General features: G+C 74.1%; 102 protein-coding genes and 3 pseudogenes (1 of these 105 cut by a window edge). 76 read left to right on the top strand and 29 right to left on the bottom strand.

All coding sequences use genetic code 11. The features are described from left to right. The 6 genes from APR03_RS07640 to APR03_RS07615 all read left to right on the top strand — a co-directional run. Positions 1-427, top strand: the 3' end of a protein-coding gene (locus APR03_RS07640) for a hemolysin family protein (RefSeq protein ID WP_253834311.1). It extends 953 nt beyond the left edge of the window; the window shows 427 of its 1,380 coding nt (coding positions 954-1,380); its start codon lies off the left edge, out of view; the stop codon is at positions 425-427. Next, positions 424-1,392 (top strand): GTPase Era, encoded by a 969-nt coding sequence (gene era / locus APR03_RS07635; protein WP_253834309.1) that lies wholly within the window; start codon positions 424-426, stop codon positions 1,390-1,392. The genes APR03_RS07640 and era overlap by 4 nt, the downstream gene beginning before the upstream one ends. A 96-nt stretch (positions 1,393-1,488) precedes the next feature. Continuing rightward, positions 1,489-2,763, top strand: coding sequence for a cytochrome P450 (locus tag APR03_RS07630; protein WP_253834307.1), 1,275 nt, complete (start codon positions 1,489-1,491; stop codon positions 2,761-2,763). An 87-nt stretch (positions 2,764-2,850) separates the two neighbouring features. Then, positions 2,851-4,377: a class I adenylate-forming enzyme family protein gene (locus tag APR03_RS07625; protein ID WP_253834306.1), complete on the top strand. Its 1,527-nt coding sequence runs from the start codon at positions 2,851-2,853 to the stop codon at positions 4,375-4,377. Beyond that, positions 4,374-5,135, top strand: a complete 762-nt coding sequence (locus APR03_RS07620; RefSeq protein WP_253834304.1) for a crotonase/enoyl-CoA hydratase family protein — start codon at positions 4,374-4,376, stop codon at positions 5,133-5,135. The genes APR03_RS07625 and APR03_RS07620 overlap by 4 nt, the downstream gene beginning before the upstream one ends. Before the next feature lie 73 nt (positions 5,136-5,208). Continuing rightward, a complete protein-coding gene (locus tag APR03_RS07615; RefSeq protein WP_253834302.1) occupies positions 5,209-6,744 on the top strand; it encodes an alpha/beta hydrolase family protein in 1,536 nt (511 codons plus the stop codon). Positions 6,745-6,748: 4 nt separating this feature from the next. Here the strand turns inward: APR03_RS07615 and APR03_RS07610 are convergent, their stop codons facing one another. The 3 genes from APR03_RS07610 to APR03_RS07600 all read right to left on the bottom strand — a co-directional run bounded on the left by APR03_RS07610 (position 6,749) and on the right by APR03_RS07600 (position 9,492). After that, positions 6,749-7,570 (bottom strand): GNAT family N-acetyltransferase, encoded by an 822-nt coding sequence (locus APR03_RS07610; RefSeq protein ID WP_253834300.1) that lies wholly within the window; start codon positions 7,568-7,570, stop codon positions 6,749-6,751. A 25-nt stretch (positions 7,571-7,595) separates the two neighbouring features. Further along, the gene (locus tag APR03_RS07605; protein WP_253834298.1) at positions 7,596-8,459 is read right to left on the bottom strand and encodes a GNAT family N-acetyltransferase; all 864 of its coding nucleotides are present in this window, start codon (positions 8,457-8,459) and stop codon (positions 7,596-7,598) included. A 67-nt stretch (positions 8,460-8,526) separates the two neighbouring features. Next, positions 8,527-9,492, bottom strand: coding sequence for an RNA polymerase sigma factor (locus APR03_RS07600; RefSeq protein WP_253834296.1), 966 nt, complete (start codon positions 9,490-9,492; stop codon positions 8,527-8,529). Positions 9,493-9,732: 240 nt separating this feature from the next. Here APR03_RS07600 and APR03_RS07595 point away from each other — a divergent pair, with 240 nt between their 5' ends. Together APR03_RS07595 and leuA are read left to right on the top strand one after the other, a co-directional pair. Then, positions 9,733-11,907 (top strand): DUF7937 domain-containing protein, encoded by a 2,175-nt coding sequence (locus APR03_RS07595; protein ID WP_253834294.1) that lies wholly within the window; start codon positions 9,733-9,735, stop codon positions 11,905-11,907. A gap of 618 nt (positions 11,908-12,525) precedes the next feature. Then, complete coding sequence (gene leuA, locus APR03_RS07590; RefSeq protein WP_372494811.1) at positions 12,526-14,247, top strand: 2-isopropylmalate synthase; 1,722 nt, start codon at positions 12,526-12,528, stop codon at positions 14,245-14,247. 91 nt (positions 14,248-14,338) lie between these two features. Here leuA and APR03_RS07585 read toward each other — a convergent pair whose 3' ends face one another. Next, the gene (locus APR03_RS07585; RefSeq protein WP_253834290.1) at positions 14,339-15,952 is read right to left on the bottom strand and encodes a serine/threonine-protein kinase; all 1,614 of its coding nucleotides are present in this window, start codon (positions 15,950-15,952) and stop codon (positions 14,339-14,341) included. Positions 15,953-16,048: 96 nt separating this feature from the next. Here APR03_RS07585 and APR03_RS07580 point away from each other — a divergent pair, with 96 nt between their 5' ends. Then, on the top strand, positions 16,049-16,984 hold the full coding sequence (locus APR03_RS07580; RefSeq protein WP_253834288.1) for a hypothetical protein: 936 nt from the start codon (positions 16,049-16,051) through the stop codon (positions 16,982-16,984). Between the two features lie 76 nt (positions 16,985-17,060). After that, positions 17,061-17,864 (top strand): DUF3626 domain-containing protein, encoded by an 804-nt coding sequence (locus APR03_RS07575; RefSeq protein WP_253834286.1) that lies wholly within the window; start codon positions 17,061-17,063, stop codon positions 17,862-17,864. 37 nt (positions 17,865-17,901) lie between these two features. Here APR03_RS07575 and APR03_RS07570 read toward each other — a convergent pair. Then, positions 17,902-18,657: pseudogene (locus APR03_RS07570) on the bottom strand (DMT family transporter); the annotation flags it as partial. A 126-nt stretch (positions 18,658-18,783) separates the two neighbouring features. Here APR03_RS07570 and APR03_RS07565 point away from each other — a divergent pair. The 18 genes from APR03_RS07565 (at position 18,784) to APR03_RS07480 (ending at position 36,032) form a co-directional block, all read left to right on the top strand. Then, complete coding sequence (locus APR03_RS07565; protein ID WP_253834284.1) at positions 18,784-19,374, top strand: TetR/AcrR family transcriptional regulator; 591 nt, start codon at positions 18,784-18,786, stop codon at positions 19,372-19,374. A gap of 445 nt (positions 19,375-19,819) precedes the next feature. Beyond that, positions 19,820-20,359, top strand: a complete 540-nt coding sequence (locus APR03_RS07560) for an acetamidase/formamidase family protein (protein WP_253834282.1) — start codon at positions 19,820-19,822, stop codon at positions 20,357-20,359. A 38-nt stretch (positions 20,360-20,397) separates the two neighbouring features. Further along, the gene (locus APR03_RS07555; RefSeq protein WP_253834280.1) at positions 20,398-21,540 is read left to right on the top strand and encodes an amidase family protein; all 1,143 of its coding nucleotides are present in this window, start codon (positions 20,398-20,400) and stop codon (positions 21,538-21,540) included. Between the two features lie 62 nt (positions 21,541-21,602). Further along, positions 21,603-22,094, top strand: coding sequence for a 2-oxo-4-hydroxy-4-carboxy-5-ureidoimidazoline decarboxylase (gene uraD, locus APR03_RS07550; RefSeq protein ID WP_253834278.1), 492 nt, complete (start codon positions 21,603-21,605; stop codon positions 22,092-22,094). Then, the gene (locus tag APR03_RS07545) at positions 22,091-22,384 is read left to right on the top strand and encodes a hydroxyisourate hydrolase (protein ID WP_253834276.1); all 294 of its coding nucleotides are present in this window, start codon (positions 22,091-22,093) and stop codon (positions 22,382-22,384) included. Before uraD ends, APR03_RS07545 begins: the two co-directional genes overlap by 4 nt. Continuing rightward, on the top strand, positions 22,385-23,296 hold the full coding sequence (gene pucL / locus APR03_RS07540) for a factor-independent urate hydroxylase (RefSeq protein WP_253834274.1): 912 nt from the start codon (positions 22,385-22,387) through the stop codon (positions 23,294-23,296). Then, complete coding sequence (gene allB / locus APR03_RS07535; RefSeq protein ID WP_253834272.1) at positions 23,293-24,738, top strand: allantoinase AllB; 1,446 nt, start codon at positions 23,293-23,295, stop codon at positions 24,736-24,738. The genes pucL and allB overlap by 4 nt, the downstream gene beginning before the upstream one ends. Further along, on the top strand, positions 24,735-25,955 hold the full coding sequence (locus tag APR03_RS07530; protein WP_253834270.1) for a pyridoxal-phosphate-dependent aminotransferase family protein: 1,221 nt from the start codon (positions 24,735-24,737) through the stop codon (positions 25,953-25,955). Before allB ends, APR03_RS07530 begins: the two co-directional genes overlap by 4 nt. Then, positions 25,952-27,244, top strand: a complete 1,293-nt coding sequence (locus APR03_RS07525) for a Zn-dependent hydrolase (RefSeq protein ID WP_253834268.1) — start codon at positions 25,952-25,954, stop codon at positions 27,242-27,244. Before APR03_RS07530 ends, APR03_RS07525 begins: the two co-directional genes overlap by 4 nt. Then, complete coding sequence (locus APR03_RS07520) at positions 27,241-28,077, top strand: MurR/RpiR family transcriptional regulator (RefSeq protein WP_253834266.1); 837 nt, start codon at positions 27,241-27,243, stop codon at positions 28,075-28,077. Before APR03_RS07525 ends, APR03_RS07520 begins: the two co-directional genes overlap by 4 nt. Before the next feature lie 4 nt (positions 28,078-28,081). Continuing rightward, the gene (locus APR03_RS07515) at positions 28,082-28,972 is read left to right on the top strand and encodes an FAD binding domain-containing protein (protein ID WP_253834264.1); all 891 of its coding nucleotides are present in this window, start codon (positions 28,082-28,084) and stop codon (positions 28,970-28,972) included. Between the two features lie 121 nt (positions 28,973-29,093). Then, positions 29,094-31,862 carry a molybdopterin-dependent oxidoreductase gene (locus APR03_RS07510; protein ID WP_253834262.1) on the top strand — a complete coding sequence of 923 codons (2,769 nt, stop codon included), beginning with the start codon at positions 29,094-29,096 and terminating at the stop codon, positions 31,860-31,862. 45 nt (positions 31,863-31,907) lie between these two features. Further along, a complete protein-coding gene (locus tag APR03_RS07505) occupies positions 31,908-32,444 on the top strand; it encodes a nucleoside deaminase (protein WP_253834260.1) in 537 nt (178 codons plus the stop codon). Between the two features lie 6 nt (positions 32,445-32,450). After that, on the top strand, positions 32,451-33,035 hold the full coding sequence (locus APR03_RS07500; protein WP_308216455.1) for a nucleotidyltransferase family protein: 585 nt from the start codon (positions 32,451-32,453) through the stop codon (positions 33,033-33,035). 48 nt (positions 33,036-33,083) lie between these two features. Next, positions 33,084-33,707, top strand: coding sequence for a cytochrome d ubiquinol oxidase subunit II (locus tag APR03_RS07495; RefSeq protein WP_253834258.1), 624 nt, complete (start codon positions 33,084-33,086; stop codon positions 33,705-33,707). 96 nt (positions 33,708-33,803) lie between these two features. Then, entirely contained in the window at positions 33,804-34,433 is a 630-nt protein-coding gene (locus tag APR03_RS07490; protein ID WP_253834256.1) for a hypothetical protein, read from the top strand. Positions 34,434-34,488: 55 nt separating this feature from the next. Then, entirely contained in the window at positions 34,489-35,235 is a 747-nt protein-coding gene (gene recO / locus APR03_RS07485) for a DNA repair protein RecO (RefSeq protein ID WP_253834255.1), read from the top strand. Next, the gene (locus APR03_RS07480; protein WP_253834246.1) at positions 35,235-36,032 is read left to right on the top strand and encodes an isoprenyl transferase; all 798 of its coding nucleotides are present in this window, start codon (positions 35,235-35,237) and stop codon (positions 36,030-36,032) included. Before recO ends, APR03_RS07480 begins: the two co-directional genes overlap by 1 nt. Before the next feature lie 112 nt (positions 36,033-36,144). On the opposite strand, the gene APR03_RS07475 is transcribed toward APR03_RS07480, so the two are convergent. The 5 genes from APR03_RS07475 to APR03_RS07455 all read right to left on the bottom strand — a co-directional run bounded on the left by APR03_RS07475 (position 36,145) and on the right by APR03_RS07455 (position 40,810). Then, positions 36,145-37,194 carry an iron-siderophore ABC transporter substrate-binding protein gene (locus tag APR03_RS07475; RefSeq protein WP_253834244.1) on the bottom strand — a complete coding sequence of 350 codons (1,050 nt, stop codon included), beginning with the start codon at positions 37,192-37,194 and terminating at the stop codon, positions 36,145-36,147. Positions 37,195-37,323: 129 nt separating this feature from the next. Beyond that, the gene (locus APR03_RS07470; RefSeq protein ID WP_253834242.1) at positions 37,324-38,118 is read right to left on the bottom strand and encodes an ABC transporter ATP-binding protein; all 795 of its coding nucleotides are present in this window, start codon (positions 38,116-38,118) and stop codon (positions 37,324-37,326) included. After that, a complete protein-coding gene (locus APR03_RS07465; protein WP_253834240.1) occupies positions 38,115-39,161 on the bottom strand; it encodes a FecCD family ABC transporter permease in 1,047 nt (348 codons plus the stop codon). Before APR03_RS07465 ends, APR03_RS07470 begins: the two co-directional genes overlap by 4 nt. Then, a complete protein-coding gene (locus tag APR03_RS07460) occupies positions 39,161-40,207 on the bottom strand; it encodes a FecCD family ABC transporter permease (RefSeq protein ID WP_253834238.1) in 1,047 nt (348 codons plus the stop codon). The genes APR03_RS07465 and APR03_RS07460 overlap by 1 nt, the downstream gene beginning before the upstream one ends. Positions 40,208-40,264: 57 nt before the next feature. After that, positions 40,265-40,810, bottom strand: coding sequence for a hypothetical protein (locus APR03_RS07455; protein WP_253834236.1), 546 nt, complete (start codon positions 40,808-40,810; stop codon positions 40,265-40,267). A 351-nt stretch (positions 40,811-41,161) separates the two neighbouring features. Between APR03_RS07455 and APR03_RS07450 the strand changes: the two genes are divergently transcribed. Next, positions 41,162-41,956 (top strand): helix-turn-helix domain-containing protein, encoded by a 795-nt coding sequence (locus APR03_RS07450; protein ID WP_253834235.1) that lies wholly within the window; start codon positions 41,162-41,164, stop codon positions 41,954-41,956. Positions 41,957-41,966: 10 nt separating this feature from the next. On the opposite strand, the gene APR03_RS07445 is transcribed toward APR03_RS07450, so the two are convergent. Further along, the gene (locus APR03_RS07445; protein WP_253834234.1) at positions 41,967-43,373 is read right to left on the bottom strand and encodes a glycine--tRNA ligase; all 1,407 of its coding nucleotides are present in this window, start codon (positions 43,371-43,373) and stop codon (positions 41,967-41,969) included. A gap of 158 nt (positions 43,374-43,531) precedes the next feature. Between APR03_RS07445 and APR03_RS07440 the strand changes: the two genes are divergently transcribed. Genes APR03_RS07440 through amaB form a run of 7 tightly spaced genes read left to right on the top strand, consistent with a single transcriptional unit; the run spans position 43,532 to position 50,881 of the window. Beyond that, a complete protein-coding gene (locus APR03_RS07440; protein ID WP_253834233.1) occupies positions 43,532-44,548 on the top strand; it encodes a metal ABC transporter substrate-binding protein in 1,017 nt (338 codons plus the stop codon). Further along, positions 44,545-45,345 (top strand): metal ABC transporter ATP-binding protein, encoded by an 801-nt coding sequence (locus APR03_RS07435; protein ID WP_253834226.1) that lies wholly within the window; start codon positions 44,545-44,547, stop codon positions 45,343-45,345. The genes APR03_RS07440 and APR03_RS07435 overlap by 4 nt, the downstream gene beginning before the upstream one ends. Positions 45,346-45,353: 8 nt before the next feature. Beyond that, on the top strand, positions 45,354-46,277 hold the full coding sequence (locus APR03_RS07430; protein ID WP_253834758.1) for a metal ABC transporter permease: 924 nt from the start codon (positions 45,354-45,356) through the stop codon (positions 46,275-46,277). Beyond that, a complete protein-coding gene (locus APR03_RS07425) occupies positions 46,277-46,678 on the top strand; it encodes a Fur family transcriptional regulator (protein WP_253834224.1) in 402 nt (133 codons plus the stop codon). The genes APR03_RS07430 and APR03_RS07425 overlap by 1 nt, the downstream gene beginning before the upstream one ends. A 60-nt stretch (positions 46,679-46,738) precedes the next feature. Further along, a complete protein-coding gene (locus APR03_RS07420; protein WP_253834223.1) occupies positions 46,739-47,941 on the top strand; it encodes an NAD(P)/FAD-dependent oxidoreductase in 1,203 nt (400 codons plus the stop codon). A 16-nt stretch (positions 47,942-47,957) separates the two neighbouring features. Beyond that, the gene (hglS, locus tag APR03_RS07415; RefSeq protein ID WP_253834222.1) at positions 47,958-49,352 is read left to right on the top strand and encodes a 2-oxoadipate dioxygenase/decarboxylase; all 1,395 of its coding nucleotides are present in this window, start codon (positions 47,958-47,960) and stop codon (positions 49,350-49,352) included. Further along, positions 49,349-50,881: an L-piperidine-6-carboxylate dehydrogenase gene (gene amaB / locus APR03_RS07410; RefSeq protein WP_253834220.1), complete on the top strand. Its 1,533-nt coding sequence runs from the start codon at positions 49,349-49,351 to the stop codon at positions 50,879-50,881. Before hglS ends, amaB begins: the two co-directional genes overlap by 4 nt. 56 nt (positions 50,882-50,937) lie before the next feature. Here the strand turns inward: amaB and APR03_RS07405 are convergent, their stop codons facing one another. Then, positions 50,938-52,143 carry a hypothetical protein gene (locus APR03_RS07405; RefSeq protein WP_253834218.1) on the bottom strand — a complete coding sequence of 402 codons (1,206 nt, stop codon included), beginning with the start codon at positions 52,141-52,143 and terminating at the stop codon, positions 50,938-50,940. A 198-nt stretch (positions 52,144-52,341) separates the two neighbouring features. Between APR03_RS07405 and APR03_RS07400 the strand changes: the two genes are divergently transcribed. Then, on the top strand, positions 52,342-53,583 hold the full coding sequence (locus tag APR03_RS07400; protein ID WP_253834216.1) for a hypothetical protein: 1,242 nt from the start codon (positions 52,342-52,344) through the stop codon (positions 53,581-53,583). Here APR03_RS07400 and dusB read toward each other — a convergent pair. Then, a complete protein-coding gene (gene dusB, locus APR03_RS07395) occupies positions 53,570-54,769 on the bottom strand; it encodes a tRNA dihydrouridine synthase DusB (protein ID WP_253834214.1) in 1,200 nt (399 codons plus the stop codon). The two genes, APR03_RS07400 and dusB, sit on opposite strands and share 14 nt — an antisense overlap. Before the next feature lie 155 nt (positions 54,770-54,924). Here dusB and APR03_RS07390 point away from each other — a divergent pair, with 155 nt between their 5' ends. Both APR03_RS07390 and APR03_RS07385 read left to right on the top strand, forming a co-directional pair. Beyond that, positions 54,925-56,385, top strand: a complete 1,461-nt coding sequence (locus tag APR03_RS07390; protein ID WP_253834213.1) for a basic amino acid/polyamine antiporter — start codon at positions 54,925-54,927, stop codon at positions 56,383-56,385. 23 nt (positions 56,386-56,408) lie between these two features. Next, the gene (locus tag APR03_RS07385) at positions 56,409-57,680 is read left to right on the top strand and encodes an arginine deiminase (protein WP_253834210.1); all 1,272 of its coding nucleotides are present in this window, start codon (positions 56,409-56,411) and stop codon (positions 57,678-57,680) included. Between the two features lie 2 nt (positions 57,681-57,682). Here the strand turns inward: APR03_RS07385 and APR03_RS07380 are convergent, their stop codons facing one another. Continuing rightward, positions 57,683-59,419 (bottom strand): glycoside hydrolase family 13 protein, encoded by a 1,737-nt coding sequence (locus APR03_RS07380; RefSeq protein ID WP_372494794.1) that lies wholly within the window; start codon positions 59,417-59,419, stop codon positions 57,683-57,685. Positions 59,420-59,747: 328 nt separating this feature from the next. After that, positions 59,748-60,791, bottom strand: a complete 1,044-nt coding sequence (locus APR03_RS07375; RefSeq protein WP_253834209.1) for a LacI family DNA-binding transcriptional regulator — start codon at positions 60,789-60,791, stop codon at positions 59,748-59,750. A gap of 146 nt (positions 60,792-60,937) precedes the next feature. Here APR03_RS07375 and APR03_RS07370 point away from each other — a divergent pair, with 146 nt between their 5' ends. The 3 genes from APR03_RS07370 to APR03_RS07360 are packed head-to-tail and all read left to right on the top strand — an operon-like array spanning position 60,938 to position 64,574. Beyond that, the gene (locus APR03_RS07370; protein WP_253834207.1) at positions 60,938-62,158 is read left to right on the top strand and encodes a sugar ABC transporter substrate-binding protein; all 1,221 of its coding nucleotides are present in this window, start codon (positions 60,938-60,940) and stop codon (positions 62,156-62,158) included. Beyond that, complete coding sequence (locus tag APR03_RS07365) at positions 62,158-63,726, top strand: ABC transporter permease subunit (protein WP_253834205.1); 1,569 nt, start codon at positions 62,158-62,160, stop codon at positions 63,724-63,726. Before APR03_RS07370 ends, APR03_RS07365 begins: the two co-directional genes overlap by 1 nt. After that, the gene (locus tag APR03_RS07360) at positions 63,726-64,574 is read left to right on the top strand and encodes a sugar ABC transporter permease (protein ID WP_253834202.1); all 849 of its coding nucleotides are present in this window, start codon (positions 63,726-63,728) and stop codon (positions 64,572-64,574) included. The genes APR03_RS07365 and APR03_RS07360 overlap by 1 nt, the downstream gene beginning before the upstream one ends. Before the next feature lie 24 nt (positions 64,575-64,598). Here the strand turns inward: APR03_RS07360 and APR03_RS07355 are convergent, their stop codons facing one another. Together APR03_RS07355 and APR03_RS07350 are read right to left on the bottom strand one after the other, a co-directional pair. Continuing rightward, entirely contained in the window at positions 64,599-65,816 is a 1,218-nt protein-coding gene (locus APR03_RS07355; protein WP_253834200.1) for a type II toxin-antitoxin system HipA family toxin, read from the bottom strand. Continuing rightward, the gene (locus tag APR03_RS07350; RefSeq protein ID WP_253834198.1) at positions 65,806-66,072 is read right to left on the bottom strand and encodes a helix-turn-helix domain-containing protein; all 267 of its coding nucleotides are present in this window, start codon (positions 66,070-66,072) and stop codon (positions 65,806-65,808) included. Before APR03_RS07350 ends, APR03_RS07355 begins: the two co-directional genes overlap by 11 nt. Positions 66,073-66,178: 106 nt before the next feature. Here APR03_RS07350 and APR03_RS07345 point away from each other — a divergent pair, with 106 nt between their 5' ends. The 4 genes and pseudogenes from APR03_RS07345 (at position 66,179) to APR03_RS07330 (ending at position 68,185) form a co-directional block, all read left to right on the top strand. Continuing rightward, complete coding sequence (locus APR03_RS07345; protein WP_253834790.1) at positions 66,179-66,427, top strand: hypothetical protein; 249 nt, start codon at positions 66,179-66,181, stop codon at positions 66,425-66,427. Between the two features lie 58 nt (positions 66,428-66,485). Then, positions 66,486-66,629, top strand: a pseudogene (locus APR03_RS07340) (response regulator transcription factor); the annotation flags it as partial. Between the two features lie 74 nt (positions 66,630-66,703). Continuing rightward, positions 66,704-66,877, top strand: coding sequence for a DUF4236 domain-containing protein (locus APR03_RS07335; protein ID WP_171104560.1), 174 nt, complete (start codon positions 66,704-66,706; stop codon positions 66,875-66,877). 18 nt (positions 66,878-66,895) lie between these two features. Continuing rightward, a complete protein-coding gene (locus APR03_RS07330; RefSeq protein WP_253834196.1) occupies positions 66,896-68,185 on the top strand; it encodes a deoxyguanosinetriphosphate triphosphohydrolase in 1,290 nt (429 codons plus the stop codon). Between the two features lie 6 nt (positions 68,186-68,191). Here the strand turns inward: APR03_RS07330 and APR03_RS07325 are convergent, their stop codons facing one another. Next, entirely contained in the window at positions 68,192-68,644 is a 453-nt protein-coding gene (locus tag APR03_RS07325; RefSeq protein ID WP_253834187.1) for a VOC family protein, read from the bottom strand. A 42-nt stretch (positions 68,645-68,686) separates the two neighbouring features. Between APR03_RS07325 and APR03_RS07320 the strand changes: the two genes are divergently transcribed. Both APR03_RS07320 and dnaG read left to right on the top strand, forming a co-directional pair. Then, positions 68,687-69,583 (top strand): AraC family transcriptional regulator, encoded by an 897-nt coding sequence (locus APR03_RS07320; protein WP_253834185.1) that lies wholly within the window; start codon positions 68,687-68,689, stop codon positions 69,581-69,583. A gap of 10 nt (positions 69,584-69,593) precedes the next feature. Next, a complete protein-coding gene (dnaG, locus tag APR03_RS07315) occupies positions 69,594-71,522 on the top strand; it encodes a DNA primase (protein ID WP_253834183.1) in 1,929 nt (642 codons plus the stop codon). Positions 71,523-71,529: 7 nt separating this feature from the next. Here dnaG and APR03_RS07310 read toward each other — a convergent pair whose 3' ends face one another. Further along, positions 71,530-72,969 carry an MDR family MFS transporter gene (locus APR03_RS07310; protein WP_253834181.1) on the bottom strand — a complete coding sequence of 480 codons (1,440 nt, stop codon included), beginning with the start codon at positions 72,967-72,969 and terminating at the stop codon, positions 71,530-71,532. Positions 72,970-73,060: 91 nt separating this feature from the next. Beyond that, a complete protein-coding gene (locus tag APR03_RS07305) occupies positions 73,061-73,333 on the bottom strand; it encodes a helix-turn-helix transcriptional regulator (protein WP_253834179.1) in 273 nt (90 codons plus the stop codon). Positions 73,334-73,406: 73 nt separating this feature from the next. Between APR03_RS07305 and map the strand changes: the two genes are divergently transcribed. Beyond that, positions 73,407-74,183: a type I methionyl aminopeptidase gene (gene map / locus APR03_RS07300; RefSeq protein ID WP_253834177.1), complete on the top strand. Its 777-nt coding sequence runs from the start codon at positions 73,407-73,409 to the stop codon at positions 74,181-74,183. Here map and APR03_RS07295 read toward each other — a convergent pair. Continuing rightward, the gene (locus APR03_RS07295) at positions 74,180-74,710 is read right to left on the bottom strand and encodes a MarR family winged helix-turn-helix transcriptional regulator (protein WP_253834175.1); all 531 of its coding nucleotides are present in this window, start codon (positions 74,708-74,710) and stop codon (positions 74,180-74,182) included. The two genes, map and APR03_RS07295, sit on opposite strands and share 4 nt — an antisense overlap. A gap of 104 nt (positions 74,711-74,814) precedes the next feature. On the opposite strand from APR03_RS07295, the gene APR03_RS07290 reads away from it, so the two are divergent. Beyond that, entirely contained in the window at positions 74,815-76,176 is a 1,362-nt protein-coding gene (locus tag APR03_RS07290) for an FAD-binding oxidoreductase (protein ID WP_253834174.1), read from the top strand. Between the two features lie 61 nt (positions 76,177-76,237). Here the strand turns inward: APR03_RS07290 and APR03_RS07285 are convergent, their stop codons facing one another. Both APR03_RS07285 and APR03_RS07280 read right to left on the bottom strand, forming a co-directional pair. Continuing rightward, positions 76,238-77,170: an aldo/keto reductase gene (locus APR03_RS07285; RefSeq protein ID WP_253834173.1), complete on the bottom strand. Its 933-nt coding sequence runs from the start codon at positions 77,168-77,170 to the stop codon at positions 76,238-76,240. A 28-nt stretch (positions 77,171-77,198) separates the two neighbouring features. After that, a complete protein-coding gene (locus APR03_RS07280) occupies positions 77,199-78,065 on the bottom strand; it encodes an aldo/keto reductase (protein WP_253834165.1) in 867 nt (288 codons plus the stop codon). A 117-nt stretch (positions 78,066-78,182) separates the two neighbouring features. Here APR03_RS07280 and APR03_RS07275 point away from each other — a divergent pair, with 117 nt between their 5' ends. After that, positions 78,183-79,055, top strand: coding sequence for a LysR family transcriptional regulator (locus APR03_RS07275; protein WP_253834163.1), 873 nt, complete (start codon positions 78,183-78,185; stop codon positions 79,053-79,055). Between the two features lie 98 nt (positions 79,056-79,153). On the opposite strand, the gene APR03_RS07270 is transcribed toward APR03_RS07275, so the two are convergent. Then, on the bottom strand, positions 79,154-81,232 hold the full coding sequence (locus APR03_RS07270) for an NPCBM/NEW2 domain-containing protein (RefSeq protein ID WP_253834161.1): 2,079 nt from the start codon (positions 81,230-81,232) through the stop codon (positions 79,154-79,156). A 125-nt stretch (positions 81,233-81,357) separates the two neighbouring features. Beyond that, positions 81,358-82,239 carry an AraC family transcriptional regulator gene (locus APR03_RS07265; RefSeq protein ID WP_253834159.1) on the bottom strand — a complete coding sequence of 294 codons (882 nt, stop codon included), beginning with the start codon at positions 82,237-82,239 and terminating at the stop codon, positions 81,358-81,360. 122 nt (positions 82,240-82,361) lie between these two features. On the opposite strand from APR03_RS07265, the gene APR03_RS07260 reads away from it, so the two are divergent. The 9 genes from APR03_RS07260 (at position 82,362) to APR03_RS07220 (ending at position 94,866) form a co-directional block, all read left to right on the top strand. Continuing rightward, positions 82,362-85,724, top strand: coding sequence for a DUF5107 domain-containing protein (locus APR03_RS07260; RefSeq protein ID WP_253834157.1), 3,363 nt, complete (start codon positions 82,362-82,364; stop codon positions 85,722-85,724). Then, positions 85,721-87,007 (top strand): cellulase-like family protein, encoded by a 1,287-nt coding sequence (locus APR03_RS07255; protein ID WP_253834155.1) that lies wholly within the window; start codon positions 85,721-85,723, stop codon positions 87,005-87,007. Before APR03_RS07260 ends, APR03_RS07255 begins: the two co-directional genes overlap by 4 nt. Before the next feature lie 46 nt (positions 87,008-87,053). Continuing rightward, entirely contained in the window at positions 87,054-88,349 is a 1,296-nt protein-coding gene (locus tag APR03_RS07250) for an ABC transporter substrate-binding protein (protein ID WP_253834153.1), read from the top strand. After that, the gene (locus APR03_RS07245; protein WP_253834151.1) at positions 88,346-89,221 is read left to right on the top strand and encodes a carbohydrate ABC transporter permease; all 876 of its coding nucleotides are present in this window, start codon (positions 88,346-88,348) and stop codon (positions 89,219-89,221) included. Before APR03_RS07250 ends, APR03_RS07245 begins: the two co-directional genes overlap by 4 nt. A 1-nt stretch (position 89,222) precedes the next feature. Next, positions 89,223-90,068 carry a carbohydrate ABC transporter permease gene (locus APR03_RS07240; protein WP_253834149.1) on the top strand — a complete coding sequence of 282 codons (846 nt, stop codon included), beginning with the start codon at positions 89,223-89,225 and terminating at the stop codon, positions 90,066-90,068. Next, positions 90,065-92,122: an alpha-galactosidase gene (locus APR03_RS07235; protein ID WP_253834147.1), complete on the top strand. Its 2,058-nt coding sequence runs from the start codon at positions 90,065-90,067 to the stop codon at positions 92,120-92,122. The genes APR03_RS07240 and APR03_RS07235 overlap by 4 nt, the downstream gene beginning before the upstream one ends. Before the next feature lie 10 nt (positions 92,123-92,132). Then, on the top strand, positions 92,133-92,939 hold the full coding sequence (locus APR03_RS07230) for a hypothetical protein (protein WP_253834145.1): 807 nt from the start codon (positions 92,133-92,135) through the stop codon (positions 92,937-92,939). Between the two features lie 86 nt (positions 92,940-93,025). Continuing rightward, positions 93,026-93,775: a sugar phosphate isomerase/epimerase family protein gene (locus APR03_RS07225; protein ID WP_253834754.1), complete on the top strand. Its 750-nt coding sequence runs from the start codon at positions 93,026-93,028 to the stop codon at positions 93,773-93,775. Beyond that, on the top strand, positions 93,772-94,866 hold the full coding sequence (locus APR03_RS07220) for a Gfo/Idh/MocA family protein (RefSeq protein ID WP_253834143.1): 1,095 nt from the start codon (positions 93,772-93,774) through the stop codon (positions 94,864-94,866). The genes APR03_RS07225 and APR03_RS07220 overlap by 4 nt, the downstream gene beginning before the upstream one ends. Here APR03_RS07220 and APR03_RS07215 read toward each other — a convergent pair. Both APR03_RS07215 and APR03_RS07210 read right to left on the bottom strand, forming a co-directional pair. Continuing rightward, positions 94,863-95,483, bottom strand: a complete 621-nt coding sequence (locus tag APR03_RS07215) for a TetR/AcrR family transcriptional regulator (protein WP_253834141.1) — start codon at positions 95,481-95,483, stop codon at positions 94,863-94,865. The genes APR03_RS07220 and APR03_RS07215 overlap by 4 nt on opposite strands. 9 nt (positions 95,484-95,492) lie before the next feature. Continuing rightward, complete coding sequence (locus APR03_RS07210) at positions 95,493-96,317, bottom strand: SDR family NAD(P)-dependent oxidoreductase (RefSeq protein WP_253834139.1); 825 nt, start codon at positions 96,315-96,317, stop codon at positions 95,493-95,495. Positions 96,318-96,405: 88 nt separating this feature from the next. Between APR03_RS07210 and APR03_RS07205 the strand changes: the two genes are divergently transcribed. Together APR03_RS07205 and APR03_RS07200 are read left to right on the top strand one after the other, a co-directional pair. After that, positions 96,406-97,305, top strand: a complete 900-nt coding sequence (locus APR03_RS07205) for a LysR family transcriptional regulator (protein WP_253834137.1) — start codon at positions 96,406-96,408, stop codon at positions 97,303-97,305. Positions 97,306-97,314: 9 nt separating this feature from the next. Beyond that, positions 97,315-98,061 (top strand): class I SAM-dependent methyltransferase, encoded by a 747-nt coding sequence (locus APR03_RS07200; RefSeq protein WP_253834136.1) that lies wholly within the window; start codon positions 97,315-97,317, stop codon positions 98,059-98,061. Between the two features lie 3 nt (positions 98,062-98,064). Here APR03_RS07200 and APR03_RS07195 read toward each other — a convergent pair whose 3' ends face one another. After that, positions 98,065-98,235, bottom strand: coding sequence for a hypothetical protein (locus tag APR03_RS07195; protein ID WP_253834134.1), 171 nt, complete (start codon positions 98,233-98,235; stop codon positions 98,065-98,067). Positions 98,236-98,240: 5 nt separating this feature from the next. Beyond that, the gene (locus APR03_RS07190) at positions 98,241-98,684 is read right to left on the bottom strand and encodes a VOC family protein (RefSeq protein ID WP_253834132.1); all 444 of its coding nucleotides are present in this window, start codon (positions 98,682-98,684) and stop codon (positions 98,241-98,243) included. A gap of 130 nt (positions 98,685-98,814) precedes the next feature. Between APR03_RS07190 and APR03_RS07185 the strand changes: the two genes are divergently transcribed. The 14 genes and pseudogenes from APR03_RS07185 to APR03_RS07120 form a co-directional block, all read left to right on the top strand. Next, on the top strand, positions 98,815-99,387 hold the full coding sequence (locus APR03_RS07185) for a CGNR zinc finger domain-containing protein (RefSeq protein WP_253834130.1): 573 nt from the start codon (positions 98,815-98,817) through the stop codon (positions 99,385-99,387). A 51-nt stretch (positions 99,388-99,438) separates the two neighbouring features. Then, complete coding sequence (locus APR03_RS07180; protein ID WP_253834128.1) at positions 99,439-100,641, top strand: MFS transporter; 1,203 nt, start codon at positions 99,439-99,441, stop codon at positions 100,639-100,641. 279 nt (positions 100,642-100,920) lie between these two features. Further along, entirely contained in the window at positions 100,921-101,952 is a 1,032-nt protein-coding gene (locus APR03_RS07175; RefSeq protein WP_253834126.1) for a LacI family DNA-binding transcriptional regulator, read from the top strand. Then, entirely contained in the window at positions 101,949-102,896 is a 948-nt protein-coding gene (locus APR03_RS07170; protein ID WP_253834124.1) for a carbohydrate ABC transporter permease, read from the top strand. The genes APR03_RS07175 and APR03_RS07170 overlap by 4 nt, the downstream gene beginning before the upstream one ends. Before the next feature lie 4 nt (positions 102,897-102,900). Continuing rightward, the gene (locus tag APR03_RS07165; RefSeq protein ID WP_253834122.1) at positions 102,901-103,728 is read left to right on the top strand and encodes a carbohydrate ABC transporter permease; all 828 of its coding nucleotides are present in this window, start codon (positions 102,901-102,903) and stop codon (positions 103,726-103,728) included. Between the two features lie 26 nt (positions 103,729-103,754). Next, the gene (locus APR03_RS07160) at positions 103,755-105,029 is read left to right on the top strand and encodes an ABC transporter substrate-binding protein (protein WP_253834120.1); all 1,275 of its coding nucleotides are present in this window, start codon (positions 103,755-103,757) and stop codon (positions 105,027-105,029) included. A 40-nt stretch (positions 105,030-105,069) separates the two neighbouring features. Further along, the gene (locus tag APR03_RS07155) at positions 105,070-106,239 is read left to right on the top strand and encodes an ADP-ribosylglycohydrolase family protein (RefSeq protein WP_253834116.1); all 1,170 of its coding nucleotides are present in this window, start codon (positions 105,070-105,072) and stop codon (positions 106,237-106,239) included. Then, on the top strand, positions 106,236-107,585 hold the full coding sequence (locus APR03_RS07150; RefSeq protein ID WP_253834115.1) for an ADP-ribosylglycohydrolase family protein: 1,350 nt from the start codon (positions 106,236-106,238) through the stop codon (positions 107,583-107,585). The genes APR03_RS07155 and APR03_RS07150 overlap by 4 nt, the downstream gene beginning before the upstream one ends. Further along, entirely contained in the window at positions 107,582-108,493 is a 912-nt protein-coding gene (locus APR03_RS07145; RefSeq protein WP_253834114.1) for a ribokinase, read from the top strand. The genes APR03_RS07150 and APR03_RS07145 overlap by 4 nt, the downstream gene beginning before the upstream one ends. Next, positions 108,490-110,574 (top strand): SUMF1/EgtB/PvdO family nonheme iron enzyme, encoded by a 2,085-nt coding sequence (locus tag APR03_RS07140; protein WP_253834113.1) that lies wholly within the window; start codon positions 108,490-108,492, stop codon positions 110,572-110,574. Before APR03_RS07145 ends, APR03_RS07140 begins: the two co-directional genes overlap by 4 nt. Further along, positions 110,571-111,779: a CaiB/BaiF CoA transferase family protein gene (locus APR03_RS07135; protein ID WP_253834103.1), complete on the top strand. Its 1,209-nt coding sequence runs from the start codon at positions 110,571-110,573 to the stop codon at positions 111,777-111,779. Before APR03_RS07140 ends, APR03_RS07135 begins: the two co-directional genes overlap by 4 nt. After that, positions 111,776-112,591, top strand: coding sequence for an HpcH/HpaI aldolase/citrate lyase family protein (locus APR03_RS07130; protein ID WP_253834101.1), 816 nt, complete (start codon positions 111,776-111,778; stop codon positions 112,589-112,591). The genes APR03_RS07135 and APR03_RS07130 overlap by 4 nt, the downstream gene beginning before the upstream one ends. Positions 112,592-112,822: 231 nt before the next feature. Beyond that, positions 112,823-113,641 carry a DUF4352 domain-containing protein gene (locus tag APR03_RS07125; RefSeq protein WP_253834099.1) on the top strand — a complete coding sequence of 273 codons (819 nt, stop codon included), beginning with the start codon at positions 112,823-112,825 and terminating at the stop codon, positions 113,639-113,641. 227 nt (positions 113,642-113,868) lie between these two features. After that, positions 113,869-114,205, top strand: a pseudogene (locus APR03_RS07120) (hypothetical protein); the annotation flags it as partial.

Raw genomic sequence — 114,205 nt, 5'->3', positions numbered from 1 at the left:
CGTCGCGGGCCTGGTGACCATCGAGGACCTCCTGGAGGAGGTGGTGGGCGAGCTCACCGACGAGCACGACACCGTGCCCGTCCAGGAGGTCGAGGACCTCGGCGGCGGCACCTTCCGCGTGCCCGCCCGGCTCCCGGTCGACGAGCTGGGCGACCTGTTCGACCTGCGCCTGGACGACGACGACGTGGACACCGCCGGCGGCCTGCTCGCCAAGGCGCTCGGCAAGGTGCCGCTCGCCGGGTCGTCGGCCGAGGTGGGCGGCGTGCACCTGGCCGCGGAGCGGGTCGAGGGCCGGCGCAAGCAGATCTCCACCCTGCTCGTGCACCGCACCGAGCCGGTGGGCGAGCCCGACGACAGCAACGGTGGTCCCGACCAGCAGGACCACCGTGATCAGAAGCAGGACCAGAAGAAGGAAGTGACCTCGTGAGCGACCAGAGCACCGTGCAGCAGAGCGCTGTGCACCGGAGCGGGTTCGCCTGCCTGGTGGGACGCCCCAACGCCGGCAAGTCGACCCTGACGAACGCACTCGTGGGGCAGAAGGTCGCCATCATGTCGGCCCGGCCGCAGACCACGCGGCACACGATCCGCGGCATCGTGCACCGGCCCGACGCGCAGCTCGTGCTCGTCGACACCCCGGGTCTGCACCGGCCCCGCACCCTGCTGGGGGAGCGGCTCAACGACCTCGTGCGGGACACGCTGTCGGAGGTCGACGTCATCGCGTTCTGCCTCCCCGCCGACCAGAAGGTCGGTCCCGGCGACCGCTACATCGCCGCGCAGCTGTCCGAGCTGATGGTCGGCCGCCGCCGGGTGCCCGTCGTCGCCGTCGTCACGAAGGCCGACCTGGTGCCGCGCGACGCGCTGCTGGAGCACCTCGTCGCCGTCGACCAGCTCGCGCGGTCCGTGGACCGCGAGTGGGACGACATCGTGCCCGTGTCGGCCAAGGACGGCTACCAGGTGGAGGAGCTCGAGGCGGTGCTCGTGTCCCACCTGCCGGAGGGTCCCGAGCTGTACCCCGGCGGCGAGCTGACCGACGAGCCCGAGGCCGTCATGGTGGCCGAGCTGGTGCGCGAGGCCGCCCTGGAGGGCGTGCGCGACGAGCTGCCCCACTCGCTGGCCGTGGTGGTCGAGGAGATCGTCGAGCGGGAGGGGTCGGGCGACCCGGACAAGGGGCGTCCGGCGCTCCTGGACGTGCGCGTCAACCTGTTCGTGGAGCGCGACTCCCAGAAGGCGATCATCATCGGGCGCGGCGGGTCCCGGCTGCGGCAGGTGGGCACCGAGGCGCGGCAGGGCATCGAGAAGCTGCTGGGTCAGCGGGTGTACCTCGACCTGCACGTGAAGGTCGCCAAGGACTGGCAGCGCGACCCCAAGCAGCTGCGCCGGCTCGGCTTCTGAGCTCGCCGGCCGGGTCAGCCGCTACCTCGCGGGACCGCGTCTCGAATATCGCAGCCACGATTACGGGCAATCCGGACACTGTGCTGAGATAGGGCCATGGAGAGTGTGGCTGCCCGGACGGCGCCCCTGGAGCTCACGAGCCTCACCGGGCTCACCCCCCTGTCGGCCACCACGGGTGGCGCCGACTCGCAGGAGATCTACAACGTGCTGCGGTCCAGATGGGGCGTGGTGGCGCCCGTCGACATGGAACCCGGCGTCCCGGCGTGGCTCGTGATGGGCCACGCCGAGATCTGCGAGATCACGCGCAACGAGGCCCAGTTCTCGCGCGACCCGCGCAACTGGCGCTGGCACTACGACGGCCTGCTGCCGGAGCGTTCCGCGCTGCTGGGGATCTCGCCGCGCGAGCCGCGCAGCTCGTCGTACCACCACGACGGCGAGAAGCGCCGCCGCCTGCGGGAGCCGCTGGACGACGGCCTGGCCGCGATCCCCGAGCGCACCGTGGTCGCCCAGGTCGAGGAGGTCAGCAAGCGGCTGATCGACGGTCTCGGCCCCAGCGGCGAGGCCGACCTGGTGCGCGACTGGTCCAAGAAGGTGGGCTTCCTCGCGGTCACCGCGCTGTTCGGCTTCGACCCCGAGACCGCCGACCAGATGATGGTCGACTCGGCGCACATCATGGACCACACCGCCGAGGCCGCCGAGGCGCGCGACCGCATGGGCCGCAACCTCATGGCCCACGTGCTGGACCGGCGGGCCTCGGGCGGTGAGGACCTGACGGCGTCGTTCGTGCGGCACGCGAGCTTCCACGACGACCGGGAGGTCGCCGACTCGATGTCGGTGCCGCTGATCGCCGCGAGCGAGTTCCTCACCGCCTGGATCGCCCTGACTCTGCGGCTCCTGCTCACCGACAAGCGGTTCGCGGCGCGCTGGACCGGCGGGCGCATCGCGCTCGACGACGCCCTCGACGAGGTGCTGTGGCGCGAGGCCCCCGCCGCGAACCCGCCGCTGCCCCGGTACGCCATGCAGGACCTGGAGCTGGACGGGAAGCTCATCCGCAAGGGCGACGCGCTGATCATGGCCGTCGCCGCCGCGAACCAGGACCCGTCGGTGCACACCGGCGACATGTGGGACGAGGTCGGCAACCGGGCGCACCTCGCCTGGGGCGTGGGACCGCACCGCTGCCCCGCGTCGCGGCAGGCACGGATCATCGCGCGCGTCGCGATCAACCGGCTGCTCACGGAGCTGGACCTGGAGCTCGCGGTCGAGGACCACGACCTGTCGTGGGTGCCGTCACCCTGGGTGCGCCACCCGCAGGCGATCCCCGTGCGGTACCAGCGGGCCCGGTCCTCGGGGACGGAGATCTACCCGGTGTGACGTGATCGGCCCGCCCTTCCACCTCGCGCAGAACGGTTGATACGGTCACGAAACGTACCAACTGGACACCTGCCGTGGAGGAAGAACATGCTCACCGTTGACCTGGTCCGTCGCGGCGCCGCCCGGTTCGGGCCGCGTACCGCCGTCCGCTTCGGTGACGAGTCGCTGACCTACACGCAGGTGGACGAGGCGGCGAACGCCATGGCGCGCGTGCTGCACGCGCACGGTGCCGAGCCCGGCTCGCGCGTCGCGCTGCTGCTGGGCAACGGCCTGTGGTCCATCGCCATGGACTTCGCCTGCCTCAAGGCGGGCGTCACGCGCGTGCCGCTCAACGCGCGGCTGTCGGCCGCCGAGCAAGGCCGCATGCTCGAGGAGACGGGCGTGCGGCTCCTCGTGCACGACGCCGCCCTCGCCGAGCGGGCCGGCGAGCTCGCCGCGGCGCACGACGTCGCCACGCTCGGCCTCGGCGCGACGGGCGCCGCCGGCGGGGCGGACCTGCTGGTGGCCATGACGGAGGTGGCCACCACCGACCCGGACCTCCCGGCCAACCCGCAGGACCCGATCCTGCTGCTGTACACCTCCGGCACCACGGGCGTGCTCAAGGCCGTCGAGCACACCCAGTCCAGCTACGCCGCGATCGTCACGAACATCCTCACCAACCTGGTCAGCCCGGCGCGCGACTCGGTGATGCTGCACGCCGCGAGCCTCATCCACGCGAGCGGCACATTCGTGCTGCCGTACTGGCTGCGCGGCGGCGAGTCCGTGGTGCTGCCGGGCTTCGACCCGCAGGGCTACGTCGACGCGATCGCCCGGTACCGCGCCACCGAGATCAACCTCGTGCCCACGATGATCGGCATGCTGCTGAGCACGGGCGTCGCGCAGGGCGCCGATGTGTCCTCGCTGCGTACCGCGATCTACGGCGCCAGCCCCATGCCGCGGCCGGTCATCGAGGAGGCCATGGACGTCTGGGGCCCCCGGTTCGCGCAGTACTACGGCCAGACCGAGGCGCCCCTGTGCCTCACGGTGCTCGACGCCGCCGACCACACCGACGCCGCGCTGCTGGGCTCGTGCGGCCAGCCCGCGATCGACGGCCAGATCCTCGTGGCCGACGACGAGGGCAACCCCGTCGCGCCCGGCGAGGTGGGCGAGATCCGCGTGCGTGCGCCGTTCACCATGGCCGGCTACCACGCGGCCCCCGAGCTCAATGCCGAGATGTTCGCCGGCGACGGCTGGCTGCGCACCCGCGACATGGCCCGGGTGGACGACCGCGGCTACCTCTACCTGGTGGACCGGCGCAGCGACATGATCATCACGGGCGGCTACAACGTCTACCCGCGCGAGGTCGAGGACGTGCTGCTGGCGCAGCCGTCGGTGGCACAGGCTGTCGTCGTCGGCGCTCCGGACGACACCTGGGTCGAGGCCGTGACCGCGTTCGTCGTCCCGGCGCCGGGTGCCGCCGTCGACGAGGCGGCGCTGCAGGCCGCGGTCCGCGAGAAGCTCGCGGGCTACAAGGTGCCGAAGTCGGTGCGCGCGGTCGAGTCCGTGCCGCTCTCGCCGGTCGGCAAGGTGCTGCGCCGCGCCCTGCGCGACCCGCTGTGGGAGGGTCGCCGGTGAGCGTCCTGGTCACCCGGGAGGGCAGCGTCACGCTGATCGGCATCGACCGGCCGGAGCGGCGCAACGCCGTCGACGGCCCGACGGCGGCCGCGCTCGCCGCCGCGTTCCGGGCCTTCGACGCCGACGACGCCGCGACCGCCGCCGTCCTGTACGGGACGGGCGGCACGTTCTGCTCGGGCGCCGACCTCAAGGCGCTCGGCACGCCCGACGGCAACCGCGCAGCGGCCGACGGCGACGGCCCCATGGGTCCGACCCGGATGCGGCTGGGCAAGCCCGTGATCGCGGCCGTGTCGGGGCACGCCGTCGCCGGCGGGCTCGAGCTCGCTGCCTGGGCCGACCTGCGCGTGGCCGACGAGACCGCGGTGTTCGGCGTCTACTGCCGTCGCTGGGGCGTGCCCCTGATCGACGGCGGGACGGTGCGCCTGCCCAGGCTCATCGGGCAGTCGCACGCGATGGACATGATCCTGACGGGCCGGTCCGTCGATGCGCAGGAGGCGCTGCGCATCGGCCTGGCCAACCGGGTGGTCCCGGCCGGGCAGGCCGTCGAGGCGGCGGTGGGACTGGCGGCGTCGCTCGCGGCCTTCCCGCAGGTCTGCCTGCGCGAGGACCGCGCGTCGGTGCTGGACCAGTGGGGCCTGGACGAGGCGGACGCCCTGGCCCAGGAGTGGGCGCACGGCGAGCGGGCCCTGGCGACGGAGGCCTACCCGGGCGCGGCCCGCTTCGCCTCGGGCGAGGGCCGCCACGGCGCACCGGCCTGAGGCGGCCGGCCACCCGCCCGCCGGTGTGACCTGCCCGATCGTCCGCGCTGGTCAGCGGGCGTAGCATCCGAACGTGCTCATCCGGACCGTCGCCGCCTCGCTCGCCCTCCTGGTCGTCCTCGCCGTCACGGGTGCCGTCGCCGGACCGGCCTGGGAACCCGAACCGGTGGGCGAGCACCTGCGCCCCGCGACGACGTCGACCGCGATCGGCGGCACCACGCCCGGGGCCGGCGCGCCGGGGGACTACGAGGTCCGTGAGTCGCCGGTGACCGTCCGGATCACCGACGACGTGGAGGTCGGCGGCCTGCTGCGCGAGCCGGTCGGCGGTCCCGACGGACGCCCGGGCGTCGTGTTCGTGCACGGCGCGGGCACGGGCAAGGCCGCGGACGCGTTCACGCTCGCAGCGACCGCGCTGGCGAGCGCCGGCGTCACCACGCTCGTGCCCGACAAGCGCCTCGACACCTACAGCACCCGGCACCGCGACTACGAGGCGATGGCCCGCGACTACGCCCGCTCCGTGGAGTACCTGCGCGAGGTGCCGGGCGTCGACCCGGACGACGTCGGCGTGTACGCGGAGTCGGAGGGCGCGTGGGTGTCGCCGGTCATGATGGTCGACGACCCGCGCCTCGCGTTCCAGGTCCTGGTCTCCGCGCCCGTGGTGCCGCCGCGCCAGCAGGCCGCGTACGCCGTGGACAACTACCTGCGCAACACCGAGGTGCCCCAGGGCGTGTTCCGGGCCATCCCGCGCGCCGTCGGGATGCGGCTGCCGGGTGGTGGGTTCGAGTACGCCGACTTCGACGTGCGCCCGTGGCTGACGCAGCAGGAGGACCCGATCCTCGCCGTGTACGGCACGAACGACGCCTCGATGCCGCTCGAGCAGGGTGCGCGCGAGCTCATGGCCGACGCGCCCGACGTGACCGTGCGGTTCTACGAGCGTGCCAACCACGGCATCAACGTCGAGACGCCGGACGGCCTGGTGCTGCACCCCGACTTCGCGGCCGACGTCGCCGGCTGGGTGCTCGGCCTGCCGGGCACGGCGTCGGCCCCGCCGCAGGTGGCGGGCGACCAGCCCGAGCAGCTCTACCTCGCGGCGCCCGTGCCGCAGCCGGCCTGGTACGGCGACGGCGACTGGCTCGTCGGTGTCGTGGTCGTCGCCGTCGTGCTGCTCGTGGCCGGGCCCGCGCTGCTGGGCGGCGTCGCGCTCGCCCGGCGTCGCCCCGGCCGCCCGGGCGCACGGCTGGCCCACGGGCTGCGCGGCCCGCTGACCGGGCTCGGCGCGGGCGCGGTCGTGACGACGGCCGGGCTCGTCGCCTACCTCGCGGCCGTCGCCCGGCTCGCCCTCGACTACGAGAAGGACGCCCTCGTGGTGCAGGGCGGATGGGTCGCCGTGCGGGTCGCGGGGATCGCGACGGTCGTGGTGGCGGCGGTGCTGGTCAACCGGCTCCGCGACACCCGCGGGCGCCTGGTCGCCGCGACGGGGGCGGAGCCGCGCGAGCCGGAGGGGGCGAGCGCCGTCGTCGTCCGCGTCGCCTTCTGGGCGGTGGTCGCGGGCGCGACGGCGCTCCTGGTCACCCTCGCGTACTGGGGCGTCTACCAGCTCGGTATCTGAGCCGTCACGCGCGCCACCGCCAGTCCTGCCGCTCGTAGAGCACCCGCAGGCCGGCCCGCCGCAGGTTCTCGGTCGACGAGTTGTGCCCGCCCGGTGCCGCCTTGTCGGTCTCTGCCACCACCCACCGGACGCCGGCGGCTCGCGCCGCCTCGATCCGGGCCGCGACGAGCGCGGACTGGGCGCCGCGGCCGCGGTGGGTCACCGCCGTGACGCCCGACTTCAGGGCGGCCGCGGTGCCGTGCACGGAGAGGGAGCCGGTGGCCACCAGCCGCTCGCCGTCCCACGCCCCGAACACCTGTGTGCCCGGCGTCCCGGCGGCCGAGGCCAGCAGCGCGACGACGCCGGGGTGCTCCATGCCGACCGTGCGTGCGATCAGGCGAGCCGCCTCCGCTGCCCCCTCCTCGTCCAGCCGCGTCACGCGCAGGTCGGTGCGCGCCTCGGGGCGCAGGCCGTCGACCGGCGCCCCCATCTTGAGGCCCATGCGGTCGGGCTCGAGGCCGTGGGCGGCCCGGATCTCGTCCCAGTCGTCCGGGAGGAACGGCGGGGCGACGGCGAGCAGGGTGGTCGACGTGCCCTGGGCGCGGTAGAAGCCGATCACCTCGTCGACGAGCTCGCGGGTCACCGGCTCGGTGACACCGAGGCCGACGACCCGGCTCCAGTGCCCGGAGGGGTCGAGGCGCGCCGACCCGAGCGTGGCGCCGCCCAGGCGGGTCGTCGCCAGGCCGAGGCCGTCCCGTGCCGCCTGTGAGGCGTGCGTCATGCGGGCGTCGAACGCTTGCGTCTCCACCGTCTCGGCGAGCGTGGTGGGATCGGTCAGGGAAGTCATGGCTCAACGATGCCAGTGGTCGCCGTCAGGCCCGCCACCGCCAGTTCGGCCGCGCGTAGGCCACCCGCACGCCGGCCCGGCGCATGTTCTCGGTGGAGGGGTTGCGCTCGCCCGGTGCGGCCTTGCCCGTCTCGGACACCACCCACCGCGCGCCGGCCGCCCGGGCCGCCTCGATCCGTGCAGCGACGAGCGCCGACTGCGCACCCCGACCGCGATGGCTCGGTGCCGTGGCGCCCGAGTGCAGGGAGGCCGTCGTGCCGTGCAGGAACAGGGCACCCCCGGCGACGATGGTGTCACCGTCCCAGGCCGCGAAGAGCTGACACCCCGGGGTGTGCACGCTCTCGGTCAGCATGGCGACGAGGGCAGGGTTGTCCATGCCGAACGTCGTGGCCACGACGGTGGCCCACTCGGCGGCGTCGTCCTCCTGGACCCGTGCCACACGCAGGTCGGTCATGGCGTCGGTCCGCAGGCCGTCGATCGGCGCGGCGTGCTTGTTCCACGTGCCGGCCGGTTCCAGGCCGTGCGCGGCCCGGATCTCGTCCCAGTCCTCCGGCAGCAGGGAGGGTGCGATCTGGAAGAGGGCGGTCGGCGTCCGCTGCGCGCGGTAGAAGTCGATCACCTCCCCGACGAGGTCGTGCGTGACCGGTTCGGTGACGCCGAGGCCGACCGCCTTGCTCCAGTAGTCGTAGGGGTCGAGGCGCGCCGACAGCACGACCCCGCCGCCCAGCCGGGTGGTCGTGGTGCCGAGTCCTTCCACCGTCGCGGCGGGGGCTTGTGCGACGTAGGCGTACATCGCCTCGGCCTCGACGGTCTCGGCGAGTGCTGTGAGGTCCTGGTCGGAGAGATGCGTCGTGGCGGAGTCAGCGGGAGCGTTCGCGGGAATGTTCATGGGAGCGTTCACACCGGCACGATGCGCCGGCCCGGGGAAAAGTTCGGGGTCGTGCCCGTGACCTGCCTCACAGCAGCGCGGGCTCGGGCGCCGCGGGGCGCGGCCGGTGGAACAGGTGCGTGCGGTGCACCTGGTCGCCCTCCAGCCGTAGCACCCACAGCGCGCCGGGCGGGCAGTGGTCCGGGTCCTCCGGCGGGTTGACCAGCTCGATCTCCCACAGCTCCAGGTCGTGCCCCGCCACGACGTCCGCCAGCCGGTGCCGCACACCGTCCGCGACGTCCCTCGCCATGGCCTGCCGCATGTAGCTCGGGCCGATGGTGGTGAGCCCGCTCGCCCACGTCGACTCGACGGCGGGGGAGCAGCGGTCCGCGAGCATCGAGCGCGTATCGCCGCGGTCGGCCTCGGCCAGCTCCCGGGCGGCCTCCCGGCGGCGCTCCCGGGTGAGCACGGCGACGTCGTCGTGCGCCGCCTCCGCCGTGGCGAGCAGAGCCCCGGCCATCCGCGCCCGCGCCGCGGACAGCCTGCTGCGCACCGTGCCCACCGGTACGCCGAGCGTCACGGCGATGTCCCGGTAGGCGGGCAGACCGCCCAGGTAGCGCAGCACGAACGCGGTCCGCTGCTCGGACGGGAGCTCGCCCAGCGCCGCCCACAACCAGTCCCGTCCGGCGTGCGCGTCGAGCAGGTCCGCGGGGTCCGGCTCGGACGACGGCAAACCGGCCGCGACCTGGTCGTCGAGCACGTCGGTCGCCGGGGTCCGCAACCGCCTGCGGCACGCGTTCCGCACGACCTCCTTGAGCCACGGTCCCACCGCGTCCGGGTCACGCAGCGTGCCGATCCGCAGCAGCGCCGTCAGACCTGCCTCCTGCACCGCGTCCTCGGCGTCCGGCACGTGGCCCAGCAGGCTCGTCGCGACGGCGAGCAGCGCGGGCCGGTACCGGGCGAACAGGAGGCCGACGGCGCTCGTGTCGCCCGCCCGGGCCGCCGCCACCAGGTCGGCCTCGGTCGGGGCACCGTTCGGCAGGACTGTGCGCACGCCTAGGATCATAGGCGGCGGCGACCCGCGACGATCCGGTACGGTCAGCACGCCGCACCCCACGAATGTGATGGACGTGCGCAGAAATGCTGGTGGGACGGACTCGCCGGGACGCAGGCTGACAGGCTGGGTGCCCGGGCGGTAGTAACGTCATGGACCCCAGCGATCCCAGCGACGGACCCCCGCGCCGCCCCCGCCCCACGTCCCGAGTCGACGGCGGCGTTACCGAGGAGTGAACGCATGATCGACCAGCACGCGTCCGAGCGTGACGAGAACCCGGCCGGCGACGCGGCCGACGCCAACGGTGCACCGACGGAGACCCTCGGCCACCTGACCGGTGCCACGGGCACGGCGAGCGAGGACGGCGAGGCCGCGCACCACCCCGCGCCCGGCGCCTTCGCGAACGTCGCGGTGGCCGACTACGTGCGCGACGCCATCGCCGCGATCGCCCTCCTCGTCTCCCTCGCGCTGCCCTGGAACCTGACCGACCGCTCCGCCGACCGCGTCGAGGTCGTGCTTGCCGTCGCCGTGTCCCTCGCGTCGCTCAGCCTCCCGTACCTGGCCCGCCTCGCCGTGCTGCCGGTGAGCTGGACCGTGCACACGACGCGCCGCACCCGGCTGCTCGCCGGCCTGCCGCTCGCGGTCATCGGCCTGCTGCACCTGATCTTCGACGTGCGCTCCGGCACCGGCGTCGGCACCGGTCTCGGCCTCGCGCTCGCCGGGGCGGCGCTCGCGGCCACCCCGCGGGACAGCGAGCTCGGCCCCGTGGAGCAGGACGGCGGCGTCCTGCGCGGCTGGCGGCTCGGCCTGGCGGGCGTGGGCGCGCTGATCGCGCTGGGCGCCGTCCTGTCCACGCTGTTCGCCGAGCTGGCCGACGGCGCGACGCTCGGCGACCGCCTGCTGTCGCCCGTCTGGCTGGTGCTGGTGCTGGGCCTGACGTGGCTGCTCGTGGGCGGCACGGTGCGGCACGACCGGCCGTCCCGGCTGGTGCTGGTGGCCGCGGGCTTCGTGCTCGCGCTCCTGTTCGTGTTCACGTCCGGCGACGGGCTGACCGGCCTGGAGTCCATGCGTCCCGGCGTGACCGACCCGAGCCGGTTCGGCCTGGTGCTGCTGCCGCTCGCCGCGGCCTTCGCGGGCGCGCCCGCCGTGCGTCGCGACCCGGAGGCGGAGGAGGACCTCGACACCGAGCGCGCCGCGGGCGTCTGGGTGCGGGTGGCGATCCGCGCGTTCGACGTCATCGTGCTGCTGGCCGCGTGCAGCGCCCTGGCCGCGCTCGTGCAGCTCATCGACCCCGGCTTCATCGGTTCCGGCGCGGGCGTGACGCTCGTGGTGCGGCTCGTGCTCGGCGTCGTCGTCGGCGCGATCGCCTGGTTCGCGCGCCGCTCCCTGCGGCGCGACCCGAACACGGGGCACGTGCCCGCCGTCGGCGCGGCCTGCGTGGCCGGCGTGCTCGGGCTGGTCGTGGTGATCGCGACGTCCGGTGCCAGCCTCGGCGTCAACCTCGGCGACCTGCTCATGGCGCTCGGCCTGCCGATCGTCGCGGCGTCCGCCCTGATGGTGCCCAAGGCGGTGCGCGAGCACTTCCAGACGGTCGGCATCGGTGGCGACGGCGACGTCGACCGGACCGCCGCCTACGTGTGGGCGCCGCCGCGGCCCAAGGCCGACAAGGCCGCACCGGCCACCCTCCCGGAGGAGCCCGTGCGGTCGGCGCCCGAGCTGCGCCGCCCGGCCGAGCCGCGCCGGGTCAGCTCGACGGGCGCCGTGCGCACCGTCGCCGGTGCCGCCGCGGCGCAGCGGGGGGCGACCCCCGTGCAGGCCGCCGCGCCCGAGTCCGGCGAGGTCTCGATCACCTCGATGCGCACCGTGGAGGACATGCCGGCCGCGGCGGCGGGCGAGACCGCGACGATGCCGCCCGTGCGGCCCGAGACGTCGGGGCAGCCGGCCGCGCGGCCGGTGTCGGGGGCGTCGCCCGTGGCCTCGGCGGCGGCGCAGCCGGCAGGACAGCCGACGGGGCAGCCCGCGGCGGCGCAGCCCGGGGCCCGCGTGCAGCGCGTGGCCTCGGGGCAGGCGACGGCGCGCATCCGGCCGGTGACCGGCCAGCAGGCGGCCGCCGCCGACCCCGGCGCGGACCAGGGGCACGTGACGCGGCCCGTCGTCGTCGGCCGGGTGCAGCAGCCCGACGAGACCGCGCGGCAGGGGCACACCGCCGTCATGCCGCCGGTGGGCGGCCGGTGGACCGCCGCCGTGGCGCTCGACCCGGCCACCCCGCTCGCGGACCTCGCCAAGATCGTCCAGGAGGCGCCGCACCTGCGCCCGCAGGTCGCGGCCAACCCCTCGACGTACCCGGCTCTGCTGGACTGGCTGGGCGCGCTGGGCGACCCGCAGGTCGACGCCGCGCTCCGCACGCGCCGCTGACCCGCGGCTGACCCGCGGCGCTGACCCGCTGGAGCCGACTCGCCGAGATCTGGTGGTGCGCCGGAGCGGGCCGGCCGAGATCTGGTGGTGCGCCGGAGCTGGCTCGCCGAGATCTGGCCGTGCACCACCAGATCTCGGCCCCACCGCCAGATCTCGCGTGCCCACCACCAGATCTCGCGGGGCGACCGTCGTGTCCAGCGTGCCCACCACCAGATCTCGCGGGGCGACCAGCCCGTCCGACGTACCCACCACCAGATCTCGGCGGGGCCCGCCCGCGTCTGCGCCAGATCTCGCCGGTGGGGGTCGCCCAGGCGCCGACAGCCCGCCCGGACCCGCCCGGTCCGGATCGTGGGCGAGGCGGGCACCCCGGCGTCCGGCAGGGGTACAGTGACCGCGTGCTTCACGTTCTGAACCTCCTCCTTCGCTGCCGCGACGAGGCCTAGACAGGCCGGTCCTCGTCGCGGAGGCTTGGTGTGCCGGCCAACCTCACCGAGCGAAGGACAGACGATGGAGAACAGCATCACCGCCACCACCCCCGGCGGAGTTCACGACACCGCGGTACCCGTGCACGGCGCAGCCGGCGGGATCATCGAGGACAACCCGCAGCAGACGTCGGGCATGCCGATCCAGAAGTACCGGCCGTTCCACGAGCAGATCCGGGTCGAGCTCCCGGACCGCACCTGGCCCACCAAGCGCATCGAGAAGGCGCCCCGCTGGTGCGCCGTCGACCTGCGGGACGGCAACCAGGCCCTCATCGAGCCAATGGACGCGGAGCGCAAGCTGCGCATGTTCGAGCTCCTCGTGCAGATGGGCTACAAGGAGATCGAGGTCGGCTTCCCGTCCGCGAGCCAGACGGACTACGACTTCGTGCGCAAGCTGATCGAGGAGAACCGGATCCCCGACGACGTCGTGATCCAGGTGCTCACCCAGGCTCGCGCACACCTGATCGAGCGCACCTACGAGGCGATCTCCGGCGCCAAGCAGGCGATCGTGCACCTGTACAACTCGACGTCCGTGCTGCAGCGCGAGGTGGTGTTCCGCTCGGACGAGGACGGCATCGTCGACATCGCGCTGGACGGTGCCAAGCTGTGCCGCAAGCTCGAGGAGACCGTTCCGGACACCCGGATCTACTACGAGTACTCCCCGGAGTCGTACACCGGCACCGAGCTGGAGTTCGCGGTCCGCATCTGCAACGAGGTCATCGAGGTCTTCGAGCCGACGCCGGAGCGCAAGGTGATCATCAACCTGCCGGCGACCGTCGAGATGGCCACGCCCAACGTGTACGCCGACTCGATCGAGTGGATGAGCCGGCACCTGGCCCACCGCGAGAACGTCATCCTGTCCCTGCACCCGCACAACGACCGCGGCACCGCCGTCGCGGCCGCCGAGCTGGGCTACCTGGCCGGTGCCGACCGCATCGAGGGCTGCCTGTTCGGCAACGGCGAGCGCACCGGCAACGTCGACCTGGTGACCCTGGGCATGAACCTGTTCTCGCAGGGCATCGACCCGCAGATCGACTTCAGCGACATCGACGGCATCCGCCGCACGGTCGAGCACTGCAACCAGCTGCCCGTGCACGAGCGGCACCCGTACGTGGGCGACCTGGTCTTCACGGCCTTCTCGGGCTCGCACCAGGACGCCATCAAGAAGGGCTTCGAGCACATGGCGGGGCGTGCCGAGGCGGCGGGCGTCGACGTCGACGACCTGGACTGGGGCGTGCCCTACCTGCCGATCGACCCGCGCGACGTGGGGCGGTCCTACGAGGCCGTGATCCGCGTGAACTCGCAGTCGGGCAAGGGCGGCGTGTCCTACCTGCTCAAGAGCGAGCACAACCTGGACCTGCCGCGCCGGCTGCAGATCGAGTTCTCGCACGCCGTGCAGCAGGTGACCGACGCGCAGGGCACCGAGGTGACCGGCGAGGACATCTGGCGCATCTTCACCGACGAGTACCTGCCGGTCGAGGAGGACGCGGCCTCCGGCCTGGAGCACTGGGGCCGGCTGACGCTGCGCGGCACGCGGGCCGTGTCCGCCGAGGGTGAGCAGGACACGCTCGAGGTGGACGTGACCGACCGGGGCAAGGAGCTGACCCTGACCGGCACGGGCAACGGCCCGATCGACGCGTTCGTGGACGCCATCGCCAAGGTCGGCGTCGACGTCCGCGTGCTCGACTACACGGAGCACGCCCTGTCCGAGGGCGGCGACGCCAGCGCGGCGGCGTACGTCGAGTGCGCGGTGGGCGACGACGTCCTGTGGGGCGTCGGCATCGACCCGTCGATCACGCTGTCCTCGCTGAAGGCGATCGTCTCGGCCGTCAACCGCGCGGAGCGCGCGACCTCCTGACCCCACCCGCCCCGTTGAGTGCTGGGTATTCGCCCTTCTGGCACACGGAAAAGGGCGAATACCCAGCACTCAGCGAGGGTCGAGGCGGCGGTCAGTCGAGGCGGGTGTAGGTGGCCTCGTAGCCGGCGGACGACTCCGTGTAGGTCGTGTCGTCGCACGTGTACTCGAGCTGCGGGGTGCCGCCGCTGGGCTGGTGCTCGCGGGTCTCGTCGCCGAGCGCCTTGACCACCGTGACGTCGCTGAAGTCGACACCGGTCGTGGTCAGCACGTCGTCGGCGGTCCGCACGGGGTAGACGGCGGTACCGCTCCACGTCTCCGTGTACTCGCCGGCCGAGGTCTGGGCGCGCAGCGGCTCGGCCTCGTCGTAGTGCACCAGCTCGGTCCCGTCGGGCCGGAACTCCGTGACACGGCCCTCGAAGCCGGTCGCCTCCACGGTGTCGCCGCCGAGCGGCACCTGGCCGGACAGCTCGTCCAGCCGCCACCGGCCCACCAGGCACTCGTCGATCACGGCGGCCGTCGCCTCGCCCGAGGGGGACGTGGAGGCAGACGCGGACGGCGGCGTCGTCGGCCCGCCCTCCGGGACGCCGGACGGCCAGCCCAGGGCGAGCGCCGTGGCACCCGCGCCGACGACGAGCACGGCGGCGGCCGCGGCGATCCACGTGACCGGGCGGGACAGCACCCCGCGGCGCGGGTTCGCCGGGGTGGGCCCGGGGTCGGCGTCCGGCCCGGAGCCGGTGTCCTGCGCGGGCTCCGCGGCCGCGGCCTTGAGCACCGTCGCGTCGTCGTCGCGCAGGGCGGTCGCGTCGTCGTCCTCGGCCGACGGGACGGCGGGGCCCGGCGTGATCTTGGTGGTCGCGGTGCGGAACCCGGCGGGGACCTCGTTGACGAAGTCGAGCACCTCCTGCAGGTCGGGGCGCGCCTCAGGATCCTTCGCGAGGCAGGCCCGCACCAGCGGGAGCAGCCAGTCGGGGCAGGCGCTGAGGTCGGGCTCCTCGTGCACCACGCGGTAGTAGACGACGGTGGTGTCGCCCTCGCCGAAGGCCCGCTGCCCGGTGGCGGCGTAGAGCGCGACGGCGCCGAGCGCCCAGATGTCGGCGGCGGGGCTGGAGACGCTGCCGCGCACCTGCTCGGGCGCCATGAACGACGGCGTGCCGACCTTGAGCCCGGTGCGCGTGAGCGACGTCGAGTCGGACGCCTGGGCGATGCCGAAGTCGATGACGAACGGCCCCTCCTGGCCGAGCAGGATGTTCGACGGCTTGAGGTCCCGGTGCACGATGCCCGACTGGTGCACCGACCGCAGCGCCTCGGCGACGCCCGCGACGACCCGGCGCACGTCGGGCTCGGCCAGCGGCCCGTTCGCCTGCACCACGGCGGTCAGGGACGGGCCCTCGACGTACTCGACCGCGAGCCACGGCTGGTCGGCGTCCGGGTCGGCGTCGATCAGGGTGGCGAGATGCCGGCCGCGCACCTTCATCGCCGCGGCGGCCTCCCGGCGGAACCGCGTGCGGAACTCCGGGTCCTGCACGTACTCCTTGAGGATCGCCTTCATGGCGAGCTTGCGTCCGGTACGGGTCTGGGCGAGGTAGACCACGCCCATGCCGCCCGCCCCGATGCGGCCGAGCAGCTGGTAGCCGCCCAGCTCCTGCGGGTCGTTCGGGTCGAGAGGGTGGATCTGCGGGGCCGCCCCTGAGCCTGGCACGATCATGGGGGAAACATACCTGATTACCTTGAATTCACCCGACATATCCGTCAGTGTGGATCGCCGTAGTGGCAGCCAGACGTATCAGATACAGGGGGAGACATGAAGAGGAAGTTCGTGAGCCGGGCGATCCCGTCCGCGATCGTCGCGGGAGGCCTGCTCGTCGCAGGCGCGATGTCCGCGACCGCGGCCGACGACGGCACGCCGAAGGTCGAGCAGTCCCAGGGCGGGCTCGGCGGACTCCTCACGGGAACCGTCGACGCCGTCGTCGGTGACGACGGCGTGGTCGACACGACCCTGACCCAGGTGACGGACACCGTCGGCCAGGTCACGAAGAAGGGCGGCGCCGTCGACGACACCGTCACGGGCGTGACCGGCGTGGTCGACTCGGTGGCCGGCCAGGACGGCGCCGTCGACGACGTGGTCACGGGCGTCACGGGCGCCCGCGGCGAGGCCTCGACGCCCGCCGTGAAGAGCGGCGATGCCAAGGCCGGCGGCCCCGTGGAGGACGTCGTGGGCGGCGTCACCGGCGCGGTCACGGCGCTGGCGGGGGAGAACGGCGCCGTGGACGACGTGCTGGGCGCCGACGGTCCCGAGCAGGGCGTGACCGACAACCTGCCCTCCGAGATCATCGACGACGTGGGCTCCATCGGCGAGAACCTCGGCGGCGGCGACGTGCCGGGCGCGATCGGCGGCGTGGGCGGCGACGGCGGGCTCGTCGACGATCTGCTGGAGAGTCCTACCTACGCCGACAACCCGGGCGGGGGCGACCCCGGTGACCCGGGCGACGGCGGCGACGGCGGTGCGGGCGACGACGGCGACGACGGCGCCGGCATCGTCCCGATCGGCAACGGAACCACACCGGGCGGCGTCGACCCGCTGGCCCCGATCGGGGCCGACGGCGAGGCGCAGGCGCCCGGCGCGCTGGCCCAGACCGGCGGCCAGGCCGCCGGCGCCGCCGCGGTGGCGCTCGGCCTCACGGCCGCGGGCGCGGCCATGATCCGCGCCCGTCGCCGGATCCTCGAGGTCACGGACTGACGGGCGCGGGCCGACGGCCCGCACGCACCGAGGCAGACCCGGCCGGCCCGCAGGCCGGCCGGGTTAGCCTCTGCCCATGAGCTCGTCGGTCACCATCAACTTCCACCCCGACCGCCTGGTCGCCGACGGCAGCGAGACGCTCGTCGAGCGCCTCGCGCACGACGGCGTCTGGCGCTCGCAGTTCGAGACCGGGACCAGCAACGGCGGCCTCACCGCCCACGAGGGCGGCGACCGGTGGCGCTGGGAGCAGCGCATGTTCGAGGGCCGGTACGACGTGCTCGCGCCGCACGAGCGCCCCCGCTACGGCGCGCTGAACCACCGGGCGCGCGCCACGGGGGCCGCCGTCCGCTTCGGGTCGGCCCACCTGCGGCTGCACCCGCACGTGCTGGAGCGCACCACGTTCTGCTACCCGGACTCGGCGGCGGAGCCCGAGCACTTCGGCGCGAGCGACCCGGCGCCGCTGGTCGCCCTGGCCGACGCCGACGTGGCGGCCGGGGCGTGCGACCTGCTCGACGACTACGTCGAGGCCCAGGTGCACGGCCCCGTGACCCTGGCCGAGGACGTCGCCGCGATCGTCCTGGACCCCTGCTACCGGGACACCCCGGTGGCGGACGCCGCGCACGGGCTCGGCGTCGCCGTCGAGTGGCACCACGGGCTGCGGCTGCACGTGGACGAGCTGGCCCTGCGGCCCGGGTACCGCGGACCCGAGATCGTGGACGTGGGCCGGGCCGTCAGCGTGCGGCACGCGCCGGACGGCTGGCTGGACGCCCGGGTGATCGGGGAGGCGGTGCGGGCCGGTCGTCATCATCCGCAGGACCTGAAGAAGGTGTGGCACCACGTGGCCCGCTGGGGCGGGCCAGGAGCACACCGGTCAGGCTGACGGCGAACCCGGCGATCGTGAGCAGCGGCAGCGCCTCGCCGAACATCGCCCAGGCCCACACCGCGGACACCGCCGGCGTCAGGTAGAGCCACGTGCTCACCGCGACCGGGCCGCGGGTGCGCAGCACGTACAGGTACAGGCCGTACCCGCCCGCGAACGCCAGGACCACGAGCCACACGACGGCGAGCCAGAACCGGGGTTCGGCGGGCGGCGCCGCCTCGCCCGCGGCGAACGCGACCACGGCGAACAGCACCAGGGTGACCACGCTCTGCACGGCCAGCGAGTCCAGCACGTCGTGCTCGTGGCCGTCCGGCGCCGACGGCGCGGGCCACAGCGTGCCGAGCAGCGTCGCGGCCGACAGGGACAGCATGCCGCCGAGCGCCCACAGCGCACCGGCGATCCCCGTACCCGCCACGGCGTCCGGGCCGACGGCGAGCGCGACGCCCGCGAACCCGACGGCGAGGCCGAGCGTCTGCCGCAGCCCGGAACCGCCCCGGCCGGTGGCCGCCAGGACCACCGCGACCAGCGCGGGCTGCAGCGACGCCAGGAGGGCGGCCGTGCCCGCGGGCAGCCCCTCCTCGACCGCGCGGAACACGCCGTACAGGTATCCGGCCTGCCCGAGCACGCCCAGCACGACCTCGCGCCGCACGTACCGCCACCGGTACCGCCGGCGCAGCGCGAGCACGATCACGACCATGACCGGCGCGGCGACCACGTAGCGCCACAGGAGCGTGGTGGTGGACGGCGCGACGGGGGCGGCGAGCGCCGCGCCCACGAAGCCGGAGCTCCACATCACGACGAGCAGGCCGGGGGCGAGGCGGTGCAGCAGGCTCTGTCTCATACCCTCCAGGTAAGCACACAGGTCGGTATACTCGCAGTGCACCGTCAGCACGTGCACCGTCGATCCGAGGGAGGTCCCGTGCCGCGCCGCAGTCCCAACCCGAACACCGTGGCGGGGGAGCGCATCCTGCTGACCGCGAGCGAGCTGTTCTACGAGCGGGGGATCCGCGGGGTCGGCGTCGACCTCATCGCCGACCAGGCCGGGGTCACCAAGAAGACGCTGTACGACCGGTTCGGCTCGAAGGACGCCCTGGTGGCCGCGTACCTGACCCGGCGACGCGAGCGCTGGGTCGCGTGGTTCGGCGAGCGGCTCGCCGCCCGGGTGGACACCGGTGCGCGGCCCGGTGCCGACCAGGTGCTCGCGGCGCTCGAGATCGCGGAGGAGTGGGCGCAGGACAACACGCGCGGCTGTGCGTTCGTCAACGCGCACGCCGAGATCGGTGCCCTCGAGCACCCGGGCAACGCCGTGGTGCTGGCGGACAAGCGGCACATGCTCGGTGTCTTCACCGACCTGGTGCGCGCGGGCGGGTACGCGGACGCCGAGGCGCTCGGCGCCCAGGTGCACCTGCTCTACGAGGGCGCGATCATCGCGCACTCCACGCGCGCCCAGCCGGACGCGTTCGGCGCGGCGCGCGCCGCGGTCCGGGCGCTGCTCGCGCGGCCGGCCTGACCGGTCCGGGGCGGGACGCCGGCCCCGGCTACAGTCGCCCCGTGCACCAGCAGACGATCCTCCAGCCCGGCACGGACGTCGGCACCGGCGTCTACCTGCCCACGTCCGCCGAGACCGCGTACTGGGGCCGCCTGCCCTGCGCCGCCGACACCGCCGTCCTCTCGGTGGCGCCCGGCCAGGAGGTGGTCGTGGACACGCTGTCGCACGAGGGCATCCTGGAGGACCAGGGCGGCGACCCGCTCGCCTTCTTCGCGGAGCACGGCGTGCCGGCCGACGCCGTCCTGGCCGACGCCGTCGAGCTCGCCGGGCTGCGCCGCTCACGCCTGGGCGACCGGGTGCCGGGCCTGCCGGGGGAGCCCGGCGCGCACGGCGGGCACGTCGTCACGGGGCCGGTCGAGGTGCGGGGCGCGGGTCGATCCCGCTGGCGGAGGCGTCGGCGCGGCGGGTGTCCTTCGACCTGCACCCCTTCCTCGGCATCATGGGTGTCGCGGCGGCCGGCGACGTGCGTCCGCACTCGGTGCCGCCGGGGCCGTTCGGCGGCAACATCGACATCAACCTGCTGGGCGCGGGGTCCACGCTCTACCTGCCGGTGCAGGTGCCCGGCGCGCTCGCCTACGTGGGCGACCCGCACCTGGCGCAGGGCGACGGCGAGGTGGCGCTCACGGCGTTCGAGGCCTCGCTGCGCGTGCGGCTGCGCCTCGACGTGATCCCGGCGGCGGACGCCGTCGCCACCTTCGGGGAGCTGGCGGGACCGCTCGCCGAGACCGCGGAGCACCTGGTGCCGACCGGGCTGGACGCGGACCTCGACGTCGCCGTGCAGAACTGCGTGCGGGCGGCGGTCGCGCTGCTCGGCGTGCGGTACGGCATGTCGCCCGCGCACGCGTACGCCTACCTGTCCGCGGCGACGGACTTCGACATCTCGCAGGTGGTCGACGTCGTCAAGGGTGTGCACGCCCGGATCCGCAAGGCCGACTTCGCGCGGTAGCCGGCGGGCCCGCTGCGGCGCACTGGCAGCATGGGCGCATGGCTCCCGACCCCAGGGTGTGGCGCGTGCGCCCCGAACCCGGCCCCCTCGTCGCCCCGTCCCGGCCGGGAGTGCTCGACGGCGAGACCGTCGCCGTCAAGGACCTCTTCGCCGTCACCGGGCAGCGGGTCGGCGCCGGGAATCCCGCGTGGCTCGCGGCCGCGCCGGTCGAGCGGGCGCACGCCGACGCCGTCGCCCGGCTGCTCGCCGCCGGGGCCGCCGTCGCGGGAATCGCGCGCACCGAGGAGTTCGCGTACTCGCTGACCGGCGCGAACGCGCACTACGGCACGCCGCCCAACCCGCGTGCTCCCGGGCGGATCAGCGGCGGCTCGACGTCCGGCCCGGCCACCGCGGTCGCCGCGGGCGAGGCAAGCGTCGGGCTCGGCACGGACACGGGCGGCTCGGTGCGCGTGCCCGCCGCCTACCAGGGCCTGTGGGGCATGCGCCCCACGCACGGCGCCGTCCCCGCCGACGGGGTGCTGCCGCTGGCCCCGACCTTCGACACCGTCGGCTGGCTCGCCCGGGACGCCGGCACGCTCGCCCGGGTGGGCGACGTCCTGCTGCCGCGGGACGAGGAGCCCCTGCCGGAGGCGGCCACGCTCGTCACGAGCGACGCCCTGCTGGCGCTCGCCACGCCGGAGGTGCGCGCCGCCGTCGGCCGGTTCGCCGCGGACGCCGGGGCCGAGCCCGTCGACTGGGCGCCCGAACCGGACCTGCTCGCGGCCTTCCAGACGCTGCAGGCGGCCGAGGCGTGGGCCGTGCACGGGGCCTGGCTCGACGGCCGGGCCGACACGCTCGGGCCTGCCGTCCGGGACCGGTTCGAGCGGGCCCGCGCCGTCGGGGCGGACGACGCCGAGGCCGCCCGGACCGCCGTCGCCCGCGCCCGTGCCGAGATCCGCGAGCGCCTGGGGCAGCGGGTGCTGGTGCTGCCGTCGGCGGCGTCGGTGGCGCCGCGGCCGGAGGAGGCTGAGCAGGTGCGCACGGCGACGATGCTGCTGACGTGCGTGGCGGGGATCGGCGGCCTGCCCGCGGTCTCGGTGCCCGTGGCGACCGCGGGCGGCCTGCCGGCGGGTGCCTGCCTCGTGGGGCTGGCGGGCTCGGACCGGTCGCTGCTGGCGCTGGCGGGCCGGCTCGCGGGCTGAAGATTTACGCACCTGAAACGCGTGTCTCACCGCCGGGGGCGGATCGAAACTAGGTTTGTCCCGTGGACCTCGCGACCTTCAACGCCCTGCCCGCCCCGGAGGCGGCGTCGGCGATCCGACCGTGCGCCGACATCACCCCGTGGGTCGACGACGTCGTCGCGGGCCGTCCGTACGCGTGCCGCGACGCCCTGCTGCTGCGCGCGATGCGGGCCGCGGGGGACTGGTCGGCCGCCGACGTGGACGCGGCCCTGGCACGCCACCCGCGGATCGGGGAGCGGGCGTCCGGCACGGATGCCGAGGCGCGGCTGTCCCGGGGCGAGCAGCCCGTGGCGGCACAGGAGACCGCCGCGCGGATCGCGGCGGGCAACGCCGCCTACGAGGAGCGGTTCGGCCGCATCTTCCTGGTGCGTGCCGCGGGGCGGACGGCGGAGGAGATCCTCGCGAACCTGACCGAGCGGCTGGCCAACGACCCGGCCACGGAGGCGCTGGTGACGGCGGAGCAGCTGCGCCAGATCGCGCTGCTGCGGCTGGAGTCGGTGGTGGAGCCCGCATGAGCACCGCCTCGACGCACGTGCTGGACGCGGCGCGCGGCCTCCCGGCCGCGGGCCTGGCGGTCACGCTCGGCGACCGGCAGTCCGTGACCGACGACGACGGCCGCGTCTCCTGGGGCGAGGTCGAGGCGGGCCGGCACGTGCTGACGTTCGCCGCGGGCGACTGGTTCGGGGCGCAGGGCCGCGAGACGTTCTTCAGGCAGGTCGTGCTCGACGTGGTGCTCGGGCCCGGCCACACGCACGTCGCGCTGCTGCTGAGCCCGTTCGCGTACACCACCTACCGGGGGAGCTAGATGTCGATAGTCCTGGGACCCAACCAGTACGGCAAGGCCGAGGTGCGGCTCCTGCGGGTCGACCGCGACACCGCCCGGCACCGGATCACCGACCTGTGCGTGACGTCGCAGCTGCGCGGTGACTTCCGGGCCACGCACGTCTCGGGCGACAACACGGGTGTCATCGCCACGGACACGCAGAAGAACACGGTGCAGGCGTTCGCGCGGGACGGCGTCGGCTCGCCCGAGACGTTCCTGCTGCGGCTGGCGCGGCACTTCCTGAGGGAGCCGCAGGTCACGGGCGGGCGGTGGCGTGCGGAGCAGTACGGCTGGCAGCGGATCGGCGCGCGTGGGGCGGGGCACGACCACGCCTTCGTCCGGGGCGCGGCCGAGCGCCGCACCGCGCTGGTGCACGCCGACGACGCGGGCCTGACCGTGCTCGCGGGCGTCCAGGACGTCACGGTGCTCAAGTCGACCGGCTCGGAGTTCTCGGGCTTCCCGCGCGACCGGTACACGACCCTGGCCGAGACCGACGACCGGATCCTGGCCACGGACGTCACCGCGTGGTGGCGGTACGCGCCGTCCTTCGCCGAGGCGGCCGGGCCGCGGGAGTTCGACGAGCGCCACGCCGCCGTCCGCGCGCTGCTGCTAACCACGTTCGCGGACCTGCACTCGCTGGCCCTGCAGCAGACCGTCTTCGCCATGGGCCGGGCGGTGCTGGAGGCGTTCGACGACATCGCCGAGATCCGCCTCTCGTGCCCCAACAATCACCACTTCCTCGTGGACCTGGAGCCGTTCGGGCTGGACAACCCCGGCGAGGTGTTCTTCGCCGCCGACCGGCCCTACGGGCTGATCGAGGCGGCGGTCCAGCGGCAGGACGGGCAGGCGGGCGGGGAGCATCCCGTCTGGGCGACGATCGGAGGCTTCGTATGACCGACCGGCTGATCGGGTCCGAGCGCGTGCTGGTCGAGGGCGAGCTGCGCCCGGCCGTGGTGCGCACCGAGGGCGACCGCATCGCCCAGGTGTGGTGGGGCACGTCCGACCCGGACGCGGTCACGGCCCACGACGACGGGATGCTGGGCGCCCCGCCGCCGCGGCCGACGGCCGTCTGGCACCTGCGCGACCGGGTGGTCCTGCCCGGGGGCGTCGACACCCACGTGCACGTCAACGAGCCCGGCCGCACCCACTGGGAGGGGTTCACCTCGGCGGCGCGGGCCGCGGCGTACGGCGGCATCACCACGATCGTGGACATGCCGCTCAACTCCATCCCGCCCACCACCACGGTGGAGGCGCTGCGGGTCAAGCAGGCGGCCGCGCGGGCCGCGGCAGAACGGCTGCCCGAGGACGCCGAGTGGGAGAGCGGCCGGCTGCCGGTCGACGTCGCCTTCTGGGGCGGCGCCGTACCGGGCAACGCCGACCACCTGGAGCCGCTCTGGGACGCGGGCGTGCTGGGCTTCAAGGCGTTCCTCGCCGACTCCGGCGTGCCCGAGTTCCCGCCGCTCGACCCCGACGAGCTGGTCGTCGTGATGGACCGCCTGGTCCGGTTCGACGGGCTCCTCGCCGTGCACGCCGAGGACCCGGCGGTGCTCGCGGCGGCGCCGCGCCCGCCGTCGCGCGCCTACGCCGACTTCCTGCTGTCGCGACCCGAGGCGGCCGAGACCGCCGCGGTCCGTACGCTGCTCGACGCCGTCCGCGAGACCGGCGCACGCACGCACGTGCTGCACGTGTCCTCGGCCAAGGTGCTCGACCTGCTCGCGGAGGCCAAGGCCGAGGGTCTGCCCGTGACCGCGGAGACGTGCCACCACTACCTGGTGCTCGCCGCCGAGGACATCCCGGACGGGGACGCCGCCTACACGTGCTGCCCGCCCATCCGCGACCGGGGCAACCGGGACGCCCTGTGGGACGGGCTGCGCGAAGGCATCCTGGACTGCGTGGTCAGCGACCACTCGCCGTCGTCGGTGGCGGAGAAGCGGCTGGGCGGGCCGGTCGGCGAGACCGACCTGCAGGCGGCCTGGGGCGGCATCTCCGGTCTGCAGACAGGCTTCGTCGCCCTGGCCGACGCCGCCCGCCGGCGCGGGGTGTCCCTGGCGGACGTGTCCCGGTGGACGTCGGCGAACACCGCCGCCCTGGTGGGCCTGGACCGGGGCGACCGGCCCAAGGGCGTCATCGCCGAGGGCGCGGCGGCGGACCTGGTGGTCTACGACCCGGACGCCGTGACGACCGTCGATGCCGCGCAGCTCGCGCATCGCAACCCGGTCAGCGCGTACGACGGCCTGACGATCACGGGCGCGGTGACCGACACGCTGCGCGCGGACGGCCGCCTGATCGCCCGGCCCGGCAGCGCCGCCGCCCAGCACGCCGGACGGCCCGCATGACGCAGGTGCACCCGCCCGCCCGGCTGCTCATGGGCCCCGGGCCCGTGGACGCCGACCCCCGCGTGCTGCGCGCCATGGCCGCGCCGCTGGTGGGCCAGTTCGACCCGTTCATGACCGGCACCATGACCGAGACCATGGCGTTGTGGCGGACAGTCTGGGACACCACGAACGAGCAGACGTTCCTCGTGGACGGCACGTCGCGGGCCGGCATCGAGGCCGCGCTCGTGTCGCTCCTGGAGCCCGGCGACCGGGTGCTGGTGCCGGTGTTCGGCAGGTTCGGGCACCTCCTCGCGGAGATCGGCGCCCGCGCGGGCGCCGAGGTGCACACGATCGAGACCGAGTGGGGCACCGTCTTCGACCCCGGGCAGGTCGAGGACGCCGTGCGCCGCGTGCGGCCCCGCGTGGTCGCCGTCGTGCACGGGGACACCTCCACGACCATGGCCCAGCCGCTCGCCGACCTGGGCCGCATCGCCCACGAGCACGACGCCCTGCTGTACGTCGACGCCACCGCGACCCTCGGCGGCAACCCGTTCCCCACCGACACGTGGGGCGTCGACGCCGCCACGGCCGGTCTGCAGAAGTGCCTCGGCGGGCCGTCCGGCAGCGCGCCCGTGACGCTCTCGCCCGCGGCCGTCGCCGCCATCGGCCGGCGCACGCAGATCGAGGCCGGCCTGCGCACCGCGCACGACGTGCCGCCCGCCGGCGCGCCGATCCGGTCCAACTACCTCGACCTCGCCCAGATCATGGAGTACTGGGGGCCGCGCCGCCTCAACCACCACACCGAGGCCACGTCGATGCTGTATGCCGCACGCGAGTGCGCCCGCCTGCTGGCCGACGAGGGCGTGGACGCCGCCGTCGCCCGGCACGCCCGGCACGGCGCCGCCATGCTCGCCGGCGTGCGCGGGCTCGGCCTGGAGGTGTTCGGCGACCCGGCCCACACGATGCACAACGTGGTCGCCGTGCGCATCCCCGCCGGCGTCGACGGCGACGCCGTGCGCGGCACCCTGCTGGACGACTTCGGCATCGAGATCGGCACCTCGTTCGGCCCGCTGCACGGCGTCGTCTGGCGCATCGGCACCATGGGGTACAACGCCCGCCGCGACGCCGTGCTCACCACGCTCGCCGCCCTGGAGCACGTGCTGCGGCGCGCGGGCCACCCGGCACCGGCCGGGGGCGGCACCGACGCCGCCCTCGCCTCGTACGCGGAGGCCCCATGACCGAGCCCATGACCGGGACGGCGGCCTGGGTGCTCGAACGGTGCGACGAGCTCACGCGCCACACCGCGCGCGACGACGCCCTGGAACGGGTCTACCTGTCGCCCGAGCACGCAGCGGCCAACACCGCCGTCGCCGCCTGGATGCGCGACGCGGGCCTGGCCACCGCGACCGACGCCGCCGGGAACCTCTGGGGCCGCCGCTCCGCCGCGGGAACGCCCCAGCAGCCCGGCACCCGGGGCGAGCCCGCCCTCGTGCTCGGCTCGCACCTCGACACCGTGCCCGACGCCGGACGCTACGACGGCATGCTCGGCGTGGCGCTCGCGATCGCCGTCGTCCACCGGCTGCGCGGTACGGCGCTGCCGTTCGCGCTGGAGGTCGCCGGGTTCTCCGACGAGGAGGGTGCCCGGTTCGGCAAGGCGCTGCTCGGCAGCTGCGCCGCCTCGGGCCAGTGGGACGCTGCCTGGTGGGACCAGGCCGACGCCGACGGCGTGACCCTGCGCGACGCGTTCACGGCCTTCGGCCTGGACCCCGGCCGCGTGGGCGCCGCCGCCCGCCGCCCGCAGGACCTGGTCGGCTACCTGGAGGCCCACATCGAGCAGGGCCCCGAGCTGGAGGCGCTCGGCCTGCCGCTCGGGTACGTCACCACGATCGCGGGGGCGCGGCGGTTCGTGCTGACCGTCACCGGCGAGGCCCGGCACGCGGGCGGTACCCCGTACGCCCGGCGCCGGGACGCGTTGGTCGCCGCCGCGCACCTCGTCACCCGGATCGAGGAGCTCGCCGTCGACGCCGGCGGCCTGGCCACCGTCGGCGAGCTGCGCGTGTCGCCCGGGGCGGTCAACGTGATCCCCGGCCGCGCCGAGCTCACGCTCGACCTGCGCGCCCGCACCGACGCCGCCCGGGACGCCCTGTGGGGGCGGGTCGCCGCGGCCGCGCGGGACATCGCGCGCGAGCGCCACGTGAGCATCGAGCACGCCGAGACCCACCGGGCGCCGTCGACCACCTGCGACGAGCGGATGACGGCGGCGGTCGTCGCGGGGATCGCGGCGGCCTCGCCCGAGTTCGCAGGGCGTGCGGACGACGTGCCCGGGCTGTGGAGCCCCGCCGGCCACGACGCCATGGCGATGGCGGCCGTCACCGGGGTGGGCATGCTGTTCGTGCGCTGCCGGGACGGCATCAGCCACCATGCGGACGAGAGCGTCGAGGCCGCCGACGTCGCCGCCGCGCTCGACGCGTACACGGCGGCGGTGCTCGCGCTGGCGGACAAGCCCGTCGCGGAGGTAGCCCGATGACGATCCCGGCAGCCCCGCCCCTGGAGGACCGCGTCGCCTCCGCCTACCGCGGCCTGTCCCCGCAGGAACGTCGCGCCGCCGACACCCTCCTGGACCACCTGGGGGAGCTCGGCACGTACCGGGCGACCGAGCTCGCGGCCCTGGCCGGAGTCTCGAAGGCGACGATGAGCAGGCTGTTCCGCAAGCTCGGGTACGAGGACTTCGAGGGGCTGCGGGCCCACCTGCGCGCCCGCCGCGGGCGGGGCCTGCCGATCGCCGTCGGCCCGCCGCCGGGCCTGCGCGAACGGCTGGAGCAGGAGGTCGCGAACCTCGAGAAGGCCTACGCGCTGCTCGACGACGCGGTGCTCGACGAGATCGCCGCGGCGCTCGCGACCGCGGGCGACGTCGTGGTGGTCGGCCGCCGGGGCTCCCTCGGCCCGGCCACGCAGCTGCGGCGCAACCTCGTGCAGGTGCGCGGGCGGGTGCACCTCGCGCCCGCGCCGGGCCAGTCGCTGGCCGACGACCTCGTCGGCCTCGGCCCGCGCGACGTCGTCGTGGTGGTCTCGGTGCGCCGGCACGCCTTCCGCGTGGCCGAGATGGTGGAGTCCCTGCTGGCGGACGGCGTGCGCGTGCTCCTGCTCGCCGACTCCAGCCTGCGCCACCTGGCGGGCAGCGTGACGTGGTGGATCGAGTGCCCGATCAGCACGCGGGGCGCGTTCGACTCGATGGTCGCGCCCGTGAGTCTCGTGGCGGCGATCTCGGACCGCGTGCACGAGGTGCTGGACGGCGCGCCCGCCCGGGTCGACGCGATCGACGACCGGTACGCGCTGCTGCGCGAGATCGACGAACGGTGACGCCGTGGACCTCGACGTCGACACCCTCCGGATCGCGCGCACGCGGGCCGACTGCGTGCTGCGGCCCGGCGAGGTCTTCCTGGGCGGGGGCACCTACCTGTACTCCGAGCCCGTGCCCCGGGGCGTGACCGGGCTCGTCGACCTGACCGGCCTGGGCTGGGAGCCGTGGTCCGTGGACGGCGCGGGCCTGCGCGTGGCCGGGACGTGCACGCTCGCGGAGCTGCTCGCCGGTCCGGGTGCGCTGGCGGGTCCGCGTCCGGGTCCGGGTGCGCTGGCGCCGTCCGGCGCGGGCGCGGCCCCGTACCGCGCGCTCGCGATCGTGGCGCCGTGCGTGTCCGCGCTGACCCTGTCGCCGAAGGTTGCGCGCACCGCGACGGTGGGTGGGAACCTGGCGCTGGGGCTGCCCGCCGGGTCGATGGCCGGGCTGTTCGCGGCGCTCGGCGCCACGGCGGTCGTCTGGACGCCGGGGGCGCCGTCCGTCCCGGCCGCGGGATCGCGTGAGGTCGCGGTGTCCGACCTGGTCACCGGCGCGGGCACGGTCGACCTGGCGCCCGGGGAGCTGCTCCGCGAGGTGCGGGTGCCCGCCTCCGCGCTCGGGCAGCGGACGGCGTTCCGACGGATGTCCCTCACCCCGACCGGCCGGACGTCGGCGATGGTGACCGGCCGGTCATCATCGGGCGGGACCGCGCCGGGACGCGTGCTGCTCGTGCTGACCGGGTCCGTCCCGGCTCCGGTCCTGCTGCAGCTCGACCCCGGCGACCACGCGGCCCTGGACCGCCTCGTCGACCGCCGGATCGACTGGTTCGAGGACGCGCACGGCAGCGCCGCGTGGCGTGCCGCCATGACCCGGCGCCTGGCCCACGAGGTGCTCGACGAGCTGAGCGGGGCGCCATGAGGTCCGCCGAGACGGTTGCTCCTTCGGGAGTGTTGCTCTGTGTAGACCGTGTCGACGCAGAGCAACACACCCGCGGAAGAAAGTCGTTCCCCGAGGCCGGCGCACGCCCGGGAGACGCGCCATGAGGATCGACGGTGCCGACGTCACGGCCGACCCCCGGCCCGGGCAGTGCCTGCGCACCTACCTGCGGGAGCACGGCGCCACCGCCGTCAAGAAGGGCTGCGACGCCGGCGACTGCGGCGCGTGCACCGTGCTGCTCGACGGCGACCCCGTGCACTCCTGCCTGATCCCCGCGCACCGCGCCGCCGACGCCGAGGTGGTCACCGCGGCGGGCCTCGGCCGGTACGGCCCGGGCACGGACCCGGATCCGGATCCGGACCCGGATCCGGACCCGGATCCGGACTCCATGGACGCCGACCCGGACCCGCTGCACCCCGTCCAGCGCGCGTTCGTCGCCGCGGCGGCGTTCCAGTGCGGGTTCTGCACCCCGGGCATGGTGTGCACCGTCGCGGGCACGCCGGCCCTCGCGGAACAGCCCCTCGCCGAACAACCCCTCGCCGAACAACCCCTCGCCGAACAACCCCTCGCCGAACAGCTGAAGGGCAACCTGTGCCGCTGCACCGGGTACCGCTCGATCCGGGACGCCCTCGCCGGCCGGGTGAACACCGAGGCGGCGGAGCCGGGCCGGGCGTTCGGCCGCGCCGTCGTCGCGCCCGCAGCCGCCCGCGTGGTGCGCGGACGCGAGCCCTACACGCTCGACGAGCCCGAGCCGCCGGGTCTGCTGCACGTCGCGGTGCTCGGCAGCCCGTACCCGCACGCCCGCATCACGCGCATCGACGCCGCCGCGGCACGCCGGGCACCCGGGGTGCACCTCGTGCTCACCCACCACGACGTGCCCGCCACCCTCTACTCGACCGGACGGCACCAGAACCGCCTGGACGACCCCGACGACACCCGCATGCTCGACCCCGTGCTGCGGTTCGCGGGCCAGCGCGTCGCCGTCGTCGTCGCCGAGACGCCCCGGCAGGCCCGTGCGGCACTCGCCCTGGTCGAGGTCGACTACGAGGTGCTGCCCGCCGTCCTCGACCCCGAGACCGCCCGCCGGCCCGACGCCCCGGTGCTGCACCCCGGCCGCACGCCGGAGGAGCACCGGGTCGCGGACGCCGGCCGGAACGTCGTCGCGCAGCTCCACGAGGAGCACGCCGAACCCGGGCACGACGGCGTCGACGCGGCGCTCGCGGCGTCGGCCGCCACCGTGACCGGCACCTGGACCACCGAGCGCGTCAACCACGTGGCCCTGGAGACGCACGGCGCCCGCGCCTGGACGACGCCCGGCCCGGACGGCGACGTGCTCCACGTGCGCACCTCCACCCAGGTGCCCTTCCTTGTGCGCGACGAGCTCGCCCGCCTGCTCGGCCTGCCCCGGGAGCGGGTCCGGGTGGTCGCGGGCCGCGTCGGCGGGGGGTTCGGCGGCAAGCAGGAGCTGCTCGTGGAGGACGTCGTGGCGCTCGCTACCCTGCGCACCGGGCGGCCCGTCCAGTGGGAGCTCACGCGCAAGCAGCAGTTCACCATGGTGCCGTGCCGCCACCCCATGCGGGTCACGGTGCGGGCCGGGGCGGCGGCGGACGGTGCGCTGACCGCGCTCGCGATCGACGTCCTGGCCGACACCGGCGCCTACGGCAACCACGCGCCGGGCGTGCTGTTCCACGGGGTGCACGAGTCCATGGCGGTGTACCGAGCCCCGGTCAAGCGCGTGGACGCCGAGTCCGTCTACACCAACACCGTGCCCTCGGGGGCGTTCCGCGGCTACGGCCTGGGCCAGGTGCAGCTCGCGATCGAGGGCGCGATCGACGAGCTGGCGGGGCGGCTCGGCCTCGACCCGGTCGAGATGCGCCGCCGCAACGTCGTCCGCCCCGGCGACCCGTTCGTCGTCGGGCAGCCGGTGGAAGGTGACCTGGAGTACGGCGCCTACGGGCTGGACCAGTGCCTCGACCTGGTCGAGGAGGCGCTCGCGCGCCCGGTCGAGCCCCCGGCCGGCGCCGGGTGGGCGCTGGGCCGCGGCGTCGCGCTCGCCATGATCGCCACGATCCCGCCGCGCGGGCACCACGCGCATGCCCGGGTCACGCTGGAGGCCGACGGCGGCTTCGTGGTCGACGTCGGCACCGCCGAGTTCGGCAACGGCACCACCACGGTGCACGCGCAGATCGCGGCCACGGAGCTCGGCGTGCCGCTCGACCGGGTGCGGGTGCGCTCGTCCGACACGGCGACCTCCGGCTACGACACGGGCGCCTTCGGCTCGACCGGCTCGGTGGTCGCGGGCCTCGCGGTCCAGCGCGCGGCCGCCACGCTCCGTGCGGACCTGTCAGCGGCCGGTGCGCCCCGCCCGGGGATGTCGGCGGAGGGGTCGCACGACGGCTCGCCGCGGTCCGTGGCCTTCAACGTGCACGGCTTCCGCGTGGCCGTGCACGCGGAGACCGGGGAGGTGCGGATCCTGCGGTCGGTGCAGGCCGCGGACGCCGGCGTCGTCATCAACCCGGAGCAGCTGCGCGGGCAGATCGAGGGCGGTGTAGCGCAGGCCCTCGGCTCGGCGCTGACCGAACGCATGGTCGTGCGCGACGGCCTGGTCGTGACCCGCGCCCTGCGCCACTACCGCGCGCCCCAGATCGCCGACGTCCCCGACACCGAGGTGCTCTTCGCCGACACCGTCGACCGCCTGGGCCCGCGCGGCGCCAAGTCGATGAGCGAGGCGCCCTACAACCCGGTGGCCCCGGCACTGGCCAACGCGATCGCCGACGCGACGGGCGTGCGCCCCTACGACCTGCCGATCCAGCGCGACCGCCTGTGGGCCCTCCTGCGCCCGGGGGTGGAAACAGACGTTTCGGCACATTGACCTCCTCGGAACGCCGGTGAAACGCGGCGGTGCGAGCATCGAAGGATGATCAGCCCCACCGACACACCCGGCGTCCGGTCCCGTACCGGCGTCCGGTCCCGTACCGGCGTCGGCCCGGACGACGAGGCCTGGCTCGCCCGCGCCGTCGAGGTGGCCGGCCGCAACGTGGCCGACGGCGGTGGCCCCTTCGGGGCCGTCGTCGTGCGCGCGGGGCAGGAGGTGGCCGCCGGCGGCAACCGGGTGACGCGCGACCTCGACCCCACGGCGCACGCCGAGGTGGTCACCATCCGGGCCGCCTGCCGTGCCCTGGATACCTTCTCCCTGGCGGGGACCACGCTCTACGCCTCGTGCGAGCCGTGCCCGCTGTGCCTGTCCGCGGCGCTGTGGGCCCGCGTGGACCGCGTCGTGTTCGCAGCGGACCGGCACGACGCCGAGCGCGCCGGCTTCGACGACCGCGAGTTCTACGACCTGCTGGAGCGCGACCGCTCGACCTGGCCCAGCCCCGTCGTCGGGCACCGCATCCCCGGGGCGGGCGTGCCGTTCGACCTGTGGCGGGAGCACCCGGCCCACACCCGGTACTGACGCGTGGTGCCCGTGACGGCCCTCGGCATCGTGCTGGCCGCAGGCGCCGGCCGCCGGTTCGGCGGGCCCAAGGCCCTGGCCCGCGACGCGGGCGGCGTGCCGTGGGTGCACCTCGCCTGCCGCACGCTGCACGACGGCGGGTGCGCCGAGGTGGTGGTCGTGCTCGGGGCGGACGCCGACCTGGCGCGGGCGCTGGTGCCCGAGGGTGCACGGCCCGTCGTCGCCGCGGACTGGGCGAGCGGCGTCGCGGCCTCCCTGCGCACAGGCCTGACGGCAGCGGCCGAGACTCGCGCCGACGTCGCCGTCGTCACCCTCGTGGACCTGCCCGGCCTGCGCGCGGACGCCGTCCGCCGCGTGCTGGCCGCCGCCCCGGACGCCCGGACCGCCCGCGGCGTGCTCGCCCGCGCCGCGTACGACGGCGCGCCCGGCCACCCGGTGCTGCTGGGTCGCGCACACTGGGCCGCCGTGGCCCGGTCGGTGGCCGGCGACACCGGCGCCGGCCCGTACCTGCGGGCCCACGACGCCGCAGTGATCGACTGCACGGACGTCGGCGGCGGCCGCGACGTCGACGAAGCCCGGACTGCTACGTAGGCTTTCCGGTGTGGACGTCACGGAACCTCGTGCCCTGGTGGGCGCCGCATGAGCGCGGTCGTGTGGGGCGTTCTGCTGACGGTCCTGCTGGTCGCGTGGGTGGTGCTCGACGGGGCGGTCCAGGGCGTCGGCGCGACCCTGCTGCACGAGCGCGGCAAGGACGGCAGCGACCGCCGGCGCTCGCCGGCGCGGCGCGGCGTCGTGCTGGACGCCGTCCGGCCGCTGCGGCTGCCCGGTGAGGCGTCCCTCGTCGCGGCCGTGCTCGTGCTGGTGCTCGCGTTCCCGCGGGCCGCGGGCGACCTGTTCCGCGTGGCGTACCCCCTGGTGGTCGCCCTCGCCGGGGCGGTGGTGGTGCGCGACGTCGCCCTCTGGCTGCGGGGCCGGCGCCCCGGCCAGGTCTGGCACGACGTCTGGGAGGCGGTGCTCGTGGTGGCGAGCATCGTGATCGCCGGGAGCTGGGGCGCGCTGCTCGGGGTCTCCTGGGAGAACGGGCTGGCCGCGCTGGGCCTGGCCGTCGTGGCCGTGGTGGTCACGCGCCTGCACGGCGACGCGGTGGTCGTACGCCGGCTGCGCGGCGTCCACCCGCTGCCCGTGGTCGTCACCGGCATCATGATCGCGGCCCCCGTGGTGGGCACGGCGGTCGCGGTGTGGCCCCGCCTCATGACGGGCTGAGCCCGGCTGGGCCCGGCTGTGCCTGGCTGCGGATCGGTTACGAACGGGACGTATCGCCCATGGTGGCGACGGCGCGCCGGTAGGATCGGGCACACCATGACCATGAAGAACCGCATCATCTGCGCGCTGCTCGGCGCCCTGGCGTTCGCCACCGCGACCCTGCTCCTGCCATGGCTCCCGGACGCGCTCGTCGGCCTGCTCGGCACCGGCGGCATCCTGCTGTTCCTCGCCGCCCTGGTGCTGCCGACCAACACCCGGCAGCCGCCGGTGCACAGCCTCACGATCCTCGACAAGGGGTACCTGACCCCCGCCGAGATCCACAAGGTGCTGGGCATCTGGCTGCCCAGCGGCAGCGCGGCCCTCGAGGCCCGCGACGCCCAGTGGACCGTCGCCCGGCACGTCGCCCGGTGGCGCGCCGACCACGTGGTCAACGTGATGGACTACCACGGCGTGGTCGCCGACCGCCGGGTCGACATGCTGTCCGTCATCCAGTGGGTCGGCATCCAGCTGCTGCCCGCGTTCCTGGGCCTGATGTTCCTCATCCCCACCCTCGCGATCAGCGGCTTCGACCGGATCAGCATCAACTTCCTGCAGACGCTGCTGCTCTTCGTGGTCTGGGGCTCGGTCGCGCTCGGCGTGCGCTGGGTCCTCGAGAAGCACGTGATCCACCGGTTCGTGTGGGAGCCGGAGCTCACGCCGGACGGCACGCGGTTCGTCGAGCGCTGACGCGCCCGCGGCCGCGGCGTCGGGGAGTGTCGGTGACTGGGGGCAGAATGGCACCGTGCCCCTGTACCGAGACGACGCGATCGTGCTGCGCACCCAAAAGCTGGGCGAGGCGGACCGCATCGTGACGTTCCTGACCCGCGAGCATGGCAAGGTGCGTGGCGTGGGCAAGGGCGTGCGACGCACGTCGTCCAAGTTCGGCGCCCGGCTCGAGCCGTTCATGGGCGTCGACGTGCAGCTCCACACCGGTCGCAGCCCCCGCCCGGGCATGGGCCTCGACACCGTGACCCAGGTCGAGACCATCGGCGCCTACGCCCGCCGCATCTGCGAGGACTACACCCTGTACACGGCCGGGACCGTGATGCTCGAGGCCGCCGACCGGCTGGTCGCGCAGGAGCACGAGCCGGCGGTGCAGCAGTACTGGCTCCTGGCCGGCGCGCTGCGCGCCCTGTCGGAGCGGCACCATGACGCCGGCCTGGTGCTCGACTCCTACCTGCTGCGGGCGCTCGCGGTGGCGGGGTGGGCGCCGTCGTTCGAGGACTGCGCACGCTGCGGCGAGCCGGGCCCGCACCACGCGTTCAACGTGGCGCAGGGCGGCGCGGTCTGCTCCCGCTGCCGTCCGCCGGGGTCCACGGCGCCCGCACCCGAGACCTTTGCCCTGCTGTCCTCGCTGCTCGCGGGCGACTGGGCGACCGCCGACGCGTCGGACGCGCGGCACCGCAAGGAGGCGAGCGGCATCGTCGCCGCCTACGGGCAGTACTACCTGGAGAGAACGTTGCGATCGTTGAAGATGGTGGAGCGCTGATGGCCCGGGGTACGCGGCGGGAGCTGGTGGCGCCGTTCCCGCACCCGTCCGGCCGGGTCGCGCCCCGGATCCCGCGGGAGTTCCTGCCCCGGCACGTGGCCGTGGTGATGGACGGCAACGGGCGCTGGGCCAACGCCCGCGGCCTGCCCCGCGTCGAGGGGCACAAGGCGGGGGAGAACTCGCTGCTCGACGTCGTGGCGGGTGCCGTCGAGGTCGGGGTCGAGTACATCTCCGCGTACGCGTTCAGCACCGAGAACTGGAAGCGGTCGCCCGAGGAGGTCCGCTTCCTCATGAACTTCACGCAGGACGTGATGCGGCGCCAGTGCGACCTCATGGCCTCGTGGGGTGTGCGGATCCGCTGGGCCGGCCGTCGTCCGAAGCTGTGGAAGTCGGTGATCGACGTGCTGCTGGAGGCCGAGGAGCGCACCAAGGACAACGACCTGTGCACGCTGACGATGTGCGTGAACTACGGCAGCCGGGCCGAGCTGGCCGACGCGGCGGCGGCGATGGCGGCCGACGCCGCGGCAGGTCGGCTCGACCCCCGCCGCATCACGGAGAAGACGGTGCAGAAGTACCTGTACCTGCCGGACGTGCCCGACGTGGACCTGTTCCTGCGCTCGTCCGGCGAGCAGCGCACGTCGAACTTCATGCTGTGGCAGGCGGCGTACGCCGAGATGGTGTTCCTGGACGAGCCGTGGCCGGACGTCGACCGTCGGCACCTCTGGGACGCCGTGGAGGAGTACGCGAAGCGCGACCGCCGCTACGGCGGCGCCCTCGACAAGCCCACCGCGAAGTAGAACTGTGGCGAAGTAGAACTGTGGCGAGATAGAACTGTGGCGAAGCAGAACCCGGCTGAGGTTCTACTTCGCCACAGTTCTATCTCGCCACAGTTCTACTTCGGCGGGGTGGTTAGTTGGTCAGGGTGTCCGACAGGGCTTCGATCAGCTTCGGCATGCCCTCGGGGTACTGGACCGACAGCGCCGTCGGGGGCGAGACCGCGGAGACCGCGACGGTGCCGACCTGCTGCACCACCATGCCGGCCTTGACGGCGGGCAGCGCCTGCAGCTCCTTCTTCTCGGGCAGGGCCGCGGCCTCCTCCTCGGTGTACGTGTAGGCCACGACCACGTCGGACTCGAGCTTGTCGAGCTCCTCGTACGACAGCGTGTAGAAGAACTCGCCGTCGTCCGGCGCGAGCTCCTCCACGGCGGGGGCCGTCTCGAAGCCCAGGCCCTCGAGGAACCCGGCGCGCGGGTCGGCGGCACGGTAGACGTAGATCAGGCCCTCGGCCGGGGAGTCGACGATCGCCGCGACCGTCTTGCCCGCGAACTCGGGGTGCGCCTCGGCCTGCTCGGCCAGGTAGGCGTTGATCTCCTCGACCTTCTCCTCGCCGGCGGCGCTGCGGCCCAGGGCGTCGTCCGTGGCGGTGATGATCTCGTCCCACGGCGTCTGCCAGGGCGTCTCCGGGTAGGCGACCGTCGGGGCGATCTCGCTCAGCAGGTCGTACTGCTCCTGCGTGAGGCCCGAGTACGTGGCGATGATGACGTCCGGCTCGGCGGCGGCGAACTCCTCGTAGGGCACGGTCGCGCCGGCCTCGGCGTCGGTCAGCACGGTGGGGTGCTCGACACCGGCCTCGTCGTAGGCCTCCTCGACCCACGGCAGCAGGTTGCCCTCGCCGACGGTCCACGTCTGCTCGGCGACGGCGACCGGGAACACGCCCGCCGCGATCGCGGCCTCGGTGGAGCCCCAGCCCCACGTGGCCACGCGCTCCGGCGCCTCCTCGATGACGGTCTCGCCGAGCGCGTGCTCGATGGTCAGCGGGAACTCGTCGGTGGCACCCGAGGCGGCGGCGGACGGCGTCGCGTCGTCCGCGGCGGGGGCCTCGGAGGCACAGCCCGACAGGGCGAGGGCGGACGCGGCGGCAAGGCCGACGGCCGCTGCGAGGGAACGGCGAGGGCGCACTGTTACTCCCGGTGTTCGTCAGGGGACCGGCGGTCACCGGTCGAGATGAGGTAACCCTAACCACATTTGGTCACGACGATGTTTCGGAATTGGCCCGGATCCGGAGTGAGGAACCCCACGGGGTGAGGTTCACGCGCCCGCGTGGAACCGGCCCACGGGCACCACGAGCGGGGTTCCCGCCACCGGGTCGGGCACCACCTGGGCGCGCAAACCGAACGCCTCGTCGACCACCTCCTGGGTGAGCACCGCCGACGGTGCGCCCTCGGCGACGATCCGCCCGGCGGACATCACCACCAGGTGGTCCGCGTACCGGGCGGCGAGGTTCAGCTCGTGCAGCACCATCGCGACGGTGGTGCCGCGGTCGCGGTTGAGCTCCGTGAGCAGGTCCAGCAGGTCGAGCTGGTGGCGCACGTCGAGGAAGGTGGTGGGCTCGTCGAGCAGCACGATGTCGGTCTGCTGGGCCAGCACCATCGCGATCCAGACCCGCTGCCGCTGGCCGCCCGACAGCTCTGCGACGGGGCGGTCCGCGAGCTCGGCCACGCCGGTGGACTCCAGCGCGGTGGCGACCACGGCGTCGTCGTCCGAGGAGTGGCGGCCGAACCAGCCCTGGTGCGGGTAGCGGCCGCGCGCGACCAGCTCGGCGACGCGTACGCCGTCGGGCGCGATCGACGACTGCGGCAGCATGGCGACCTTGCGCGCCAGCTCCTTGCGGGGCATCGCGGTGATGTCGGTGCCGCCGAGCGTGACGCGCCCGCCGTCGATGGGGTGCAGGCGGGCCAGCCCGCGCAGCAGCGTCGACTTGCCGCAGGCGTTCGGGCCGACGACGGCGGTGATCTTGCCGTCGGGCAGCGTCAGGTCGAGGCCCTCGATGACCTTGAGTCCGTCATAGCCGAGGCTCAGCCCCTCGGCGCGCAGGTTGGTCATCGGCTCCTCTTCTCGGTCGTGGCGAGCAGCCACAGCAGGTAGGGGGCGCCCACGAGCCCCGTGACGATCCCGACGGGGGCCGCGACGCCGAGCAGCCCGTGCTGTCCGACGACGTCGGCCACCAGGGTGAGCGCGGCACCCGTGGCGGCGGACGCGGCGAGCGCGGCGCCGCCGTCGTTCACGAGGCGGCGGGCGATGGCGGGCGCGACCAGCGCGACGAAGGCGATCGGGCCGCCGGCACTGGTGGCGAGCGCGACGAGCGCGACGGCGAGCAGCAGGGCGCCGACGCGCGCGGCGTCGACGTGGACGCCGAGGGCGCGCGCGTTGTCGTCGCCGAGGGCGAGCGGGCCCTGCGTCCGGGCCACGACCGCGACGGCGACCGCCAGCACGAGCGTGCCCGCGGCGACGAGCGCGAGCTGCTCGCCGCGGATGTCGGACACGGAGCCGACGGTCCAGGTCAGGACGGCGGCCGCCTCCTGCTCCTGCGACCGGGCCATGATCCACGCGATGAGGGACGCGCACAGGTAGGCCAGGCCGACGCCCACCAGCACGAACCGGATCGAGTGCAGCCCCTTGCGCCAGGCGAGCACCCAGATCAGGAGCGCGATGGTGCCCGCGCCGGTGAACGCCAGCCCGGACAGCGCGACGCCGCTGAGGCCCAGCACGAGCGTGCCCGTCACGGCGCCGAGGCTGGCGCCCGTGGAGATGCCCAGGATGTCGGGGGAGGCGAGCGGGTTGCGCAGCGTCGACTGGAACAGCGCGCCCGCGAGGCCGAACGCGGCGCCGACCACGACGGCGGCCTCGACGCGGGGCAGGCGCAGCTTCTGGACGACGAAGACGTCACCCTTGTCGCCGAGGCCGACGGCGCCCGCGATCGCCTGGCCCGGGGTCAGGCCGGCCGCACCCATCAGGAGGGCGCCGGTGCCCGCGACGAGCACCACGAGCACCATGCCGGTCAGGACGAGGACCTGGCGGCGGCGTCGCGTGGCGCGCAGGCCGGCGACGGTCGTGCGCAGGGCGGAGGTGCGCAGGTCGCCGGCCATCAGGCTCCCGCCACGTTCCGGCCGCGTGCGACGGCGACCAGCACCGGGGCGCCGAGCAGCGCGGCGACCACGCCGGCCTCGAGCTCGGAGCGGGGCAGCACGAGCCGCCCGAGCACGTCGGCGGTCAGCAGCATGACCGGGCCGAGCAGGGCGCCGATCGCCATGATCCAGCGGTAGTCCGTGCCGACCAGGCGCCGCGCGGCGTGCGGCACCACGAGCCCGACCAGGGCGACGGGCCCGGCGAGCGACGTCGCGGTGCCGGCCAGGAGCACGATGGCCACGGCGGCGAGGGCGCGCGTGGTGCCGACGCGCTGCCCCAGGGCCGTGGCGACGTCGTCGCCGAGCGCCAGCATGTTGAGCCGGTGCGCGAGCGCGGCGGCGAGGACCACGCCGACCAGCACGAACGGCCACAGCATCGCGACCGTGTCCAGGCCCCGGCCGGTCAGCGAGCCGACCGACCAGAAGCGGTACAGGTTGAACGCCTGCTGGTCGCGCAGCAGGACGAGGGTGATGAGCGGTGTGATGAGCGCGGTCACGGCGGCGCCGACCAGCGCGAGCCGCACCGGCTGGCCGCGGCCCACCGAGAAGACGATGGCGGCGGCCGCCGCGGCGCCCACGAAGGCGAACCAGACGTAGCCGATCGGCGACGTGACGCCGAAGATCCAGACCGCGCAGACGACGGCGAGCGACGCGCCGGAGTTGAGGCCGAGCAGGCCGGGGTCGGCGATCGGGTTGCGGGTGACCCCCTGGATCAGGGTGCCCGCGGTCCCGAGCGCGACCCCGGCCGCCAGGCCGACGACGGTGCGCGGCAGCCGCTGGTCGAGCACCACGTCGTGGTCCACGAAGCCGGCGACCGGCGCCGTCAGCGCCCGCCAGACCTCGACCGGGTCGATGTCGCGGACGCCGAGCGCGAGGCTCGCGAGGACGACCAGCAGCAGCGCGGCCAGGGCCGTGAGCACCGCGAGCGTCCGGTGGCGGGCGCGGCGAGCCACGGCCTCCGCACCCTCACGGCGTCCCGCGGGAGCGGCCGTGGGTGAGGTAAGCATTGCCTAAGCATTTCACAGCGTCAGGCATGCTCGGTACGGGTCCGGCCGTCGGGTTCGTCAGCGGCCGGAGTAGGAGTCGCAGCCCCAGCCGTCCTTGTCGGCGTCCAGCCGGTGGTAGTCGTTCGTGCCCACCCAGACGGTGCGGCGGATGTCCGAGCAGTCGAGGTCGGGGTTGGTGGACGAGACGGGGCACTGCCACCTGCCGTTCGGGTAGACGCAGACGGCGTCGGCGGCGGAGTCCGCCTTGTATGCCCCCGTCGGGCTCGTGTACTTGACGGTCCACTTGCCGGAGCGCGTCGCCTTGGCGGTGTACGTGTAGGCGCCCTTGCTGGTGGTCCGGACCGTGCCGACCTTGCGGGAGCCGTCGGCTCCGGCCGGGTCGAAGTGCACGGTGAGGACCTTCGCGCCCATCGGCAGCACGGTGCCGTTCCGGTTGTACTTGAGGGTGCCCTTCAGGGTGACGGTCTTGTTCTTGGCGACCGGCTCGGGCTTGGCGTCGAGCGTGACGTTGGTGCTGTAGGCCGGGGCGGCGTACGCGGGGGCGGACGCCGTCAGGGCGAGCGCCAGGACGCTCACGAGCGCGATGATGCTTCGGCGGATCATGTGGTGGTCGAACCTCTCGGGTACTGGATCTGTTGGGTACGTGATCTGCGCAGACGCTGTTGCGCCTACGGAGTTCCAGAGCCGCGACGACGCCGATCGTGACTCCGTCACCCCCGCCTTCACCCGGGTGAACCCAGGGAACCTGCGAGACCTCCGGGGAGAGCCTTCTTCGCGCGCGTGTGTTGCTCTGAGTAGACCGTGTCTACTCAGAGCAACCTGTCCTCGGAGAGGCGGCTCTCCCCGCCGTGCACAGTTGTCCACAGGCCCTGCCGGTGCCTTCGCGGCGGGACGCCGGGCCGCGCAGGATGAGGTGGTGCGGACATCCAGCAGGTGGCGAGCGGGCAGGGTGCGGTGACCGGGCGAGACGTCCCGGCCGGGTGGGGCGACGCGGGTGGTGACGCGGCCGGGCGGGGCGCCGCGGTCGACGTGGCGAGGCTCGTCCGGTCCGCTCGGTACGCAGCGGGGCTCACCCAGGCGGTGCTGGCCTTCCGGGCCGGGGTCTCCCGCGCCACGGTGGCGGGGATCGAGACCGGGGCACGGTCGCCGTCGTGGGACATGCTGTCGCGACTGCTGGCCGCGGCGGGCAAGCAGGTGCGGGTCGAGCTCGAGCAGCTCGACGACGACGTGCGCCGGGCGGTCACCGCGCAGGCGGGGGACACGGGCGCGGTGGACAGCCTGAGCATGACCGTCTCGCTCATGGAGGGCCTCGTCGACGTCGGCTACCGGTTCGAGGGGCTGGCGGCCGCCGTCCTCCTCGGTGCGCCGGTCGCACTGCCCCGGGAGGTCGACCTCGCGCTGCCCGACGGGCCGGACGGCGTCGACTGGCTCGTCGGGCTGCTGCGGACGGGCGCGGCGGAGGTCACGCCGCTGGGCGAGTCGTTCCCGCTGAGCGGGGCGCGCAGCGCGGAGGGCGTCGCCCGGCTCGTGGAGCGCGGCACGGACGGGAAGTTCTTCCTGGAGTACTGGCTGCGCACCTTCCTGGTGCGGTTCGCGCCGCGCGAGGACGCGGGCCGTGCCGTACTCGTCGTGGGGGAGCACGCACCCCTGCGCGTGCAGCCGCTGCACGAGATCGAGACCGGCGACAAGGACGCCGCGCGCGTCCTGCGGCTGCTGCGGGAGCAGGCGCAGGACACGCGCGGCGGGTGAGGCGGGAGCGTCAGGCGCCGACGAGGTGACCGGCGAGGTAGCCGACGACCTTGTCCAGCGCGACGCGCTCCTGCTGCATGGTGTCGCGGTGCCGGATGGTCACGGCCTGGTCCTCGAGGGTCTCGAAGTCGACCGTGATGCAGAACGGCGTGCCGATCTCGTCCTGCCGGCGGTACCGCTTGCCGATCGCCTGCGTCACGTCGTAGTCGACGTTCCAGTACTTGCGCAGCTCCGCGGACAGCTTCTCCGACGTCGGCAGCAGGTCCGCCGTCTTGGACAGCGGCAGCACCGCGGCCTTGACCGGGGCCAGGCGCGGGTCGAGGCGCAGCACCGTGCGCTTGTCCACGCCGCCCTTGGTGTTCGGCGCCTCGTCCTCGGCGTAGGCCTCCACGAGGAACGCCATGAGGGAGCGGGTCAGGCCCGCGGCCGGCTCGATGACGTACGGGAAGTACTTCTCGTTCGTCACCGGGTCGCGGTAGGCCAGGTCCTTGCCCGAGCTCTCCGTGTGGGTCTTCAGGTCGAAGTCCGTACGGTTCGCGATGCCCTCGAGCTCGCCCCACTCGCTGCCCTGGAAACCGAAGCGGTACTCGATGTCCACGGTGCGGGTCGAGTAGTGCGACAGCTTCTCCTTCGGGTGCTCGTAGTGGCGCAGGTTGTCCGCGGAGATGCCGAGGTCCGTGTACCAGTTGGTGCGGTAGTCGATCCAGTACTGGTGCCACTCCTCGTCCTCGCCCGGCTTGACGAAGAACTCCATCTCCATCTGCTCGAACTCGCGCGTGCGGAAGATGAAGTTGCCCGGCGTGATCTCGTTGCGGAACGACTTGCCGATCTGGCCGATGCCGAACGGCGGCTTCTTGCGCGCCGCGGCGGCGACGTTCGCGAAGTTCACGAAGATGCCCTGCGCGGTCTCCGGGCGCAGGTAGTGCAGGCCGGACTCGTCCTCGACCGGGCCGAGGTACGTCTTCAGCATCATGTTGAAGTCGCGCGGCTCGGTCCACTGGCCGCGGGTGCCGCAGTTGGCGCAGACGATCTCGGCGAGGCCGCCCTCGGGGGCGCGGCCCTTCTTCTCCTCGAACTCCTCGATCATCTGGTCCTCGCGGAACCGCTTGTGGCACGAGAGGCACTCGGTGAGCGGGTCGGTGAACACGCCGACGTGGCCGGAGGCGACCCAGACCTGGCGCGGCAGGATGACCGACGAGTCCAGGCCGACGATGTCGTCGCGGCTCGTGACCATCGCACGCCACCACTGGCGCTTGATGTTCTCCTTGAGCTCCACGCCGAGGGGGCCGTAGTCCCACGCCGAACGCGTTCCACCGTAGATCTCACCCGACGGGAAGACGAAACCTCGTCGCTTCGCGAGCGAGACGACGGCGTCGAGCTTGGCGGTCTGCGCAGAGCGCACTGACTTGTCGGACACGGGGGTCTCTCCAGGGGAACGGGTGGTGACGATGTCCGCCAAGCCTACCGTCCGGCCCGGTCAAGGCCTTGACGAATACCCGGACTCCTCCTCCGCGTGACCGACCTCTCCCGGCCGACCTTTGACAACCGTTCTCACCACGCGTGAGAATCGTTCTCATGAGATCCCCCCGCGCCGCCGGCGCCGCCCTGACCAGCCTCGTCCTCGCCGGCGCGGCCACGCTCGCGGGCTGCTCGGCGCAGGGCTCCGGGACCTCCGGCGGAGGATCGGACGGCGTCACCGTGCTCGCCTCGTTCTACCCGCTCCAGTACGTCGCCCAGCAGGTCGGCGGTGACCTCGTCACCGTGGACAATCTCACGCCGCCCGCCGCGGAGCCCCACGACCTCGAGCTGTCCCCGGTGCAGGTCCGCGAGATCGGCACGGCCGACCTCGTCGTCTACCTGTCGGGCTTCCAGGCCGCCGTCGACGAGGGCGTCGAGTCCCGCGCACCCGAGCACGTGGTCGACGCCGCGGACGCCGCCGAGCTGGTCGAGCACTCCGGCGCCGAGGAGGGGCACGAGGGCGAGACCGAGGCGGAGCACGCCGAGCACGCGGACGAGCACACGGACGAGGACGCGGGGACCGAGGACGACGGCCACGGCCACGGCGCCGCCGACCCGCACTTCTGGCTCGACCCGAGCCGGCTCGCGGCCGTCGGGCAGGCCGTGGCCGACGAGCTGGCCGAGGTCGACCCCGAGCACGCCGACGAGTACGCGGCCGGCGCACTGCGCCTCGGCGAGCAGCTCGACGACCTGGACCAGGAGATGGCCGACGGTCTCGCCGCGTGCCAGGGCGCGACCCTCGTGACGAGCCACACCGCGTTCGGCTACCTCGCCGACCGGTACGCGCTGGAGCAGGTCGGCATCTCCGAGCTGGACCCCGAGGCGGAGCCGTCGCCGGCCCGCCTGCGCGAGATCCGCGACGTCGTCGAGGCGAACGGCGTCGCGACCCTGTTCTCGGAGACGCTGGTCAGCCCCAGGGTCACCGAGACCCTCGCCGCCGACCTCGGCGTGCGGACCGCGGTGCTCGACCCCCTGGAGGGACTGTCCGAGGAGGCCACGGCCGCCGGTGAGGACTACGTGTCGGTGATGCGGGCCAACCTCGCGGCCCTGGAGGAAGGGCTGGTCTGCGCATGACAGAGACCCGCGAACCCGTCATCGAGGCCCGGGACCTGCACTTCCGGGCCGGAGCCAGCCACATCCTGCGCGGCGTCGACCTGATCGTCGAGCCGGGCGAGGTGGTCGCGCTGCTCGGCGCCAACGGCTCGGGCAAGTCCACGCTGGTCAAGACCCTGGTCGGCATCAACCCGCCGACGCAGGGCACCGTCCGGCTGCTCGGCGAACCCCTGACCGCCGGCCGGCGCACGACCGTGGACCGGAGCCGGATCGGCTACGTGCCGCAGCGGGCGAACGCGGGCGGCGGCATCCCGTCGACCGCGCAGGAGGTGGTCGCCTCGGGCCTGCTGCACGGGCGCCGCCTGGCCCTGCCGCGCGGCTGGCGCGACCGCGTGGCCGCCGCGCTGACCCAGGTGGGCCTCGCCGACCGGGTGCACGACCCCGTGCACCTCCTCTCGGGCGGCCAGCAGCAGCGCATCCTCATCGCCCGCGCCCTGGTCCGCGAGCCCGACCTGCTCATCCTCGACGAGCCCGTGGCCGGCGTCGACGTCGCCAGCCAGGAGGCGTTCGCGACCACCATGCGGCGGCTCGTGGACGGCGGCCTCACGGTGCTCGTCGTGCTGCACGAGCTCGGCGAGCTCGAACCGCTCGTCACGCGCGCCGTCGTGCTCGGGCACGGCAAGGTCGTGCACGACGGCACCCCGCCCCAGGCCCGGCGCGACCACGACCGCGCCGGCCACCGCCACCAGCACCCGCACGCCGACGACAACACCCTCGGCGAGCAGGCCAGGGCCCTCGACCTGGAGGTCCGCCCGTGATCACCCTCATGCTCACCGACCCGTTCATGCAGCGGGCGCTGCTCGCCGCGCTCCTCGTGGGCGTCACCGCGCCCGTCGTCGGCACCTACCTCGTGCAGCGCAAGCTGTCCCTGCTCGGCGACGGCATCGGGCACGTGGCCCTGACCGGCGTCGCCCTGGGCTGGCTCGTCGGCGCGGGCATGGGCCTGACGCCGAACGACGCCCTCGCGATCCCCGGCGCCGTGCTCGCCGCCGTCGTCGGCTCCGTGCTGATCGAGGTCGTGCGCCGCCGCGGCCGTACCTCCGGCGACCTCGCGCTCGCCATCATGTTCTACGGCGGCATCGCGGGCGGCGTGCTGCTCATCGGCATCGCCGGCGGTTCCGCCGGCAACCTCATGCAGTACCTCTTCGGCTCCATCTCCACGGTGTCCGACGCCGACCTCTGGCTCACCGTCGTGCTCTCGGCGGTGGTCCTGACCATCGGCGTCGGCCTGCGCCACGCGCTGTTCTCGGTGAGCCACGACGAGGAGTTCGCCGTCGCCTCCGGGCTGCCCGTCTGGGCGCTGAACGTCGTGGTCGCCGTCGTCTCGGCGCTCACCGTCACCGTCGCCATGCGCGTCGTGGGCCTGCTGCTGGTCAGCGCGCTCATGATCGTGCCCGTCGCCGTGGCCCAGCAGGTCACCCACGCGTTCGGGCGCACCATGCTCACGGCGTGCGTCGTCGGCGTCGTGGTCTGCGTGACCGGGCTGTCCATCACCTACTGGCACAACGTCTCGCCCGGTGCGACTATCGTCGTCCTCGCCATCGCGGTCTACGCGGTGGTGTCCGTCGTGGCCCCGCTGGTGACCCGGCGGAGCCCCGCGCACGACCCCCATCCCGACCTGCCCGACGACGTCGACCTTCCCGCCGCCGCCACGGAACGTGCGGTGGCCGCCGCAAAGGAGTGCCGCTGATGGCCGCAGCACGCATGACCCGCCAGCGGACGGCCGTCGTCGAGGCTCTCGACGAGCTCGCCGACTTCCGCTCCGCCCAGCAGCTCCACGAGACGCTGCGCGCCCGCGGCGAGTCCGTGGGTCTCGCCACCGTGTACCGGGCGCTGCAGGCGCTCGCGGAGGCGAGCGAGGTCGACGTCCTGCGCGCCGAGGACGGCGAGAGCCTGTACCGCCGGTGCGCGCGCCGCGAGCACCACCACCACCTGGTGTGCCGGCAGTGCGGCCGGACCGTCGAGATCGACGGCCCCACGGTCGAGGCCTGGGCGTCGAAGGTGGCGGCCGCGCAGGGCTTCGACGACATCGAGCACACGATCGAGCTCTGGGGCACCTGCGCGGACTGCCGCGCGTCGTCGAAGGCCTGATCTCCAGGAAGAATTCCGGTGTGGATCGGATCCGGCCGGAGAGCGTGGCATCATGCGTGCATGACGTCAGCGCCGCGCCCCGTGGACCGGCGGGGACCCCTCCCCGCGCGCGCCGAGGTGGTCGTCGTCGGGGGCGGGGCGATGGGCGCCTCCGTCGCCTTCCACCTCGCCGAGGACGGCGTGGACGTGCTGCTCCTGGAGGCCGAGGAGCTGGCGTCCGGCAGCTCCGGCAAGCCCATCGGGGGAGTGCGGGCGCAGTTCTCCGACCCCGCCAACGTGGACCTCGGCAACCGCAGCCTGGAGCTCTACGAGGACTTCGCGCAGCGGCCGGGCGCGGACATCGGCCTGCAGCAGCCCGGCTACCTGTTCCTGCTCCCCGACGCCGCCGACGTCGCGCTGTTCGAGGAGTCGGTGGCCATGCAGAACGAGCGCGGTGTGGCCAGCCGCATGCTCGGCGCCGACGAGGTCCGGCGGCTCAACCCGTACGTCGACGTCGACCGCTACGCCGGGGCCGCCTACGCCGCGCGCGACGGCTTCGCGTACCCGCTGGCCGTCGTCGAGGGCTACGCGGCCGGGGCTGAGCGGCACGGCGCCCGGGTGCGCACGCACGTCACCGCCACCGGGTTCGAGTCGCGCGACGACCGGCTCGTCGCGGTCTGGACGGACCAGGGCCGGGTGCGGACGGACGCCGTCGTCCTGTGCGCCGGGGCCTGGACCCGCGACGTGGCGGCCAAGGCGGGCCTCGACCTGCCCGTGGACCCGTACCGCCGGCAGATCGGCTTCACCCCGGCGCTCGACCCCGCACCCCGCCGCGTGCCGTTCACCATCGACTACGGCACCACCTTCTACTTCCACAACGCCGACCCCGACGGCCTGCTGCTCGGCATCGCCGACCCGGCCACGCCGGTCGCGTTCGAGCGCACCTACGACCCGTCCTGGCTGCCGCTGCTGCGCGGCGCGGCCGGGGCCTGCGCCCCGGAGCTGGCCGACGTGCCCGTGGCGCGCGGCTGGGCCGGCCTCTACGAGATGACGCCGGACCGCAACGCCCTCATCGGCGAGGCCACCGGCGTCCCGGGCCGGGTGCTGTACGCGGCCGGCTTCTCGGGGCACGGGTTCCTCCAGGCGCCCGCCGTCGGCGAGGTGGTGCGCGACCTGTACGCGGGCCGCACGCCACGCATCGACGTGTCGGGCTTCGACGCCGACCGGTTCGCCGGCACCTCGACCGGCACGGGGCGACGAGGCCCCGAGTCGAACATCATCTGACGGACAGGAGAGCCTGATGTCCACGTTCCTCGAGCCCTGGCAGCTGCGGGCCGCCTTCGCGCGCAGCCTCTCGGACATGTACGGCACGGAGGTGCCCGCGTACACGACGCTGCTGGACGTGTCGCACGAGGTCAACGCCGACTTCGTGGCGCGGCACGGCGCCGACGCCGAGCGGCTGGGCTCGATCGCGCGCGTGACCGCGGAGCGGCACGGGGCGATCCGCGTGGGAACGCCCACCGAGATGGCGCAGGTCGCGCGGGTGTTCGGCGCCATGGGCATGCGGCCGGTCGGGTTCTACGACCTGCGCGACGCGTCCTCCAGCTCCGTGCCCGTGATCTCGACGGCGTTCCGGCCGGTCGACCGCGACGAGCTGGCCCGCAACCCGTTCCGCGTGTTCACCTCGATGCTGGTCACCGCGGACCGCCGGTTCTTCACCGCCGACCTGGAGCGCCGCCTGGAGAGCTTCCTCGCCGCGCGCACGCTGTTCGGCCCGGAGCTGCTCGCGCTCGCCGACCGTGCCGAGGCCGAGGGCGGCCTGCCCGAGGAGCAGGCGACCGAGTTCCTGCGGCTGGCCACCGAGGCCTTCGAGCTGTCCCGCGAGCCCGTGGACCAGGCCTGGTACCGCGAGCTGGAGGCGGTCAGCGCGGTGGCGGCCGACATCGGCGGCATCGCCTCGACGCACATCAACCACCTCACGCCCCGCGTGCTGGACATCGACGACCTGTACGCCCGCATGGAGGCGCGCGGCATCACGATGATCGACGCGATCCAGGGCCCGCCCCGCTGGGAGGGTCCGGACGTGCTGCTGCGGCAGACCTCGTTCCGGGCGCTCGCGGAGCCGCGCACGTTCCGCACGCCCGACGGCGAGATCGTGCGCGACGCCCTGCGGGTCCGGTTCGGCGAGGTCGAGGCCCGCGGCATCGCCCTCACGCGGGAGGGCCGGGCCGCCTACGACGCGGCCGTCGTCGAGATCGACGAGGCCGCCGCGGCGGCCCGCGCCGACGACCCCGGGTTCACCGAGGAGCGGCGCCAGGAGATCGCCCGGTCCGTCTGGGCCCGCACCTTCCCGACGACCGAGGCGGCGCTCGCCGAGCAGGGGCTGGGCTGGTTCACCTACGAGGCGGACTCCGCCACCGGGACGGTGCGTCGCGAGCCGATCGTCTACGAGGACTTCCTGCCGCGCTCGGCGGCCGGCATCTTCCAGTCCAACCTCACCTCCGACGGCGCCAAGGACGCCACCCAGGAGGCCACCGACCGGGACGCCGACTGGATGGCGGGCGCCCTCGGCCGCGACCTCGACGACCCGTTCGACCTGTACGCCGACCAGGTGGACAGGTCGCTCGCCGCCGCCGCCGAGACCCTCGGCGTCGACCCGGCCACCCTCACCACCACCACAGGAGCCATGCGATGAGCACCACGACCACCACCCCGCTGACGACCGAGCTGCGCGACGCCGCGCTCGCCGCCCTGGAGCGGCTGGGCGCCGATGTGCCCGCAGGGACCGGCCTGCCCGTCGTGTCGCCGCTGTCCGGGCAGCCGCTGCTGGAGCTCCGGCGCGACGGCACCGCCGAGGCGGAGGCCGCCGTCGGGCGGGCCGCCGAGGCGTTCCGCACCTGGCGCTCCGTGCCCGCCCCCGTGCGCGGCCAGGTGGTCAAGCGCCTGGGCGAGCTGCTCACCGAGCACAAGGCGGACCTGGCCGAGCTCGTGACCCTCGAGGCGGGCAAGATCACCAGCGAGGCCCTGGGCGAGGTCCAGGAGATGATCGACATCTGCGACTACGCCGTGGGGCTGTCGCGGCAGGTCGGCGGGCGCACCATGCCGTCCGAGCGGCCGGGCCACCGGCTCATGGAGACGTGGCACCCGATGGGCGTGGTCGGGGTGATCAGCGCCTTCAACTTCCCCGTGGCCGTCTGGTCGTGGAACACCGCCGTCGCGCTGGTCTGCGGCGACACCGTGGTGTGGAAGCCGAGCGAGAAGACGCTGCTGTCGGCCGTGGGCGCGTCCGCGCTGCTCGACCGTGCGCTGGCGGAGGCCGGCTTCCCGGCGGGCGTCTCGCAGCTGCTGCTCGGCGACCGCGAGGCGGGCGAGGCCCTCGTGGCCGACGCGCGCGTCGCGCTGGTCTCCGCGACCGGCTCGGAGCGCATGGGCCAGCAGGTCGCGCCCGTCGTCGCCGCGCGCGGCGGCCGGTACCTGCTGGAGCTGGGCGGCAACAACGGCGCGATCGTCGCGCCGTCGGCCGACCTGGACCTCGCCGTGCGCGGCGCGGTCTTCGCCGCGGCGGGTACGGCGGGCCAACGCTGCACGTCGCTGCGCCGCCTCATCGTGCACGAGTCGATCGTGGACGAGGTCGTGGGGCGGCTCGCCAAGGTCTACACCGGACTGCCCGTGGGCGACCCGCGCACCGAGGGCACCCTGGTGGGCCCGCTGGTGGACGCGGACGCGCGGGACCGCATGCTGGCCGCGATCGACGAGGCGGTCGCCGCGGGCGGCGAGCTCGTGGTGGGCGGCACGGCCGTGACGGTGCCGGGCGCCGAGGACGCCGCGTACGTGCACCCGGCGATCGTGCGCATGCCGGAGCAGGCCGACGTGGTCAAGCGGGAGACGTTCGCGCCGATCCTGTACGTGCTGACCTACTCGGACCTGGCCGAGGCGATCGCCGTGCACAACGACGTGCCGCAGGGCCTGTCGTCGTCCATCTTCACGCTGGACGTGCGCGAGGCCGAGACCTTCCTCTCCGAGGTCGGCTCGGACTGCGGCATCGTGAACGTGAACATCGGCACCTCGGGCGCCGAGATCGGCGGCGCGTTCGGTGGCGAGAAGTCGACGGGCGGCGGGCGCGAGTCCGGCTCGGACGCGTGGAAGCAGTACATGCGCCGCGCGACGAACACCGTGAACTACTCGACGGAGCTGCCGCTGGCCCAGGGCGTCAACTTCGGCTGATATCCCGACGGCCCGGCCCCGCGCGTCGCGACGCGCGGGGCCGGGCCGTCGGCCGTTCAGGAGGCGGACGACACCGCCATGAGCGAGCCCGTCTCGGTGGTCGGGTCCGTGCTCGGGGCGTACCGCTTCACCGAGGCCACGGAGACGCCCACCCGCGCGGCGACCTCCTCGACGCTGAGCGTCTGCGCCCACCGCAGCACGCGGATCTCACTGATCTGCGCGGTGGTGAGCGGCTGGGCCGGGCCGTCGGCGGGCTCGTCGACGACGGTGCTCCGCGCCGGCTCCGGCGTCACGGGCGCGTACTTGGCCGCGAGGCGCACGCGCTCGGCGACCATGGGAGCGGCACCGGCGGTCTCGGTGACCTCGGGTGCGGTGACGTCGGGTGCGGTGACCTCGGCCACGGCCTCCTCGGCGGGCTCCGGCTCTGGTTCCGGCTGCGGCTCGGGCTCCGGCTCGGCGGCCTCCAGCAGCAGCGCCTCCGCCTCCACGGGCTCCGGCAGGAGCGGCACCTGGTGCTGCTCCAGACCCTGCTGCTCCCGACCCTGCCGCGCCCGCTCCTCCTGCTCGCGGCCCGACGGCATCCACTCGCCCGCCAGCGCGGCGGCCTCCTGGACCACGTCGCGGATCGTGCGCTCCGACTCCAGGTGGGGTCGGGTCACCTCGGCGGTGACGTCCGCCGGCACGTGCCGGTGGACGCGGCCCACGGCGGCGTTCACGTCGGCGATGCGCGCCGCGCGCTCCTCCGGGGGCGCGATCTGCGCGAGGCGCACCGCGTCGAGCATGTCCAGCACCGCGGTCTGCCGGTCGTTGTGGATCTCGGCCTGCCGGTCGAGGTCCCGCGCGCTGGAGGCCGACTGGAAGAAGAGGTGCACGGCGACGGCGGCGAGCACGGGCGCGACGGCGCGGGAGATCGCGAAGATGCCCTCGCCGAGCAGCCAGCCGTGCCAGGCGGCGAGCGCGCCGGAGAGGATGCCGACGACGATGGCGCCACCGAGCCAGCGCACGTGCCCGGAGACGGGGCGGCCGGTCTCCAGCGCGCGGTCCGCGCGCCGCCGGCCCTCCCAGGCCAGACCGATCACCAGCGCCTCGTAGGCGACGCCGAGGGCGTAACCGAGCCGCGGCCCCTCGTAGTCGGCGATGGTGTGCGACATGCCGATGTAGGCCCAGGCCGAGAGCCCGAAGGCGCCCAGGGCGAAGCCCGGGTTCCTGCGCGTGTCGGCCAGGACGGCCGGTACGCGTCGTGGGCGTTTCTCCGATGCCATGTGGGTGGGTCCCTTTCCGTCAGACAGGTGGGTTGGAGTCGGGGGTGGTGCAAGGCTGATCTTGGTCTACTTTGCGTCCTATGCGCTCTTCACACCGGAGATCGACGTCAATATTTAACCGAAGCCGGGGTGAACAGTTATCCACAGATGGTCGCTGTTGACCGAGCAGGGCTGCCGTTCATAGCGGATGCTACCGGCATGACTCCACCACCGCGCACCACACACCGGGACCTCGCCACGCGCCTCGTCCACCGCCTCGTCGCGCACGTGCTGCGCCCCGCCAACGCCGCGGCGTTCGACCGGCTGGTCGACGCCGTGCGGGCGGAGGCCGGGCCCCCGCCGGACGATCTCGACCCGGGCCGGTACGTCGAGGCGACCCGCGGGTGCGTCACGGACCTGCTGGTGCACGAGGGATCTCCGGCGCCGGACGGTCCGTGGGCGGGCCCACCCGGCCCGTCCCTGGTGCGCCGCCTGCTCGGCGAGCCCGGGGCGGACGACGGTGCCGCGCCCGACGGCCTCGACGTCGACGACGCCGAGCGTGCCCTGCTGGCCGGCTGGCGGTCGGGCGGGGTGCACGGCTTCTTCCTGGTGACCGACGTGGTGGACGAGCACGCCGTGCTGCACAACCTGGAGGACGACCTCGACTACCCGGTCTGGACGGGGCGGTCCCAGGTCCCCGCCTCGGCCCTCGCCCCGGACCTGCCGCTGGCGGCACGGGTGCTGCCCGTCGGGGCGGGCTGGATCTTCGCGGGCACGCCGGACATCTACCCGCCGGACGACCTGGCGAACGTGGTGGAGGGCGTCGTCGGCCTGCTGGCGGCGTCGCCGTGCCCGGCCTACCGCAACCCGGCCCGCCTGGCCCGGGCCCGCGAGCTGGTCGCCGACCACCACCGGGCCTTCCTCGACCTGTTCGGGGACGTGGTCGTGGAGGGCACCGCCACGCACGTCATCGACGCCTACCTGCGCTTCCAGGAACGGATCGGGGCGCCCGCGGACGAGTTCGCGCTGCTGCCGTCGCTCCGCGACGTGCGCCGGCTCCCGGACGACGGCACCGACCCCGACGACGCCGCGTTCGCGCTGGCGCACCACCCGGTCAAGGGCCTGCGCCTGCTCGACTGCTACGCCCAGCTGCGGGAGGTGCACACGCCGCCGCTCGCCCCGTGGAAGCCGCCGCGGCTCGCCCAGGTGCTGGCCGACCCGGACGTGCCCTCCTGGGTGCTCGTGCTGCTCGCGGAGCGCTACGCGGACCACCTGGACGCGCTGTACGGGGCGGCGCTCGACCGGCCCGGCCTCGCGTGGGCGCGTGACGGCGCGGCGCTGCTGCGCGACCGCGAGCCGGCCGCGACGCGTGACGAGCCCGGCCTCATGATGACGTCGTCGATCATGGGCCGCGTGCTGCCGCCCGGCGACGAGCCGGCCGATGCCCTCAGCCGCCGCTGACGCTGAGCTCGGCCTCGCGCAGCCTCGCCTCGAACTCCTCGGACAGGTCGCGGGAGTCGAGCCACCCGTAGGGCAGGTGGGGCGTCTTGGGGGAGCCGGCGCGCCCGCGCGGACCCTCGGCGTCCTCGCCCGGGTAGGGCGCGTCGAGGTCGAGCGCGTCGAGCCGCTCGCGCAGCTCGGCCAGCGTGCTGACCAGCGCGAGGGCCTGCCGCTTCTCGCCGCCGACGGCGTACCCCTTGAGGTACCAGGCCATGTGCTTGCGCAGGTCGCGCATGCCCTTGCCCTCGTCGCCGTCGAAGTACTCGATCATGAGCTCGCCGTGCCGGTAGATCGTGTCGGTCACCTCGCGCAGACCGGGCCGGACGCGCAGGTCCGAGCCGTTGAAGGCGGCCGCGAGGTCGGCGAACAGCCACGGGCGCCCCTGGCAGCCCCGGCCGACCACGACGCCGTCGGCCCCGGTCTGCTCGACCAGGCGCACGGCGTCCTCGGCCGACCAGATGTCGCCGTTGCCGAGCACCGGGACGGTCCGCACCGCCTCCTTGAGGCGGGCGATGGCCTCCCACTCCGCCTGGCCCGAGTAGTGCTGGGCGGCGGTCCGGGCGTGCAGGGCGACGGCGGCGACGCCGAGCGACTCCGCGATCTGCCCGGCCTCGAGGTAGGTGAGGTGCTCGTCGTCGATGCCCTTGCGCATCTTGACCGTGACGGGCACGCCGTACGGCTCGGCGGCCTCGACGGCGGCCCGGACGATGTCCGTGAAGAGCTGCCGCTTCCAGGGCAGGGCCGCGCCACCGCCCTTGCGGGTCACCTTGGGCACGGGGCAGCCGAAGTTGAGGTCGACGTGGTCGGCGCGGTCCTCGCCGGCGATGATCCGTACCGCGGCGCCGACGGTGGCCGGGTCCACGCCGTACACCTGGGCCGAGCGCGGGGTCTCGTCGTCGCCGAACGTGACGATCCGCAGCGCCTCGGTGTTGCGCTCCACGAGCGCGCGGCTCGTGACCATCTCCGCGACGTACAGGCCCGGGTCGAAGCCGGTGGAGCGGCCGGCCTCGCGGCACAGGGTGCGGAACGCGCGGTTGGTCACGCCGGCCATGGGCGCGAGCACGACGGGCGTGGCCACGGTGAGCGGGCCGATCTGCAGCGGCGGGAGCAGCGCGGTGGTGTCGAGGGCGGAGGTCACGTACCCCATTCTCGCACCGCGGCCCGACGGCCCCGCCGCCCGCATCTTTTGCCGAACCGTCCGCCGCGTGCCCTTAATGGAGGGCCGGAGACCCGAGGGGCGCGGGTGCCGGGAAGGGACGCACCCGGGCACCGGGTGTGCTCGACCGTTCGAAGGGCCCTGCCATGCAGTCGGACGACACGACGCACCACGGCACGCAGCACGCCACGCACGACGGCACCACCAAGATCACCCTGGCCACGCTCACCGCGATGGTCGTCGGCTCGATGGTTGGCGCGGGAGTGTTCTCGCTGCCCAGCCGCTTCGCGGGCGAGACGGGCGTGTTCGGCGCGCTCATCTCGTGGCTCATCGCGGGCACGGGCATGCTCATGCTCGCGTTCGTGTTCCAGCGCCTCGCGATCCGCAAACCCGAGCTCGACTCCGGCGTCTACGCGTACGCGAAGGCCGGGTTCGGCGAGTACCTCGGCTTCTTCTCCGCGTTCGGCTACTGGGCCAGCGCCTGCGTGGGCAACGTCACCTACTGGATCCTCATCATGTCGACGCTGGGCGCCCTGCTCCCGGTGCTCGGCGAGGGCGACACGTTCGTCGCGTTCGCCGCCTCGACCGCGTGCGTGTGGCTGTTCTACCTGCTCGTGCGCCGCGGCGTGAAGGAGGCGACGGCGATCAACCGCATCGTCACCGTCGCCAAGGTGCTGCCGATCATCGCGTTCGTGCTCATCGCCGTGTTCCTGCTCGACACGCAGGTGCTCGCCGACAACTTCCGGGGCTACGGCCTCACCGGCCCGCTGTTCGAGCAGGTGCGCGGCACCATGCTCGCCACCGTCTTCGTGTTCCTCGGGGTGGAGGGCGCCAGCGTCTACTCCCGGCACGCGCGGCGTCGGGAGGACGTCGGTCGGGCCACGGTGCTCGGCTTCCTCATGGTGCTCTCGATCTTCGCGTCCGTGACGATCGTGTCCTACGGCATCCTGCCGATGCAGGAGCTCGCGGAGCTGCGCCAGCCGTCGATGGCGGGCGTGCTGGAGGCCGCCGTCGGCGGATGGGGTGCGGTGTTCGTCAGCGTGGGCCTCATCGTCTCGGTGCTGGGTGCCTACCTCGCCTGGACGCTCATGGCGTCGGAGGTGCTGTACGTCGCCGCCAAGGACCGCGACATGCCGCGCTTCCTCGCGCAGATCGACCACAACGACGTGCCGCGGGCCGCGCTGCTGATGTCCACGATCCTCATCCAGGTGATGCTGTTCGTGACGCTGCTGTCCGACGACGCGTTCACCTTCGCGCTCGACCTGACCAGCGCGCTGACCCTCATCCCGTTCCTGCTGGCCGCCGGGTACGCGCTCAAGCTCGCCACGGGCCGCGGCGGGCCGGCCGAGGACACGCACACCACCCGGGACCTGGTGGTCGCGGCCCTGGCCGTCCTCTACACGGCGTTCCTGCTGTTCGCGGCCGGCCTGACGTTCGTGCTGCTCGCGTTCGTCATCTACGCGCCCGCGACGATCCTGTTCGCGATGACCCGCCGCGAGCAGGGCCGGCGGGTGTTCAGCCCCGGGGAGCTCGTGATCTTCGTCGTCTCCGTGGCGGGCGCGGTGGTCGGCGTCGTCGCGCTCGCGACCGGTGCGATCTCCATCTGAGAACCGAACCTGAGAGGGACATCATGACGAACGCGAGCGCTGGTCCGGCCTCTGACCAGGCACTGCCCTCGGCGGCCTACGGCGTGCACTCGGAGGTGGGGCGCCTGCGCAAGGTGCTCGTCTGCCGCCCGGGGCTCGCGCACCGCCGGCTCACCCCCACGACGTCGGACGAGCTGCTGTTCGACGACGTGCTCTGGGTGGACCGCGCCATCGAGCACCACGCGGCGTTCGTCGCGGACCTGCGCTCGCGCGGCGTCGACGTCGTGGAGCTGCACGAGGTGCTGGCCGCGACGATGCGGGTGCCGGGCGCGCGCGACTGGCTGCTGGACCGCAAGATCGTGCCCGGCGTGGTCGGTCCGGGCCTGCTCGACGCCACCCGGGAGTTCCTGGAGGGCCTGGAGCCGGAGCAGCTCGCGGAGCACCTCATCGGCGGCCTGGCCACCGACGACGTGCCCGACCTGCCGCCCGCCCACCGGGCCCTGGCCGAGTACACGCCCGACTCCCGCGAGTACCTCATGGCACCCGTGCCCAACACGCTGTTCACGCGCGACACGACCTGCTGGCTCTACGGCGGCGTGACGCTCAACCCGCTGTACTGGCCCGCGCGGCACGACGAGACGCTGCTGATGAAGGCGGTGTACGAGTTCCACCCGGACTTCGTCGGCTCGACGGTCTGGTGGGGCGACCCGGAGACGGACCACCAGCGGGCCACGGTCGAGGGTGGTGACGTGATGCCCGTGGGCAACGGCACCGTGCTCATGGGCATGAGCGAGCGCACCTCACGCCAGGGCATCACGCAGGTCGCGGCGGCGCTGTTCGAGCAGGGCGCGGCCGAGCGCGTGGTGGTGGCGGGAATGCCGAGGCTGCGCTCGGCGATGCACCTCGACACGGTCATGACGTTCGCCGACGTCGACACCGTGACCGTCTACCCGCGCATCGTGGGGGACATCCACCCGTTCGTGCTGCGCCCGGGCGACGGCGGGGGAGTCGCGGTCACCGACGAGGCCGGCTCCACGTTCCTGGAGGTGGTGGCCCGCGAGACCGGGCTCGGTGCCCTGCAGGTCATCGAGACGGGCGGCGACGTCTACGAGTCCGAGCGGCAGCAGTGGGACAGCGGCAACAACGCCGTCGCGGTGGAGCCCGGCGTGGTCTACACCTACGACCGCAACACCACGACCAACCGCCTGCTGCGCAAGGCGGGTGTCGAGGTGATCGAGATCGACGGCGCGGAGCTGGGCCGCGGGCGGGGCGGAGGCCACTGCATGACCTGTCCCATCGCCCGCGACCCCGCCTGAGGTCAGGCGCGCAGCCAGACCGTGGTGTCGCCCGGCAGGGCGCCGTCGGTCAGCTCGCCGGAGGCGACCAGCACCTGGGCGTCGGCCGGCAGCGCGAGCGGCGTCGTGCCGAGGTTGGCCACCACGGTCACGCCCGCGACCTGGAAGGCGACGACGTCGGCGTCCGCCGACAGCGCGTCGACCCAGGCGAGCGTGCTCGTGCCGAGCTTCTCGGCCCGGCGCAGCTCGAGCGCCGTCCGGTACAGCTCGTACGTCGAGCCCGCGACGCCGTACTGGCGGTCGGCGGCGAGGTCCGCGTAGGCGTCGGGCTGCGGCAGCCAGGTCTTCTCGCTCGGGCCGAACCCGTTGCCCGGCGCGCCGCCGACCCACGGCAGCGGCACGCGGCAGCCGTCACGGCCCGGCTCGGCGCCGCCGGTGCGGAAGAACGACGGGTCCTGGCGCACGTCGTCGGGCAGCGCGGTGTGGTCCGGCAGGCCCAGCTCCTCGCCCTGGTACACGTACGCCGACCCCGGCAGGGCGAGCATGAGCAGCGTCGCGGCGCGGGCCCGGCGCAGGCCGAGCGCGGCGTCGGGCTGCGGGTCGTCCGCGCCGATGCCGTTGAGCTGGCGGCCGCCGATCTCCTGGAGGCCGAAGCGCGACGCGTGCCGCACGACGTCGTGGTTGGACAGCACCCACGTGGTGGGCGCGCCGACCGACTCCATGGTCTGCAGCGACACGTCGACGACGGTGCGCATCGTGGCCGCGTCCCACGGCGTGGTGAGGAACGAGAAGTTGAACGCCTGGTGCATCTCGTCGGAGCGCACGTACCGGGCCAGGCGGCTCAGGGGCTCGACCCAGGCCTCGGCGACCAGGGCGCGGTCGCCGTCGTACTCGGCCAGCACCTGGTGCCAGGCGCGGTAGATGTCGTGCACGCCCTCCTGGTCGAACATGGGGCCGCTGTTGCCGGCGCCCGTGGAGCCGTCGTCGGCCACGGTGCCCTCGACCATGGCGGCCTTGCCGTCCCAGTCGGGCAGCCCGTCGGCCTTGACCATGCCGTGCGCCACGTCGACGCGGAAGCCGTCCACGCCCCGGTCGAGCCAGAACCGCAGCACGTCCTCGAACTCGGCGCGGACCTCCGGGTTCTCCCAGTTCAGGTCGGGCTGCGTGGAGTCGAACAGGTGCAGGTACCACTGCGGGCCCAGCTCGCCGTCGTCCTCGCGCGGGGCCAGGCGCGTCCAGGCCGGGCCGCCGAAGATGGACTGCCAGTTGTTCGGCGGCTCGTCGCCCGCCGGGCCGCGGCCGTCGCGGAACATGTACCGCTCGCGCGCGGCCGAGCCGGGCGCGGCGGCCAGCGCCTCCTGGAACCAGACGTGCTGGTCGGAGGAGTGGTTCGGCACGAGGTCGACGATCACCTTGAGGCCGCGCTCGTGCGCGCCCGCGAGCATCTCGTCGAAGTCGGCCAGCGTGCCGAACAGCGGGTCGATGTCGCGGTAGTCGGCGACGTCGTACCCGGCGTCCTTCTGGGGGGAGCGGTAGAACGGGCTGAGCCAGACGGCGTCGACGCCGAGCTGCTTCAGGTGGTCCAGCCGGGCGGTGACGCCGGGGAGGTCGCCGATCCCGTCGCCGTTCCCGTCCGCGAACGAGCGCGGGTAGACCTGGTAGATCACGGCGTCCCGCCACCACTCGCCGCCTGGGGCGGGGGAGTGGACGGAGCGCGTCGCGGTCAGGTCGGCGATGGTGAGCGGGGTGGTGCGTGTCACGTGGTCGCGTCCTCGAGGGTCGGGGGGATTATCGGTGTAACGCTTGCAGCAAGCGTACGGGAGGATTCCTTCCCGACGGACCGCCGGCCCAGGTCACGGACTCCCGCCCGGTGGCGCCTGAAGGGCGCCGCATCTGGTGCCCGGGTCGCCGCGGTGACATCTGGTGTCCCGCCGCCGAGATCTGGTGCTGGCGTCGAGATCTGGTGGCGCACGGCCAGATCTCAGCGTGGACACCAGATTTCAGCGGTGCGGCACCAGATCTCGGCGCGGCCTCAGCGGCGCAGCACCAGATCTCGGCGCCGGCGGCGGGGCGCCTGAAGGGCGCCGCTCAGGCGTGGGGCGCGGCGCCCGTCGAGGCCCGGACGACCAGCTCCGGCGTGAACAGCAGCTCCGACCGGGGCGCGCGCTCGCCGTGGATCTCGGTGAGCAGGGCGCTGACCGCCGCGTGGGCCATGTCGGCCACGGGCTGGCGCACCGTGGTCAGCGGCGGGTCGGTGAACGCGACCAGCGGTGAGTCGTCGTAGCCGACCACGCTGACGTCGTCCGGCACGGACAGCCCGCGCGCGTGCGCGGCCCGGATGGCGCCGAGCGCCATGAGGTCGGAGCCGCAGACGACGGCGGTGTGGCCGCCGTCGTACAGCTCGCCGGCCGCCGCCTGGCCGCCCTCCAGCGTGTAGAGGGTGAGGCTGACGTGCTCGCGGGCCTCCTCCGCGGTGGCCGCGAGGCCGTGCCGCACGAGCTGCGCCGTGAAGGCCTCGATCTTGCGCTTCGCGGGCACGAACCGGTCCGGCCCGATCGCCATGCCGATGCGGCGGTGGCCCAGCGCCACCAGGTGCCGCACGGACAGCTCGATGCTGGCGCTGTCATCCGGCGACACGAACGGGGCGTCGATGCCCTCGGCGTAGCCGTTGATCAGCACGATGGGCAGCCCGCGGCCGCGCAGCCGTTGGTAGCGCTCGGTCGAGGCACGCGTGTCGGCGTGCTTGCCGGACACGAACACGATGCCGTCGACGGCGTGGTCGATGAGCGTCTCGACGTACTCGTCCTCGGTGGTGCCGCCGGGCGACTGCGTGCACAGCAGCGGCGTGTACCCGCGCGAGGCGAGCTGCGACTCGATGGCCTGCGCGAACGCGGGAAAGACCGGGTTGGACAGCTCGGGGACCACCAGGCCGATGAGGCCGGCGGGCCGCGCGCGCAGGGCGGACGGTCGCTCGTAGCCGAGCACGTCCAGGGCGGCGAGCACGGCCTGGCGGGTCTCGCCGGCCACGCCGGGCTTGCCGTTGAGCACGCGCGACACGGTCGCGGTGGAGACGCCCGCCTGCTCGGCGAGGTCGGTCAGTCGGGTGCGCACGCCTGGCAGCCTAGGTGACATGTGACCTCCTCGTCCCGGATGCCGCGCTGTTGCAAGCGTTGCTGAAACTTTATCGCAACGCCTTGCAAGACGGCACCGGGCGGCCTTACGGTTCGGGCATCGAAACCAGGCCCGGGCATCCGGGCCGTGAACCATCGGGAGTGACGATGCGACGGAGCATCCTGACCGCCGCCGCGCTGACCGCGACGCTGGCGCTGACCGCCTGCGCGGGCGGGGCCGACGAACCGGCCGCCGAGGAGTCGACCGCACCGGACGGTGCGGGCGCGACCCTCACCGTCTGGGTCGACGAGACCCGCCAGGCCGCCGTCGAGGACGCGGCCACCGGCTTCGAGGAGGCCACGGGCGCGGAGGTCGAGGTGGTCCTGAAGAACTTCGAGGACATCCGCCCGGACTTCCTCGCCCAGGTGCCCACCGGCAAGGGCCCCGACATCACCGTCGGCGCGCACGACTGGCTGGGCGAGCTCACGACCAACGGCGTCGTGGCCCCCATCGAGCTCGGCGACACCGCCGAGGCCTTCGAGCCCGTCTCCGTGTCGGCGTTCACGCAGGACGGCCAGGTCTACGGCCTGCCCTACGCCGTGGAGAACATCGCGCTGATCCGCAACACGGAGCTCGCCCCCGAGGCCCCCGCCACGTGGGACGACGCGATCGCGGCCGGCAAGGAGGCCGGCACGAAGTACCCGCTGCTCATCCAGACCTCCACCGAGGGCGACCCCTACACCTACTACCCGCTGCAGACGTCGTTCGGCGCCCCCGTCTTCGAGCAGAACGCGGACGGTTCCTACACCCCCGAGCTCGCGCTCGGCGGCGAGAACGGCACCGCCTTCGCCCAGTGGCTCGCGGAGCAGGGCGAGGCGGGCACCCTGAGCACGGACGTCACCTACGACATCGCGCTCGCGGCCTTCGCCAAGGGCGAGTCGCCGTTCATCGTGGGCGGCCCCTGGATGCTGGAGTCTTTCGGCGACCTCGACCTGGCGATCGACCCGATCCCCAGCGCGGGCGGCGAGCCGGCCCAGCCGTTCGTGGGCGTCGCGGGCTTCTACGTGAGCGCGCAGAGCGAGAACGCGCTGCTCGCCAACGACTTCCTGGTCAACTACATGGCCACCCCCCAGGCGCAGCTCGCGCTGTACGAGGCGGGCGACCGCCCGCCGGCCCTCATCGAGGCCGCCGACACCGCGTCCGAGGACCCGGTCACCGCGGGCTTCCGCGCGGTGGGTGCCGACGCCGTCCCGATGCCGTCGCTGCCCGAGATGGGCGCCGTGTGGGCGTACTGGGGCGTGACCGAGGCCGCGATCGTCTCCGGCAAGTCCGACCCGGCCAAGGCCTGGGACAAGATGGTCGCCGACATCCAGGGCGAGATCGGTTGATGTACGAACCCGTGACCCGGGGCTCCGGCCGCACCGGCTGGAGCCCCGGGTTTCTCGTCAAGCTCGCCCTGATCGCCCTGGTCGACGCCCTCGGTGTCTACGCGGTGCTCGCCGCCTGGGGCGCCGGGTCGTGGGGCGTCCTGGCCGCCATGGTGGCGCTGCTGCTCGTGGCCAACTGGGCGTACTTCTCCAAGCGCGCGCTGCCGCTCAAGTACATCCTGCCCGGCCTGGCCTTCCTGCTCGTGTACCAGGTGTACGTGGTGGCCTACACGGGCTACGTCGCGTTCACGAACTACGGCGACGGGCACAACAGCACCAAGGAGCAGGCGATCGAGGCCCTCCTGGTGCAGAACGAGCGGCGGGTCGAGGGCTCGCCGTCGTCGCCCCTGACGGTGGTGGCGGACGGCGGCACGCTCGGCTTCGCCGTCGTCTCGCCGGACGGCGTGGTGGAGGCCGGCACGGCCGACCGGCCGCTGGCGACCGTCGACGGCGCGACCGTCGAGGGCGGGCGCGTCACCGCGCTGCCCGGCTACGACGTGCTGGAGTACACCGCGGTCCTGGAGCGCCAGCAGGAGGTCACCGCGCTGCGGGTGCCCGTGTCGGACGATCCCAACGAGGGCTCGGTCCGCACGCAGGACGCCCGCACGGGGTACGTCTTCACCTCCACGCTGGAGTACGACCCGGCGTCCGACACCATGACCGACACTGTCACGGGCACCGCCTACACGCCCGACGACGACGGGCAGTTCGAGGCCGCGGACGGCTCCACGCTGCCCGTGGGCTGGCGCGTGCTGGTCGGGTTCGACAACTTCGTCACCGCGTTCGGCGACGACCGCTACGCCGGGCCGTTCGGCAAGATCCTGCTGTGGACGTTCGCGTTCGCCGTGCTCTCGGTGGCCTCGACGTTCCTGCTCGGCCTGTTCCTGGCGATCGCGTTCAACGACGCGCGCCTGCGTGGCCGCCGGGTCTACCGGACGCTCGTGATCCTGCCGTACGCGATCCCGGGGTTCCTCGCGGCCCTGCTGTGGTCGGGCATGCTCAACCGGTCCTACGGGTTCGTCAACGAGGTGCTGCTCGGCGGCGCGTCGGTCCCGTGGCTCACCGACCCGCTGCTGGCCAAGCTGGCCGTGCTCGGCGTGAACCTGTGGCTCGGCTTCCCGTACATGTTCCTCATCTGCACGGGCGCGCTGCAGTCGCTGCCGACCGACGTGCTGGAGGCCGCGAAGATCGACGGCGCGGGCCGCTGGCGCACGTGGCGCTCGATCACGCTGCCGCTGCTCCTCGTCGCGACGGCGCCGCTGCTCATCTCGTCGTTCGCGTTCAACTTCAACAACTTCACGCTCATCTACATGCTCACGGGCGGCGGCCCGCGGTTCGGCGACGCCTCGGTGCCGCTCGGGCACACCGACATCCTCATCTCGATGGTCTACTCGGTGTCCGGCCTGGACGGCACGGCGGCCAAGAACTACGGCCTGGCCAGCGCGCTGTCGATCGTCATCTTCGTGGTGGTCGCGACCATCTCCGCCCTCGCGTTCCGGCGCACCCGTTCCCTGGAGGAGATCGCCTGATGAGACCCGCACGCTGGTTCTCCGAGATCGGCTGGCGCCACCTCGTCGGTGTCCTGGCCGTGGTGTACGCGGGCTTCCCGCTCGTGTACGTGGTCTCGGCCTCCCTGGCCGACGGCGGCACGCTCACCGGCTCGAACGACCTGTTCGCGTCGGTGTCGGGAGCCAACTACACGGCCCTGGCCGGTACGCGGTTCTGGACGTGGATGGCCAACACCCTGGTGGTGGCGGTCGCGACGGGCGCCGGGACGGTGCTCATGGGCGCCGCGGCGGCGTACGCGTTCTCGCGGTTCCGGTTCAGCGGACGCCGCGTGGGGCTCACCGCCCTGCTCGTGATCCAGATGTTCCCGCAGATGCTCGCCTTCGTGGCGATCTTCCTGCTGCTCATCTCCCTCGGCAACGTGGTGCCGGGCCTGGGCCTGGACTCCAAGCTCGCCCTGATCTGCGTGTACCTGGGCGGCGCGCTCGGCGTGAACACGTTCCTCATGTACGGGTTCTTCAACACCGTGCCGCGCGAGATCGACGAGGCCGCGAAGATCGACGGCGCCACGCACGCCCAGATCTACTGGACCATCGTGCTGCGCCTGACCGCGCCGATCCTCGCCGTGGTGGGGCTGCTCAGCTTCATCAGCACGTTCGGCGAGTTCATCATCGCGCGCGTGCTGCTGCAGTCCGAGGAGAGCTGGACCCTCGCCGTGGGCCTCTACGGCTGGGTCTCGTCGCTGCAGGACGCCAACTGGGGCCTGTTCACGGCCGGCGCCGTGGTCTCCGCGGTGCCGGTGCTCGCGCTGTTCCTCTTCCTGCAGAAGTACATCGTGGGCGGCCTGACGGCAGGCTCCGTCAAGGGCTGAGGGTCGCGGGCCGTCGGCCGGCGGTCAGCCCCGGCCGAAGCCCGCGACCCGTGCGAGCAGCTTCTCGCGGACGCCGCACGGGTCGTCCGGCATGTCGTGCGCGGCGCCTCGGACCCGGTCCACGACGTCGTCGACCAGCTCCCTGGACCGTTCGACCGACAGACCCCAGGCCCCCGCCTCGGTCGCGAGGTCGTCCGGGCGGATGTACCGCAAGCGCGTCCTGCCGTTCACGGCCAGGCCGGACCGGTCGTACCGCGGCGCGACCAGATGCACCGCTGCCGCGTCGTACAGGGGCGCCGGGCGTAGACGAGCGTCCCGATCGATGACGTACGAGTAGTTCTTCGCGTGCGAGTCTCCGTTCCCGACGACGACGTTGAACGTGAGCTGCTCCAGCAGGGAGTCGAGGAAGCGGTCCGGGTCGGCGGCATGCTCCCAGGCGCGTTCTGACAGCGCCGTGAGGTGTCCGGGCGTCCGCTCCTGCTCGTACTTGTCCCGGGTCGCGAGCCCCAGCCCCTGAGCCAGGTCCTCCTGGTGCACCCGGTGTCCGTCCACCCGGTCGTAGCGTTCGACCACGATCGCGGTGCGGCCGGCGAACTCCTGGACCTCGGTCGGCGCGGCAGCGATGCCCGCAGCGTTCGCGAGGCGCATCGTCCAGTCCTCGAGCCGGACCAGGTCGGGGATCACGGCGTCCGAGAGTGGTTCGGGCTTGATGATGTGGGTCGACGCGGCGCCCTCCAGCGGCCACGCCCATCCCTGCGCAGTCGCTGTGAGCAGGATCTTGGCCTGGATGCCGCCGAGGGACGCGGTCACCGGAAGATCAGCGGCCAGCGGCAGCGTCGGCAGGTCGGAGACGACGCCGTCGACCTCGGCGGCCGTGAGGGCGCGGAGAGTCCCGGTGGATGGTGCCGTCCCGGAGGGGAGGAGCTGGACCGCCCCGGCACACTCCGCACCGAGTGTGCGGAGCAGCCCGAACGTGTCGTCCGGAGCCAGGCCGTGCTCCCGTTCGAGCTGCGCGCGCAGTGGTGACTCCGGGAGCAGACCGTCGAAGTAGCGTTCGAGGTGCGGGCCCTGGACGCGGCGGACGGTGATCGGTAGGGACAGCGAGAGCGGGCACGACCCCTCGCCCCAACGGGTCATGGCCTCGGGCGTCCACGTCAGGCGCAGCCGGCGGTTGCGGAGCTGCATCAGCTCGGCGACCGGGATTCCGTGCAGCCAGACCGCGAGCATGTTCTCAGTGGTCATCGAGGTCCTCGTCGAGATGCACGCGGACGCGTGCGGTGCGGGGGACGAGGTAGATCTCGTAGCCCGCGCGGGCGAGCGCCCTGGTCAGCACCTCGGTCGTGACCGGGATCCCGCGTTCGAGGCGTGAGAGGGTCGGGCGCGACGAGTCGATCTCGGCTGCGAGCTCGGACTGGCTCAGGCCGGTCGACTCGCGCGCTCCTTTCAGGGCGGCTCCCAGCGCGGCAAGGCTCCGGGCGCGGAACCATCGCTGAATCATGTGATTCATCTCCCCTGTCACGCGTTGTGAATCAGATATGAGCATCTTGGCGCGCGTGCCGGTATGTGTCAAATCTGATTCAGGGGCTGGCGGGCTCCGTCAAGGCATGACATCAGCACAGCAGGCACAACCACGGGCGCTCGACGTCCGCGGGCTCGTCAAGGAGTTCCTCGGGCGTGACGGCGTCGTGCGGGCCGCGGACGGCCTCGTCCTCCTCGTCGGCCGGACGGCGCTGCGGTACCGCGACCAGCTCGAGCGGCCCGCACCGGGCGTCGCGGCTGCGGTCCGCGGCGCGCAGGCCGCCTGCGTGGCCCTGGTCTGCCTCGCGGCCCGCGAGGAGGGCTCGTCACGGTGACTTTCGTGTCCCTCTCCGCGACCTACCTTCGTCCGGCGCACGGTGGCGGACCGACGACGGCGGCACCGTGGCGGGGATCGCGGCCGAGGCGTACCTGTCCGAGGGCACCGTGCGCAACTACCTGTCCTCCTCGATCGGCAAGACGGGGGCGCGCACCCGGGCCGAGGCCGTCCGGATCGCCCGGGACAACGGCTGGCTCTGAGGGCCGAACATACGTTTTGCCGGGCTAGCGCAGTTCGGTACGCTTTGCCCCGACCCGAGGAGGAAGTCAGGAACATGGGAATCCGGTATCGCAAGCGGCTGTCGCTCGGCCCGCTCAAGTTCAACATCACCCAGAAGGGGCTGTCGTCCATGAGCTTCAAGATCGGTCCCTGGACCTGGAACTCGAGGACGAAGAAGCACTCGATCAACCTGCCCGGCGGCCTGAGCTGGTACAGCAACAACAAGTAGCCGGGCTAGAGTGGCGGCGTGGAGCAACCCCTCGGGAGCCGCATCCCGCCGTCGTACAGCGAGCAGGACGTCGAACGCTGGGTGACCGAACCGCCCAAGTCGCAGGCCAGGACCCCGTTCGAACGTGACCGCGGGCGCGTGGTGCACTCGTCCGCGCTGCGCCGGCTCGGTGCGAAGACCCAGGTGCTCGGCGCCGGCCACGACGACTTCGTGCGCACCCGCCTGACCCACTCGCTCGAGGTGGCCCAGGTGGGGCGCGGCATGGGCCGCTCCCTCGGCTGCGACCCCGATGTCGTGGACACCGCCTGCCTCACGCACGATCTCGGCCACCCGCCGTTCGGCCACAACGGAGAGACGGCGCTGGCCGAGATCGCGCGCGACATCGGCGGCTTCGAGGGCAACGCGCAGACGCTGCGCCTGCTCACCCGCCTGGAGCCCAAGGTGCTGGCCGACGACGGCACGCCCGCCGGCCTCAACCTCACCCGCGCCAGCCTGGACGCGAGCGTCAAGTACCCGTGGGCCTACGGCGCCGGCCCCGCGCGACCCGACGGCACGGCGAGCCGCAAGTTCGGGGTCTACACCGACGACCTGCCGGTCTTCACGTGGCTGCGCCAGGACGCGCCCGACGGCGTGAAGTGCCTCGAGGCGCAGGTCATGGACCTCGCCGACGACATCAGCTACTCGGTGCACGACGTCGAGGACGGTGTGGTGGCCGGCCGGATCGACCTCGACCTCATGGCCGACCCCGAGGAGCGGGCGCGCGTGGCGCAGTACGTGCGCGACTGGTACGGCGAGTGGTACACGGCCGACGCGATCGACGCCGCGCTCGGCCGCCTCCAGGAGTACCTGCACGGCGAGGGGCACCTCGTGCGCGCCTTCGACGGGTCGCGGCGGTCGCTCGCCTCGCTCAAGGACATGACGAGCCAGCTCATCGGCCGGTTCATCGGCGCGGCCATCTCCGCGACCCGCGCTGTGTACGGCGAGGGCGACCTGACCCGCTACGCCGCCCGGCTCGTGGTGCCCAGCGACACGGAGCACGAGATCCTCGCGCTCAAGGGCATCGCCGTCGCCTACGTCATGGCGCCCCGCGGCCAGGAGCCCCGCTACCTGCGGGAGCGGGAGATCCTGGCCGACCTGGTGGGCGTGCTCGCCGACCGCGGGCCGAGCGAGCTCGAGACGCCGTTCGCCGCCGACTGGCGGGCGGCCTCCGACGACGCCGCCCGCCTGCGCGTGGTGGTCGACCAGGTCGCGTCCCTGACGGACCTGTCCGCCCTGGCGCTGCACCGGCGCCTGGTCGCCCAGGCCTGACCGCGGTCAGCCGCGGTCGGCCACCCAGGCGTCGCTCGCCCGCTGCACGTCGTCGGCCGTCACCGAGCCGGCCACGGTCACGAGGTACCAGCGGTGTCCGAACGGGCAGCGCACCGCGGCTTGCCGGAACCCCTCGAACCAGTCGGCGGGCTCGACGAGGCTGCTCGCCCCGGCCTCGATCGCGCGGGCGTAGGCCGCGTCCGTGTCCTCGACCGGGATCGTGAGGCTGACGTGCGTGGGCCCGCCCGGTTCGGGGGCCACGGAGTCCGGCGGGAAGGCACCGGCCACGGTGAACGTCGACTCGCCCGCGGCCGACCGCAGCACCAGGTCGGAGTGGATCACGGCGTCGCCCGCCGTGATCACGTCGAGCGTCTCGGCGCCGAACGCCGCCTCGTAGAACGCGATGGCCGCGCGCGCGTCGGACACGGCAAGGTTGGGGTGGAGTGCTGAGTTCTTCATGTTGTGATGCTCGGCCGAGCCGGGTGTGCGAGTCTTGGAAGAATGCGACACGTGTTCGACGGCGAGGCGGCGGCCCCCGGCGTGCTCGGCGCCGGCCCCACGCTCGGCATCGTGAACCCGGCCCGCGCGCCCTTCACCCTGACCCGCGTGCCGCCCGCACCCGAGCTCACCGACCTCGTCGACTGGCACTGGGTAATCACGTGGGACCTGCCGCCTGGTGCCACCTTCACCCAGGCCGTCGTCGCGCACCCGGTCGGTCAGGTCGTCGCCGAGCGCCACGGACTGCTCGCCTACGCGATGCCCGCCGTGTCCACCGACCGCCGCGTCCTGGCCGGAGCGGACGGCGTGGTCGGCAGCAAGCTGCGCCCCGGCGCGTACCGCGCCCTGCTCGGCCTCGGCCACCCGGGCGAGCGGGGCGCCGTCGGCCCGCTCGCCGGCGCGGCGGCGGACGCCACGGGCCGGGCGGCGATCGACCAGGCCCGCGCGGGCGACGCCGAGGGCGCCGTCGCCACGGTCACCCCGCTGCTGCTGGCCACCGCCGGCCGCACCCGGACGCCGCGCTCCGCCGCGGCGCTCGCAGCCCTGGGTGAGGCGTTCACCGCGATCGCCGACGCCGTCCCCGGAACCACCGTCGCGTCGCTGGCCGCCACGCTCGGCACGACCCCGCGGTCCCTGCAGCGGCTGTTCGCCGACTGGGTCGGCGTGAGCCCCAAGTGGGTGCTGCAGCGCCACCGCGTGCACCTCGCCGCGGAGCTGCTCGGGCGCGACCCGGGGCTCGACCTGGCCGGGCTGGCCGCCGCCGTCGGCTACTACGACCAGGCGCACTTCACGGGCGACTTCGTGCGCGCCGTCGGCACGACGCCGGGGGAGCACGCGCGGCGCTGCGCCGCGGCTCTCGCCCTGGGGACGGTGGACGCCGCGCCCGCCGCGCGCGCATAGACTGCTGGACGTGGCCGGGCTGATCAGACGCGAGGACGTGGACCTGGTCCGTGAGCGCGCGCGGATCGACGAGATCGTCTCGGCGCACGTGACCCTCAAGCCCGCCGGTGTCGGCGCGCTCGTGGGTCTGTGCCCGTTCCACGACGAGCGCAGCCCCAGCTTCAACGTGCGGCCGAGCGTGGGCCGGTACCACTGCTTCGGCTGCGGCGAGGGCGGCGACGTCATCGAGTTCGTCATGAAGATGGACGGGCTGGGCTTCGCCGAGGCCGTCGAGTACCTGGCGGGCAAGACCGGCGTGCAGCTCCGGTACGAGGAGGGCGGCTCGGCCCGCCCGCGCGAGGAGCCGGGCAAGCGGCAGCGGCTGCTGGAGGCCCACCGCGTGGCCGCGGAGTTCTACGCGGAGCAGCTCATGGGCCCGGAGGCGGCCGCGGCGCGCGCGTTCCTGGCGGAGCGCAGCTTCGACCGGTCGGATGCCGAGCACTTCGGCGTCGGCTTCGCGCCCAAGGGCTGGGACTCGCTCCAGCGACACCTGCAGGGCCGGGGATTCACGCAGGCCGAGCTGGTGGCCAGCGGTCTCGTGTCGCAGGGGCAGCGCGGCATCTACGACCGGTTCCGCGGCCGGGTCATGTGGCCCATCCGCGACGTGACCGGCGCGGTGATCGGCTTCGGTGCGCGCCGCCTGTTCGAGGAGGACCAGGGCCCCAAGTACCTGAACACCCCCGAGACCAGCCTCTACAAGAAGTCGCACGTGCTGTACGGCATCGACCTCGCCAAGCGGGAGATCGCCAAGGGCAAGCGCGTCGTGGTGGTCGAGGGATACACGGACGTCATGGCGGCGCACCTCTCCGGCGTGACGACGGCGGTGGCGACCTGCGGCACGGCGTTCGGCGCCGACCACGCCAAGGTGGTGCGGCGTCTGCTCGGCGACACGACGGCGGGCGGCGGCCTCCAGCTCAAGTCGGGCGCGAGCCTGGGCGGCGAGATCATCTTCACGTTCGACGGCGACGCGGCTGGGCAGAAGGCGGCGGTGCGCGCGTTCGGCGAGGACCAGCGGTTCTTCGCGCAGACGTTCGTCGCGGTCGAGCCGAGCGGCATGGACCCCTGCGACCTGCGCATGGCGAACGGCCCCGAGGCTGTGCGCGCGCTGGTGGACGGCCGCGTGCCGCTGTTCCAGTTCGTGGTGCGCAGCAAGCTCGACGAGTTCGACCTGGACACCGCGGAGGGCCGGGTCAACGCGCTGCGCGCCGCCGCGCCGATCATCGCGGGCATCCGGGACACCGCGCTGCGCCCCGAGTACGCGCGCCTGCTGGCCGGCTGGATCGGCACCGACGAGCGCGCCGTCGTCCGTGAGATCCAGCGGGCGGCGAGCGCACCGACGCTGCGGGAGGCGCCCGCGACCGCGCGGCCCGCCGGGGCGGACGCCGACGCGCGGCCCGCCTCGGGCGGCCTGCCGCAGGTGCCCGCGCCGGACCCGCGAGACCCCGTGGCGCGTGACGAGCGGCTCGCCCTGGTGGCGGTGCTCCAGTACCCGCAGCACGTGCCCGCCTCGTTCGACGACCTGGGCGAGGACGCGTTCGCGGTGCCCGCCTGGCGTGCCGTGCACACCGCGATCCGGGCGGCCGGGGGCGTGGCCGCGGGGCGGGGCGTCTCGGCCGCGCAGTGGGTGGCCGCCGTGCTCGGGCAGGCGTCCGAGACCGTGGCCGGGCTGGTCACGCAGCTCTCGGTGGCCTCACTGCCGGAGGACCGGGAGACGGCGATCGCGGCGTTCGTCGAGGGTGTGGTGCGCCGCGTCGTCGACATGGGGCTGATGCGCCGGGTGGCCGACGCGCGCAGCCGCCTGCAGCGGCTGGACCCGTCGGACACCGAGACCTACCAGGCGGCGTTCGCCGAGCTCCTGGCGATCGAGGCGGAGCGGCGCACCCTGCGCGAGAGCGCGTAGCCCCCGCTCAGGCGGCGGGGGCCGCGCGCCGCGGGTCGTCGCGCGGGAGCAGGAGCACCGTGCCGACCATGAGCGCCGCGCAGCCCACCACGCACCAGAACACCAGGTGCATGGCGTCGGCCAGGCCCGCGCCCTCGGGCGTGCCGTCCGCGCCGACGACGGTCAGGGCGTTCACCACCGCCCCGAGCGCGGCGACCCCCACGGCCTGCCCGATCGACCGGGCGAACATGTTCGTGGCCGTCACCGCGCCGCGCTCGCCCCAGCCCACGCTGTGCTGGGCGGCGAGCAGGGTGGGCACCGCCACGAGGCCCATGCCGAGCCCGATCACGAACACGGACGCCGAGATCTGCCACACGGCCGACCCGGTGCCGAGCAGGAGGGTGAGGAGCGTGCCGGCCAGCACCACGAGCGACCCGATGGTGCTGGTCCAGCGGAACCCGATCGTCAGGTACACGCGCCCCGACAGGGTGGCCGCGATGGGCCAGCCGAGCGTGAGCGAGGCCAGCGCGAAACCGGCCACGAGCGGTCCGACGCCGAGCACGCCCTGCGCGTAGATGGGCACGTAGGTGGACAGGCCGAGCGTGATGACGCCGACCATGAGCGACGCCGCCGTCGACGCGCCCACGACCCGGCGCCGCAGCAGCCGCAGGTCGAAGATGGGGTGGGCGGTGCGTCGCGCGGCCACCGCGAACGCCGCGAGCAGCACCACCGACGCGCCGAAGATGCCGATCGACTGCGGCGACGCCCAGCCCCACGCGTGCCCGCCCTCCAGCAGACCGAGCACCAGCAGGGTGCTGCCCCCGGTGAGCAGCACCGCCCCGAGGTAGTCGACGGGCTCGCGGGCGCCGTCGCGCTCCTTCTCCCGGAAGGTGCGCCACAGGGTCAGCAGGGCCACGGCGCCGATCGGCACGTTGACCCAGAAGATCCAGCGCCAGCTCACGAACTGGCTGAACACGCCGCCGAGCGTGGGGCCGAGCACCGACGAGACGGCCCACACGCTGGCCATGTAGCCCTGCGTCCGCGCGCGCTCGGCCAGCGTGTAGATGTCGCTCGCGATGGTCATCGACAGGGGCAGGATCGCGCCGGCGCCGAGGCCCTGCAGCACGCGTGACCAGATGAGCGCGGGCATGCTCCAGGCCACGGCGCACAGCACCGAGCCGAGCAGGAACAGCGCGATGCCCACGAGCATCACGCGCTTGCGGCCCAGCACGTCGGCCAGCCGGCCGTACACCGGCACGGTCACGGCCTGCGCGAGCGTGTACGCGGAGAACAGCCACGGCACCTGCTCGAACGCGCCGAGCTCGCGCGCGATGGTGGTCGACGCGGTCGCGAGGATGGTGGCGTCGAGGGCCACGAGCGCCGTGGCCAGCATCAGTGCGCCGAGGATCGGGCCGCGGTCACCGCGCAGGCCGAGGCGGGTGTCGGCGGCGGTGTCGGGCGTGGTCATGGCCGAGGGCTCGACGTGGAGGTCCGGGAGTGCTGCACGAGACATGCAAAGTTGCCCGGGGCACCACCTATTCCCGCGGCCGTGCCCCGTCTCACGACGCGAGCGGCTCGCGCGCCGGCTCGGGCCGGCTGACCTCGGACCACAGCTCGTCCAGGGACAGGCCGAGCACGTCGGCGAGCGCGGCGACGGTCGGGAAGGCGGGCGTGGCCACGCGGCCGGTCTCGATCTTGCGGAGGGTCTCCGGCGAGACGCCGGCCGCCAGGGCGACGTCGAGCATGGGGCGGTCCCCGCGCGCGCGGCGCAGCAGGGCGCCCAGGCGCTGACCTCGTTCGACCTCGGCGGGGGTGAGCGGCAACCTGACCATGAGTCGATACTAGTACCGGTATTACTGGACCGGTATAACTGTGCCGGTATAAATAGGCCGGTATAGTTATCCCATGATCGAGATCCTGAACCCCGCAGAGCTGGACCGCGCCCGCGCGACCGGCGCCCTGGTCGCCGACATCCTCCAGGCCCTGCGCGGCCGCAGTGTGGTGGGCGCCAACCTCCTGGACATCGACCGCTGGGCCGGCGAGCTGATCGCGGACGCCGGAGCCCGGTCCTGCTACGTCGACTACGCGCCGTCGTTCGGGCGGGGGCCGTTCGGCCACTACGTCTGCACGGCGGTGAACGACGCGGTGCTGCACGGCATGCCGCGCGACCAGACCCTCGCCGACGGCGACCTGCTGACCCTCGACCTCGCGGTGCTGCTCGACGGCGTCGCGGCGGACTCGGCGATCAGCTTCGTGGTGGGTGACACGCGCCCGCCGGAGAGCGTCGCCCTGATCGACGTCACCGAGCGCGCGCTGGCGGCGGGCATCGCCGCCGCGGGCCCGGGAGCGCGGATCGGCGACCTCTCGCACGCCATCGGTGAGGTGCTGACGGCGGCGGGCCACGCGGTGAACACGGAGTTCGGCGGCCACGGCATCGGCTCGACGATGCACCAGGAGCCGCACGTGTCGAACCTCGGTCGGCCGGGGCGTGGGTACCGCCTGCGCCCGGGGCTGCTGCTCGCCCTCGAGCCGTGGGTCATGGCGGACACCGACGAGCTCGTGGTCGATGCCGACGGCTGGACGCTGCGCAGCGCGACCGGGTCCCGCACGGCGCACAGCGAGCACACGATCGCCGTCACGGAGGACGGCGCCGAGATCCTCACCCTGCCGACGCGGGCCTAGGGCCGGCGGTTGCCCGGGATGCCCTCGGGGACGGCGCCGCGGCCGTCGTCGGGCACCGCGTCCGCGAGCCGGTGCAGCGTGCCCAGGAAGGCCTCGGCGTCGGCCGGCTGCTCGCCGATCGCGTCGCGCAGCGTGCGGTCGAACGTGACCGCCGCGGCCTTGAGCCGCAGGTAGACCGCCTCGCCCGCCTCGGTGACCTCGATGCGCTGCGCCCGGCGGTTGGCGTCGTCGCGCGTGCGGACCACGAGGCCGCGGTCCTCCATGGCGCGCAGGTGGTGGGTCATGGTGGCCTCGCGGACGCCGACGGCGCGCGCGAGCTCCCGCTGCGTGGCGGGCGCGCCCTGGTGCAGCGCGAGCAGGATGTGCCACACCTGCCAGCTCGCGCCCTGCTCGGCCATCAGGGTGTCGAACGCCCGCATGACGCGCTGCACCGCCTGCCACATGGCCACCGCGACGGGCACCGGCCCGTCGTCCGTGGTGCGCGGTACGTCGGGTGGCGGGGCGCCGGGCTGCCCGTTCGGTCGCATGCCCGCAGACTAGTTCGGCAGGGGGCGAAATGCATTGACGGCTAATGCTTCGATATCTAACGTTTGACGGCACGACGCACGCCGAAACCCCCGGAGGCACCGACATGTCGACGCACGACACCCCCCTCGCCCCGCTCGCCGACGCGCTCGGCGACCGGCTGCTCACCCCGGACCACCCCGCCTTCGCGGAGACCACCACCGTGTTCGTGGGCGGGCCGCCGCGCACCCCGGCCGCCGTCGCGCGGGTGCGCTCCGCCGCCGAGATCGCGACGGCGCTCGCCGCGGCGCAGGAGGCGGGCCTACCGGTCGCGGTCCGCGCGGGCGGGCACCACCAGTCCCGGCACGCCCTGGTCGACGGCGGCCTGGTGCTCGACCTGCGCCTCCTGGACGGCGTCGAGATCGACGCGGCGGCCGGCGTCGGGCGCGCGCAGGGCGGAGCGCTCGCCGGCCCGTACACCGCCGCCGCCGGCGAGCACGGGCTGGCCACGGGCTTCGGCGACACGGGCTCGGTCGGCGTCGCGGGCATCACGCTCGGAGGCGGTATCGGCTACCTGAGCCGGCGGTACGGCCTCACCGTCGACAACCTGCTGGGCGCCGAGGTGGTGCTCGCCGACGGCCGGGTGGTGCGGGCCGACGCCGACGAGAACCCCGACCTGTACTGGGCGCTGCGGGGCGGCGGTGGCAACTTCGGGGTGGTCACGCGGCTGGACCTGCGGCTGCACGAGGTCGGCACGGTCACCGGCGGCATGATGATGTGGGAGCCCAGTCCGGAGGGCCTCGCCACCATCCTGCGCACCCTCGCGGAGGGTCCGGAGGAGCTCTCCGGCATGGTGAACGTCATGCTCGCCCCGCCCGCCCCGATGGTGCCGGAGGAGCTGCGCGGCAAGCCCGTGCTCATGGCGCTGCTCTGTCACTCGGGTTCCGACGCCGCGGCCACGCTCGCGCCGCTGCGGGAGCTCAAGCCGTTGCTCGACGGCGTGGCCGAGCTGCCCTACCCGGGCCTGTTCGGCGGCGGGGGCCCCGCGCCCGGCGGGATCGGCGACCTGCGCACCGGCTTCCTCGGCGAGGGCACCTGGTCGCCCGACGAGGCGTGGGCCACGGCGGCGATCGAGGCGGTCAGCGCCGCCCCGGGGCCCGCCGCGGTCAACATCCGGCCCATGGGCGGCGCGATCGCGCGGGTCGACGCCGCCGCGACGGCCTTCGCGCACCGCGACCCCGCGTTCATGGTGTCCGTGGGTGGCAACGCCCTGGCCTCGGACGGCCTCCCGGCCGCGCAGGAGTGGACGGCCACGGCGGCGGACGCGCTCGGGGTCGAGGGCCGCGGCTACGTGAACTTCATGGGCACGGCGACGCAGGACGACGTCCGCAACGCCTACCCGGAGCCCACCCTGGCCCGCCTCCGCGAGATCAAGCGCACCTACGACCCGGAGAACACGTTCGCGTCGACCCACAACATCCTCCCCTGAAAGCCGGACGCCCAGGTCGCCGGGGGCGGCCTGGGCGTCCGACACGTGCGCCGGGGACGGGTCAGGGGACCGTGTAGCCCGCCGCGCGGTACATCTCGTACCACTCGGCCCGGGTCAGGGGGATGTCCGACCCCTGGGCCGCGCCCGCGACGCGCTCCGGCGTCGTCGTGCCGAGCACCACCTGCATCTGCGCGGGGTGCCGCGTGATCCAGGCCGTGGCGATCGCGATGGCCGGCACGTCGTACTTCGCGGCGAGCCGGTCGATCGCGGCGTTGAGCTCGGGGTAGTCCGGCGACCCGAGGAAGGTGCCGCTGAAGAACCCGGCCTGGAACGGGGACCAGGCCTGGACCGTGATGTCGTGCAGGCGGCAGTAGTCGAGCGTGCCGGAGTCCCGGCTGATCGACTGGTCCAGCGCCTGCATGTTCGCGGCCACACCCTGCGCCACCAGGGGCGCGTGCGTCACCGAGAGCTGGAGCTGGTTGGCCACGATCGGCTGCGTGACGGACTTCCGCAGCAGCTCGATCTGGCCCGGCGTGTGGTTCGAGACGCCGAAGGACCGCACCTTGCCGGCGGCCTGCAGCTCGTCGAACGCGCGCGCCACCTCGTCCGGCTCCACGAGGGCGTCCGGGCGGTGCAGCAGCAGGATGTCGATGTAGTCGGTGCCCAGCGCGGCCAGCGAGCCGTTCACGGACTCGACGATGTGCTCGTACGAGAAGTCGAAGTACGGCCCCTCGCGCACGATGCCGGCCTTGGTCTGCAGCACGATCTCCTCGCGCTCCGAGGGCGTGAGCTGCATCGCCTCGGCGAACCGCGTCTCGCAGCCGTGCAGCGCCGAGCCGTAGACGTCGGCGTGGTCGAAGAACGAGATGCCGGCGTCGCGGGCGGTCTTGACGAGCGTGCGTACCTCCTCGTCCGTCTTCTCCTGGATGCGCATGAGCCCCAGCACGACGTTCGGGACGGTGAGCTCCGTCCCCGGCAGGGTGAAGGTCTTCACGGGATGTGTCTCCTGAGTTCTGGGTGGGTCAGGCCGCCGACAGGCGGGCGACCTCGTCGTCGGTGAGCGTGAGGTCGGCCGCCTGCGCCGAGTCGCGGATGCTCTCGGGCCGCGACGCGCCGGGGATCGGCACGACGACGGGCGCGAGCGCCAGCTCCCACGCCAGCGTCACCCGGAACGGGGACACGCCGTGCGCGTCCGCGACCTCCTGGAACGCCGAGTACTCGGCGCCGAGCTCGCCCGAGCGGGCCAGGGAGATGCCGCCGAGCGGGCTCCACGGCAGGAACGCGATGCCGAGCTCGGCGCACAGCTCGAGCTCGGGCAGCGAGGACCGGAACCGCGGCGAGAACTGGTTCTGCACCGAGACCAGCCGGCCGCCCAGGATGTCGTTCGCCTCGCGGATCTGGTCCGGGTTCGCGTTCGAGATGCCGGCCAGCTCGATGACGCCCTCGTCGAGCAGGTCACGGATCGCGCCCACCGAGTCGCCGTAGGGCACGTTCGGGTCGGGGCGGTGGAACTGGTACAGCCCGATGGCCTCGACGCCGAGGCGCTTGGCCGACGCCTTCGCGGCCTCCTTGAGGTACTCGGGCCGGCCGTCCTTCGTCCAGGAGCCGTCGCCCGGGCGCAGGTGCCCGCCCTTGGTGGCGACGAGGACGCCGGAGGCGTCGCCGCCCCAGGAGCGCAGGGCCTCGGCGATGAGCTCCTCGTTGTGGCCCACCTCGTCGGCGTGCAGGTGGTAGGCGTCGGCGGTGTCGATGAAGGTGACGCCGGCGTCGAGGGCGGCGTGGATCGTGGCGATGGAGCGCTCGCGGTCGGGCCGCCCCTCGATGGACATCGGCATGCCGCCGAGGCCGATCGCGGAGACGGAACGGCCGCCGATGGAACGGAGCTGCATGTCTTCTCCTCATGTCGCAACGGGTTCGGACCAGAGACTAGGAAGCCGTAACCTAGAAGTCCAACAACTGTGGATCATCATTCCTAGAACTGGTATCGATCAATGGAACTGCGTCAGATGGAATACCTGGTAGCCCTCGCGGAGGAGCGCCAGTTCACCCGGGCTGCCGAGCTCACCGGCGTCTCCCAGTCCGGGCTGTCCGCCGCCATCCGTAACCTCGAGGTCGAGCTGGGCACCAGGCTGTTCACCAGGACCACCCGCCGGGTCGAACCCACCGAGGCGGGCCTGGCGCTGCTGCCCTTCGCCCGTTCCATGCTCTCCTCCGCGACGGAAGCTCGCGACGCGGTGGTCCAGGTGTCCCGCGAGCTCGCGGGCACGCTGCGGGTCGGCGCGGAGCAGTGCCTCGGCCTCGTGGACGTCGCCTCGCTGCTGGAACGCTTCCACCGGCGCTACCCGCGCGTGGAGATCGCGTTCAGCCAGGCGGGTTCGCACGAGCTCCTGGCCGAGGTGCGCGACGGCGGCCTCGACGTCGCGTTCGTGGCCACGGCCGACCACGTGGGCGTGCTGCCGCGCACCGTGCTGGGCCAGGAGCCCGTGGTGCTGCTCTGCCCGCCGGACCACCCCCTCGCCGCCCGGCCGGTCGTGGACCGGGGCGACCTGGGCGGTGAGAGCTTCATCGACTTCCACCCGTCGTGGGCGGTGCGCCGGCTCAACGACGACGCGTTCGCGGCCCGCGGCGTGCACCGCCGGGTGCGGTTCACGGTCAACGAGGTGCACACCCTGCTGGACCTCGTCGACCGCGGCCTCGGTGTCGCGCTCGTGCCCCGCCACGTCGCGGCCAAGCCGCAGGCCGCCCGCCTCGTGATGGTCCCGGTCGAGCCGGACGGCGCCGCGGACTGGATCGTCTCGGTGGTCACCGGCCCCGGCCGCGACTCCGCGGCACCGCACTTCGTGGAGCTCCTCGACGACACCCTGACCCCCACCCCCTGACCGGAGGTCTGCCCTGATCTCCGCTTCGAGAACGACCTACGGGACCGATTCGGGCCCCGAACCGTCCCCGAGGTCGTTCTCGACGTTGTCCCGTGGCTTCAGCAGCTCGCGGTGAGCGAGAGCCAGTCGGCGCGGTCGTTGTAGCCGCCGTCGCCCGCGTCGCCGACCCGGAGGCGCAGGTCGCGGACGCCCGTGACGTCGACGTCGAAGGGCACGGCGGCGCCCCGCTCGACGGTGCCGCTGCTCCACAGCACCGCGCCGTCGCCGACGACGTCGAACGTCGCCGTGCCGCCCTCCGGCCCGACCGTGCCCACGACGTCGTCGATGCCCACGCGCCCGGAGAGCGCGCCGCACGCGCCGCCGAGGTAGTAGCGCACGTGCGACGGGCTGGCCACGCCGATCCCGGACCCGTGCACCGTGCCCGCGACGGTGAGCGGCGACCCGCCGCCCACGCTCTGGTCCACCGTGGGCTCCATCCAGCCGCTGCTCGCGCTCACCCACGGGTGGCGCGAGAGCACCACGGCGTCGCCGGACGGCGGTGCGGGCGCGATCGTCACGGCCGACGGCGGCGTGGTGACGCGGCCGGACCCGGACGAGACCGCCGCGGTGACCTCGTAGCCGCCGGTCGTGGCGCCGCCCGGGACGGTCACCGCGAAGTCGAGGGTGGCCGAGCCGCCGGGTCGCACGACCCGCGGGGCGGCGCCGAGCGCGCGCACCGACCAGCCCTCGGGCACCGCGAGCGTGACGCGCGGGGCTCGCACCGGCGTGCTGCCGTCGTTGTGCAGCGTCACCTCGGTGGTCAGTCGGTCGCCCGCGGCGGCGGACAGGTCGGTGGTGGGTGCGACGTCGTCGGACCCGACGGCCGTGAAGGTGGGCGCCGTGGCGACCAGGCGCGGGACGCCGCCCGGCCGGGCGGGCGTGACGCGCAGCAGCGCGGCGCCGTGCGCGGGCACGGCCGCGCGGACCGTCCCGGCCGACTGCGTGCGCGCGTCCGTCCAGGTGTCCAGCACCTCGAACGACCGCCCGCGCAGGCCCAGGTCGCGCGCCGTGGTGGAGACCTCGGTGGGCGCGTCGCCGCGGTTGAGCAGCGCGACGGCCACCGAGCCGTCCGTGAGCGGCTTGGCCCACGTCTCGGTGGTGCCGGCGGGGCCGACGCGGGTGCCCTGGACGCCGAGGCGGTCCTGGTCGATCGCCAGCACGTCCTCGTCGAGCAGGATGTCCATGGACGCGTCGCTGAGCGTGCGCGGGTCGCTGGAGATGATCAGCGGCGCCGCGGCCACCGTCCACAGCGACATCTGGGTGCGGAACTCCTCGGTGGTCATGCCCAGCTCCGGGCCCAGGTAGTCCGGGTCGCTGAAGTGCCCGGGGCCCGCGACCTCCGGGTGCCGCGCGTTGGCGTCGAAGTTGCGCAGCACGTCCTTGAACTGGATCTGCCCCACGAAGCCGACGTCCGTGTAGGTGCGCCACGACTCGGCGATGCCGGGGGCGTACGTCCACGACCACGTGGACTGCTGCTCCTCCGGGTAGTCGCCCCAGTCGGGCGACGTGACCGGGTTGCACAGGTTGAAGATCATCTCGCGGCCGGAGCTGTTGTCCCGCAGCGCCTGCGCGAACGCGGTGAACGCCCTCCGCGGGTCCAGGTCGGCGGCGATGCCGCACAGGAAGTCGACCTTGACCGCGTCGTACCCCCACGCGGCGAACGTGTTGGCGTCGGTCTGGTAGTGGTCGCCGCTGCCCAGACCGCAGGTGCCGGGGATGTACGGTCCGGCGTCGGTGTAGATGCCGGCGCGCAGGCCGCGGTCGTGGATCGCGTCGGCCAGCGCGGCCATGCCGTCCGGGAACCGCTCCGGGTCGCCCTGCAGCAGGCCGTCGGCGTCGCGCGGCACGTCGGCCTGCCAGCCGCCGTCGAGCCACACGATGTCGTAGCCCGCGTCCGCGAGGCCGGACGACACGAGGAAGTCGGCCACGTCGAGCACCTCGTCGGCCGTGAAGTCGCCGCCCAGGCCGTAGTAGGTGTTCCAGCCCTGGTAGGGGGTGGGGCTCGGCCCGGCCGCCGGCGGCGGCCCGGCCGGCCCGGCCGGCGCGGCACCCGCCGTCGTGACCAGGGCTGTCGTGAGCAGCGCTGTCGTGAGCAGGGCGGCGCTCGTCCGCGCCGCCCAGGTTCGTACGGTGAACATCCGGGGTCTCCTGACGTCGTCGTCGGCTCGGCCGGGGGCCGAGGGGAGGGAACCCGCCCAGCAAACCCCGCGCCCCGGCCCCGACGGAATGCAGAGGACGACGCACCCGCCTGGACGATCCGACGTCAGCGGTCGTGGATGCCGCGCCGGAAGTCCGTCGGGCTGCACGCGTGCACGCTGCGGAACTGCCGCGAGAAGTAGAACGGGTCCGGGTAGCCCACCGAGCGCGCGATGTCGGCCACGGGCAGCTCCGTCGTGATGAGCAGCTCGCACGCCCGGGCCATGCGCAGCCGCTTCACGTACTCGACCACGCCGCCGCCGGTCGCCGCCCGGAACCGCGCCGAGAAGTGCGACGTACTCAGCCCGAACCGCCTCGCGAGCGCCGCCACCTCCACCACGGAGTCCAGGTGGGTGCGCAGGTACTCCTGTGCCGCGCGCACCGGCTCGCCCCGCACGGGGCTGCCCGCGGCGGCGTCGGCCGCGACCTGGGCGAGCACCGACCACGCCGCACCGGCGCAGCGCAGCAGGCTCGGGTAGGTCTCGTCGGTCTCCAGGGCGTCGACCACCCGCTCGAGGTCGGCGACCACGCGCACCTGGTCGTGCACCTCGACCACCGCGACGTCGTCCGGGCCGGCGTGCCGGGCCAGGTCGCGCTCGATCTCGGTCGCGTCCGGGCCGCGCGCGTGCATCCACCAGATCGTCCATGGGTCGTCGTCGTCCGCCCAGTACTCGTGGGGTACTCCGGCGGGGATCACGAGCGCCTGAGCAGCGTCGATGCGGTGCAGACCGCCGGGGGTGCGGCACCACCCGCGGCCGGCCACCGACACGATCACGATGGTGCCCGTGGCGCCCCGGGCGCGCACCCGCCCGTGGTTCGCGGCGTGCGGGAAGTAGCCCGCGTCGGTGACCAGCAGGCGCGAGGTGGGACCGGCCTGGGACGCCGCACGGGCCACGGCGCCCGGCAGCACCCGCAGCCGCTGACCGGGAAACCCGTCACGGATGCGCACCCCCGGAGGGTAGCCCGGCGACGGTGCCGGTGTCAGCCGTCCCGGAAATCGTCGGATCGTCCAGGCAAGTGCGTCGATACGTCGCTTCCCGAGGCGCCCGCCGGGTTCGTAGCGTCGGACCCATGCTCGATGTGGAGTCCGTGCTCGACCTGCCCGACCGGCCCGCCGACCTGGCCGGCCGGGCCGCGGCCGCCTGGGAGGCGCCGCTCACCCTGACCACGTACGAACCCCTGCCCCCGGACCGGTTCCCCGCCTACCTGGACCGGCGCGTCTACCAGGGCTCGTCCGGCCGCGTGTACCCGCTCCCGTTCCACCACCAGATCGCCGACGAGCCCCACCCGCGCGAGTGGCGCGCCGTGCACCTGGAGAACGAGTGGCTGCGCGTGGTGGTGCTGCCCGAGCTGGGCGGCCGCATCCACGTGGCCCGCGAGCGCGGCACCGGCCGGGACTTCTTCTGGACCAATCCCGTGATCAAGCCGGCCCTGGTGGGCCTCGCGGGGCCGTGGGTCGCGGGCGGCGTCGAGCTGAACTGGCCGCAGCACCACCGTCCGGCCACCTACCTGCCCGTGGACGTCGAGATCGAGGAGGAGGCCGACGGCGCCGTCGTCGTCTGGTGCTCCGACCACGACCCGTTCACCCGGATGAAGGGCATGCACGGCGTGCGGCTGCGGCCGGGCAGCGCCGTGCTGGAGCTCGCCGTGCGGCTGTACAACCGCAGCGAGCTGCCGCAGTCCTTCCTGTGGTGGGCCAACGTGGCCGCCAAGGTCGACAACCACTACCAGTCCTTCTTCCCGCACGACGTCACCTGGGTCGCGGACCACGCGCGCCGCGCGGTCACCGCGTTCCCGCACGCCGACCGGCCCTACTACGGGGTGGACTACCCGGCGCTCGCGGCCTCGGGCGGCGACCGGCTGGACTGGTACCGCAACATCCCGGTGCCCACGTCGTACATGGGTCTGAACAGCGCCGAGGAGTTCTTCGGGGGCTACGACCACGCGGCGGGGCTCGGCTTCGTGCACCTGGCCGACCGGGCCCTCTCGCCCGGCAAGAAGCAGTGGACCTGGGGCAACGCAGCGTTCGGGCACGCGTGGGACGCCAACCTGGCCGACGACGGCTCGCACTACGTGGAGCTCATGGCGGGGGTGTTCACGGACAACCAGCCCGACTTCGCGCTCCTGGCGCCGGGCGAGACCAAGGTGTTCTCGCAGCTCTGGTACCCGTTCCGCGACGTCGGCCCGGTGGACCGGGCCACGCCGGACGCGGCGGTCCGGCTGGAGCGGCGGGACGGCACGGCGCGCGTCGGCGTCGTCGTGTCGCGGCCCCTGGACGATCTGACGGTCACGCTCACGGCCGACGGCGCCCGGCCGACCGCCGACGTCGTGTCCGCCGACCCGACCCGGCCCGTGCTCCTGGAGCGTGACGTCGCGGCCGGGACCGGCCCGCTCACGGTGACGGTCACCCACGGCGGCCGGACCCTGGTCGCCTGGACCGAGACGCCGGAGGGCGCGGACCGTGGGCCCGAGCCCGACCCGGCCGAGGAGCCGCCGGCACCCGAGGACATCGGCACCGTCGAGGAGCTGGCCCTCGTCGCCGCGCACCTCGACCTGTACCGGCACGCCACGCGCGCCCCGGAGCCCTACTGGCGGGCGGCGCTGGACCGCGACCCCGGGCACGTCGACAGCCTCGTGGGGCTCGGGCGCCGCGCCTACGCGGCGGGCGACGCGGAGGAGGCGCGCGACCTGCTGGAGCGCGCCGTCGGCCGGCTCACCCGGCTGCACCGCAGCCCCCGCGACACGACGGCGCTGTACCTGCTCGGCCTGGCACGCGAGGCGCTCGGCGACGAGGTGGGCGCCTACGCCGCCTACGCGCAGGCCTCCTGGGCGCGGGCGTGGCGGGCGCCCGCGGGCTACCGGATGGCGCGCCTCGACGCGCGCGCCGGGCGCTACGCCGACGCCCTCGGCCGGCTCGACGACGTGCGCCGCACCGAGCCCGACCACCTCCAGGCGCTCGCCCTGACCGTGGTGTGCCACGGCCGCCTGCGCCGGCACGACGCCGCCGCGGCCGTGCTCGCCGCCGCCCGCAGCCTCGACCCGCTCGACGCCTGGCTGCGGCACCTCGACGGCCGCCCGGCCACGGACGACGCCCAGACGCTGCTCGACGTGGCGATCGAGCTCGCGGACGTGGGGGAGCACGACGCGGCGCTGGCCTGCCTGGACGAGGCCGAGGCCCGCGAGGACCACCGGCCCGCCGGTCAGACCGCCGTCCGGCCGCTGCTCGCGTACCACCGGGCGCACGTGCTGCGGCTGTCGGGGCGGCCCGAGGAGGCCGCCGCCGAGCGGGCACGGGCCCAGGGGCTGGACGCCACGTGGTGCTTCCCCGGCCGGCTCGCCGACGTCGCCGTGCTGCGCGAGGCGGCCGACGCCGACCCGCGCGACGCCCGCGCCCGCTCGCTGCTCGGACACTGGACCTACGCCGCCGGACGCCGCGCCGACGCGCTGGCCCTGTGGCGCGCCGCCGCCGACCTGGACCCGGACGACGTCGTGGCCTGGCGCAACATCGGGCTGGCCGCCGTCAACCACGAGCGGGACCTGGCCACGGCCGCCGACGCCTACGAGCGGGCCTGCGCCGCGGCGCCCGGCGACGCGCGGCTGCGCTACGAGCGCGACCAGCTCGCGGCCCTCACGGGCGCGGCCCCCGCCGCGCGGCTGACCCGCCTGCTGGAGCCCGGGGCCGGCGCGCTGGACCGCGACGACCTCGCGGTCGAGGCCCTGCACCTCATGATCACCGTGGGCCGGTCCGCCGAGGCCCTGACGATCCTCGGCGGCCGCCGCCTGCACCCGTGGGAGGGCGGCGAGGGGCAGGCGCTCCTGGCCTGGGACCGCGCCCACGTCCACCGGGCGCTGGACGCGCTCGCGGACGGGCGCGCCGGGGACGCCGTCGGCCACGTGCGTGCGGCGCTCGCCCCGCCCCCGAACCTCGGCGAGGCCCGGCACCCCCTGGCCAGCACCGCGCACCTGCACCTGCTGCTGGGCGACGCGCTCGCGGCGGCCGGGGCCCACGACGGCGCGGCCGACGCGTGGCGGACCGCCGCGGACCAGCGGGGCGACTTCGTGGAGATGAGCACGCAGGAGCACGGCGAGCAGACGTTCTGGACGGTGCTCGCCCTGCGCCGCCTGGGGCGCGCCGCCGAGGCGGACGGGCTGACGGCGGCCCTGCGCGCCTACCGGGACGAGTTCGCCGCCGCGGTGCCGCGCGTGGACTACTTCGCCACCTCGCTGCCCGACCTGCTGCTGTTCGAGGAGGACCCGCTGCGCGTGCGCGACCGGCGGGTGCTGTTCCTCGACGCCCAGCTCGCCCTCCTGGACGGCGACCCGGCGGGGGCCGGGGAGCTGCTGGAACGCCCCGACCTCGCGGCCTCCCGGCACGCGGCCGACCTGCGCCACGCCGTGTCGCGGGGCCTGGACCTCACGAAGGAGCCGGCATGACCGTCTCGCTGCACACCGCGGGCCCCCGCGTCATCACCCTGTGGGACTTCTCCTGGTACACGCGCACCGGCCCGGGGGAGCCGTTCGAGGACCTGGACCGCGCCTTCGCGGAGGCGCGCGAGCGCGGTTACGACACGATCCGGATCTGCGCCATGCCGTTCCTGCTGTTCCGGTCGGGCCTGGACACCGCGGCGCTGGGCCTCGGCCCGCTCGGCGGCGCGTTCGGGCAGCGCACCCGCTGGTACGACGTGCGGCACACGACGACGATCGACGCCCGCGCCCACCTGCTGGAGCTGTTCCGCGCCGCGGACCGGCACGACGTCGGCGTCGTCGCGTCGTCGTGGGAGTACCAGCAGTCGCCGTCGTTCGCGGCGACGCCGGACTGGTACGAGGCCCTGCACGCGGTCGACCCCGAGGTGCGGGCCGAGGTGCTGGCCGACGCCCACGCCGACCTGGTGGACCTGCTGGAGGCCGAGCACCTCGGCCACCGCCTGCTGCTCACCGAGCTGCACAACGAGGTGCAGATCGGCTACCTCACCGACGGGCTGGGCGTGGGCCGCGGCGACGACGCCGTCCGCGCCCTGACGCCCCGGCTCGAGCGTGGCATCGCACGGTTCCGCGCGCGCCACCCGGACCGCCCGGTCACGGTGAACTACGCGGGCGTGCCGGTGGGGGCGCTGAGCGCGCTGCCCGCCGACCTCGACGCCCTCGTGGTGCACCCGTACGTGTACGGGGTGCTGCAGGAGCTGGTGGACACGTTCGGGCTGCGGGGGCCGGTCGACGAGTTCGACGAGGAGAGGGCGCGCGAGCTGCTGCGCCCGGGAGCGCCCGGGCTCGCGGCCTGGACGGTGCCGCCGGGCCAGGAGTGGCGCACGCGCGCCACGATCATGGCGCTGCCCGAGCTGTACGTGCACGACTGGTGCGACCCGCGGGCGTGGGACCGGTGGCTGTACGACCGGTGGGGTGCGCACCGCCTGGCGATGTTCCAGCGCCTGACGCTGTGGCTGGAGGTGGCGGCCGACGTCGCCGCGGCCCGCGGCATCCCGCTGGTCCTCGGCGAGGGGTACGTGGGGTACACGCCGCTGCACGGCCGGTTCGAGGAGGACCCGGTCGGGGCGGAGATCTGCCGGCACGCGCTGCGTGAGGCGCGCCGGCTGGGGGCGTGGGGCGCGGTGGTCTGCTCCAACGCGGCGCCGCAGCACCCGATGTGGTCCGATGTCGCGCTGCAGCAGGAGTGTGCGGCGATCCTGACGGGCGCGGACCGACCCGCGCCCGCGATCTGAGCGGTTACCAGGTGCACCAACGAGGGTGCACGGAGGAGGAACGAAGATGTCCAAGGGAACGATCACGCGCCGCGAGCTGCTCGCGGGCGGTATGACGCTGGGTGCGGCGAGCCTGCTGGCCGCGTGCGTGGGCACCACGCAGGGCGGCAGCGGCGGTGGCGGGGGCGGCGCGAGCTCCGGGCTCGTCACCCTGCAGAACTCGATCCAGGACGCCGACCCCAAGGCCGCCCTGGAGGCGCTGGTCAAGGCGTACCCGGGCGGCGACGTCACGCTGAACTCGGTGGCCACGGAGCAGTTCCGGGCACAGCTCACCAACTACCTGCGTTCGGGGGACTCGCCCGAGGTGCTGAGCTGGTACGCGGGGTCGGTGGCCCGGTCCTACGCGGAGGAGGGACTGCTGCTGGACGTGTCGTCGCTGTGGGAGGGCGACGGGCCGTGCGCCGGGTTCTCGGACGCGCTGCGGAGCCTGTCCAGCGACGCGTCCGGCAACCAGATCTTCGTGCCGACCAGCTACTACTGGTGGAGCGTCTTCTACAAGAAGTCGGCGTTCGAGAAGTGGGGCGTCGAGCCGCCCACGTCGTGGGACGAGTTCCACGCGCTGTGCGAGAACCTGAGCGGCCAGGGCATCGTGCCGCTGACCAACGGGCTGTCCTCCACGCCGTGGATGGCCTCGGGCTGGTTCGACTACCTCGACCTGCGGATCAACGGCGCGCAGTACCACCGGGAGCTGCTGGCCGGGGAGCACGCCTTCAACGACCCCGAGGTGGTGGCCGTCATGGAGGAGTACAAGCGGCTCATCCCGTACTTCGACAAGAACGCGGCGTCCTACACCGCGCAGGACGCCGCGACGCCCGTGGCCCAGGACACGTCCGCCATGTACCTCGTCGGGGCGTTCGTGTCCGGCTACTTCCCCGAGGACCAGCGCGACGACCTGGACTTCTTCTCCGTGCCGGTCATCAACGACTCCGTGCCGACCGCCGAGGAGGCCCCCACCGACGGGTTCTTCGCGGCCGCGCGGAGCGACAACCACCAGGGCGCGCTCGACCTGCTGAGCTACCTCGCCTCCGCCGAGTCGCAGCAGCAGTACATCGAGCAGTCGAAGTCGTCCAACCTGCCCACCTCGCCCGACGTCGACACGTCGGCGTTCAGTCCGCTGGTGCAGAAGGGCATCGAGCTGCTGAACAGCACCGAGGAGATCACGCAGTTCTTCAACCGCGACTCCTCCGACGCCCTGCAGGCCACCGCCGACACCGCCCTGACCAAGTTCCTCGCCCAGCCCGACTCCATGACGAGCATCCTCGACGAGTGGCAGCGCGCGGCCGAGGGGGTCTTCGCGTCGTGAGCAGGCGACTCGCACGCGTCCCGCTGCTCGTCTGGGTGTTCCTGGCGGTCCCGTTCGTGGTCGAGGCGTTCTGGGTGTTCTGGCCTGCGGCGAACTCGTTCTCGCTCGCGCTGACCCGCTGGGACGGGATCGGCCTGGCCGAGCCCGTGGGCCTGCAGAACTTCCGCGACCTGGCCGCCGACCCGATCTTCCTGACCGCGCTGCGCAACAACGTGGTCTGGGTGCTCGGGTTCGGCGGCCTGTCCGTGGTGGGCGGCCTCGTCCTCGCGGTCACCCTGAACAAGCCCGGCCCCCTGGTGAGCCTGTACCGCAGCGCGATCTACCTGCCCATGGTCGTCTCGCTCGCCGTCAGCGGCCTGTTCTGGCGCGTCATGTACGCACCGGACGGGCCGGTCAACGGCGCCCTCGGCGTGCTCGGCCTCGAGCACCTGGAACGGCAGTGGCTCGCCGACCCCGCCGTCGCCCTCTGGGCCGTGCTGATCGCCGCCGTCTGGCGCCAGGTCGGCTACATCATGGTGCTGTACCTGGCCGGCCTCAAGGGCACCGACGGCACGCTGGAGGAGGCCGCCGCCGTCGACGGCGCGAACGCGTGGCAGCGGTTCTGGCGCATCGTCATGCCGCAGCTGCGCGGCGTGAACATGGTCGTCTTCGCCGTCACCGTCATCGACTCGCTGCGCACCTTCGACATCGTCTGGGCCATGACCCGCGGTGGCCCCTACAACGAGACCCAGCTCCTGAGCACCTACATGTTCCAGCAGGCGTTCACCACGGGGAACCTCGGCTACGCCTCCGCCATCGCCGTGGTCATCTTCGCGCTCGCGATCGGCTTCATCATCACCTACCTCGCCCGCCAGGCCCGGACGGAGGACTGACATGACCACCCAGGCCCTCCGCCGTCCGCGGCCCGCCCGCTCCCCGTGGCTGCACGTCGCGATGGTGCCCGTCACGCTGCTGTGGCTCAGCCCCATCGTGTTCGTGCTGTTCGTCGCCGTCCGCTCCTACGACGACATCGCCGGCCGCGGCCTCGGCGCGCTCCCGGCGTCGTTCAGCCTCGACGGCTTCACCACCGCGCTCACCCAGGGCGGCGTGCTCCGCTCGCTCGGCAACAGCGTGCTGGTCACCGCGTGCGCCGTCGTCGCCTCGCTCGCCCTGTCGTCCTTCGCCGCCTACGCGCTGAGCCGGTTCGACATCCCGCTGCGCCGCACCGTCCTGCTCACCATGCTCGCCGGCAACCTGCTGCCCCCGCAGATCCTGCTCGTCCCGGTCGCGTCCATCACGGCCGCCCTCGGCATCGGCGACACCCTCACCGCGCTCGTCGTGGTCCAGGTCGGGTTCGGCATCGGCTTCTACACCTTCGTGCTGCACGGGTTCATGCGCGGCCTCCCGAACGAGGTCTTCGAGGCCGCGCGGCTCGACGGAGCCGGGCCCGGCGGCATCTTCTGGCGCATCGTGCTGCCCCTGTCCCGGCCGTCGCTCGCGGCGCTCGCGGCCCTGGCCACCACCTGGATCTTCAACGACCTGATCTGGGCGATGACGGTGCTGCGCACCGAGGCGAAGTTCCCGATCACGGCGGCCCTGCTCAACCTGCAGGGCGGGTTCTCCAGCGCGTGGAACGTGGTCGCGGCGGGCTCGCTGATCGCGGCCGTGCCGACCGCGATCGTGTTCTTCCTGTTCCAGAAGCAGTTCGTGTCCGGCCTTCTCGTAGGAGCCAACAAGTGACCTGGACCCTCCCGACCCGCACGGGTCAGTACGTCGTCGGCCTCGCCCCGCGCGAGGCCGGGCTGGTCACGGTCGGCTGGGGGCCCTCTGCCGGGGAGGCGGTGGCGCCGGTCGCGGCGACGTCGTCGTTCGAGGCCGACCTCGACCTGCTGCCCCTGGAGGCCACGGCCCTCGGCACCCGCAACGTGCACGGCGCCGAGCTCGTGGTGCGCCGCGCCGACGGCGCCCGGGGCGCCCGCCTCACCGTCTCCGGCGAGGTCTCGCTCACCCGGGACGACGCCGGCGGCACCCACCTGGTCTGCCCGCTGACCGACCCCGGGCTCGGGCTGGACGTGACGCTGCACCTGCGCACCCACCCGGCCCACGACGTCGTGGAGAAGTGGGCAGAGCTGCGCAACCGCTCGGACCAGCCGGTCGAGCTGCTGCGCGGCTGGGGCGGGACCTTCAACGTCCCGGTTCAGGGCGAGGCGCACGTGGACCTGCTCGGTGGCGCGTGGTCGCGCGAGCTCACGCCGTTCCGGGCCACGCTCGGGGCAGGCACGCTCAGCATCGGCAGCAGGCAGGGCATCACGAGCCACACGTACGCGCCCGTGGTCACGGTGGTCCCGGCGGACGGCGGCGCACGGTACGGCGTCGCGCTCGCGTACAGCGGCTCGTGGCGCATGGCGCTCGACGCCGTCCCCTTCTCCGACCACGTGCGGGTCTCGGCCGGGCCCGACGACGAGTCGGGCATCCTCACCCTGGAGCCGGGCGGCACCCTGACCACGCCCACCCTGGCCGGGGTGCGCGTCGAGGGCGACGCCGACGACCTGGCCCAGGCCTGGCACGCCTACCAGGCGACCCTGGCCCGGACGCGGGGCCCCGAGCACCGGCCCGTCGTCTACAACTCGTGGTTCGCCACCACGTTCGACGTCCGCGTGGAGCACCAGCTCCGGCTCGCGCAGGCGGCGGCCGAGGTGGGCGCCGAGGTCTTCGTGGTCGACGACGGCTGGTTCCGCGGCCGCACGAGCGACCGGGCCGCGCTGGGGGACTGGGACGTCGACACCGACCGCAACCCGGACGGGCTCGGCCCGCTCGCCGACGGCGTCCGCGCGCTCGGCCTGCGGTTCGGCCTGTGGGTCGAGCCCGAGGCCGTGAGCCCGGACAGCGACCTGTACCGCGCGCACCCTGGGTGGGCGCACCACGTGGCCGGGCGCCCCCTGGAGACGCTGCGCCACCAGTACGTGCTGAACCTGGGCCTGCCCGAGGTCGAGCAGTGGGTGCTCGGCACGCTGCGCCGGCTGCTCACCGAGACCGACATCAGCTACCTGAAGTGGGACATGAACCGCTCCATCGCCGACGGCGGGGTCACGGCCCCGGGTGGTGACGACTGGTCCTGGCGGCACACCCAGGCCTACTACCGCGTGCTCGACGCCCTGCGGGCCGAGTTCCCGCACGTCACCGTCGAGGCGTGCGCGGGCGGCGGCGGACGCATCGACCATGCCGTGCTCGCCCGCACCGACGTGGTCTGGCCCAGCGACGAGACCGGGCCGCGCGACCGCCTGGCGATCCAGCACGGCTTCCTGGGCGTGCTGCCCGCCTGGACCATGAGCTCGTGGGTCACCGACCTGCCCGACCTGCGCGACCCTGACCGGGACGACGCCCCGGCGAGCCCGGAGCTCCGGTTCGTGGTCGCGATGGCGGGGGTCCTGGGGATCGGGGCCGATCTCCTGGCCTGGGACGGCGAGACCCGCCGCCGCGCGCGATCGTTCGTGGACCTCTACCGCTCGCTCCGGCCCGTGCTGCACACCGGTCGGGTCCGCCGGCACGGCCGGCCCGCCGAGGACGCGTGCGCGGTGCAGTACACCGGACCCGGCACCGTCGTGCTGCTGGCCTGGCGGCGGCCCGCCGCCGACGACCCCTTCACGGTGCGCCTGCGCGACCTGGCCCCGGACGCCCGCTACCGCGTGCGGGGCACCGGCGAGACCCGCACCGGTACGGAGCTGGCGTCCGACGGGCTCACGGTGCCGTGGACGTGGACGGACTGCGACGTCGTGATCCTGGACCGGCTGTGAGGATGCGGGCATGACCGAACCGAGGACGCCGGCCCGGCCGCTGATGGTCCGCACCGACCTGGCCCTGGGCGGCCGCTGGACCTCCCTCGCCACCCCGGACCGGGAGTGGCTCTGGCGCAACCCCCGCGTCCCGGCCGCGGCCCGGGCCACGGTGGCGCCCGGCGACCCGTTCGTCGACGCGGGCGGCGGCGAGGAGTGCTTCCCCACCATCAACGGCCCGAGCGACCACGGCGAGGTGTGGTCCCGGCCCTGGACGCCGTCGGGGCCGGCGGCCCGGGTCGAGGCCGGCGACCTCGCCCTGACCCGCCGCCTCACCACGCACGACGGCACGGTCCGCGCCGGCTACACGGTCACCGGCCCGCCCGCCGCCCCGGTGCTGCACGCCGTCCACCTCCTGCTCGACGTCGGCCCCGGCGCCCGCCTGGAGGTCCCCGGCACCCCGGACGTGCTGGTCGTCGAGTGGCCGAATCCCGGCGACACGACCCCCGCCACCTGGCCCGACGCCGGGGGAGTTCCCCTCGACGCCCTCGGCCCGGACGACGGCACCGCCCGGTGCGCCGTCGTCGCGACGGACCGGGTGGACGTCGTCGACGGCGCCGACCGGCTGCGGCTGCGGTGGGGCACGCCGTCCGACGCGCCCGTGTCCCTGGTGGTGTGGCGCAACCTGGGCGGCTGGCCCGACGGCGCCCCCTACCGCTCGATCGGCCTCGAGCCGCTGCTCGGCGCGGAGACCAACCGTGACCGTGCCGGCCAGGACCGCGTGGCGCACCTCGACGGCGGTGGGCGCCTGGAGTGGTGGCTCGAGATCGCCGGGTGAAGCTCGCGGGCGGAAAAACCTTCCACTGTAAGAATTTCGCCACTACGATCGTCGCGCCAGGCCTCGAACAAGGGAGTTCCATGCCGATGCCGACGTCGATACCGACAGTCTCCGTCCAGCTCTACTCGGTCCGCGACGCGATAGCGGACGACCTGGCCGGCGCCGTGGCGCGCCTGGCCGAGACCGGGCTCTCGCACGTGGAGCCGTACGCGTTCCACGAGCGCACCGACGAGTACCGGCGCGCGTTCGCCGCGGCGGGCGTGACCGCGCCGTCGGGCCACGCGCCCGTGCTGGACGCGGAGGACCCCGGGGCGGTCCTCGACGCGGCCGCCGCCCTCGGCATGGCCACCGTCATCGACCCGTACGTGCCGGCCGACCGGTGGCAGACCGCCGACCAGGTGGCCCGGCTCGCCGACCGGCTCAACGCGCTGGCGCCCCTGGCCGCCGAGCGGGGGCTGGCGTTCGGGTACCACAACCACGCGTGGGAGCTGAGCGCGCGCCTCGACGGCCGGCACGCGCTGGAGCTGCTCGCCGACCGCCTCGCGCCCGAGGTGGTGCTGGAGGTCGACACCTACTGGGCGGCCGTCGGCGGGGCCGACACCCCGGCCCTGCTCGCGGCGCTCGGCGACCGCGTGCGCCTGATCCACGTCAAGGACGGCACGCTCGACGGCGACGTCGAGCGGCAGCAGCCCTTGGGCGCCGGCGAGGTGGACGTGCCCGCGATCCTGACGGCCGCCCCGGCGGCCACGCGCGTGATCGAGTTCGACGCCTACCGCGGCGACGTGTTCGAGGGCATCGCCGGGTCGCTCGCGTGGCTCACGGAGCACGACCGGTGACCGCCGCGGGCGTCGGCGTGGTCGGGGCCGGCAACATCTCGAACCAGTACCTGGCGAACCTCACGCGGTTCCCCGACGTCGAGGTGCGGTTCGTCGCCGACCTCGACCTCGACCGGGCCGCCGCCCAGGCGCAGGCCTACGGCGTGCCGGCGTCGGGCACGGTGGACGAGCTGCTGGCCCGGGACCACATCGACGTGGTCGTCAACCTCACCGTCCCGGCGGTGCACGCCGAGGTCGGGCACCGCATCCTGGCCGCGGGCAAGCACGTGTGGAGCGAGAAGCCGCTCGCCCTCGACCGGGACGCCGCGGCGGCGCTCCTGGCGGACGCCGCGGACCGCGGCCTGCGCGTCGCGTGCGCCCCGGACACCGTGCTGGGCGCGGGCGTGCAGACGGCGCTGCGGGCGATCGCGCGCGGCGACATCGGCGAGCCGCTGACGGCCACCACGATGTTCCACGTGCCCGGCCCGGAGTCGTGGCACCCGAGCCCCGACTTCCTGTTCGCCCTGGGCGGCGGCCCGCTGCTCGACATGGGGCCGTACTACGTGACCACGCTGGTGCACGTGTTCGGGTCGGCGACCCGGGTCCAGGCCGTGGCCTCCACCTCGCGCACCACGCGCACCATCGGCAGCGGCCCCCGGGCGGGCGAGGTGTTCCCCGTCGAGGTGCCCACGCACCACGCCGCCCTGATCGAGTTCGGCGAGGGGCGCTCCGCGCAGTCGACGTTCTCGTTCCAGCACGCCCTGCCGCGCAACGGGTTCGTCGAGGTCAACGGCACCGACGGCACCCTCGTGCTGCCCGACCCGAACGCGTTCGACGGCGGCTCCACGCTGTGGCGCTACGGCTCCGAGGAGCCGACGGCCCTGCCCGCCGAGGGCCCCGAGCTCGGCCGAGGGGCCGGGGTCGTGGACCTCGTGCGCTCGATCCGCGACGGCGGCACCGAGCGGGCCTCGGGGGCCGTCGCGGCGCACGTGCTGGACATCCTGCTCGGCGTCCAGGACGCCGCGGCCACGGGCAGCGCGGTCGAGATCGGCTCGGCCGTGCCGCCGGTCGCGCCGCTCCCGGAGGGCTGGGACCCGACCGTGCCGAGCTAGGGCGCGGGGTCGGCCGCCGGGCCCGGCAGCAGCCGCTCCAGCAGCGCGAGGGACCGGCGCACGTCCACGCTCTCGGGGTCGAGCAGCCACTGCAGCTGCAGACCGTCCGACGCCGCGGCCACCAGGGCCGCGGCGTCGGACGGGTCGATGTCGGCCGGGACGGCGCCCGCGGCCTGCCCGGCCCGGACCCGCTCGGCGAGGTCGGCCCGCACCCGCCGGAACCGCTCGTGCACGAACCGGTGGGTCTCGGGGTGCTGCTCGGCCCGCAGGGCGTCGGTGGTCAGCGTCGCGTACAGCTCGACCAGGCCGGGGATCGACCGGTTCCGCTCGGCGCTGCGCTCCATCAGCCCCACCGCCGACAGCGCACCGGGACCGGGCGGCTCCTGCCGCGACCGGTGCTCGTGGGTGCGGTACACCTCGACGAGCAGCTCGTCGCGGTGGGCGAAGTAGTACCGCAGCGCGGCGTGCGAGACGCCGATCGCCTCGCCGATGGCACGCAGCGACGCCCCGACGCCGCGCTGCGCGAACAGCTCCATGGCGCTCAGCAGGATCTGCGCGCGCCGCGCCGACCCCTTCCGGTAGGTCCGTCCCCGCGTGCGTGCCTCGCCGTCCGCCATCGCCCCATGCTACGGAGCGACCGGGCTCCCGGCGCCGAAGGCCTCCAGCGCGACGGGCTGCCACGCGCGCCAGGTGTCCAGGCGCTCGGTGTAGAGGCGCTCCACCTCGGCGAACGGCTTGCCGAGGAAGACGTGCCGCGGGGGCTCCGGCGCGTCGACCACGCGCAGCAGCGCGGCGCGGGTCGCCCGCGGGTCGCCGAGCTCGAACCGCGGCGCGGTCGCGGTCCGCACCTCGGCGTAGTCGGGGTGCTCGGCGCTGACGCGCAGCCCCGGCCCGAACCCGGTCGCGTAGGGCCCGGGCTCGACGTCGACGACGTGCACGCCGAACGGCGCCACCTCCTGCGCGAGCGACTCGGACAGGCCCTCCACCGCGAACTTGGACGCGTGGTAGGCGCCGAAGCCGGGGAAGGCGCGCACGCCGCCCTCGCTCGTCACCTGGAGGATCCTGCCGGACCGCTGCGCCCGCAGCACGGGCAGCACCGCCTGGGTGACCCAGACCGTGCCGAAGAAGTTGGTCTCGAGCTGGTCGCGCAGCTCCTGCTCGGTGAGCTCCTCGACCATGCCGACCTGCCCGTACCCGGCGTTGTTCACGACGACGTCGAGCCGGCCGAAGTGCTCGACCGCCCGCCCGACGGCCGACCGCACGGCCTCCTTGTCCGTGACGTCCAGGGGCAGGGGCAGGACGGCGTCGCCGTACGCCGCGACGAGCGGCCCCAGAGCGCTGACGTCCCGCGCGGTGGCCGTGACGCGGTCGCCGCGGTCGAGGGCCGCCTCGGCCCACTCGCGCCCGAGGCCCTTGGCCGCTCCGGTGATGAACCAGGTGAGTGTTGTCATGCCTCCACCCTGCGCCCCGTCGAGGCATTCCACCAGCGACTCCTGCGCACACAAGACATGCGGGCGCGGCATGGCTCATGATGGGCGCATGGCCGAGCTCACCGTCACCGCCCTGCGGGTGGTCCAGGCCGTGGTGGCCACCGGGTCCTTCACGGCCACCGCCGACCTGCTCGGGTACACGCAGTCCGCCGTCTCCCGCCAGGTCGCGGCCGCCGAGGCCGCGGCGGGCGCGACCCTGTTCGTCCGGGGTGCCCGCGGCGTCGCGCCGACCCCGGCCGGGGAGCGGGTGGCGCGCCGCGCCGCCGCCGCGCTCGCCGAGATCGACGCCGTGCCGACCGACCTGGCGCGCCTCGCCGACCGGCTCGCGGGCCGCGTGGTGCTCGGCGCCTTCCCGACCGCCACGTGGGTGCTCGTCCCCTGCGCCGTCGGCGTCCTGCGGCAGCGGCACCCCGGCCTGACCGTCGACCTGCGGGAGGCGTCCACGCCCGCCCAGCTCCGGCAGCTGCGGGCCGGCCGCCTCGACGTCGCGGTCGTCGCCGTCGGCGCGGACCTGCCCGCCTACGACCTGGACGGACTGCGCACCGACCACCTCGTCGACGGGCGGTCGCTGCTCGCCGTGGCGCGCGGCCACCGGTTCGCCGGGTGGGAGCAGGTTCCCGTGGCCGAGCTCGCCGACGAGGACTGGGTGGTCGGCACGGGCCTGAGCGGCGACCCGCAGTTCGGCGCCTGGCCCACGCTCCCGGCACCGCGCGTGGCGTACTCCGCACGCGAGTGGCACGCACGGCTCGGCCTCGTCGCGGCCGGGCTCGGGATCACGACGCTGCCCGAGATCGCCGCGGCCGCCGTGCCCGCCGGCGTCGTCACGGTGCCGGTCGACGACCCGGCCTGGCTCGGCCGCGCCGCCGTCGCCGTGACCCGCCCCGAGCGCGCGCCCGGCGCCGCGGCGGTGGTGGCCGTGCTCCGCGAGCTGGCGCGCGCGCTCGGCTAGTCTCGCCGTATGCCCGCAGATCCCTGGTCCGACCTCGCCGACGACTGGGACCGCTCCTGGGGCACCTTCGCCCGGCCCGTCTGGGCGCCGCTGCTGGACGCGGCCGGGATCGGGCCCGGCACCCGCGTGCTCGACGTCGGCTGCGGCACCGGCGCGCTGCTGGCGCACCTGCGCGACCAGGGCGCGCGGCCCAGCGGCGTCGACCCGGCGGCCCGGATGGCCGAGCTCGCCCAGGCCCGCGCCCCAGGCGTCGACGTGCGACGGGGCGAGTTCGAGGACCTCCCGTTCGACGACGCCGCCTTCGACGCCGTGCTCGCCGTCAACGCGTTCCAGCTCGCCGACCCGGACGAGGCGCTCGCCGAGGCCGCCCGCGTGCTCGCGCCGGGCGGCGTGCTCGGCCTGGCGGGCTGGGCCGAGCGCGCACGGAACGACCTCGACGCGCTCGACACCGCCCTGGCCGTGGCCGACGGCGAGGAGCCGCCCGAGGACGGCCCGCTCCGCGTCGCGGGCGGCCTGGCCGGGGCGCTCGCCGACGCCCGCTGGGAGGTCCTGGACGTCGGCCTGACGACGGTGCCGTGGACCGCCGCCCACGACGACGACCTCGTGAGCGGCGTCCTGCTGGGGGAGGACCCGGCGACCGTCGCCGACCTCGCGCCCGTGGTGCTCGCCGCCGCGGCGCCGTACCGGCGTGCGGACGGGAGCTACCTGTTCCGCAACGCCTTCCGCTGGGCCGTGGGGCGGGCGCCCGCCGGCTGACGGTCAGCCGCGCACGATGCGGTACCCCCGCTCGGCGAGGGTGCGCGCCATGTGCTGCGCGTACCACGCGGGCCAGGCCTCGTCGTACACGCCGCCCAGCTCCTCCTGCTCGTGGACGCCGTGGGCGTCGGCGGCGCGCGTGAGCAGGTCGCGGAGGATCTCGCTGGTGTCCATGGCGGTCACCGTCCCGGGAGCCGGTCGACGACCTGCTGGAGCACCCACTCGTTGCCGTCCGGGTCGGCGAACGACGCGAACGAGGCGTAGCTGTCGTGCTCCGGGTGCGGGCCCGGTACCCGGTTGGCGGTGCCGGCCCAGTGGAAGACGCCGTCCTGGTCGTGCCAGATCTCGCTGACGTCGGCGCCCCGCCCGGCGAGCTCGGCGCGCGCGGCGGCGAGGTCGGTCACCACGAGGTGGAGGCCGCGCGTCGAACCGGGCGCCGCGTCCGTGAGGTGCTCCCCGAAGATGATCGACGCGGCGGAGCCGGGCGGCGTGAGCTGCACGACGCGCAGGCCGCGCTCGGTGGCGAAGTCGGCGTCGAGCCGCCAGCCGAGCCGCGCGTAGAAGTCCTTGGCGCGGTCCACGTCGGACACGGGCAGGACGACGACCTCGAGCGTGAGTTCCATGATGACTTCCTCGGTTCGTGTAACCACTCTGAACGGTTACTGGGATGCACGACTGTGGCACGTCAGGTGTAACCAGTCAAACAAGTTACGAGACTTGTGCGTCACACCGGTCACCGCTCAGACTGGTTACATGAACCACGCCTTCCCGTGCGGCACCCTCGCCCTGGACTTCCTGGGCACGCTGCGGGCGCGCCGCAACCCCGACCCCGACGAGAAGCTCGCGACGCCCGGGCTCCTGGACGACTGGTTCGTCGAGTCCGGGATGCTCGACGCCGCCCCGCACGCCGACGAGGCCGACCTCGCGGCGGCCGTCGAGCTGCGCGAGGCGGTCTACGCCCTGGTCGCGGCGCGCCTCGGGCCTGACGCTGTGCCCGGCTCCGTGCCCGGCCCCGTGCCCGACCCCGCCACGGCCACCGCCGTGATCAACCGGCACGCCGCCGCGCCGCCCGTCGTCGTGCGGCTCGGGGCCGACGGCGTGCGCCGGACCGGCACCGCGGCCCAGGGCCTGGCGGCGGTCGCGCGCGAGGCCGCCGAGATCCTCGGCGGACCGGACGCCGCGCTGCTGCGCGAGTGTGGCCGGCCCGAGTGCACCCAGGTCTACCTCGACCGGTCGCGCGGCCGCCGCCGCGAGTGGTGCGCCATGCGCACGTGCGGCAACCGGATGAAGGTCCAGGCCTACCGCACCCGGCACCAGCCCGCCTGACGCCGGGCGATGGCGCGGCCGGCGAACCGGCGCTCGGTAGGGTGGGCTCACGTGACCACGCCGACCGCCCCGGAACAGCCCGTGCTCCGCGTGCCGGGCGTCGGTGCACTGGTGCTGATGTCGCTGCTCGGCTTCGCCGGCTACGCGCTCCTGCTGCCGACGGCGCCCCTGTGGGCCGCTCACGGCGGCGCCGACGAGGGCGGCGCGGGGCTCGTCAACGCCGTGCTCATGCTCGCGACCGTCGCCTTCCAGACCGCCGTGCCCGGTGCGCTGCGCCGGCTGGGGTGGCGCACCACGCTCGTCGCCGGTGTGCTGCTGCTCGGCCTCCCGTCTCCGGCGCTCGCGCTGACCGACCAGCTCGGATGGATCCTGGTGGCCTCCGCCGTGCGGGGAGCCGGGTTCGCGGTCGTGACCGTCTGCGGCGCGACGGCGATCGCTGAGCTGGTCGACTCCTCCCGCCGGGGCCGGGCGATCGGCGTCTACGGTCTCGCGGTAGCGGCTCCCCAGGTGCTGCTCACGCCGAGCGCCGCCTGGTTCGCCGAGGAGGTCGACTTCCGGGTCGTGCTCGTCGCGGGTGCCCTGCCCGCCCTCGCCGTGCCCTTCGCGGCGGCCCTCGGACGCCTGCTCGACGGCACGGTGGCGGGCGGTGCTGCCGAGGCGCTGGGCGTCCCGCGGAGCGGCCGGGCGCGGACCCTCCTGGCCTTGGCGCTGCCCTCGGTCGTGCTGCTCGCCGTCACCACGCCGGGCGGGGCACTTCTCACGTTCGCACCGCAGCTCGGGCACGGCGCCGCGGTCGCCATGGTCGGTCTGCTGGGGCTCACCGTCGCGGCGGCCCTGTCGCGCTGGCTGGTCGGTGGCCTGGCCGACCGGTACGGTCCGAGCCGGTTCGTGCCGCCGCTGCTCGTCCTCTGTGCGGCGGGCCTCGGCCTCTGCGGATGGTCGCTCACCGGGTCCGGCCCGGGGCCCGTCGGGCTGGTCGCGGGCATGACGATCGTCGGCGTCTCCTACGGCAGCCTGCAGAACCTCACCCTGGTCACCGCGTTCGCGGCGGTGCCCGACCGCGACCGCAGCATCGCCAGCGCCGTCTGGAACATCGGGTTCGACGCCGGCACGGGCCTCGGCTCGCTCGTCGTCGGCTTCGTCGCGGCCGGCACGAGCTTCACGGTCGGGCTCCTCACGACCGCTGCCCTGTGCCTGGCCGTCGCGCCGGCCGCCCTGGTGGGCGGCCGGCGCCACGCACCGCCCCACGCCTGACTTCGGTCACATGTCACCACAGCGGAGCTGAGATCGGTCGGTCGCCCTGAGGTCGGTCGGTTGATGGACCGATCTCAGGGCAACCGACCGAACTGACCGCGGGGCGCATCGCAAGGGACCGAGCTGGCGCGTCAGAACCTCGCCTTGACGTCCCGGAGTGGGCGGTGCCACACTCGTCCGCATCACCCGGAAACGTTTCCAGGCTGTCCTCGGACAGGATCTGGAAACGTTTCCAGAAAATGGTTCGACGAAGACGTGGTCCGACGAAGTGGAGCGACAGTGACGTCATCACGCGCCACCCTCATCCAGGTGGCCGAGCGCGCCGGGGTCTCGCTCGCCTCCACGTCGCGCGCCCTGCACGGCACCGGGGCCAGCCCCGCGATGGTCGAACGGGTCCGCGCCGCCGCCGCCGAGCTCGGGTACAGCCCCGACGCGACCGGACGGTCCCTGCGCATGAAGCGCACCTTCCAGGTCGCGTTCGCCGTCGCCGACATCGGCAACCCGGTCTACGTCGAGATGCTCACCGCGATCCACGAGGTGCTCGCGCCGCACGGGTACCGCGTGGTGGTCATGTCCACGGGGCACACCGTGGCCTCGACGGCCGACCTCGTCCGCAGCCTGAGCAGCGGGTTCGTGGACGGCCTGATCGTCAGCCCGCTGCGCACCGACGACGAGCTGGTGACCGCCATCATGCAGGCGCCCGTGCCCGTCGTCGTGATCGGCCGGTCGCTGGAGCAGCACGGCATCGACTCCGTGTCGACGGACTCCGCCGCGGGCCTCGGCCAGGCCGTCGCCCATCTGCTGGAGATCGGCCGCCGCCAAATCGGCTTCGTGAACGGCCCCCTCGACACCACCCCGGGCGCCGCCCGCCAGCGCGGGTTCGACGCCGCGACGTCCGGCCCGGCCTTCACGGGCGAGCACGCCGAGACCGAGCGGGCCGACGACTTCACCGTCGCCGCGGGCCTGGAGGCGGGGCGGCGCCTGCTGGCGCGCGGCGGCCTCGACGCCGTCGTGGCCGCCAACGACCTGCTCGCGATCGGCGTGATCCGGGCGGCGGGGGAGCTGGGCCTGTCCGTGCCGGGCGACCTGGCCGTCACCGGCATGGACGACACCGAGATCGGCAAGGTCTTCCAGCCGAGCCTGACCAGCGTCTCGCTCGGTTCGGCCGAGCGCGGGCGCCTGGCCGCCCGGCTCGTGCTGGACCGGGTCGGCGACGGCGTCGAGCCCGCCCGGCAGGTCGCCGTCGGGCCGCACCTCGTGGTGCGCGAGTCCACCGCCGCCGCCCCTTCGAAGGAGAAGAGAGCACGATGACCGTCCTCGCCTCGCCCCGGCCACCGGCGTCCCGGCCCGGTCGGCGCACCACCGGCATGGAACGCGCCCGGCGCCGTGAGGCCGCCGCGCTCGTGATGCCGTCGCTGCTGCCGATCCTCGTGCTGTCGGTGGCGCCGCTGCTCATGGGCGTGCTGCTCGCGTTCACCGACGCCGAGCTGGTGCGCCGCCCCGACTACCAGTTCGTCGGCGTCGACAACTTCGTGCGCCTGGCGGGCAACTCGTTCTTCTGGGAGTCGTTCCGGATCGGCCTCGTGTGGGCCGTGTCGGTCACGGTGCTCCAGCTCGTCGCCGCGCTGGGCCTGGCGCTGCTGCTCAACTCCGGGCTGCGGCTGCAGGGCCTCACCCGGGTGCTGGCGCTGATCCCGTGGGCGATGCCGCCCGTCGTCGTGGCGATCATGTGGAAGATGATCTACTCGCCCAACGCGGGCCCGCTCAACGCGGCGCTCGGCGCGGTGGGCCTGCCCGACGACATCAACTGGCTCGCGGACTTCTCCACGGCGCTGCCCGCCGTCATCGTCGTCGGCGTCTGGGTGGGTATGCCCCAGACCACGGTGACGCTCCTGGCCGGTCTCCAGCAGATCCCGGCCGAGCTCAACGAGGCGGCCGCGATGGACGGCGCGGGCGCGTGGCGCCGGTTCTGGGCGGTGACGCTGCCGAGCCTGCGTCCCATCGTCACGTCCATCACGTCGCTGAACTTCATCTGGAACTTCAACTCGTTCTCGCTGGTCTACGTGCTGACCGAGGGCGGGCCCGGCGGCCGCACCATGCTGCCGATGCTGTTCACCTACCTGGAGGCGTTCAAGAACCGCAACATCGGGTACGCCGCCGCGATGGGCGTGGTGCTCGTGGTCGTGGTCGTCGTCCTCCTCGCGCTGTACCTGCGTTCGCAGCTGCGCGAGGACCGCGCCGAGAAGAAGGGCTGAGCCGATGCGCGCACTCGTCCGTCCCGCCCAGTACGTGGCGCTGGCCGCCTACATCCTGTTCCTCGGCTTCCCGCTGCTGTGGCTCGTCTCGGCGTCGGTGAAGTCGTCCGCCGAGCTCAACTCCCTGGTGGTCAACCTGCTGCCGCAGGAGTGGCACTGGGAGAACTACGCGGACGCCCTCGCCCGCCAGGGGCTCGTGAGCTCCGCGGGCAACAGCGTGGTCGTGGCGCTGGCGTCCACCGCCCTGGTCATCCTCATCGCGCTGCCGGCGTCGTACGTGCTGGCGCGGCTCAAGGGCGCGATCCGGGCGGCCGGCGTCGGCTGGATCCTGGTGAGCCAGGTGTTCCCGGTGATCCTCGTGATCCTGCCGCTGTTCCTGATCCTGCGGACCATCGGCCTGACCGACAGCCTGGGCGGCCTGATTCTGGTGCACACCACCTACACCCTCCCGTTCGCGCTGTGGATGCTGCAGGGCTACGTCGCCGGCATCCCCGTCGAGCTCGAGGAGGCCGGCTCGATGGACGGTGCGAGCCGCCTGGAGGTGCTGCGCCGCATCGTCTTCCCGCTGCTCGCGCCGGGCGTCGTGGCCACGGCGATGTTCAGCTTCGTCTCTTCCTGGAACGAGTTCTTCTTCGCGCTCGTGCTGCTCCAGTCGCCCGAGAACTACACCCTGCCGATCACGCTGTCGACCTTCATCGGCGGCGAGGGCAAGGTCGCGCTCGGCCCGCTCGCGGCGGGCTCCGTGCTCGCCGCGATCCCCAGCATCGTCTTCTTCTCGATCATGCAGAGGAAGCTCACCGGCGGCCTCATGGCCGGGGCGGTCAAGGGATGACCGCCCACCCGACGAAAGGTAGACCCATGAAGTCTCGTGGAGTGTTCATCGCCGCATGCCTCACGACCACCACCCTCGCCCTGGCCGCGTGCGGCAGCGGGGGCTCCGGTGACGACGGCCCGGTGACCCTCACGTTCCAGGCGCTGTCCGACCAGCCGGCGGCCATCGCCGCGACCGAGTCGATCGTCGAGGACTGGAACGAGGCCAACCCCGACGTGCAGGTCGAGATCGTCCCCGCGGGCTGGGACGGCGTCTACGACAAGCTCATCACGCAGTTCAACGGCGGCGCCGCGCCCGACGTCATCCACTACGAGGCCGCGAGCATCGTGTCCTTCGCGCGCGACGGCTACCTCGCCGACCTGACCGACCTCATGTCGGACGAGCGCCGCGCCGACATCCCCGAGGGCATCCTCGACTCGGTCACGGTCGACGACCAGGTGATCGCCTACCCGACCGAGCTGCAGTCCTACGTGGTGTTCGCCAACCGCACGCTGCTCGAGGACGCCGGCGTCGAGATCCCCACGGGCGAGACCATGACGTGGGACGAGCTGCGCGAGATCGCGCAGGCCACCACGAAGGGTGACGTCTACGGGCTCGGCTGGGGCCTGTCGAGCCCGACCGCCGCGTTCATGGCGCTCGCGCCCGGCTTCGGCGGCACGTACATCTCCGGCACGGGCGAGGACGCCGACCTCACCGTCGGCGAGGGCGAGATGGCCCTGCCCGAGCTGGTGCACGCCATGGCCTACGACGACAAGTCGATCCTGCCGGTGACCCTGACCCAGTCGGGCTCGGAGGCGATCGCCTCCTTCTACGCGGGGCAGACGGCGATGACCGTGCAGGGCTCCTACCAGGCCGCGAACATCGCGAAGGACGCGCCGGAGGGCTTCGACTGGGTGGCGCTGCCCCCGCTGGCCGGCCCCGAGGGCCCGCAGCAGGCCGCCAACCCGCAGACGCTGTCGGTCAACATCGACTCCGAGCACGTCGAGGAGTCGGCCGAGTTCATCGAGTTCTTCACGCAGACGGAGCACCTGGCCGCGCTGAACGAGGCGGACGCCCTCATCCCGGCGACGACGTCGGCCCAGGAGGCGCTCACCGAGAAGCTCGGCGACGAGAACGGCTGGAGCACGATCCTGGCCTCGGGCCAGAACTTCACCGCCGCGCCGTACCTCTTCGCCGACTCGTACGCGCAGTGGAAGGACACCGTCGCGACGCCCGCCTACCAGCGCTACCTGGCGCAGGAGACCGACGAGGCGGAGCTCGCCGAGCAGCTCACGAGCGGCTGGGACGAGATCACGCAGTAACTGACGCAGACGACGCAGGAACGACGAGGGGAGAGCAGCCGTGAGCTGGTTGGAGGACCGGTCGGTGGCCGTGATCACCGGGGCCGCAGTGGGTGATGCCCTCGGTGGCGCCACCGAGGGCTGGACGCCGGAGCAGATCGAGGAGCGGCACGGGGGCCGCGTGCGCGGCATCGTCGGGCCCTGGTACCCGAACTGGCAGGACGCCCGCCCCATCGCGCCGTACCACAAGGGCGACGGGCACATCACGGACGACACCCTGATGACCCGGGCGCTCGTCGAGGTGTACGCCAAGCGGCGGGCGCACCTCGACGCGTACGCCATGGCCGAGGACCTGGTGCCGCTGATGATCGGCGAGCCCCGGTGGATCCCCGAGCTCGAGTCGACGGCGCTGCTGCTGCAGAGGGTGTTCCTCGCCGAGAAGTGGCTCGTGGCCCGGCTGCACTACGGGCACGTGGACCCGCGCGAGGCGGGCGTCGGCAACGTCGTCAACTGCGGGGCCGCGATGTACGCGGCCCCGGTGGGGCTCGCCAACGCGGGCGACCACCGCGGCGCGTACGCCGAGGCGATCGACCTCACGGGTGCGCACCAGTCCAGCTACGGCCGCGAGGCGGCCGGGGTGTTCGCGGCGATGGTCGCGGCCTCGGTCGCCCCGGGCGCCACGCTGGACGACGTCGTGGCCGCCGCGCTCGACGTCGCCCACGACGGGACGGCCGCCGCGCTGCGGGCCGTGGTGGACGGCGTCGCCGGCTGGTCCGAGCCGCCCGCGACCGACGACGAGGAGCGCCGCCTGGCCCGCCTGGTGCGGGAGCTCGTCGCGCCCTACGACTCGGTGGGGCCGGAGTACCGGCAGATGTCGATGGACGCCCGCCGGCCGTCGCGCACCAAGTCGATCGAGGAGCTTCCGGTGGCGCTGGGCCTGCTGCTCGCGCACCGTGGCGACTACCGCGGCTCCGTGCTCGCGGCGGTCAACTACGGCCGGGACGCCGACTCGATCGCCGTGATGGCGGGTGCGGTCGCGGCCGGGCTCGGCGGCAGCGAGGTCGTGCCCGCCGAGTGGCTCGACCGGATCGAGGAGGCCAGCAGGATGGACGTGCGCGAGACGGGCCGCCTCATGGCGTCCGCCGCCGCGGACATCCTGGCCGCCGACCGGGAGCGGGCGACCGCGCGCCTCAGGGCGCTGGACGCGGTGCGGGTGGGGGCAGGATCGTGAGGCTGACCTGGGCCCAGCCCGAGGACCTGCTCGCCCACGAGCTCGTGCAGTCGGCGGCCGAGGGCAAGGACGTCGCCGACGTCCGTGACCGCTGGGTCGCCGCGGGCGGCGACCCGACGCCGGCCGTGAGCGGCGCGGGCCCCGAGCCCGCGACGCCGGAGCTGCGGGCACTGGCCCGGGCGCTGCTGGACGAGCTGGACGCGATCGGAGGCATGCACGGGCCGGCCACCTGGCCCGATGCCGAGGCGCTGCTCCCGCCGGTGCCCTCGCTGCCGTCGTCCGGGCCGTCCTACGCCGCCCGCGTCGAGGGCGCCTGGCTCGGCCGCGCCGCCGGCTGCCTGCTCGGCAAGCCCGTCGAGAAGATCCCGCGCGCCGGCATCGAGGAGATCCTGCGCGCCACAGGCCGCTGGCCGCTCGACCGGTACTTCACCGCCGTCGGCCTGCCCGACGACGTCGCCGCCCGCTGGCCGTGGAACCGCCGCTCGGCGCCGACGTCGCTCGAGGAGAACATCGCGGGCATGCCCGAGGACGACGACCTCAACTACCCGATCCTCGCGCTGGCCCTGCTGGAGCAGCACGGGCGGGACTTCACCACGGACGACGTCGCGCAGCTCTGGCTGGACAACCTCCCCGCCGGGCGCACGTTCACCGCCGAGCGCGCCGCATACCGCAACATCCTCGACGCGCGGCCCGTGCCGGAGACCGCGACGCACCACAACCCGTTCCGCGAGTGGATCGGCGCGCTCATCCGCACCGACCTGCTCGGCTGGGTCTCGCCGGGCGACGTGCGTGGCGCGGCCCGGCTCGCCTGGACCGACGCCCGCCTGAGCCACACCGGCGACGGGATCTGGGGCGCCACCTGGGCCGCGGGGCTGGCGGCGGCCGCCGTGGTCGCCGACGACGTGGAGCAGGTGCTCGACGCCGCCTCCGCCGCCGTGCCCGCCGACAGCGGCCTGGCCGCCGCCGTCGCGCTCGGCCGGTCGCTCGGGCGCGACTGCGACGGCTCGGAGCCCGCCGTGCGGGCGGGCCTGGACCGGATCCACGAGACCTACGGGCACCTGCACTGGGTGCACACGCTCAACAACGCCGCCGTCATCGCGTTCGCGCTGACCGCGGGCCGGGGGGCGTTCGGCCCGAGCGTCGCCATCGCCGTGACGGCGGGCTGGGACACCGACTCCGCGGCCGCGACCGTGGGCGGCGTCGTCGGCGCGCTGGCGCCCGACGCGATCGGCGAGCGGTGGACCGCGCCGCTCGACGGGCGCATCGCGACCTCGCTGCCCGGCGGCGAGCAGCGCATCACCGACCTCGCGGCGCGGACGGTCGCGCTCGCCGGAGGTGCGTCATGACCGGGACCGTCGTGGTCGTCGGCTCGGCGAACGTCGACCTCGTCGTCGACGTGCCCCGCCACCCCGCGGGCGGGGAGACCATCCTGGGCGGCGACCTGCGCCGCACGCCGGGCGGAAAGGGGGCCAACCAGGCCGTGGCGGCCGCGCGTGCCGGGGGCGCCGACACGTCCTTCGTCGGCGCGCTCGGCCGGGGCGAGTCCGCCGAGCTGCTGCTCGCGTCGCTCGGCGGCGCGGGCGTACGCACCGAGACCGTGGACCGGGTCGACGCCCCGACCGGCACCGCGCTCATCACCGTCTCGCCCGACGGCGAGAACGCGATCGTCGTGGCGCCCGGGGCCAACTCGCGCGTGCGGGTCGGCGCGGCGCAGGCCCGGCGGATCGCCGCGGCCGACGTGGTGCTCGCGCAGCTCGAGATCCCGCTCGGCACGGTGACGGCGGCGGCGCTGGAGCGTCGCCAGGGCGCGCTGTTCGTGCTCAACGCGGCGCCGTCGCGCGAGCTGCCCGACACGCTGTGGCGGGAGGTCGACGTGCTCGTGGTCAACGAGCACGAGGCGGCGGACCTGGCGGGCGCCGCGGGGACCCCGGAGGACCTCGCCTCGGCGCTGCTCGACCGGGTGCCCGCCGTCGTCGTGACGCTGGGTGCCGAGGGCAGCCTCGTCGCGCGCCGGGACACCGACCCGGTCCGCGTCCCGGCCGCCCGGGTCGACGCCGTCGACACCACGGGCGCGGGCGACACGTACTGCGGCGTGCTGGCGGCCGGGCTCGCCCGGGTGGGGCTCGCCGGCCTGGCCGACGCCGCGCGCCTCGCCGGGGCCGCCGCCGCGCTGGCCGTCACCCGGCCGGGCGCCCAGGACGCCGTGCCGGACGCCGCCGAGGTGGCGGCGCTGGCCGAAGGAGACCAGTCATGACCTACACGTTCGACCCCCTCGTGCCGCGCCAGATCGACCGGCCGACCGAGGTCGCCGTCGGCCCGCTGACCGCCGAGCGGAGCGCGGCGCTGGACGAGGCGAAGATCTTCGCCGGGCCCGCGGACCCGGCCGACCGCGAGGCGTGGCGCGAGACGCTCCGCGCCTGGCGCGCGGACGCGCGCGAGCGGCACGGCTACACCGGGGCCGCCTACGAGCGGCCCGAGGCGGCCTGGGCCGCGGGCTGCTCCACGGTGGCGCAGGTGTGGCTCTGGGACGAGCTGCTGTACTCCTTCGAGGAGCACCGGTTCACGCCCGAGCGGTTCCTCGCCGACGCCGCCGAGCGCTTCGGCGGGCTGGACGCCGTGGTGCTGTGGCACGCGTACCCGGTGATCGGGCTGGACGACCGCAACCAGTGGGACTTCTACCGCGACGTGCCGGGGATCGCTCACCTGGTGGCGACCTTCCACGAGGCCGGGCTGCGCGTCTTCGTCGACTACAACCCGTGGGACGTCGGGACGCGGCGCGGTGCGGACGACCTCGACGAGCTGGCCGGCGTCGTGGGAGAGCTGGGCGCGGACGGCGTCTTCCTCGACACGCTGAAGAAGGCCGAGCCGGAGCTCGTGGCGCGGCTGGAGGAGGCACGGCCCGGGATCGTGCTGGAGGGCGAGTCGAAGCTGCCTGTCGAGCGCATCGAGGACCACTCCTCGTCCTGGGCCCAGTTCTTCGCCGACTCGCCCGTGCCCGGCGTGCTGCGCGCGCACTGGTACGAGCGTCGGCACATGCAGCACCACGTGCGGCGCTGGCACCGCGACCACTCCGAGGAGCTCCAGTCCGCATGGCTCAACGGCGTGGGCGTCATGGTGTGGGAGGTCGTGTTCGGGGTGTGGGTCGGCTGGTCGCGGCGCGACGCGGCCACCGTGCGCCGCCTCGTCACGGTGCAGCGTGCCGTGCGCGACCTGCTGCTCGAGGGGGAGTGGACGCCGCTGGCGCCGCTGTCCGCCGAGGCGGAGGCCGCGGGCGTGTACGCGTCGCGGTGGTCGCTCGACGGCGTGACGCTGTGGACGCTGGTGAACCGGGGCGCGACGGACTACACGGGCCGGGTCCTGGCGCCGGACGCCGCGGAGCGGTCGGGTGGCCGCCTGACCCCGCTCACCGACGTGCCGGACACACAGGTCGCCGGGGTGGCCCCGGCGTCTGACACGTCGGAGGTGACCGTGCCCGGGCGCGGCATCGCCGCGCTGCTGCACGTGGCCGAGGGCACGCCGGACCCGGCGTGGCTGCCCGACCTGCTGACGGCGCCGGCCGCCGTCCCGCACGACCCCGACGCCCGTTTCCCGCACCGGCTCGCCCGTCGCGTCCCGGCGCCCACCCACCCCGTGTCAGGCACGCAGGCCGCTCCCGTGGCCCACACGTCCGGCAGGCCTGCGGGCGCCGTCGTCGTGCCCGCGGGCGAGTACGTGCTCACGGTGCGGTACCGCGCCCGGGAGACCGGGATGTACCAGGGTGCGCCGTACGTGGACGAGTGGAAGCCGCTGCCCCCGCGCCTGCACGACGCGCGGACGCTGCAGCGCGACGGCGTGCTCGCGACGCCGGTCGCGGTCGCGTCCGCCGAGGTGACCAACGCGCAGTTCGCGGAGTTCCTCGCGGCCACCGGGTACGTGCCGGCCGTGCGGCACCGGTTCCTGGCGCACTGGCCGGAGGGCCGCCCACCCGCCGGCGAAGCTGACCGGCCGGTCACCTTCGTGGATCTCGACGACGCGCGGGCCTACTGCGCCTGGGCCGGCGGCCGGCTGCCCACCGAGGACGAGTGGCAGCTCGCCGGCGAGGCCCGGCCGGACCTGTTCGGCGTGGACCGCCCGGGACCCGCCGTCTGGAGCTGGACCGAGAGCGAGCACAGCGACGGGCGCACCCGCTTCGTCATGCTCAAGGGTGGCAGCGACCACGGCGCCGAGGGCTCCGACTGGTACGTCGAGGGCGGGCGGCACGCGCCGGACTACGCCGTGAAGCTGCTGGTGCCGGGGCTGGGGCTGGCCCGGAGCGCCGCCGTCGGCTTCCGGTGCGCGTGGGAGGTGCCCGCGTGACCGTCTCCCGCGACCCGTCCGACGGCGCCCTCGCGGGCCTGCGCGTCGTCGACGCCTCGACGCTGTTCGCCGGACCCATGGCGGCCATGCACCTGGGCGACCTCGGCGCGTCCGTGATCAAGGTGGAGCACCCCGACCGGCCCGACCCGTCGCGCACGCACGGGGCCGCCAAGGACGGCGTGAACCTCTGGTGGAAGACGCTCGGCCGCAACAAGCGCACCGTCACGGCGAACCTCGGTTCGGACGGCGGGCGCGAGGTGTTCCTGGCGCTGGCCGAGCGGGCCGACGTCGTCATCGAGAACTTCCGCCCCGGCACCCTCGAGCGCTGGGGGCTGGGCTGGGAGGAGCTGTCGGCGCGCAACCCGCGGCTCGTGCTGGCGCGGGTGTCCGGGTTCGGGCAGGTCGGGCCGTACCGCACGCGACCGGGCTTCGGCACGCTCGCCGAGGCGATGAGCGGGTTCGCCGCGATGACCGGCGAGCCCGACGGCCCGCCCACGCTCCCGCCCTTCGGCCTGGCCGACGGCGTCGCGTCGCTCGCCACCGCGTTCGCGATCATGGCGGCTCTCTCGGCGCGGGAGCGCACGGGGCGCGGGCAGGTCGTGGACACCGCCATCGTGGAGCCCATCCTCGCGATGCTCGGACCGCAGATCACGCGCTGGGACCAGCTGCGCACGGTGCAGGCGCGCACGGGCAACCGGTCGAGCAACAACGCGCCGCGCAACACCTACCGCACGAGCGACGGGCACTGGGTGGCGGTGTCGACGTCGGCCCAGTCCATCGCGGAGCGCGTGATGCGGCTGGTGGGGCGGCCGGAGCTGGTGGACGAGCCGTGGTTCGCGCGCGGCGTCGACCGGGCGCGGCACGCCGACGAGCTCGACGAGGCCGTGGGCGGCTGGATCGCGCAGCGCACGCGCGAGGAGGTGGTGCGCGCCTTCGAGGAGGCGCAGGCGGCCGTCGCGCCCGTGTACGACGCGCGGGACATCGTCGAGGACCCGCAGTTCCGGGCGCTGGGCACGATCCACGAGATCGAGGATCCCGAGCTGGGCCCGATGCTCATGCAGGGGCCGCTGTTCCGGCTCTCGGGGCACGACGCCGTCATCGGGTTCACGGGCCGTCCGCACGGCGCGGACACCGACGAGGTCCTGGGCGAGCTCGGCTTCTCGCCCGATTGCGTGGCGGCGCTGCGGGAGGCGGGCGCGGTATGACGCCGCTGACCCTGCTCTACGTGCCCGCCGACCGGCCGGACCGGGTCGCCAAGGCGTTGTCCTCGGCGGCCGACGTGGTGCTGGTCGACCTGGAGGACGCCGTCGCGCCGTCCCGCAAGGACGAGGCGCGGGCGAACGCCCGGGTGGCCCTGGCGTCCGTGGAGCGGCCCGTGCAGGTGCGGATCAACCACCGTGCCACGCCGTGGCACGCCGCCGACGTGGCGCTGGTGGCGTCGCTGCCGGTGGCCGTCGGGGTGCGCGTGCCCAAGGTGGAGACGGCGTCGGAGGTGCGGGAGCTGGCCGAGGCGCTGCCGGGCCGGGCGCTGCACCTGCTGCTCGAGTCGGCGCTCGGCGTGGAGCGGGCGTTCGAGATCGCCACGGCGTCGCCGCAGGTCGCGTCGATCGGGCTGGGAGAGGCGGACCTGCGCTCCGACCTCCGCGTCTCCGACGACGCCGGCCTGGCCTGGGCGCGCGGCCGGGTCGTCGTCGCGGCCCGCGCGGCGGGGCTGGCGCCGCCCGCGATGTCGGTCTACCCGAACGTGCGGGACCTGGACGGGCTGGCGGCGTCCTGCCGCGCGGGGCGTCGGCTGGGTTTCTCGGGGCGGACGGCGATCCACCCGGGGCAGCTCGACACCATCCGGTCGGCGTTCCGGCCGTCGGCCGAGGAGGTCGCCGCCGCGCGCGAGGTGCTGGAGCGGGTCGGCGCCGCCGCGACGGAGGGCGTCGGGGCGGTGGCCCTGGAGGACGGGACGTTCCTGGACGTGGCGATGGTAGAGCGGGCGCGGTGGGTGGTGGAGCTGGGGTCCGGCTGAGGGGGATGCGAGGCGTGACGGAATATTGCGGGTGATCCGCGGGTGATGATTTGATCAGTTCACCCGGGCAATAGTGAAGTTCACCCGGCAAGAATGCCGGAACATCGTGCGAGGTCGGGTTCGATTGTCATGACGCACTGAGCGTCGAGCCACGTGACCACAGGAGCACAGATGACCCAGATGTCTTCCGGGGGGCAGGCGCCTCCGGATGGGTACCCGAACCCTGACCCAGTGCCGGTGCAGGAGCGCCCGCAGTTCCAGGCACCGCCTGGTGGGTATCCTCAGCCGGCCAGCAGGGGCGGCGTTCGCGCGGGATGGGCCCTGGGTCTGGGCATCGCCGCCTTCGTGCTCGCTTGGATACCCGTCTTCGGTGCGCTCCTCGCGGCGGTGGCTCTCCTGCTCGCGATTCTCGATCTGGTCGCAGGAAACCGTGGCTCGAAGCCGGTCTGGGCCACCGTGCTGGGCGGGATCGCACTGCTGATCGGCGTCCTGGTCACCTCCGCGATCTTCTCGGTGGGGAACGACATCGCGGACGCGACGTCGACGACGGTTGTCGAGGAGCCCTCGGCGCCGAGCGGGGACCAGAAGGCCGAGTCCGACCAGGCCGCCACCAAGGAGGAGCCCACGGAGGAGCCTGCGGAGGAGGAGCCCGCCGTGGCCGGCATCGGCGACCCGGTACGCGACGGCAAGTTCGAGTTCACGGTCACCAAGGTCGAGGACGGTGTGGCAGAGATCGGCGACGAGTACTTCGGAAAGAAGGCCCAGGGGCAGTTCGTCCTCGTTCACCTGACCGTCGAGAACATCGGTGACCAGTCGCAGACATTCTTTGGCGACAATGTTTCGGCGTCCGACGCGGAGATGCGGGAGTTCTCCAGCGACACCGAGGCAGCGATCTATCTCGACGAATCAAATTCGTTCATCAATGAGATCAACCCGGGAAATTCCACTGCAGGCATCGTTGTGTTCGACGTGCCCAAGGACGTGAAGCTCACGGCACTCGAGCTCCATGACTCCGCGTTCTCCGGGGGCGTGGCGGTCTCGCTCGGCTGACGTTCGCTGCTGCCACATGGGCCAGGCCGAGGCATATGCCTCGGCCTGGCCCATGTGGCGTGGTGTCGAGCGCCCTCGGCTCATGATGGCGCTGCGGCCCCGTGACGCGCCGGCATCCGAGATGGTCGCTCGGAGCGTCCAAGGGTCCGGTTCTGCGCTGGGTGTAAATGGCGGAACGGGCCTGGTTTCGGCGTGCGGGTCGTACGTGTGTGCGATAGGTTGGTGGTATGACGCGATCGATCGAGGTGCCGGGACGGGCAGGCGGGGGGTCTGCTGGTGCTGTGCTGCGCCCGGTCGATGTGCGTGCGATGCGTGAAGCCCTGGCGGGGATGATCCTGCCGGGTACCACTGACACTGACGTCGAGGCTGCCCCGCCGGCTGATGTGCCGGCTGATGTGCCGGCTGATGTGCCGGCTGATGTGCCGGCTGATGTGCCGGCTGAGGTGCGGGCGGTGTGGGTGGATCTGTTGGGGGAGCTGGAGGCGGTCAAGAGCGCGGTGACCGCGGTGCAGGCGCGGTTGGTGGTGGTGTTGGAGGAGGCCACGGTCGCGCAGGAGGCGCGTG

This window comes from Promicromonospora thailandica, from assembly GCF_024171955.1.
GTDB lineage: Bacteria > Actinomycetota > Actinomycetes > Actinomycetales > Cellulomonadaceae > Promicromonospora > Promicromonospora thailandica.
This window is presented reverse-complemented; position numbering and strand designations above follow the sequence as displayed.

Bases quoted from the DNA above. Each gene is read 5' to 3' on its own strand.
- APR03_RS07510 (WP_253834262.1), top strand. From the start codon at position 29,094: ATGAGGATCGACGGTGCCGACGTCACGGCCGACCCCCGGCCCGGGCAG.
- APR03_RS07140 (WP_253834113.1), top strand. From the start codon at position 108,490: ATGACCTACACGTTCGACCCCCTCGTGCCGCGCCAGATCGACCGGCCG.
- APR03_RS07425 (WP_253834224.1), top strand. From the start codon at position 46,277: ATGGCCGCAGCACGCATGACCCGCCAGCGGACGGCCGTCGTCGAGGCT.
- dusB (WP_253834214.1), bottom strand. From the start codon at position 54,769: ATGGGGTACGTGACCTCCGCCCTCGACACCACCGCGCTGCTCCCGCCG.
- APR03_RS07295 (WP_253834175.1), bottom strand. From the start codon at position 74,710: ATGCGACCGAACGGGCAGCCCGGCGCCCCGCCACCCGACGTACCGCGC.
- APR03_RS07545 (WP_253834276.1), top strand. From the start codon at position 22,091: ATGAGCACCGCCTCGACGCACGTGCTGGACGCGGCGCGCGGCCTCCCG.
- map (WP_253834177.1), top strand. From the start codon at position 73,407: ATGATCGAGATCCTGAACCCCGCAGAGCTGGACCGCGCCCGCGCGACC.
- APR03_RS07480 (WP_253834246.1), top strand. From the start codon at position 35,235: ATGGCCCGGGGTACGCGGCGGGAGCTGGTGGCGCCGTTCCCGCACCCG.
- APR03_RS07465 (WP_253834240.1), bottom strand. From the start codon at position 39,161: ATGGCCGGCGACCTGCGCACCTCCGCCCTGCGCACGACCGTCGCCGGC.
- allB (WP_253834272.1), top strand. From the start codon at position 23,293: ATGACCGACCGGCTGATCGGGTCCGAGCGCGTGCTGGTCGAGGGCGAG.
- APR03_RS07520 (WP_253834266.1), top strand. From the start codon at position 27,241: ATGACGATCCCGGCAGCCCCGCCCCTGGAGGACCGCGTCGCCTCCGCC.
- APR03_RS07310 (WP_253834181.1), bottom strand. From the start codon at position 72,969: ATGACCACGCCCGACACCGCCGCCGACACCCGCCTCGGCCTGCGCGGT.
- APR03_RS07365 (WP_253834205.1), top strand. From the start codon at position 62,158: ATGTACGAACCCGTGACCCGGGGCTCCGGCCGCACCGGCTGGAGCCCC.
- APR03_RS07440 (WP_253834233.1), top strand. From the start codon at position 43,532: ATGAGATCCCCCCGCGCCGCCGGCGCCGCCCTGACCAGCCTCGTCCTC.
- APR03_RS07170 (WP_253834124.1), top strand. From the start codon at position 101,949: ATGACCGTCCTCGCCTCGCCCCGGCCACCGGCGTCCCGGCCCGGTCGG.
- APR03_RS07420 (WP_253834223.1), top strand. From the start codon at position 46,739: ATGACGTCAGCGCCGCGCCCCGTGGACCGGCGGGGACCCCTCCCCGCG.
- APR03_RS07195 (WP_253834134.1), bottom strand. From the start codon at position 98,235: ATGGACACCAGCGAGATCCTCCGCGACCTGCTCACGCGCGCCGCCGAC.
- APR03_RS07200 (WP_253834136.1), top strand. From the start codon at position 97,315: ATGCCCGCAGATCCCTGGTCCGACCTCGCCGACGACTGGGACCGCTCC.
- APR03_RS07240 (WP_253834149.1), top strand. From the start codon at position 89,223: ATGACCACCCAGGCCCTCCGCCGTCCGCGGCCCGCCCGCTCCCCGTGG.
- APR03_RS07585 (WP_253834290.1), bottom strand. From the start codon at position 15,952: ATGATCGTGCCAGGCTCAGGGGCGGCCCCGCAGATCCACCCTCTCGAC.
- APR03_RS07210 (WP_253834139.1), bottom strand. From the start codon at position 96,317: ATGACAACACTCACCTGGTTCATCACCGGAGCGGCCAAGGGCCTCGGG.
- APR03_RS07490 (WP_253834256.1), top strand. From the start codon at position 33,804: ATGACCATGAAGAACCGCATCATCTGCGCGCTGCTCGGCGCCCTGGCG.
- APR03_RS07400 (WP_253834216.1), top strand. From the start codon at position 52,342: ATGACTCCACCACCGCGCACCACACACCGGGACCTCGCCACGCGCCTC.
- APR03_RS07325 (WP_253834187.1), bottom strand. From the start codon at position 68,644: ATGAAGAACTCAGCACTCCACCCCAACCTTGCCGTGTCCGACGCGCGC.
- APR03_RS07605 (WP_253834298.1), bottom strand. From the start codon at position 8,459: ATGAACATTCCCGCGAACGCTCCCGCTGACTCCGCCACGACGCATCTC.
- APR03_RS07430 (WP_253834758.1), top strand. From the start codon at position 45,354: ATGCTCACCGACCCGTTCATGCAGCGGGCGCTGCTCGCCGCGCTCCTC.
- APR03_RS07370 (WP_253834207.1), top strand. From the start codon at position 60,938: ATGCGACGGAGCATCCTGACCGCCGCCGCGCTGACCGCGACGCTGGCG.
- APR03_RS07130 (WP_253834101.1), top strand. From the start codon at position 111,776: ATGACGCCGCTGACCCTGCTCTACGTGCCCGCCGACCGGCCGGACCGG.
- APR03_RS07460 (WP_253834238.1), bottom strand. From the start codon at position 40,207: ATGCTTACCTCACCCACGGCCGCTCCCGCGGGACGCCGTGAGGGTGCG.
- APR03_RS07165 (WP_253834122.1), top strand. From the start codon at position 102,901: ATGCGCGCACTCGTCCGTCCCGCCCAGTACGTGGCGCTGGCCGCCTAC.
- APR03_RS07630 (WP_253834307.1), top strand. From the start codon at position 1,489: ATGGAGAGTGTGGCTGCCCGGACGGCGCCCCTGGAGCTCACGAGCCTC.
- APR03_RS07495 (WP_253834258.1), top strand. From the start codon at position 33,084: ATGAGCGCGGTCGTGTGGGGCGTTCTGCTGACGGTCCTGCTGGTCGCG.
- APR03_RS07275 (WP_253834163.1), top strand. From the start codon at position 78,183: ATGGAATACCTGGTAGCCCTCGCGGAGGAGCGCCAGTTCACCCGGGCT.
- APR03_RS07470 (WP_253834242.1), bottom strand. From the start codon at position 38,118: ATGACCAACCTGCGCGCCGAGGGGCTGAGCCTCGGCTATGACGGACTC.
- leuA (WP_372494811.1), top strand. From the start codon at position 12,526: ATGCCGATCCAGAAGTACCGGCCGTTCCACGAGCAGATCCGGGTCGAG.
- APR03_RS07250 (WP_253834153.1), top strand. From the start codon at position 87,054: ATGTCCAAGGGAACGATCACGCGCCGCGAGCTGCTCGCGGGCGGTATG.
- APR03_RS07215 (WP_253834141.1), bottom strand. From the start codon at position 95,483: ATGGCGGACGGCGAGGCACGCACGCGGGGACGGACCTACCGGAAGGGG.
- APR03_RS07435 (WP_253834226.1), top strand. From the start codon at position 44,545: ATGACAGAGACCCGCGAACCCGTCATCGAGGCCCGGGACCTGCACTTC.
- APR03_RS07290 (WP_253834174.1), top strand. From the start codon at position 74,815: ATGTCGACGCACGACACCCCCCTCGCCCCGCTCGCCGACGCGCTCGGC.
- APR03_RS07145 (WP_253834114.1), top strand. From the start codon at position 107,582: ATGACCGGGACCGTCGTGGTCGTCGGCTCGGCGAACGTCGACCTCGTC.
- APR03_RS07305 (WP_253834179.1), bottom strand. From the start codon at position 73,333: ATGGTCAGGTTGCCGCTCACCCCCGCCGAGGTCGAACGAGGTCAGCGC.
- APR03_RS07505 (WP_253834260.1), top strand. From the start codon at position 31,908: ATGATCAGCCCCACCGACACACCCGGCGTCCGGTCCCGTACCGGCGTC.
- APR03_RS07190 (WP_253834132.1), bottom strand. From the start codon at position 98,684: ATGGAACTCACGCTCGAGGTCGTCGTCCTGCCCGTGTCCGACGTGGAC.
- APR03_RS07225 (WP_253834754.1), top strand. From the start codon at position 93,026: ATGCCGACGTCGATACCGACAGTCTCCGTCCAGCTCTACTCGGTCCGC.
- APR03_RS07320 (WP_253834185.1), top strand. From the start codon at position 68,687: ATGCGACACGTGTTCGACGGCGAGGCGGCGGCCCCCGGCGTGCTCGGC.
- APR03_RS07385 (WP_253834210.1), top strand. From the start codon at position 56,409: ATGACGAACGCGAGCGCTGGTCCGGCCTCTGACCAGGCACTGCCCTCG.
- APR03_RS07360 (WP_253834202.1), top strand. From the start codon at position 63,726: ATGAGACCCGCACGCTGGTTCTCCGAGATCGGCTGGCGCCACCTCGTC.
- APR03_RS07280 (WP_253834165.1), bottom strand. From the start codon at position 78,065: ATGCAGCTCCGTTCCATCGGCGGCCGTTCCGTCTCCGCGATCGGCCTC.
- APR03_RS07375 (WP_253834209.1), bottom strand. From the start codon at position 60,791: ATGTCACCTAGGCTGCCAGGCGTGCGCACCCGACTGACCGACCTCGCC.
- amaB (WP_253834220.1), top strand. From the start codon at position 49,349: ATGAGCACCACGACCACCACCCCGCTGACGACCGAGCTGCGCGACGCC.
- hglS (WP_253834222.1), top strand. From the start codon at position 47,958: ATGTCCACGTTCCTCGAGCCCTGGCAGCTGCGGGCCGCCTTCGCGCGC.
- APR03_RS07525 (WP_253834268.1), top strand. From the start codon at position 25,952: ATGACCGAGCCCATGACCGGGACGGCGGCCTGGGTGCTCGAACGGTGC.
- APR03_RS07270 (WP_253834161.1), bottom strand. From the start codon at position 81,232: ATGTTCACCGTACGAACCTGGGCGGCGCGGACGAGCGCCGCCCTGCTC.
- APR03_RS07530 (WP_253834270.1), top strand. From the start codon at position 24,735: ATGACGCAGGTGCACCCGCCCGCCCGGCTGCTCATGGGCCCCGGGCCC.
- APR03_RS07405 (WP_253834218.1), bottom strand. From the start codon at position 52,143: ATGGCATCGGAGAAACGCCCACGACGCGTACCGGCCGTCCTGGCCGAC.
- APR03_RS07610 (WP_253834300.1), bottom strand. From the start codon at position 7,570: ATGACTTCCCTGACCGATCCCACCACGCTCGCCGAGACGGTGGAGACG.
- APR03_RS07595 (WP_253834294.1), top strand. From the start codon at position 9,733: ATGATCGACCAGCACGCGTCCGAGCGTGACGAGAACCCGGCCGGCGAC.
- APR03_RS07350 (WP_253834198.1), bottom strand. From the start codon at position 66,072: ATGATTCAGCGATGGTTCCGCGCCCGGAGCCTTGCCGCGCTGGGAGCC.
- APR03_RS07455 (WP_253834236.1), bottom strand. From the start codon at position 40,810: ATGATCCGCCGAAGCATCATCGCGCTCGTGAGCGTCCTGGCGCTCGCC.
- APR03_RS07355 (WP_253834200.1), bottom strand. From the start codon at position 65,816: ATGACCACTGAGAACATGCTCGCGGTCTGGCTGCACGGAATCCCGGTC.
- APR03_RS07255 (WP_253834155.1), top strand. From the start codon at position 85,721: ATGACCGTCTCGCTGCACACCGCGGGCCCCCGCGTCATCACCCTGTGG.
- APR03_RS07185 (WP_253834130.1), top strand. From the start codon at position 98,815: ATGAACCACGCCTTCCCGTGCGGCACCCTCGCCCTGGACTTCCTGGGC.
- APR03_RS07335 (WP_171104560.1), top strand. From the start codon at position 66,704: ATGGGAATCCGGTATCGCAAGCGGCTGTCGCTCGGCCCGCTCAAGTTC.
- APR03_RS07580 (WP_253834288.1), top strand. From the start codon at position 16,049: ATGAAGAGGAAGTTCGTGAGCCGGGCGATCCCGTCCGCGATCGTCGCG.
- APR03_RS07260 (WP_253834157.1), top strand. From the start codon at position 82,362: ATGCTCGATGTGGAGTCCGTGCTCGACCTGCCCGACCGGCCCGCCGAC.
- APR03_RS07230 (WP_253834145.1), top strand. From the start codon at position 92,133: ATGACCGAACCGAGGACGCCGGCCCGGCCGCTGATGGTCCGCACCGAC.
- APR03_RS07390 (WP_253834213.1), top strand. From the start codon at position 54,925: ATGCAGTCGGACGACACGACGCACCACGGCACGCAGCACGCCACGCAC.
- APR03_RS07575 (WP_253834286.1), top strand. From the start codon at position 17,061: ATGAGCTCGTCGGTCACCATCAACTTCCACCCCGACCGCCTGGTCGCC.
- APR03_RS07345 (WP_253834790.1), top strand. From the start codon at position 66,179: ATGACATCAGCACAGCAGGCACAACCACGGGCGCTCGACGTCCGCGGG.
- APR03_RS07555 (WP_253834280.1), top strand. From the start codon at position 20,398: ATGGCTCCCGACCCCAGGGTGTGGCGCGTGCGCCCCGAACCCGGCCCC.
- APR03_RS07625 (WP_253834306.1), top strand. From the start codon at position 2,851: ATGCTCACCGTTGACCTGGTCCGTCGCGGCGCCGCCCGGTTCGGGCCG.
- pucL (WP_253834274.1), top strand. From the start codon at position 22,385: ATGTCGATAGTCCTGGGACCCAACCAGTACGGCAAGGCCGAGGTGCGG.
- APR03_RS07160 (WP_253834120.1), top strand. From the start codon at position 103,755: ATGAAGTCTCGTGGAGTGTTCATCGCCGCATGCCTCACGACCACCACC.
- APR03_RS07205 (WP_253834137.1), top strand. From the start codon at position 96,406: ATGGCCGAGCTCACCGTCACCGCCCTGCGGGTGGTCCAGGCCGTGGTG.